General features: G+C 63.5%; 106 protein-coding genes (2 of these 106 running past the window's edge). 54 read left to right on the top strand and 52 right to left on the bottom strand.

Annotation, left to right across the window (positions count from 1 at the left end):
- Positions 1–1156, top strand: the 3' portion of a protein-coding gene (locus tag ACQKPS_RS18035; protein WP_254483892.1) for a trans-sulfuration enzyme family protein. It extends 29 nt beyond the left edge of the window; only the last 1156 of its 1185 coding nucleotides appear in the window; its start codon lies off the left edge, out of view; the stop codon is at positions 1154–1156.
- A 107-nt stretch (positions 1157–1263) separates the two neighbouring features.
- Here the strand turns inward: ACQKPS_RS18035 and ACQKPS_RS18040 are convergent, their stop codons facing one another.
- Positions 1264–1500 carry a YdcH family protein gene (locus ACQKPS_RS18040; protein ID WP_099815516.1) on the bottom strand — a complete coding sequence of 79 codons (237 nt, stop codon included), beginning with the start codon at positions 1498–1500 and terminating at the stop codon, positions 1264–1266.
- A gap of 117 nt (positions 1501–1617) precedes the next feature.
- Between ACQKPS_RS18040 and ACQKPS_RS18045 the strand changes: the two genes are divergently transcribed.
- From ACQKPS_RS18045 to ACQKPS_RS18065, 5 genes are all read left to right on the top strand, one after another.
- The gene (locus ACQKPS_RS18045; RefSeq protein WP_254483893.1) at positions 1618–1983 is read left to right on the top strand and encodes a 5-carboxymethyl-2-hydroxymuconate Delta-isomerase; all 366 of its coding nucleotides are present in this window, start codon (positions 1618–1620) and stop codon (positions 1981–1983) included.
- A gap of 165 nt (positions 1984–2148) precedes the next feature.
- Entirely contained in the window at positions 2149–3786 is a 1638-nt protein-coding gene (locus ACQKPS_RS18050; RefSeq protein WP_313201473.1) for a phosphoethanolamine transferase, read from the top strand.
- 89 nt (positions 3787–3875) lie between these two features.
- Positions 3876–5009: a ribonuclease D gene (rnd, locus tag ACQKPS_RS18055; RefSeq protein ID WP_254483895.1), complete on the top strand. Its 1134-nt coding sequence runs from the start codon at positions 3876–3878 to the stop codon at positions 5007–5009.
- Positions 5006–5299 (top strand): YcgL domain-containing protein, encoded by a 294-nt coding sequence (locus tag ACQKPS_RS18060; protein ID WP_054887238.1) that lies wholly within the window; start codon positions 5006–5008, stop codon positions 5297–5299. The genes rnd and ACQKPS_RS18060 overlap by 4 nt, the downstream gene beginning before the upstream one ends.
- A gap of 2 nt (positions 5300–5301) precedes the next feature.
- Positions 5302–6234 carry a D-2-hydroxyacid dehydrogenase gene (locus tag ACQKPS_RS18065; RefSeq protein WP_427605231.1) on the top strand — a complete coding sequence of 311 codons (933 nt, stop codon included), beginning with the start codon at positions 5302–5304 and terminating at the stop codon, positions 6232–6234.
- A 68-nt stretch (positions 6235–6302) separates the two neighbouring features.
- Here ACQKPS_RS18065 and ACQKPS_RS18070 read toward each other — a convergent pair whose 3' ends face one another.
- Complete coding sequence (locus tag ACQKPS_RS18070) at positions 6303–6896, bottom strand: nitroreductase family protein (protein ID WP_176507849.1); 594 nt, start codon at positions 6894–6896, stop codon at positions 6303–6305.
- A 145-nt stretch (positions 6897–7041) separates the two neighbouring features.
- Here ACQKPS_RS18070 and ACQKPS_RS18075 point away from each other — a divergent pair, with 145 nt between their 5' ends.
- Together ACQKPS_RS18075 and ACQKPS_RS18080 are read left to right on the top strand one after the other, a co-directional pair.
- Positions 7042–7491, top strand: coding sequence for a YcgN family cysteine cluster protein (locus tag ACQKPS_RS18075; protein WP_254483899.1), 450 nt, complete (start codon positions 7042–7044; stop codon positions 7489–7491).
- 42 nt (positions 7492–7533) lie between these two features.
- Positions 7534–8742: a hypothetical protein gene (locus tag ACQKPS_RS18080; protein ID WP_283723653.1), complete on the top strand. Its 1209-nt coding sequence runs from the start codon at positions 7534–7536 to the stop codon at positions 8740–8742.
- A 74-nt stretch (positions 8743–8816) separates the two neighbouring features.
- Here ACQKPS_RS18080 and ACQKPS_RS18085 read toward each other — a convergent pair whose 3' ends face one another.
- From ACQKPS_RS18085 to ACQKPS_RS18095, 3 genes are all read right to left on the bottom strand, one after another.
- Complete coding sequence (locus tag ACQKPS_RS18085; protein WP_427605233.1) at positions 8817–9158, bottom strand: DUF2892 domain-containing protein; 342 nt, start codon at positions 9156–9158, stop codon at positions 8817–8819.
- Between the two features lie 88 nt (positions 9159–9246).
- The gene (locus tag ACQKPS_RS18090) at positions 9247–9717 is read right to left on the bottom strand and encodes an RNA methyltransferase (protein WP_427605235.1); all 471 of its coding nucleotides are present in this window, start codon (positions 9715–9717) and stop codon (positions 9247–9249) included.
- Positions 9718–9790: 73 nt separating this feature from the next.
- Entirely contained in the window at positions 9791–10162 is a 372-nt protein-coding gene (locus ACQKPS_RS18095; protein WP_023381762.1) for a YajD family HNH nuclease, read from the bottom strand.
- Between the two features lie 132 nt (positions 10163–10294).
- Here ACQKPS_RS18095 and ACQKPS_RS18100 point away from each other — a divergent pair, with 132 nt between their 5' ends.
- On the top strand, positions 10295–10573 hold the full coding sequence (locus ACQKPS_RS18100; protein WP_254483905.1) for a hypothetical protein: 279 nt from the start codon (positions 10295–10297) through the stop codon (positions 10571–10573).
- A gap of 69 nt (positions 10574–10642) precedes the next feature.
- Here ACQKPS_RS18100 and ACQKPS_RS18105 read toward each other — a convergent pair whose 3' ends face one another.
- Positions 10643–12685, bottom strand: coding sequence for a S9 family peptidase (locus ACQKPS_RS18105; protein WP_427605238.1), 2043 nt, complete (start codon positions 12683–12685; stop codon positions 10643–10645).
- Positions 12686–12776: 91 nt separating this feature from the next.
- On the opposite strand from ACQKPS_RS18105, the gene ACQKPS_RS18110 reads away from it, so the two are divergent.
- Genes ACQKPS_RS18110 through ACQKPS_RS18120 form a run of 3 tightly spaced genes read left to right on the top strand, consistent with a single transcriptional unit; the run spans position 12777 to position 14596 of the window.
- The gene (locus tag ACQKPS_RS18110; RefSeq protein ID WP_427605240.1) at positions 12777–13277 is read left to right on the top strand and encodes an MFS transporter; all 501 of its coding nucleotides are present in this window, start codon (positions 12777–12779) and stop codon (positions 13275–13277) included.
- A 14-nt stretch (positions 13278–13291) separates the two neighbouring features.
- Positions 13292–14065: a class II glutamine amidotransferase gene (locus ACQKPS_RS18115; RefSeq protein WP_254483911.1), complete on the top strand. Its 774-nt coding sequence runs from the start codon at positions 13292–13294 to the stop codon at positions 14063–14065.
- Between the two features lie 9 nt (positions 14066–14074).
- Positions 14075–14596 carry a DUF2937 family protein gene (locus tag ACQKPS_RS18120; protein ID WP_254483915.1) on the top strand — a complete coding sequence of 174 codons (522 nt, stop codon included), beginning with the start codon at positions 14075–14077 and terminating at the stop codon, positions 14594–14596.
- A gap of 92 nt (positions 14597–14688) precedes the next feature.
- Here ACQKPS_RS18120 and ACQKPS_RS18125 read toward each other — a convergent pair whose 3' ends face one another.
- Positions 14689–15603 carry a LysR family transcriptional regulator gene (locus ACQKPS_RS18125; RefSeq protein WP_427605242.1) on the bottom strand — a complete coding sequence of 305 codons (915 nt, stop codon included), beginning with the start codon at positions 15601–15603 and terminating at the stop codon, positions 14689–14691.
- 129 nt (positions 15604–15732) lie between these two features.
- Here ACQKPS_RS18125 and ACQKPS_RS18130 point away from each other — a divergent pair, with 129 nt between their 5' ends.
- The 4 genes from ACQKPS_RS18130 to ACQKPS_RS18145 are packed head-to-tail and all read left to right on the top strand — an operon-like array spanning position 15733 to position 19405.
- Positions 15733–17019, top strand: a complete 1287-nt coding sequence (locus ACQKPS_RS18130) for an MFS transporter (protein WP_427605244.1) — start codon at positions 15733–15735, stop codon at positions 17017–17019.
- Between the two features lie 9 nt (positions 17020–17028).
- The gene (locus tag ACQKPS_RS18135) at positions 17029–17808 is read left to right on the top strand and encodes a 5-oxoprolinase subunit PxpA (protein WP_427605246.1); all 780 of its coding nucleotides are present in this window, start codon (positions 17029–17031) and stop codon (positions 17806–17808) included.
- Entirely contained in the window at positions 17805–18491 is a 687-nt protein-coding gene (pxpB, locus tag ACQKPS_RS18140) for a 5-oxoprolinase subunit PxpB (RefSeq protein WP_254483921.1), read from the top strand. The genes ACQKPS_RS18135 and pxpB overlap by 4 nt, the downstream gene beginning before the upstream one ends.
- Positions 18488–19405 carry a biotin-dependent carboxyltransferase family protein gene (locus tag ACQKPS_RS18145; protein ID WP_283723659.1) on the top strand — a complete coding sequence of 306 codons (918 nt, stop codon included), beginning with the start codon at positions 18488–18490 and terminating at the stop codon, positions 19403–19405. Before pxpB ends, ACQKPS_RS18145 begins: the two co-directional genes overlap by 4 nt.
- 36 nt (positions 19406–19441) lie before the next feature.
- On the opposite strand, the gene ACQKPS_RS18150 is transcribed toward ACQKPS_RS18145, so the two are convergent.
- The 3 genes from ACQKPS_RS18150 to ACQKPS_RS18160 form a co-directional block, all read right to left on the bottom strand.
- Positions 19442–20620, bottom strand: a complete 1179-nt coding sequence (locus ACQKPS_RS18150) for a vWA domain-containing protein (protein ID WP_427605248.1) — start codon at positions 20618–20620, stop codon at positions 19442–19444.
- A gap of 13 nt (positions 20621–20633) precedes the next feature.
- Positions 20634–21479 carry an AAA family ATPase gene (locus ACQKPS_RS18155; protein WP_060510353.1) on the bottom strand — a complete coding sequence of 282 codons (846 nt, stop codon included), beginning with the start codon at positions 21477–21479 and terminating at the stop codon, positions 20634–20636.
- 110 nt (positions 21480–21589) lie between these two features.
- Positions 21590–22663 carry a DUF748 domain-containing protein gene (locus tag ACQKPS_RS18160; RefSeq protein ID WP_283723660.1) on the bottom strand — a complete coding sequence of 358 codons (1074 nt, stop codon included), beginning with the start codon at positions 22661–22663 and terminating at the stop codon, positions 21590–21592.
- A gap of 133 nt (positions 22664–22796) precedes the next feature.
- Between ACQKPS_RS18160 and cysK the strand changes: the two genes are divergently transcribed.
- From cysK to ACQKPS_RS18180, 4 genes are all read left to right on the top strand, one after another.
- Positions 22797–23771, top strand: coding sequence for a cysteine synthase A (cysK, locus tag ACQKPS_RS18165; protein ID WP_254483935.1), 975 nt, complete (start codon positions 22797–22799; stop codon positions 23769–23771).
- Positions 23772–23942: 171 nt separating this feature from the next.
- Positions 23943–24878 (top strand): aspartyl/asparaginyl beta-hydroxylase domain-containing protein, encoded by a 936-nt coding sequence (locus ACQKPS_RS18170; RefSeq protein WP_283723661.1) that lies wholly within the window; start codon positions 23943–23945, stop codon positions 24876–24878.
- 154 nt (positions 24879–25032) lie between these two features.
- Positions 25033–25194 carry a hypothetical protein gene (locus ACQKPS_RS18175; protein ID WP_254483939.1) on the top strand — a complete coding sequence of 54 codons (162 nt, stop codon included), beginning with the start codon at positions 25033–25035 and terminating at the stop codon, positions 25192–25194.
- Positions 25195–25310: 116 nt separating this feature from the next.
- Positions 25311–26192 carry a DMT family transporter gene (locus tag ACQKPS_RS18180; protein ID WP_427605252.1) on the top strand — a complete coding sequence of 294 codons (882 nt, stop codon included), beginning with the start codon at positions 25311–25313 and terminating at the stop codon, positions 26190–26192.
- 3 nt (positions 26193–26195) lie between these two features.
- Here ACQKPS_RS18180 and ACQKPS_RS18185 read toward each other — a convergent pair whose 3' ends face one another.
- The 18 genes from ACQKPS_RS18185 to ACQKPS_RS18270 form a co-directional block, all read right to left on the bottom strand.
- On the bottom strand, positions 26196–26654 hold the full coding sequence (locus ACQKPS_RS18185; RefSeq protein ID WP_427605254.1) for a DUF4265 domain-containing protein: 459 nt from the start codon (positions 26652–26654) through the stop codon (positions 26196–26198).
- Positions 26655–26747: 93 nt separating this feature from the next.
- Positions 26748–27977 carry a hypothetical protein gene (locus ACQKPS_RS18190; RefSeq protein WP_283723664.1) on the bottom strand — a complete coding sequence of 410 codons (1230 nt, stop codon included), beginning with the start codon at positions 27975–27977 and terminating at the stop codon, positions 26748–26750.
- A gap of 248 nt (positions 27978–28225) precedes the next feature.
- A complete protein-coding gene (locus ACQKPS_RS18195; RefSeq protein ID WP_427605256.1) occupies positions 28226–29185 on the bottom strand; it encodes a PDR/VanB family oxidoreductase in 960 nt (319 codons plus the stop codon).
- A gap of 8 nt (positions 29186–29193) precedes the next feature.
- Complete coding sequence (locus ACQKPS_RS18200; protein WP_283723666.1) at positions 29194–30228, bottom strand: aromatic ring-hydroxylating oxygenase subunit alpha; 1035 nt, start codon at positions 30226–30228, stop codon at positions 29194–29196.
- Between the two features lie 20 nt (positions 30229–30248).
- Positions 30249–30476 carry a recombinase-like helix-turn-helix domain-containing protein gene (locus ACQKPS_RS18205; protein WP_054885725.1) on the bottom strand — a complete coding sequence of 76 codons (228 nt, stop codon included), beginning with the start codon at positions 30474–30476 and terminating at the stop codon, positions 30249–30251.
- 10 nt (positions 30477–30486) lie between these two features.
- Entirely contained in the window at positions 30487–31455 is a 969-nt protein-coding gene (locus tag ACQKPS_RS18210; RefSeq protein ID WP_427605259.1) for a VOC family protein, read from the bottom strand.
- Positions 31452–32942, bottom strand: a complete 1491-nt coding sequence (locus ACQKPS_RS18215) for an aldehyde dehydrogenase (protein ID WP_427605261.1) — start codon at positions 32940–32942, stop codon at positions 31452–31454. Before ACQKPS_RS18215 ends, ACQKPS_RS18210 begins: the two co-directional genes overlap by 4 nt.
- Positions 32943–32951: 9 nt before the next feature.
- Complete coding sequence (locus ACQKPS_RS18220; RefSeq protein WP_427605263.1) at positions 32952–33755, bottom strand: aspartate dehydrogenase; 804 nt, start codon at positions 33753–33755, stop codon at positions 32952–32954.
- A 10-nt stretch (positions 33756–33765) separates the two neighbouring features.
- Positions 33766–35451: a thiamine pyrophosphate-binding protein gene (locus ACQKPS_RS18225; RefSeq protein WP_254483964.1), complete on the bottom strand. Its 1686-nt coding sequence runs from the start codon at positions 35449–35451 to the stop codon at positions 33766–33768.
- On the bottom strand, positions 35444–36241 hold the full coding sequence (locus ACQKPS_RS18230) for an SDR family oxidoreductase (RefSeq protein ID WP_427605265.1): 798 nt from the start codon (positions 36239–36241) through the stop codon (positions 35444–35446). The genes ACQKPS_RS18225 and ACQKPS_RS18230 overlap by 8 nt, the downstream gene beginning before the upstream one ends.
- Positions 36242–36243: 2 nt before the next feature.
- A complete protein-coding gene (locus ACQKPS_RS18235) occupies positions 36244–37065 on the bottom strand; it encodes an IclR family transcriptional regulator (protein WP_254483966.1) in 822 nt (273 codons plus the stop codon).
- A complete protein-coding gene (locus ACQKPS_RS18240; protein ID WP_427605268.1) occupies positions 37062–37913 on the bottom strand; it encodes an alpha/beta fold hydrolase in 852 nt (283 codons plus the stop codon). Before ACQKPS_RS18240 ends, ACQKPS_RS18235 begins: the two co-directional genes overlap by 4 nt.
- 4 nt (positions 37914–37917) lie before the next feature.
- Positions 37918–38457, bottom strand: coding sequence for a cupin domain-containing protein (locus ACQKPS_RS18245; RefSeq protein ID WP_427605270.1), 540 nt, complete (start codon positions 38455–38457; stop codon positions 37918–37920).
- Positions 38458–38473: 16 nt separating this feature from the next.
- Positions 38474–39235, bottom strand: coding sequence for an SDR family oxidoreductase (locus ACQKPS_RS18250; RefSeq protein ID WP_427605272.1), 762 nt, complete (start codon positions 39233–39235; stop codon positions 38474–38476).
- On the bottom strand, positions 39235–40011 hold the full coding sequence (locus ACQKPS_RS18255; RefSeq protein ID WP_427605274.1) for an ABC transporter permease: 777 nt from the start codon (positions 40009–40011) through the stop codon (positions 39235–39237). Before ACQKPS_RS18255 ends, ACQKPS_RS18250 begins: the two co-directional genes overlap by 1 nt.
- 27 nt (positions 40012–40038) lie before the next feature.
- The gene (locus ACQKPS_RS18260; RefSeq protein ID WP_427605276.1) at positions 40039–41031 is read right to left on the bottom strand and encodes an ABC transporter substrate-binding protein; all 993 of its coding nucleotides are present in this window, start codon (positions 41029–41031) and stop codon (positions 40039–40041) included.
- 29 nt (positions 41032–41060) lie between these two features.
- Positions 41061–41897 carry an ABC transporter ATP-binding protein gene (locus ACQKPS_RS18265; protein ID WP_283723722.1) on the bottom strand — a complete coding sequence of 279 codons (837 nt, stop codon included), beginning with the start codon at positions 41895–41897 and terminating at the stop codon, positions 41061–41063.
- Positions 41898–42201: 304 nt separating this feature from the next.
- Positions 42202–43077 carry a DMT family transporter gene (locus tag ACQKPS_RS18270; RefSeq protein WP_254483981.1) on the bottom strand — a complete coding sequence of 292 codons (876 nt, stop codon included), beginning with the start codon at positions 43075–43077 and terminating at the stop codon, positions 42202–42204.
- Positions 43078–43221: 144 nt separating this feature from the next.
- Here ACQKPS_RS18270 and aceK point away from each other — a divergent pair, with 144 nt between their 5' ends.
- The gene (gene aceK / locus ACQKPS_RS18275) at positions 43222–44937 is read left to right on the top strand and encodes a bifunctional isocitrate dehydrogenase kinase/phosphatase (protein ID WP_427605278.1); all 1716 of its coding nucleotides are present in this window, start codon (positions 43222–43224) and stop codon (positions 44935–44937) included.
- 2 nt (positions 44938–44939) lie between these two features.
- On the opposite strand, the gene ACQKPS_RS18280 is transcribed toward aceK, so the two are convergent.
- Positions 44940–45800, bottom strand: a complete 861-nt coding sequence (locus ACQKPS_RS18280; RefSeq protein WP_186603472.1) for a DUF6279 family lipoprotein — start codon at positions 45798–45800, stop codon at positions 44940–44942.
- 131 nt (positions 45801–45931) lie between these two features.
- On the opposite strand from ACQKPS_RS18280, the gene ACQKPS_RS18285 reads away from it, so the two are divergent.
- Positions 45932–46768, top strand: coding sequence for a CvfB family protein (locus ACQKPS_RS18285; protein WP_254483989.1), 837 nt, complete (start codon positions 45932–45934; stop codon positions 46766–46768).
- Here ACQKPS_RS18285 and ACQKPS_RS18290 read toward each other — a convergent pair whose 3' ends face one another.
- On the bottom strand, positions 46769–47149 hold the full coding sequence (locus ACQKPS_RS18290; RefSeq protein WP_099815538.1) for a hypothetical protein: 381 nt from the start codon (positions 47147–47149) through the stop codon (positions 46769–46771).
- Between the two features lie 174 nt (positions 47150–47323).
- Positions 47324–48793, bottom strand: a complete 1470-nt coding sequence (locus ACQKPS_RS18295; protein WP_427605281.1) for a right-handed parallel beta-helix repeat-containing protein — start codon at positions 48791–48793, stop codon at positions 47324–47326.
- A gap of 223 nt (positions 48794–49016) precedes the next feature.
- Here ACQKPS_RS18295 and ACQKPS_RS18300 point away from each other — a divergent pair, with 223 nt between their 5' ends.
- The 3 genes from ACQKPS_RS18300 to def all read left to right on the top strand — a co-directional run bounded on the left by ACQKPS_RS18300 (position 49017) and on the right by def (position 50828).
- Positions 49017–49196, top strand: coding sequence for a CsbD family protein (locus ACQKPS_RS18300; protein WP_019099157.1), 180 nt, complete (start codon positions 49017–49019; stop codon positions 49194–49196).
- A gap of 145 nt (positions 49197–49341) precedes the next feature.
- The gene (locus ACQKPS_RS18305; protein ID WP_427605283.1) at positions 49342–50295 is read left to right on the top strand and encodes a YihY/virulence factor BrkB family protein; all 954 of its coding nucleotides are present in this window, start codon (positions 49342–49344) and stop codon (positions 50293–50295) included.
- Entirely contained in the window at positions 50292–50828 is a 537-nt protein-coding gene (def, locus tag ACQKPS_RS18310) for a peptide deformylase (RefSeq protein WP_254483992.1), read from the top strand. The genes ACQKPS_RS18305 and def overlap by 4 nt, the downstream gene beginning before the upstream one ends.
- Here the strand turns inward: def and ACQKPS_RS18315 are convergent.
- The gene (locus ACQKPS_RS18315) at positions 50783–51151 is read right to left on the bottom strand and encodes a GNAT family N-acetyltransferase (protein WP_427605315.1); all 369 of its coding nucleotides are present in this window, start codon (positions 51149–51151) and stop codon (positions 50783–50785) included. The two genes, def and ACQKPS_RS18315, sit on opposite strands and share 46 nt — an antisense overlap.
- A 356-nt stretch (positions 51152–51507) precedes the next feature.
- Here ACQKPS_RS18315 and ACQKPS_RS18320 point away from each other — a divergent pair, with 356 nt between their 5' ends.
- The 7 genes from ACQKPS_RS18320 to ACQKPS_RS18350 all read left to right on the top strand — a co-directional run bounded on the left by ACQKPS_RS18320 (position 51508) and on the right by ACQKPS_RS18350 (position 55356).
- On the top strand, positions 51508–51765 hold the full coding sequence (locus ACQKPS_RS18320) for a DUF2790 domain-containing protein (RefSeq protein ID WP_054885703.1): 258 nt from the start codon (positions 51508–51510) through the stop codon (positions 51763–51765).
- A gap of 79 nt (positions 51766–51844) precedes the next feature.
- Positions 51845–52018 (top strand): hypothetical protein, encoded by a 174-nt coding sequence (locus tag ACQKPS_RS18325; protein WP_427605286.1) that lies wholly within the window; start codon positions 51845–51847, stop codon positions 52016–52018.
- Positions 52019–52316: 298 nt separating this feature from the next.
- The gene (locus ACQKPS_RS18330) at positions 52317–52649 is read left to right on the top strand and encodes a type II toxin-antitoxin system HicB family antitoxin (RefSeq protein ID WP_254483997.1); all 333 of its coding nucleotides are present in this window, start codon (positions 52317–52319) and stop codon (positions 52647–52649) included.
- Positions 52650–52797: 148 nt separating this feature from the next.
- The gene (locus tag ACQKPS_RS18335; RefSeq protein ID WP_254483999.1) at positions 52798–53223 is read left to right on the top strand and encodes a YybH family protein; all 426 of its coding nucleotides are present in this window, start codon (positions 52798–52800) and stop codon (positions 53221–53223) included.
- A gap of 43 nt (positions 53224–53266) precedes the next feature.
- Positions 53267–53611 (top strand): YciI family protein, encoded by a 345-nt coding sequence (locus tag ACQKPS_RS18340; protein ID WP_254484006.1) that lies wholly within the window; start codon positions 53267–53269, stop codon positions 53609–53611.
- A gap of 21 nt (positions 53612–53632) precedes the next feature.
- Positions 53633–54118 (top strand): SRPBCC family protein, encoded by a 486-nt coding sequence (locus ACQKPS_RS18345; RefSeq protein WP_313201504.1) that lies wholly within the window; start codon positions 53633–53635, stop codon positions 54116–54118.
- Positions 54118–55356 (top strand): RNA polymerase sigma factor, encoded by a 1239-nt coding sequence (locus tag ACQKPS_RS18350; protein WP_427605288.1) that lies wholly within the window; start codon positions 54118–54120, stop codon positions 55354–55356. Before ACQKPS_RS18345 ends, ACQKPS_RS18350 begins: the two co-directional genes overlap by 1 nt.
- Positions 55357–55471: 115 nt before the next feature.
- Here ACQKPS_RS18350 and ACQKPS_RS18355 read toward each other — a convergent pair whose 3' ends face one another.
- Together ACQKPS_RS18355 and ACQKPS_RS18360 are read right to left on the bottom strand one after the other, a co-directional pair.
- Complete coding sequence (locus ACQKPS_RS18355; protein WP_054885695.1) at positions 55472–55942, bottom strand: MaoC family dehydratase; 471 nt, start codon at positions 55940–55942, stop codon at positions 55472–55474.
- A gap of 33 nt (positions 55943–55975) precedes the next feature.
- Entirely contained in the window at positions 55976–56920 is a 945-nt protein-coding gene (locus tag ACQKPS_RS18360) for a lysophospholipase (RefSeq protein WP_427605289.1), read from the bottom strand.
- 210 nt (positions 56921–57130) lie between these two features.
- On the opposite strand from ACQKPS_RS18360, the gene fadD2 reads away from it, so the two are divergent.
- Both fadD2 and fadD1 read left to right on the top strand, forming a co-directional pair.
- Positions 57131–58819 (top strand): long-chain-fatty-acid--CoA ligase FadD2, encoded by a 1689-nt coding sequence (gene fadD2, locus ACQKPS_RS18365; RefSeq protein ID WP_254484014.1) that lies wholly within the window; start codon positions 57131–57133, stop codon positions 58817–58819.
- 296 nt (positions 58820–59115) lie between these two features.
- Positions 59116–60813, top strand: a complete 1698-nt coding sequence (gene fadD1 / locus ACQKPS_RS18370; RefSeq protein ID WP_254484021.1) for a long-chain-fatty-acid--CoA ligase FadD1 — start codon at positions 59116–59118, stop codon at positions 60811–60813.
- Between the two features lie 72 nt (positions 60814–60885).
- On the opposite strand, the gene ACQKPS_RS18375 is transcribed toward fadD1, so the two are convergent.
- Entirely contained in the window at positions 60886–62193 is a 1308-nt protein-coding gene (locus ACQKPS_RS18375) for an NAD(P)/FAD-dependent oxidoreductase (protein ID WP_427605290.1), read from the bottom strand.
- 30 nt (positions 62194–62223) lie between these two features.
- Entirely contained in the window at positions 62224–63588 is a 1365-nt protein-coding gene (locus ACQKPS_RS18380) for a glutamine synthetase family protein (RefSeq protein ID WP_427605291.1), read from the bottom strand.
- Between the two features lie 531 nt (positions 63589–64119).
- Here ACQKPS_RS18380 and hrpA point away from each other — a divergent pair.
- Positions 64120–68025, top strand: coding sequence for an ATP-dependent RNA helicase HrpA (gene hrpA, locus ACQKPS_RS18385; protein ID WP_427605292.1), 3906 nt, complete (start codon positions 64120–64122; stop codon positions 68023–68025).
- A 209-nt stretch (positions 68026–68234) separates the two neighbouring features.
- Complete coding sequence (locus ACQKPS_RS18390) at positions 68235–69356, top strand: beta-ketoacyl-ACP synthase III (protein ID WP_186603406.1); 1122 nt, start codon at positions 68235–68237, stop codon at positions 69354–69356.
- A 117-nt stretch (positions 69357–69473) separates the two neighbouring features.
- Here the strand turns inward: ACQKPS_RS18390 and ACQKPS_RS18395 are convergent, their stop codons facing one another.
- Positions 69474–70718 (bottom strand): putative porin, encoded by a 1245-nt coding sequence (locus ACQKPS_RS18395; RefSeq protein WP_283723687.1) that lies wholly within the window; start codon positions 70716–70718, stop codon positions 69474–69476.
- Positions 70719–70979: 261 nt separating this feature from the next.
- On the opposite strand from ACQKPS_RS18395, the gene ACQKPS_RS18400 reads away from it, so the two are divergent.
- A complete protein-coding gene (locus ACQKPS_RS18400; RefSeq protein WP_427605293.1) occupies positions 70980–72107 on the top strand; it encodes a GNAT family N-acetyltransferase in 1128 nt (375 codons plus the stop codon).
- Positions 72108–72213: 106 nt separating this feature from the next.
- On the opposite strand, the gene ACQKPS_RS18405 is transcribed toward ACQKPS_RS18400, so the two are convergent.
- The 4 genes from ACQKPS_RS18405 to ACQKPS_RS18420 form a co-directional block, all read right to left on the bottom strand.
- A complete protein-coding gene (locus ACQKPS_RS18405; protein ID WP_283723689.1) occupies positions 72214–74046 on the bottom strand; it encodes an ABC transporter ATP-binding protein in 1833 nt (610 codons plus the stop codon).
- Positions 74047–74107: 61 nt separating this feature from the next.
- A complete protein-coding gene (locus tag ACQKPS_RS18410) occupies positions 74108–74665 on the bottom strand; it encodes a peptidylprolyl isomerase (RefSeq protein ID WP_427605294.1) in 558 nt (185 codons plus the stop codon).
- Positions 74659–75471, bottom strand: a complete 813-nt coding sequence (locus ACQKPS_RS18415) for an alpha/beta fold hydrolase (protein ID WP_427605295.1) — start codon at positions 75469–75471, stop codon at positions 74659–74661. Before ACQKPS_RS18415 ends, ACQKPS_RS18410 begins: the two co-directional genes overlap by 7 nt.
- A 13-nt stretch (positions 75472–75484) precedes the next feature.
- Positions 75485–76408 (bottom strand): LysR family transcriptional regulator, encoded by a 924-nt coding sequence (locus ACQKPS_RS18420; RefSeq protein WP_254484042.1) that lies wholly within the window; start codon positions 76406–76408, stop codon positions 75485–75487.
- 48 nt (positions 76409–76456) lie between these two features.
- Between ACQKPS_RS18420 and ACQKPS_RS18425 the strand changes: the two genes are divergently transcribed.
- The 5 genes from ACQKPS_RS18425 (at position 76457) to ACQKPS_RS18445 (ending at position 81102) form a co-directional block, all read left to right on the top strand.
- Positions 76457–76771, top strand: coding sequence for a 3-phosphoglycerate kinase (locus tag ACQKPS_RS18425; RefSeq protein ID WP_427605296.1), 315 nt, complete (start codon positions 76457–76459; stop codon positions 76769–76771).
- Between the two features lie 109 nt (positions 76772–76880).
- Complete coding sequence (locus tag ACQKPS_RS18430; RefSeq protein WP_427605297.1) at positions 76881–77480, top strand: FMN-dependent NADH-azoreductase; 600 nt, start codon at positions 76881–76883, stop codon at positions 77478–77480.
- 183 nt (positions 77481–77663) lie between these two features.
- On the top strand, positions 77664–78539 hold the full coding sequence (locus ACQKPS_RS18435; protein ID WP_283723692.1) for a carboxylate/amino acid/amine transporter: 876 nt from the start codon (positions 77664–77666) through the stop codon (positions 78537–78539).
- A gap of 1 nt (position 78540) precedes the next feature.
- Positions 78541–79476, top strand: coding sequence for an AEC family transporter (locus ACQKPS_RS18440; RefSeq protein WP_283723693.1), 936 nt, complete (start codon positions 78541–78543; stop codon positions 79474–79476).
- Positions 79477–79740: 264 nt separating this feature from the next.
- Entirely contained in the window at positions 79741–81102 is a 1362-nt protein-coding gene (locus ACQKPS_RS18445) for a purine-cytosine permease family protein (protein ID WP_254484051.1), read from the top strand.
- A 54-nt stretch (positions 81103–81156) separates the two neighbouring features.
- Here the strand turns inward: ACQKPS_RS18445 and ACQKPS_RS18450 are convergent, their stop codons facing one another.
- Positions 81157–82458: a mechanosensitive ion channel family protein gene (locus ACQKPS_RS18450; protein WP_427605298.1), complete on the bottom strand. Its 1302-nt coding sequence runs from the start codon at positions 82456–82458 to the stop codon at positions 81157–81159.
- Positions 82459–82564: 106 nt separating this feature from the next.
- Here ACQKPS_RS18450 and ACQKPS_RS18455 point away from each other — a divergent pair, with 106 nt between their 5' ends.
- Positions 82565–83926: a DEAD/DEAH box helicase gene (locus ACQKPS_RS18455; protein ID WP_054885678.1), complete on the top strand. Its 1362-nt coding sequence runs from the start codon at positions 82565–82567 to the stop codon at positions 83924–83926.
- Positions 83927–84081: 155 nt separating this feature from the next.
- Here the strand turns inward: ACQKPS_RS18455 and ACQKPS_RS18460 are convergent, their stop codons facing one another.
- A complete protein-coding gene (locus tag ACQKPS_RS18460) occupies positions 84082–84354 on the bottom strand; it encodes a hypothetical protein (RefSeq protein ID WP_313201517.1) in 273 nt (90 codons plus the stop codon).
- A 215-nt stretch (positions 84355–84569) separates the two neighbouring features.
- Here ACQKPS_RS18460 and ACQKPS_RS18465 point away from each other — a divergent pair, with 215 nt between their 5' ends.
- Together ACQKPS_RS18465 and ACQKPS_RS18470 are read left to right on the top strand one after the other, a co-directional pair.
- Positions 84570–84848, top strand: a complete 279-nt coding sequence (locus tag ACQKPS_RS18465) for a BrnT family toxin (protein WP_254484064.1) — start codon at positions 84570–84572, stop codon at positions 84846–84848.
- Positions 84826–85080: a BrnA antitoxin family protein gene (locus tag ACQKPS_RS18470; protein ID WP_254484066.1), complete on the top strand. Its 255-nt coding sequence runs from the start codon at positions 84826–84828 to the stop codon at positions 85078–85080. The genes ACQKPS_RS18465 and ACQKPS_RS18470 overlap by 23 nt, the downstream gene beginning before the upstream one ends.
- 60 nt (positions 85081–85140) lie before the next feature.
- Here the strand turns inward: ACQKPS_RS18470 and ACQKPS_RS18475 are convergent, their stop codons facing one another.
- On the bottom strand, positions 85141–85434 hold the full coding sequence (locus ACQKPS_RS18475) for an addiction module antidote protein (RefSeq protein ID WP_254484067.1): 294 nt from the start codon (positions 85432–85434) through the stop codon (positions 85141–85143).
- A 237-nt stretch (positions 85435–85671) separates the two neighbouring features.
- On the opposite strand from ACQKPS_RS18475, the gene ACQKPS_RS18480 reads away from it, so the two are divergent.
- Together ACQKPS_RS18480 and ACQKPS_RS18485 are read left to right on the top strand one after the other, a co-directional pair.
- On the top strand, positions 85672–86067 hold the full coding sequence (locus ACQKPS_RS18480; RefSeq protein ID WP_054885674.1) for a hypothetical protein: 396 nt from the start codon (positions 85672–85674) through the stop codon (positions 86065–86067).
- A gap of 106 nt (positions 86068–86173) precedes the next feature.
- On the top strand, positions 86174–87100 hold the full coding sequence (locus ACQKPS_RS18485; RefSeq protein WP_254484069.1) for a DMT family transporter: 927 nt from the start codon (positions 86174–86176) through the stop codon (positions 87098–87100).
- On the opposite strand, the gene ACQKPS_RS18490 is transcribed toward ACQKPS_RS18485, so the two are convergent.
- A complete protein-coding gene (locus ACQKPS_RS18490; RefSeq protein ID WP_427605299.1) occupies positions 87097–88269 on the bottom strand; it encodes an MFS transporter in 1173 nt (390 codons plus the stop codon). The genes ACQKPS_RS18485 and ACQKPS_RS18490 overlap by 4 nt on opposite strands.
- Positions 88270–88375: 106 nt before the next feature.
- Here ACQKPS_RS18490 and ptrR point away from each other — a divergent pair, with 106 nt between their 5' ends.
- Together ptrR and ACQKPS_RS18500 are read left to right on the top strand one after the other, a co-directional pair.
- Positions 88376–89269 (top strand): putrescine utilization regulator PtrR, encoded by an 894-nt coding sequence (ptrR, locus tag ACQKPS_RS18495; RefSeq protein ID WP_254484073.1) that lies wholly within the window; start codon positions 88376–88378, stop codon positions 89267–89269.
- A gap of 125 nt (positions 89270–89394) precedes the next feature.
- The gene (locus ACQKPS_RS18500) at positions 89395–89523 is read left to right on the top strand and encodes a PA1414 family protein (protein ID WP_256215799.1); all 129 of its coding nucleotides are present in this window, start codon (positions 89395–89397) and stop codon (positions 89521–89523) included.
- 64 nt (positions 89524–89587) lie between these two features.
- Here ACQKPS_RS18500 and ACQKPS_RS18505 read toward each other — a convergent pair whose 3' ends face one another.
- Both ACQKPS_RS18505 and speB read right to left on the bottom strand, forming a co-directional pair.
- Positions 89588–90967, bottom strand: a complete 1380-nt coding sequence (locus ACQKPS_RS18505) for a sodium:solute symporter (RefSeq protein ID WP_254484075.1) — start codon at positions 90965–90967, stop codon at positions 89588–89590.
- 139 nt (positions 90968–91106) lie between these two features.
- Complete coding sequence (gene speB / locus ACQKPS_RS18510) at positions 91107–92057, bottom strand: agmatinase (protein ID WP_254484077.1); 951 nt, start codon at positions 92055–92057, stop codon at positions 91107–91109.
- Between the two features lie 224 nt (positions 92058–92281).
- Between speB and ACQKPS_RS18515 the strand changes: the two genes are divergently transcribed.
- From ACQKPS_RS18515 to ACQKPS_RS18525, 3 genes are all read left to right on the top strand, one after another.
- Positions 92282–93175 (top strand): LysR family transcriptional regulator, encoded by an 894-nt coding sequence (locus ACQKPS_RS18515; RefSeq protein ID WP_152953938.1) that lies wholly within the window; start codon positions 92282–92284, stop codon positions 93173–93175.
- Positions 93176–93309: 134 nt separating this feature from the next.
- Positions 93310–94875 carry a methyl-accepting chemotaxis protein gene (locus ACQKPS_RS18520; protein ID WP_427605300.1) on the top strand — a complete coding sequence of 522 codons (1566 nt, stop codon included), beginning with the start codon at positions 93310–93312 and terminating at the stop codon, positions 94873–94875.
- Between the two features lie 72 nt (positions 94876–94947).
- Positions 94948–95541: a DTW domain-containing protein gene (locus ACQKPS_RS18525; protein WP_283723698.1), complete on the top strand. Its 594-nt coding sequence runs from the start codon at positions 94948–94950 to the stop codon at positions 95539–95541.
- Between the two features lie 71 nt (positions 95542–95612).
- On the opposite strand, the gene ACQKPS_RS18530 is transcribed toward ACQKPS_RS18525, so the two are convergent.
- The 3 genes from ACQKPS_RS18530 to ACQKPS_RS18540 form a co-directional block, all read right to left on the bottom strand.
- Positions 95613–96965: an HlyD family type I secretion periplasmic adaptor subunit gene (locus tag ACQKPS_RS18530; protein WP_283723699.1), complete on the bottom strand. Its 1353-nt coding sequence runs from the start codon at positions 96963–96965 to the stop codon at positions 95613–95615.
- A gap of 9 nt (positions 96966–96974) precedes the next feature.
- Complete coding sequence (locus tag ACQKPS_RS18535) at positions 96975–99110, bottom strand: type I secretion system permease/ATPase (protein WP_427605316.1); 2136 nt, start codon at positions 99108–99110, stop codon at positions 96975–96977.
- Between the two features lie 76 nt (positions 99111–99186).
- Positions 99187–100560 carry a TolC family outer membrane protein gene (locus ACQKPS_RS18540; protein ID WP_254484087.1) on the bottom strand — a complete coding sequence of 458 codons (1374 nt, stop codon included), beginning with the start codon at positions 100558–100560 and terminating at the stop codon, positions 99187–99189.
- A 468-nt stretch (positions 100561–101028) separates the two neighbouring features.
- On the opposite strand from ACQKPS_RS18540, the gene ACQKPS_RS18545 reads away from it, so the two are divergent.
- Positions 101029–109647: a retention module-containing protein gene (locus ACQKPS_RS18545; RefSeq protein WP_427605301.1), complete on the top strand. Its 8619-nt coding sequence runs from the start codon at positions 101029–101031 to the stop codon at positions 109645–109647.
- Between the two features lie 138 nt (positions 109648–109785).
- Here the strand turns inward: ACQKPS_RS18545 and ACQKPS_RS18550 are convergent, their stop codons facing one another.
- Both ACQKPS_RS18550 and ACQKPS_RS18555 read right to left on the bottom strand, forming a co-directional pair.
- Complete coding sequence (locus tag ACQKPS_RS18550; RefSeq protein ID WP_254484091.1) at positions 109786–110151, bottom strand: YbaN family protein; 366 nt, start codon at positions 110149–110151, stop codon at positions 109786–109788.
- 7 nt (positions 110152–110158) lie between these two features.
- Positions 110159–110746: a YecA family protein gene (locus tag ACQKPS_RS18555; RefSeq protein WP_254484093.1), complete on the bottom strand. Its 588-nt coding sequence runs from the start codon at positions 110744–110746 to the stop codon at positions 110159–110161.
- A gap of 245 nt (positions 110747–110991) precedes the next feature.
- Here ACQKPS_RS18555 and recQ point away from each other — a divergent pair, with 245 nt between their 5' ends.
- Positions 110992–111718: the start of a DNA helicase RecQ gene (gene recQ, locus ACQKPS_RS18560; RefSeq protein WP_254484095.1), read on the top strand. It continues 1418 nt past the right edge of the window; only the first 727 of its 2145 coding nucleotides appear in the window; the start codon lies at positions 110992–110994; the stop codon falls past the right edge of the window.

The raw sequence follows: 111718 nt of genomic DNA on the forward strand, positions 1-111718 counted from the left end.
TAATTTCGCCACCCGTACCATCCACGCCGGCGAGCAGTCCAGCGTTGCCGCAAACGCCATCTTCCCGCCCATCTATACCGCCAGCTCCTACATCAAGCGCAGCCTGGACGATAATCCCGAATACGCCTACAGCCGCGTCGGCAACCCGACCCGGCATGCCTATGAGAGCTGTGTTGCCGCGCTGGAGGAAGGCGTTGGTGCGGTGGCCTGTGCATCGGGTGTGAATGCCACCGCCACCGTGCTCGAGCTGCTGCCCAAGGACGCCCACGTGGTGGTGATGAATGGTGTTTATGGCGGCACCTTCCGCATCCTTGAAGATTACCGTGGGCGCACCTCGGGCCTGACCACCACGTATGTCGACCTCAATGACGTCGAAGCGGTGGCTGCAGCGATCAAGCCGGAAACCCGGCTGATCTGGATCGAGTCCCCGACCAACCCCTTGCTGCACCTGGTGGACATCAAGGCGGTGTGCGACCTGGCCCGTGCCCGTGGCGTCCTCACCTGCATCGACAACACCTTCTGCTCACCGTGGAACCAGCGCCCGATCACCCTCGGCGTAGACCTGGTAATGCACTCGGCAAGCAAGTACATCGGCGGCCATTCCGATCTCACCGGGGGCGTGGTGGTCGCTGCCAATGACGAGCTGCTGGCCCGGCTGCGCAAGATCAGCATGGCGGTCGGGGCGATCCAGGGGCCGTTCGACTGCTACCTGGCCCTGCGCGGGCTGAAGACCCTGGATGTGCGCATGGAGCGCCAGTGCGCCAACGCACTGCAGGTGGCGCGCTTCCTCGAAGCCCATCCGCAGGTCGAGCAGGTGTTCTACCCGGGGCTTGAAAGCCACCCGCAACACGCATTGTGCCAGCGGCAGATGCGCACTGGCGGGGCGGTGGTGGCGATGAAGGTCAAAGGCGCAGACCGGGCCGCGCTCAACCGGTTGGTCGAGGCCTTGCAGATCTTTGTGCTGGCCGACTCGCTGGGCGGGGTGGAGAGCATGATCAACCACTCCTGGAGCATGTCGCACAATTCCTTGAGCCCGGCGCAGAAGGGCGAGATGGGCATCAGCGAGAACCTGCTGCGGTTGTCGGTGGGGATCGAGGATTACCGAGACCTGATCGACGACCTGGATGGCGCGTTGAAGGCTTCGGCTGCCGTGTAAGGGCTGCTGGCCCTATCGCGAGCTGCGCTCGCTCCTACGGGGCATGTGTAAAACCTGTAGGAGCGAGCGCAGCTCGCGATGAGGCCAGTGAGTTCAATGAAGGGCTATCAGGACTTGGGCGGATGAATGATCCGTTCGATCTTGTCTTTGAGCAGCAGCCTTTCCTTGCGCAGGCGGTTGACCGCTTCGTCGTTGGTGCCATTGGCCTCGGCGGCCAGCACTTCTTTGTCCTTGGTGTTGTATTCCTTGTGCAGCTTGTGAAGGTCCTGGTCCTTGTCTATGGCCGCCTGGAATGCGTCAGCGGTAATGTGCAGGTCAGCGAGCAGATCATGCGGAACTGGCATTTCTTCACCTCTGTCAGGGTTGTCGGTAAGGTCCTGACCTTTGAGGATAGCCGCCTTTGCGCAGGTGGGGGACTGGGGTAGGCTGTCGCATCCTTCCTTGTGCCTGGAATCTGCGCCATGCCTCACCTGAACCTGGAATACAGCGACAACCTGAGCGAATTCAATGTCGATGTGCTGTTGCTGCGCCTGAACCACGCCCTGGTGGGCAGCGGCCAGTTTGCCGACGAGGGCGACATCAAGAGCCGGGCCGAGGCCTTCAGGCAGTACCGGGTGGGTACCGCGCCGGGTGAGCGGGCCTTCGCCCATGTGCGCCTGGCCATCCTCAGCGGGCGCTCGCCCGAGGTGAAGCAGCAACTGTCGAACGGCTTGCTCGAGGTGTTGCGCGAAGCGATCCCGGCCAAGGCCGGTGTGGACATCCAGTTGTGCGTCGAAGTGCTCGACATTGACCGCGATCCTTATGCCAAGGCGCGTCTGCACGGCTGAACCGATGCTGAATGAAGTTAATTTAATGTAAGGAAATGCATCGGCTTACGAATTTGTTACCGTCTTTTTCACGAAAAATTGATGGTGCGCTTTCTAGAGTTCGCCCGACTTTCCCACAGTGCCGTCCGGCCTGGGGGTGATAATTACTCTCGATTGCGAATGCCGATGCTCAACTTCAAATCCCTGCGGACTGAATGGGTCACGCTGTTGGCCAGCGTTTACCTGCTGGTGGGTCTCAACATGTTCCTCTGGGAGCACCTGCAAGAGGTGGTGCCTGCCGGGATGACGGGGCTTTGGCTGAGCCTGGCGTTCGCCGTGCTGATGTTGTTCGCGTTCAACCTGGTTTTGACGCTGTTCGCCTTCCGTTATGTATTGAAGCCGTTACTGATCGTGTTGTTCATCAGTGGTGCAAGTGCTGCCTACTTCATGAACCAATACGGCGTGCTTATTGATGCTGGTATGTTCCGCAACATGGCCGAAACCAACGTCACGGAAGTGCGCGACCTGATGTCGTTCAAGTTCGCTGCCTATATTCTGCTGCTTGGCATATTGCCGTCGGTCGTGCTGTGGAAAGCGAAGATCGCCTACCGCCCGTGGCACCGCGAATTGCTCGGCAAACTGGTGGTCAGCGGCGCCTGCGTGGTGGCGCTGGGCTCGGTGGCACTGGTCAATTATCAAGGGCTGTCGTCGCTGTTGCGCAACCACCATGAGCTGCGCCTGATGCTCACCCCGAGCAATGTCGTCGGCGCGACCATCGGTTATGTCAACGAGCGCGTCGGTACTGCAGCGCGCCCATTTCAGCATTATGGCGAAGATGCCAAGCGCGACCCGGCCTGGCAGAAGCACGAGCGTAAATCGCTGACCGTGCTGGTCGTCGGCGAAAGTGCCCGTGCCGACCACTTCGGCGTGCTCGGCTATCCGCGCGATACCACCCCGAACCTGGCCCGGGAACAGGGGCTGCTGAGCTTCTCCGATGTGCATTCCTGCGGAACTGAAACCGCCGTCTCGGTGCCGTGCATGTTCTCCGGCATGAAGCGCAAGGAATACGACGCCCGGGTGGCGAAGAACCGCGAAGGGCTGCTGGACATCCTCCAGCGTGCCGGCCTGGCCGTGCAGTGGCGCGACAACCAGTCGGGCTGCAAGGGCACCTGCGACCGCGTGCAGTTCATCGACGTCAGCAACCTCAAGGACCCGCAGCTGTGCGCCAGCGGCGAATGCCATGATGAAATCCTCCTGCAAGGCCTGGGCGAACTGATCGACAACCTCGACAAGGACACCGTGCTGGTGCTGCACCAGATGGGCAGCCACGGCCCCGAATACTTCAAGCGCTACCCTGAAGGCGGAGAGCGCTTCACCCCGGTGTGCCAGAGCAACGCGCTGAACCAGTGCAGCGAGCAGGAAATCATCAACGGCTATGACAACACCCTGGCCTACACTGACAAAGTGCTGTCTTCGCTGATCGATACCCTGCGCAGCAAGCAGGACAAGGTCGACACGGCGATGATCTACCTGTCCGACCATGGCGAGTCGCTGGGCGAATACAACCTGTTCCTGCACGGCACCCCCTATGCCATTGCCCCGGAACAACAGAAGCATGTGCCGCTGCTGACCTGGTTCTCCGACAGCTACAAGGAAGACTTCGGTATCGACACCGATTGCCTGGCCAAGCTCAGCGATGCGCCGCTGTCGCAGGACAACCTGTTCCACTCGATGCTGGGCCTGCTGCAGGTGCACACCGAGGTCTACCAGCAGTCGCTGGACCTGTTTGCCAGCTGTCGGCCGTGGCTGGCAGCCCAGCGTTGAGGCCGTTCATCTAAACCAGGGATGGCGCAGGTTTCACCAGCAGGGCCCGCGCCGTATATACTGCGCGCCAATGTTTGTGGGAGAGCCTTGTGGCCATCGAAATACACTGGATCCGTGACGACCAGACCCTGGCCGAACACTGCCGCAAGTGGCGCGAATTGCCCTTCGTGGCGCTCGACACCGAGTTCATGCGGGTCGACACCTTCTACCCGAAAGCCGGCCTGGTCCAGGTTGGCGACGGGCAGCGGGCTTTCCTCATCGACCCGCTGCTGATCGGCGACTGGCAGCCGCTGGGCGAACTGCTCGACGACAGCAACGTGGTCAAGGTGCTGCACGCCTGCAGCGAAGACCTCGAAGTGCTGCTGCGCCTGACTGGCAAGCTGCCGCAACCGTTGTTCGACACCCAGCTTGCCGCCGGTTACCTGAACCTGGGCTTCTCCATGGGCTATTCGCGCCTGGTGCAGGAGGTGCTGGGCATCGAGCTGCCCAAGGGCGAAACCCGCTCAGACTGGTTGCAGCGCCCGCTGTCGGAAACCCAGGTCAGTTACGCCGCCGAAGATGCCGTGCACCTGGCCGAGCTGTTCGCCGCCCTGCAGCCACGCCTGTCCGGCGACAAGTACGCCTGGGTGCTGGAAGACGGCGCCGAGCTGGTGGCTGCGCTGCGCCGTGAAGTCGAACCCGAGAGCTTGTATCGCGACGTCAAGCTCGCCTGGAAGCTGAGCCGCCAGCAACTGGCAGTGCTGCGCGAACTGTGCGCCTGGCGCGAGCGTGAAGCGCGCAGCCGTGACGTACCGCGCAACCGTATCCTCAAGGAGCACTCGCTGTGGCCCATGGCCAAGAGCCAGCCGGATAACCTTTCGGCCCTGGCCAAGATTGAAGAAATGCACCCGCGCACCATCCGCCAGGACGGCGCCTTCCTGCTCGAGCTGATCAAGCGCGCCGGCAACCTGCCGTCCGAGCAATGGCCACAGCCGCTCCCCGAGCCGCTGCCGATCGAAGCCGCCGGTATCCTCAAGCGCCTGCGTGCCATCGGCCAGGCCGAAGGTGAGCGCCTGGGCATCGCCCCCGAGCTGATGCTGCGCAAGAAAGCCCTGGAAGCCCTGCTCAAGAGCGGCTACCCGAACGGCCCTTATCAACTGCCCGATTCGCTGCGCGGCTGGCGCCGTGAGCGGATGGGCCAGGCCCTGCTGGACGACCTGGCAGGTGCCGGAGACAAGCAATGAAACGTATCTGCTCGATCTACAAGAGCCCCCGCAAGAACGAAATGTACCTGTACGTGCTCAAGGCCGATGGCCTGGAGCGCGTGCCCGAAGCCCTGCTACCGTTCTTCGGTACGCCCAAGCATGCTTTCGACCTGGTCCTCAGCCCCGAGCGCAAGCTGGCCCGCGAAGACATCGCCAAGGTCCTGGAGAACCTCGACAACCAGGGCTACCACCTGCAGATGCCACCGCCGGACGATGAATACATCGAGCACCTGCCCGAAGAACTGCTGCGCCGCAACGACCCGGTTTGATCATGCGTGTATTGATCGCTGAGCATGATCATGCTCGATATGCCCAATTGTTGCGCGAAGCGATGCCGGAACTGGACGTGCTGACCAGCGACGACTCTGCCGAACTGGCCCGCCAGGCACCGCAGTGCCCGGTGTGGCTGGGCCAGCCGGATCTGCTGGCGAGCCTGCTGCGCCAGGGCCACAAGCCGCAGTGGATGCAGTCCACCTGGGCCGGCATCACGCCGTTGCTGGCCGAAGGGTTGCCGCGTGACTACCGCCTGACCCGCGCCGTAGGCATTTTCGGCCAGGTGATGGCCGAGTACATGCTGACCTACATGCTCGGCCACGAGCGCGAAGTGTTGTCGCGCCTGGTCAGCCAGGTCGAGCGGCGCTGGGATAGCCGTCCGGGGCGCAGCCTGGAGGGGCGCAAGGTATTGATCGTCGGGGTCGGCGATATCGGCCAGCGAGTGGCCGAATTCCTCGTGCCGTTTGGCGTGACCCTGTACGGTATCGCCAGCAGCGCCCGCGAGCAGGCGCCGTTCGTCGAAGTGGCGGGGCTGGCGGATTTGCCGCGCATGGTCGGGCAAGTGGATTACGTGCTCAACCTGCTGCCGGACACGCCGGCCACCCATGACCTCTACGACGCGGCGCTGTTCCAGTGCTTCCAGCCCACGGCGCTGTTCATAAACGCCGGACGTGGCGCGGCGGTGGTCGATGCCGACCTGGTCGAGGCACTGAAACAGGGGCATCTGGCCGGGGCGGTGATCGACGTGTGCCGGCAGGAGCCGCTGCCGCAACGGCACCCGTTCTGGACCGCCTGGGGCTTGTTGCTGACCGGGCACAGCTCGGCGCCCACCTCGCCGGCGGCGATGGTGCGGTTGTTTGCCGGGAATGTGCGGGCGTATGCAGAAGGGCAGGGGTTGCGCGGCGAAGTCGACTTCGCCCGGGGTTACTGACTTCTTTAGCTTGTCCCTGCCTCTTCGCGGGTAAACCCGCGAAGAGGCCAGTACAGGCTATACAAGCCTTACAGGCTGAAATCACCTTCAGCCGCCAGTTCGCTCAACGGCCGGCGCGGGCTCGGCACTTCACGCGCCTGCAGCGCCTCGTCCAGGCTGGCCTTGTCGCCCAGCTTGCCGATCGCCACCATGGCATGCAGTTCGTAACCTTCCGGAATCTTCAGCTCCTGGCGCGCCAGGGCCTGGTCGAAGCCGGCCATGCCGTGGGTGTGCCAGCCGCTGATGCTGGCCTGCAACGCTAGGTGGCCCCAGGCCGAACCGGTATCGAAGGTGTGCCACAGCGCCGGCTTTTCTTCGCTGGCGCCTGGCGCCGCGAAGGTGGTCTTGGAAATGATCAGCACCAGCGCCGAAGCCTGCTGCGCCCAGCTGCGGTTGAAGGGTACCAGCAGGCTCAGGTAACGCTCCCAGTTCGGCGTGTCACGGCGCGCATAGAGGAAGCGCCAAGGCTGCGAGTTGTAGGCCGACGGCGCCCAGCGTGCCGCTTCGAGGAAACTCAGCAGGGTCTCTTCGCTGATCGGTTCGGCGGTAAAGGCTCGCGGCGACCAGCGGTTGATGAACTGCTCGTTGATGGCGTAATCGGCAATGCGGGGGGTGGCGCTCATGTCGGCTCCTGCAAGTGGATGGCAAAGCATGCACGCTACTGCGTCCGCCTGGCACTGACAAGCGGTCTGGCGTTGCCGAAGGCCAGGCTCTAGACTGGCGCCGCCGCGCCCCGCGGCCCGGACAAGACTGCAGGAAACCCGTGTGATGATCGCTGACAGCGCGCCGTTCTGGCGGCGCAAGACCCTCGAACAACTCAGCCCGCAAGAGTGGGAGTCGCTGTGTGACGGCTGCGGCCTGTGCTGCCTGCAAAAGCTCGAGGATGAAGACGACAACAGCGTCTACTACACACGCATCGCCTGCAAGCTGCTCGACCTCGATACCTGCCAGTGCAGCGACTACCCCAATCGCTTCGCCCATGTGCCCGATTGCATCCAGCTCACCCCAGGCAAGGCCGACCAGTTCAAATGGCTGCCGAGCACCTGTGGTTACCGCCTGGTCAGCGAGGGCAAGGACTTGCCCGGGTGGCATCACCTGGTGTGCGGTGACCGTAAACAAGTGCATGAACAGCGCATATCGCAATCGGGGCGTATGCTCAGTGAACATGATGTCGACGAAGACGACTGGGAAGACCATCTGATTTTCCGCGCCAGCTGAACGCCCCACCCCCGTCGCCTCTTAGGAACAAGGAGTTTCGGTATGCGTTGCCTGTTGTTGTTGCTCTTCGGGCTTGTGGCCTGCTCGCCGGCCTGGGCAAAAAAGGTCGACCTCGATTACCAGGTGCGCCTGCTGCCTGCCAATGGCCAGGCCGAAGTGCGCCTGACCCTGGCTGAAGGCAGTGCCGTGCGCAGCCTGGACTTCGACCTGGGCAAGGCCGGTGCCTACAGTGGTTTCCAGGCCGATGGCCAGTGGCAGCAGCAGGGCGAGCGTGGCGTTTGGCACCCGGCGAGTGGCAAGACCAGCCTCAGTTACCGGGTCAAGCTGGACCAGAAGCTGCGCAGCGGCGCCTATTCCTCCCGCATCACCCCGCATTGGGCGCTGTTCCTCGGCGATCAGTTGGTGCCGCCTGCGCACCTTGACCAGCAGGACGGTACCGAGCTGGTGGCACGTCTGACGGTCGACTTGCCTGAAGGCTGGAACAGCATCGAGACCCCCTGGCCACGCATTGGCAAGGACAAGTTCCGGATCGACAACGTATCCCGCCTGTTCGACCGCCCGACCGGCTGGATGCTCGCGGGCGGCCTAGGCAGCCGCCGTGCCCGCCTCGGCGAAACCGACGTTACCGTGGCTGCGCCGGTAGGGCAGGGCATGCGGCGCATGGACAGCCTGACCCTGCTGACCTTCGTCTGGCCGCAATTGCAGGCCGTGTTCCCGCGCAACCCGGCCAAGCTGCTGCTGGTCGGCGCCCGTGACGGCATGTGGCGTGGAGCGACGGCGGCAGAGGGTTCGATCTACTTGCACAGCAGCCGGCCGATGGTCAGCGAGAATGGCAGCAGCCCGTTGTTGCGCGAGCTGGTGCAGCTGTTTGCGCAGATTCGTGTACGTGACAACAGCGACTGGCTGGGCCAAGGCCTGACCGAGTACTACGCCACCGAGCTGCTGCGCCGTGCCGGCGGCATCAGCGACGACCGTTACGAGGTATGGCAGGCACGCTTGCAGAAGCAGGGCGGCCAGGTCACACAATTGCGTACCGAGCACGCCAGCCCGGCGCAGGTGGCCCGCGGTGTGATGCTGTTGCAAGCGCTGGACAAGGAGATCCGTATCCACACCCAGGCCAAGCGTTCGCTGGACGACGTCACCCGTGCATTGATGCGGCTGCCCAGCGTGAGCACCGAAGAATTCGTACAGATCAGCGAGAATGTGCTCGGGCGCCGGTCCGAGGTGCTGCAAAGCAAGGCACTGCGCTAGCCTGACCTGGCTTCTTCGCGGGCGCGTCGAGGCGTCGTACCGCCGCGAAGGGGCCAGGGCAGGCTTCACACGACTCAGCTGCCAGTCAAAGGGTCCTTGCCGGTCACTGTCACCCCCTGGGTAGCCGCCTCGGCACTGGTCTTGAGTTCCTTCAGCTCCGCGGCACTGCGCTCGATATCCGAACGCAGGCGGTGATATTCCTGGCGATGCCGTTGCCACCAGGCCTTGGTCGCGCAATGGCCGCTGATTCCCCGGGCTACCGCCAGGCCGCCCGCCACCATCTGCAGCAACCCGATCAGGCCCCCGTGGCGCATGCCCTTGCTGAACATCAAGGCGCCGCCTGCCAGTGATCCGGCGCGTTCCAGCCCCTGGACATTGTGTTCCCGTGGAGCCCGGTTGGAATGAATATCGAGCATGGCAAACCCTCCGTGTGAAGTGTTAACAGCTGACCAGCAGCCGTGAACGACCGTTCACTTGGTTTGCCCGGCGGGCTCGCGCAGTCGGCTATTTGAACTTGGGCCCGGAGCGGGTATTCAGCCCTTTGGCCATGCGGTCATACAGCACCACATTCACCGTCGCGGCGAGGTTCATGCAGCCTTCGGTGGGGATGTAGATGGTCTCTTCGCACCAGCCCCGTACGTCTTCGCTCAACGACCCGTCCTCAGGCCCGAAGATGTAGATCGCCCGGTCAGGGTGGGTGTATTCAGGCAGCGACCGGGCGCCGTCTACCAGCTCCACCGCCACGGGCGTGCAACCCAGGGGAATGATGCGTTGCAGGTCGTCGATGCCGATCAGCGGGATGTCGTAGTGCACCCGCTTGGTGTCGGTGACGAAGTCACGCGCGCGCTCGTAGCGCTTGCCGGTGTAGAACACCGAGTTGACGCCGTAGCAACCCGCTGCGCGCATCACCGAACCGACGTTCTCCGCAGACTTTGGGTTGAACAGGCCGATGCAGCTGTACCGTTTGTTTGCCACGTGCCGGGGCCCTTCGGGAAAAAAGAGCGTGATTATACGGGCTTGCCGGCAGCAGCGGGGTTTGGCGTGACGGTCAGTCTTTTTTCAGCATGCCTGCCAGCCCGGCGAACGGGTTGTGGGTGGCCTTGGCGATGCTTGGGGTGCTGGTCGAGCCTTCGCTGAAGTACTGCTGGTCGGTGTAGCGCGAGTGCTCGTTGTCGTGGCAGTACAGGCACAGCAGCTCCCAGTTGGAGCCGTCCTGCGGGTTGTTGTCGTGATTGTGGTCACGGTGATGCACGGTCAGCTCGCTCAGGCGCTTGCCGGAAAACTCGCGGGCGCAACGGCCGCACACGTGTGGGTACATTTTCAGGGCTTTGTCGCGGTAGCCCATCTCCTTGTCGCGCTTGGCGTCGGCAAGAATGCGATCGAGGCGGGCGGTGGCGGCGGAGGTGGAAGCCGAACTCATGGTGTTTCCTTTGTTCTGATCAGGCAGATGACGGTTATGCCATTGAGTCTAGCGCGCTTGCGGGGCAGGCGGACAGGCGAAAACTCGAATATCGGCGTAGCCTGTATAGAGGTTCCCGACAGGAGGTTGCTGATGTTTCGTGCGATCCTCGCCGCGCTGCTGATTGCCGCCATGCCCGTGGCCGAAGCGGCTGGCACGCCCCCACGGCTGAATACCCCTGTACCCGGAGCGCCGGGCACGCCAACGCCCACGCCTTACCCGCAAATCACCCCGAGTATCCCGCCCAAGGCCTACGACAGCACGCCGGGCGCGCCGCTGCTGCCGCCGATGCCGGTGCCGGGGCCGCCCAAGGATCAGGACTTGCCGGGGTTGCGCCAACCACCGGCGAAACCGCCTGCGCAGGATGATTGACTGAAAGTTGTGTGTTGGCTGCACGATCCTGGGGCTGCTTTGCAGGGGCGCAACGCGCCCCCGGCATTCTCAAGCGATACCCAGTTCGCCAAGCACGAACGCATATTCCAGCGCCACATCGCGCAGCCCCTGGTACCGCCCGCTCATCCCGCCATGCCCGGCGCCCATTTCGGTCTTGAGCAGCAGCAGGTTGTCGTCGGTCTTGCGCGTGCGCAGGCGTGCCACCCACTTGGCCGCCTCCCAGTACTGCACGCGGCTGTCGTTGTAGCCGGCCACCACCAGCATGGCCGGGTAGGCCTGGGCGCGGACATTCTCATAAGGTGCATAGGCCTTGATGCGCGCGTACACCTCGGGCTCTTCCGGGTTGCCCCATTCGTCGTACTCGGTGACGGTCAGCGGCAGTTCGGGGTCGAGCATGGTGTTGAGCACGTCGACGAACGGTACCTCGGCGATGGCGCAGCGGAACAGCTCCGGGCGCAGGTTGAGCACGGCGCCGATCAGCAGGCCGCCGGCGCTGCCGCCGCTGATGGCCAGGCGTTGCGGGGCGGTCACGCCCTCGGCGATCAGGTGTTCGGCACAGGCGATGAAGTCGCTGAAGGTGTTGTGCTTGTGCGCCTGCTTGCCGGCGCGGTACCAGGCTTCTCCCAGCTCGCCGCCGCCGCGCACGTGGGCGATGGCGAAGGCCACGCCGCGTTGCAGCAAGCTCAGGCGGGCGTGGGAGAACCACGGGTCGAGGCTTTCGCCATAGGCGCCATAGCCATACAGGTAGAGCGGCACGGTCTTGCCCAGGTCTTCGCGGCGGCGCACCAGGCTGATCGGTACCTGGGTGCCGTCCGGCGCGGTGGCCCACAGGCGCTGGCTGACGTAATCGTCGGCGTCGAACTGGCCCAGCACCGGGGTCTGCTTGAGCACTTCCTGGGCACCCGTGGCCAGTTCCAGCTGGCGCACCTGGGCCGGACGGTTGAGCGCTTCGTAGCGCAGGCGTACGCGGCGGCTGGCGAATTCCAGGCTGTCCTGCACATACAGGCTGTAGGCTGCATCGGGCAATTCCACCCGGTAAGGGGCCAGCCCCTGTGGGCGCACTTCGATGATTGGCAGGCCGCCTTCGCGCAGGCTCAGGGTCAGTGCCTCGGCATTCAGGCTCAGGCCTTCGAGCATGATGTCGTCGCGGTGCGCCACCAGCACCTGCCACTGGTCGCGGCTGGGCACCGGGGTGGCCGGCGCATGGCAGAGGGCGAAGTTGATGCCGTCCTGGTTGGTCCGGATAAACCAGCGCCACTGGCCATCGAGCTGGCCGTGGTCGGGGAAGTACTCGTGGCCTTCGACCCGGGGCGCCAGGCAGGTAAACGCCGCCTGGGGCGTTTCGGCGTCGAGCACCCAGGCCTCGCTGGTGGTCTTGCTGTTGAGCAGCAGCACCAGCTGGCGCTCGGAGCTGGTGCGGTAGCAGTGGAGGAAGAAGCGACCGTCGGTTTCTTCGAATATGGTGCTCGCACCCGCTTCGCCGAGGGTGTGGCGGCGCAGGCGCCAGGGCCGATGGGTATCGTCCAGCTCGGCGAAGAACAACGTCTGGCTGTCGTTGGCCCAGGTCATGCTGCCGTCGCAATCGTCGAAGGGCAGGGCGGTCAGGTGGCCGCTGCTCAGGTCCTTGACGTACAGGGTGTAGATTTCATCGCCGCTGGTGTCAAGGCTGTAGGCCAGCCGGCGGTGGTCCGGGCTGACGCTGAACGCGCCCAGCGACAGGAAGCCGCCGTTGGCCAGGGCATTGGGGTCAAGCAGCAGTTGCTCCTGGCTTTCATCGACCGTGTTGGAGTCGTCGGCCGGGCGCGGGCAGCGGTAGTGGCGCGGGTATTCGTCGCCTGCGGTGGTGCGGGTGTAGTACAGGTAGGGTCCCCAGGGCGAGGGCAGCGACAGGTCGGTTTCGAGAATGCGGCCCTTGATCTCTTCGAACAACTGCTCGCGCAGCGCTGCCTGGTCGGCCAGGCAGGCTTCCTGATAGGCGTTTTCCGCCTGCAGGTAATCGAGCACTTCCTGAGTGTCGCGCTGTTGCAGCCAGGCGTAGGGATCAGTGGCCTGGTCCTGGCGGGCAATGGGGGGCTGAGGTTTGCTTGGCATCGGGGATCTCTTGGCCGGGACAGGGAGACGCTGTCTGCGCCCTGAAAAGTGTTTATCATAGGCATCTCTTTGCCTGGCTTGCACGAACACCATGATCGAGAACGACTACACCTTCGCCTGGGGCCTCTATGCTGTCGCCGCCCTGGGTTGCCTGCTGGTGGGCTTCAAACTCACCGGCTGGATGTGGCGCTGGCTGCGTGAACCGCTGCGGGTGATCCTGGCGGTGCTGCTGCTGACCCCGACCATCGTCGACCCGGTCAAGGACAGCTTCGCCCCGGCAATTGCCATTACCACCCTGGACCTTGCGTTCAAGGTCGGCAACAACGCCTGGCGGGCGATTTCCGATTTCGCCATGTACGGCATGATCGCTTTTGCCTTGTACATTGTCTTCGTGCTGATCCGCTGGCCGCTGGAAAAACGCGCCCGCGAGCGCCGTGCGCAGACCGAAGCCGCCGCCCAGCGCCGCGCGGCCGAGGACAACGCGGTCATCGCGGCGGCGCCCATGGCCGCCGAGCGCAGTGATCGCTACCGCGATGCCCCGCCTCCCGCCGCACCGGTCGGCGGCCGCGGCCGGGTCGAGCCACGCCTGTAAGCGGAGCCATCATCATGTGCGAACTTTTGGGCATGAGTGCCAACGTCCCCACCGACATCGTCTTCAGCTTCACCGGGCTCATGCAGCGCGGCGGGCGTACCGGCCCGCACCGCGATGGCTGGGGCATCGGCTTCTACGAAGGGCGCGGCCTGCGTCTGTTCCAGGACCCGGCCGCGAGCAGTGAATCGGAGGTGGCCAACCTGGTGCAGCGCTACCCGATCAAGAGCGAAGTGGTGATCGGCCATATCCGCCAGGCCAATGTCGGCCGGGTGTGCCTGTCCAACACGCACCCGTTCGTGCGTGAAATGTGGGGCCGCAACTGGTGCTTCGCGCACAACGGCCAGCTTGGCGACTTCAAGGGCGAAGCGACCTTCTATCGCCCGGTGGGCGACACGGACAGCGAGGCGGCTTTCTGCGACTTGCTCAACCGCATTCGCGCGGCGTTCCCCGAGCCGGTCGAAGTGGAACAGCTGCTGCCGGTGCTGGTCGAAGCCTGTGCCGAGTACCGTGGCAAGGGCGTGTTCAACTGCCTGCTCAGCGACGGCGACTGGTTGTTCTGTTTCTGTTCGACCAAGCTGGTGCACATTACCCGGCGTGCGCCTTTTGGCGCCGCTCGTTTGAAGGATGTCGACCTGATCGTCGATTTTCACACCGAAACCACACCCAATGACGTGGTTACGGTTATTGCCACCGAGGCCTTGACCGAGAACGAGACCTGGCGGCGCTACGAGCCCGGCCAATGGGGCCTGTGGCGGCACGGCGAATGCGTTTCGCAAGGCCAGAGCTAAGGACGCTGCATGTTCAGAAGTTACCTGCGGTTGCTGCTGTTCACGTTCGGCCTGCTGGCCGGTATCCAGGTGCCTGGGCTGGTCAAGGACTACAGCCAGCGGGCCGAGGCACACCTGTTCGAATCGCGCCAGGCACTGGATGGCTTCAAGCAGACTGCCGAGCGTTTCTTCAATGGTGACCTGCAGGCGCTGATACGGCATTACCGGACCAGTGACGACCCGGTGTTCCTCAGTGATGCCAACAGCATCGAAAGCCTGCTGATTCGCAACCAGCTACTGGAAGACGAGTGGCAGGCGCTGCAAGGCTCTTGGGTGAGCCGTACCTGGCATGTGCTGGTGCAGCCGGATGCGCAATTACGCGAAGAAACGCTCAAGGGCTACAGCTACCAGATTCTGCTGGTGCCCGAGGCGATCGGCTGGGGCGTCGGGGCCGGGTTTGTGCTGGCCTTCGTGGTCGAGAGCCTGTTGCTGGGGATTGGCTGGGTGATCCTGGGCGGCCGACGCGGGGCGGTGAAAGAGAGCTGGCGCTGATTGTTCGTCTTGAGCCTTGCAGCGCCTGGGAGATCGAGCGCCGCGCGGGCGGCGCTCGATCTCCCAGGCGCAGACAATCTAACGGCGAACACCTACGAAAGCAGCACAATCCGCTGCCCACCCACATCCCGCGCATAGCGCTCCAGCACCTGCCGGCACACGCCGACCACCTCATCGACCAATGCCACCCCGGTCTGCCAGGCCACCACCAGCTCAAGGCTCGGCGGTGGCTGCAAACCCTCCAGCAGCACCAGCTCACCCCGGCTCAATTCGGCATCCACCAGCGCCGGTGGCAAGGCGCCAATGCCGAACCCGTCACGCAGCAACCGGGTAATCGCCGCTACCGAGTTCACGCAGTTCAACCGCGGCGTCTCGGCTCCGGCATTGTGCAGCAGGCTGAGCACCTCCTGGTGCGGCCGTGAGTTCCTGGAGAAGGTCACAATCCGCTCGCGCCCCAGCTCGGCCAGCGAGGCGAAGTCGCGGTGGTACACGGAGCCGGCCGCCACCACCCAACCCATCGGGTAGCGCGCCAGGTCCTGGCTACGGATCGACTGCTCGCGCAGCAGGTCGGTCTGCACGATCACGTCGAGAAAGCCCTTCTGCAGTTGCTCGCGCAGGTTCAGCGCGGTGTCGGCGACCAGCTCGATCTCCACCTGCGGGTAGCGCTCGGTCAGCTCTGCCACCAGCGCGCTCATCCAGGTGTGGATCACCGTGTCCATCACCCCGATGCGAATGTGCCCGACCTTGGCCCGATCGCTGTCGAGCGACTGCTTCATCGCCTTGGCCGTGTCGAGCATGCGCTCGGCGTACTCCAGTACTTTGCTGCCTTCCGGCGTCAGGCTGACACCGCGGGAGTCGCGCAACAGCAGCTTCACGCCAAGGTCGGCCTCCAGGGCGGCGATGCGGCTGGAGACCGAGGCCTGGGTGGTGAACAGCTTCTCTGCGGTCAGGCGGAAGCTCTTGAGCCGAGCGACCCAGACGAAGGTTTCGAGGAAGCGAAGGTTCATGATCAGTTTTTCTTGTTCCAGACCGGCGGTTTTTCTCGTTGGACTCAGGCAGCACGGCCTCTGAACATGACGCCCAGGCCGCGACGCCCGACGTCGCCCATAAAACAATACCAACAAGCCGAGGCAAGCATGAACCCAAGCGGCGTGCAGCAGCAGGTGCAATCCCCCCCTTCGACCGGGCCGTTCGCCTGGTACCGCGACATCGACTCCCAGCAGCGGCGCACATTCTGGAGCTGCAAGATCGGCTATGGCCTGGACGGCATGGACACCCAGATGCTCAGTTTCGTCATCCCGACCCTGATCATGCTGTGGGGCATCAGCACTGCCGAAGCCGGGCTGATCCACACCAGCACGCTGATTGCCTCGGCCATCGGTGGCTGGGTCGCTGGCATTCTTTCCGACCGCATTGGCCGCGTGCGCACCTTGCAATTGACGGTGCTGTGGTTCGCCTTTTTCACCTTCCTCTGCGGCTTTGCCCAGAACTACAACCAGCTGCTGATCGCCCGCACGTTGATGGGCTTCGGTTTCGGCGGCGAGTGGACCGCCGGTGCCGTGCTGATCGGTGAGGTGATCCGGGCGCAGGACCGTGGCAAGGCGGTGGGCATGGTGCAGTCGGGCTGGGCCCTGGGCTGGGGGCTGACGGCGATCCTGTATGCGCTGCTGTTCTCCTGGCTGCCGGCCGAACAGGCCTGGCGTGCGCTGTTCCTGCTGGGGCTGGTGCCGGCGATCTTCGTGATCTTCGTCCGTCGCCTGGTCAAGGACCCGGAGGTCTATCGCCAGGCCAAGGCCGAGGAAAAGGCCGAGGCGCCCGCGCATTTCTACGAGATCTTCGCCCCCGGCATGCTCTGGACCACCGTGCGCGCCTCGCTGCTGACCACCGGCGCGTTGGGTGGCTACTACGCCATCACCTCGTGGCTGCCGACGTTCCTCAAGAGCGAGCGCGGCCTTAGCGTGCTGGGCACGGGCGGCTACCTGGCGATGGTGATTGTCGGGTCCTACATCGGCTATGTGGTCAGCGCCTATCTGTCTGACCTGCTGGGGCGCAAGAAGAATTTCATCCTGTTCGCGGTGGGCTCGTTCATCATCGTGCTGCTGTATACGCAGATGCCGGTCAGTGACGGCGTGATGCTGTGGCTCGGGTTCCCGTTGGGCTTCTTTGCTTCGGGTATCTTCAGCGGCATGGGCGCGTTTCTGACCGAACTGTTCCCGACTCGGGTACGTGGCTCGGGGCAGGGCTTCTGCTACAACGTCGGCAAGGTCATCGCTGCACTGTTCCCGCTGCTGATCGGCTTGCTCGGCGAAAAGATCCCATTGGGCCTGGGTATCGGCGTGTTCTCTGCGGTGTCTTATGGTGTGGTGATCGTAGCGGCGCTGAGCCTGCCGGAAACCCGCGGCAAACAACTCCAGGCGCGCTAAGGTAGGCCTATGAACATCGACACGGGAGCACGTCAGGTGAAACCCCTGCTACTCAATTGCGACATGGGCGAAAGTTACGGCAGCTGGCACATGGGCCTGGATGCCGAGGTGATGCCCTATATCGACTGTGCCAACATCGCCTGCGGCTACCATGCCGGCGACCCAGGCATCATGCGCCGCACCGTGGCCATGGCGCTGGAGCACGGCGTGACCATCGGCGCGCACCCGGCCTATCCGGACCTGGTCGGCTTTGGCCGCCGCTCCATGGCCTGCAGCCCGGAAGAAATCCGCGACCTGCTGCATTATCAGATCGGTGCCCTGGACGGCATCTGCAAGGTGCTCGGCGGCCGCGTGGCCTATGTGAAGCCCCACGGTGCGCTGTACAACGACATGATGGCCGACCCGCACACGCTGCGCACCGTGCTGGAGGCCGTGGAGGCCTATGGCAGCGGCCTGCCGCTGATGCTCATGGCCACCGCCGACAACCGCGCGGCCCAGGCGCTGGGCGATGAAGTCGGTGTGCCGCTGTGGTTCGAAGCCTTCGCCGACCGCGCCTACACCGCCAGTGGCCACCTGGTCTCGCGGCGCCTGCCCGGCGCGGTGCACCATGATCCGGCACTGGTGGTCGAGCAGGCCTTGCGCCTGGCCCGCGGCGAAGCGCTGGTGGCGGCGGACGGCAGTGCGCTGAAACTGTCGGCCAGCACCCTCTGCGTGCATGGTGACAATGACAGTTCGGTAGCAGCCGTGCGGCAGATCCGTCAGGCCCTCGATGCGCTGGAGGCGCGATGAAGCTGCGTATCGAAGTCGTGGCCATCGACAGCCTGATGGTGCGTCTGTTCGACCGTATCGATGAAGCCAACATGCCGTGGATGCTTGCCGCCAGCCAGCGCCTGAGCGCGGCGTTCGGCACTCACCTGGTGGATCTGGTGCCGTCCTACACCACGCTGATGGTGCAGTCCGATCTACCGCCGCGTGAAGCGCGGGCGCTGATCAGCCAGGCGCTGGACGGGCTGCAGCCGGACCCTGGCAGTGGTGGCCGGCACCATGAAATCCCGGTGTGGTACGACGCCAGCGTAGGCCCGGAGCTGCCCGTGCTGGCGGCGCGCAGCGGGCTGAGCGAAGCCGAGGTGATCCGCCTGCACAGCGAACGCGAGTACCCGGTATTTGCCCTCGGCTTCGCCCCCGGCTTCGGCTTCATGGGGCTGGTCGACGAACGCCTGGCCAGCCCGCGGCTGAGCACCCCGCGCAAGCGCGTGGCGGCGGGCAGCGTGGGCATTGCCGAACGCCAGACGGCGGCTTACCCCGCAGTGTCGCCGGGTGGCTGGAACCTGATCGGGCGCACGCCGGTGCGCCTGTTCGACCGCGAACGTGAGGGCTATAGCCTGCTGCAACCGGGCGATCGGGTTCGCTTCGTGGCGGTGTCGCGTGACGAGTTCCTGGCCCTGGGCGGCGATGTGGAGGCGCAAGGATGAAGCAGTTGAAGATCGAGGCCAGTACTGCCCTGTGCCAATTGCAGGACGCCGGGCGTTTTGGCGTACGGCACTTGGGCGTGACCCAGGGCGGTGCGCTGGATTGGGTGGCGATGCACTGGGCCAACTGGCTGCTGGGCAACCCGCTGGGGGCGCCAGTGGTCGAGGTGGCGCTGGGTGGTTTTACCTTGGTGGCCGAGCAGGACTGCGTGCTGGCGCTGGCCGGCGCTGACCTGGATGCACGGGTGGATGATCAGCCACTGCTGCCATGGCGCAGCTTTGTATTGGCCAAAGGGCAGCGCTTGACCCTGAAGCAGCCGAAGCAAGGTGTACGGGCTTATCTGGCCGCCCCGGGCGGGTTCCTCGGCGAGGATGTGCTGGGCAGCTGTGCCACGGTCGTGCGCGAGGAACTGGGGGGGATCGATGGGCGAGGGGCGGCGCTGGGGAAAGGGCAGGTACTCTCCTTTGCCGGAGACTCGCCGGTGTTGCGTGAAGTCCCGGCAGCCCTGTGCCCGAGCTATGCGGCCAAGCCGATACTCGATTTGGTAATGGGCGCGCAGATCGGGGACTTCAGCGGCACCAGTCTGTTTGCAGCGTTCAACCGTGACTGGACGCTGGACAGCCGCGCCGACCGCATGGGCATACGCCTGTTGGGGCCTGAGCTGGTCTACCAGGGGGCACCGATGATTTCCGAAGGGATTCCGCTGGGGGCGGTGCAGGTGCCACCGGATGGGCAGCCGATCGTGTTGCTCAATGACCGGCAGACCATTGGCGGGTATCCGCGGCTCGGGGCGTTGACGCCGTTGGCGTTGGCCCAGCTGGCGCAGTGCATGCCGGGCGCGATGGTGCGGTTCAGGGCCGTCGTGCAGGAAGAGGCCTGGCGGGAGCAGCAGGCTTTTGGTAGGCGTTGGCTTTGAGATTTTGGGGCTGCTCTGCAGCCCCCAGGGCATTAGCTATTTGGACAGGTAACGCATCCCGTCCTCCAACCCCTGCAAGGTCAGCGGATACATCTTGTCCTCGATCAAGTCCCGCACCAGGTGGGTCGATGCGGTGTAGTCCCAGGCCTGCTTGGGATACGGGTTGATCCAGATGATCTTCCGGAATTTCTCCATGAAGCGCTGCATCCAGATATACCCGGCTTCTTCGTTCCAGTGCTCGACGCTGCCCCCCGGCTGGGTGATCTCGTACGGCGCCATGGCCGCATCGCCGACGAACACCACCTTGTAGTCGTCGCCGTACTTGTGCAGCAGGTCGAAGGTGGAGAAGCGCTCCGAGGTGCGGCGCAGGTTGTTCTTCCATACCGACTCGTACACGAAGTTATGGAAGTAGTAGTACTCCAGGTGCTTGAACTCGGTCTTGCAGGCCGAGAACAGTTCTTCGCAAACCTTGATGTGGGCGTCCATCGAACCGCCGATGTCGAACAGCAACAGCAGTTTTACCGTGTTGCGCCGTTCCGGGCGCATCTGGATGTTCAGCAGCCCGGCGTCACGCGCGGTGTGGTCGATGGTGCCGTCGATGTCGAGTTCTTCGGCGGCGCCTTCACGGGCGAACTTGCGCAGGCGGCGCAGGGCCAGCTTGATGTTGCGCGTGCCCAGCTCGACCTGGTCGTCGAGGTTCTTGTACTCGCGCTGGTCCCAGACCTTGACCGCCTTGCCCTGGCGCTTGCCAGCCTCGCCGATGCGGATGCCTTCTGGGTTGAACCCGCCCGAGCCGAACGGGCTGGTGCCACCGGTGCCGATCCATTTGTTGCCACCGGCGTGGCGTTCCTTCTGCTCTTCGAGGCGCTTCTTGAATTCTTCGATGAGTTTGTCCAGGCCGCCCAGCGACTGGATCTGCGCGCGTTCCTCGTCGGTCAGCGAGCGCTCGAATTCCTTGCGCAGCCATTCATCGGGGATCAGCGCCTCGATGTGCCGGTCGAGGTTTTCCAGGCCCTTGAAGTAGGCGGCGAACGCACGGTCGAACTTGTCGAAGTGGCGCTCGTCCTTCACCAGGATGGCCCGGGCCAGGTAGTAGAAGGCGTCCATGTCGGCGAACACCACGCCTTTTTGCAGGGCGTGGTGCAGGTCGAGCAGTTCGCGCACCGAAACCGGCACCTTGGCCGCACGCATTTCATTGAACAGGTTGAGCAACATGGCCCGGCTCCTGTCAGCGGTTGCCGCGCCGGCTCATGAAGGCCAGGCGCTCGAGCAGTTGCACGTCCTGCTCGTTCTTTACCAGGGCGCCGGCCAGCGGCGGGATGGCCTTGGTCGGGTCACGTTCGCGCAGCACGGCTTCGCCGATATTGTCGGCCATCAGCAGCTTGAGCCAGTCCACCAGTTCGGAAGTGGAGGGCTTTTTCTTCAGGCCCGGCACCTTGCGTACGTCGAAGAACACGTCCAGTGCCTCGCTGACCAGCGACTGGCTGATGTTCGGGTAGTGCACGTCGACGATCTGCTGCAGGGTGCTGCGGTCAGGGAAGGCGATGTAGTGGAAGAAGCAGCGGCGCAGGAAGGCGTCGGGCAGCTCCTTTTCGTTGTTGGAGGTGATGATGATGATCGGGCGCTGCCTGGCCTTGATGGTCTCGTCGATTTCGTAGACGTAGAACTCCATCTTGTCGAGTTCCTGCAGCAGGTCATTGGGGAACTCGATGTCGGCCTTGTCGATCTCGTCGATCAGCAGGATCACCCGCTCGTCGGCCTCGAAGGCTTCCCACAGCTTGCCTTTCTTCAGGTAGTTGCGCACGTCGTGGACTTTGTCCACACCCAGCTGCGAGTCGCGCAGGCGGCTGACCGCGTCGTACTCGTAGAGGCCTTGGTGGGCCTTGGTGGTGGACTTGATGTGCCAGGTGATCAGGCGTGCACCGAACGAGGCTGCCAGCTGCTCGGCGAGCATGGTCTTGCCGGTGCCCGGCTCGCCCTTGACCAGCAGCGGGCGTTCGAGGGTGATGGCCGCGTTCACCGCCAGTTTCAGGTCGTCTGTGGCGACGTAGTCGCGGGTGCCTTCGAACTTCATGGGTCTGTCCTCTGCAGAGTGCCTATCGTTTGCCAACGACTATAACGCGGCCCCAGGCAGGTGGAAACGCAGACTGGGTATTCAGTCCCTGAATGGCTCGTCACGAAGCTTCAGTCAGACTTGGGCGCTGGTTGTTCATAGCGTGCATTGAACGCCTCGATGAAGCCGTTGCGCAGTATCTGCAAGAACGCCTCGAAACCACTGATGTTCTGCTGGTGCACACTGCCGCTGAGCTCGACGCGGGTGGCGAACTGGTTTTTCGGCTGGTTCTTCAGCACGGTCTCGGTGGCACCTACCACCGCTTCCCAGACCGAGCGGAAGAACCCTTTGTCCTTTTCCTCCACGTCCTGCTGCCAGTCGAATACATCGACATCGCGCAGCAGCGGCTTGATATAGCCATTGAGCCTGCCATTCTCGGCCTGGGCCTCGATCACCACATCCCCGTGCCCGGCATTGAAATCGAACTTGCCGTAGGCGCTGGCGAAGTCATTGAGCCGGCGCAATTCGATGCCGGTGGCGCGCAAGCGGAACTCGAAATCATCGAAGTCGCTGAACGGGTCGAAGGTGGCGCGGCTTTCCACCTTGGCGTCCCCGGCTATCAGCGCAGTCCCGTCAAAACTGGCGTCGCGTCGGCCTTTTTCGTCGCGCACATTGGTCAGGTTGCGGATATCGGCGTTCAGTTGCGTGGCTTTGAGGTCGACCCGTGGCCTGGAGTTGAAATTGCGAAAGGTCAAGGTACCGTTTTCGACGTGCACCTCGTTCAGGGTGATCGGCAACAGCTTGTCCAGCTGCTGGCGCCAATCGGTGCCCTGGCCCGTCTGCGAGGCCTGTTTGTTGCCGCCGTCGACGAAGTTGAGTACGGGGCGGGCGAACGCCACCTTGGCCACCACGGCCTTGTCGTAGATCAGCGAATGCCAGCTCACCGACAGGTCGATCAACGGTGCCTCCAGGAACGGAACCGGCACCTTGCCGCTGGTCTTGACGATTTTCAGGCCGTTGATCTGATAGGCGCCGCGCCACCAGGCCAGGTCGACATCGGTGATCTGGCCACGGTATTCGCCCATGTCGGCCAGTTTGTCGTTCAGGTAGTCGCGCACCAGGTACGGCAGGGCAACATGCAGTGCCACCAGTAGCACGACCAGGCTGGCCAGGCCGATCAACGGCCAGCGATAGCGAGCTTTCATCGCAGGGTTCTCCAAAGCCGGTCGAGCGGTTGACCACGCCGCGCCTGGCTTGGTTCGAACGGGCTTTACGGGGTGGCGGGGCAGGCTTACCCTTGAGGTCTTTCCCTGCTCTTTTCATGTCAAGGACCCTGCCATGAGCCGTATCTACGCAGACAACGCCCATTCCATCGGCAACACGCCATTGGTACAGATCAACCGCATCGCCCCGCGTGGGGTGACGATCCTGGCCAAGATCGAAGGGCGCAACCCGGGCTATTCGGTGAAATGCCGGATCGGCGCGAACATGGTCTGGGATGCCGAGAGCAGTGGCAAACTCAAGCCGGGCATGACCATCGTCGAGCCGACTTCAGGCAACACCGGTATCGGCCTGGCGTTCGTCGCCGCCGCCCGTGGCTACAAACTGATCCTGACCATGCCAGCCTCGATGAGCCTGGAGCGCCGCAAGGTGCTCAAGGCGCTGGGTGCAGAGCTGGTGCTGACCGAGCCGGCCAAGGGCATGAAGGGCGCTATCGAGAAGGCCAACGAAATCGTGGCGTCCGACCCTGCCGGGTACTTCCTGCCGGGCCAGTTCGACAACCCGGCCAACCCGGCGATCCACGAAAAGACCACCGGGCCGGAGATCTGGAACGACACCGACGGCGCAGTCGATGTGCTGGTTGCCGGCGTGGGTACCGGTGGCACCATTACCGGTGTGTCGCGCTACATCAAGCACACCCAGGGCAAGTCGATCCTGTCCGTGGCGGTCGAGCCGCTGGCTTCGCCGCTGATCAGCCAGACCCTGGCCGGTGAAGAGCTCAAGCCCAGCCCGCACAAGATCCAGGGCATCGGCGCCGGTTTCGTGCCGAAAAACCTCGACCTGTCGATTGTCGACCAGGTCGAGACCGTGACCGACGAAGAGGCCAAGGCCATGGCCATCCGCCTGATGCAGGAAGAGGGCATCCTCTGCGGTATTTCCTGTGGCGCGGCGATGGCAGCCGCGGTGCGTCTGGCTGAAAAACCGGAGATGCAAGGTAAGACCATCGTCGTAATCCTGCCCGACTCGGGCGAGCGCTACCTGTCCAGCATGCTGTTCAGCGACCTGTTCAGCGAGCAGGAAAACCAGCAGTAATCGGCCGGCCGCTGATCCGGCGCAACATTCGGCGGCCTGGTTCATTGCAAAATCTTCATGAGTGAGATTCCGCCCGGGTTGTTTTTACCCGGGCGGGATGGGTTTATGATGGCCGGATGATTTTTCTGGGAGCTGGCAGCGCTGGCCTGCTCCCACTCCAAGGAGTGTTGCATGACCTTTTCCTTCCTCGCCAAGGCAGGTGTGCTGCTGGTGTTCTTCGGCAGCGTGCTCTACGTGCACCTGCGCGGCAAGGCACGCCTGCCGGTACTGCGCCAGTTCGTTAACCATTCGGCGCTGTTCGCACCTTATAACAGCTTGATGTACCTGTTCTCCGGGGTGCCGTCCAAGCCCTACCTGGACCGCCAGCGTTTCCCGGAGCTGGATGTGCTCAAGGACAACTGGCAGGTGATCCGCGAGGAGGCCATGCGCCTGTTCGACGAGGGGTACATCCGTGCCGCCGAGAAGGACAACGACGCCGGCTTCGGTTCGTTCTTCAAAAAGGGCTGGAAGCGCTTCTACCTGAAGTGGTACGACAAGCCGCTGCCGTCTGCCGAAGCCCTATGCCCGAAAACCGTCGAGCTGGTCAGCAGCATTCCCAACGTCAAGGGTGCGATGTTCGCCCTGCTGCCCGGTGGCAGCCACCTGAACCCGCATCGCGACCCGTTTGCCGGCTCCCTGCGCTACCACCTGGGCCTGTCGACCCCCAACTCCGACGCCTGCCGCATCTACGTCGATGGTGAGCAATACGCTTGGCGTGACGGTGAAGACGTGATGTTCGACGAGACGTATGTGCACTGGGTCAAGAACGAAACCGATGTGACCCGGGTGATCCTGTTCTGCGACATCGAGCGCCCGCTGAGCAGCCCGCTGATGACGCGCATCAACCGTAAGGTCAGTGCTTTCCTCGGCCGCGCCACGGCGCCGCAGAACACCGATGACGAGCGCGTGGGCGGGATCAACCAGGCCTATGCCTGGAGCAAGCGCTTCAGCAACAGGATCAGCAGCCGCATGAAGCAGTTCAAGCGCGCCAATCCCAAGGCCTATCGCATCCTGCGTCCGGTGCTGGCGGTGGTGGTGGCTTACTTCCTGTACCGCTGGTTGTTCTGATAGCAGGGCCGGCCTCTTCGCGGGTGCGCCCGCTCCCACAAGTTTCAGATACTGTGGGAGCGGGCATGCCCGCGAAGAGGCCGGAACAGGCTATTGCCCATGCCTGAATTCACCGCTATATTTCGAAACAATTCTCTTCCCTGAAGACCCGATCATGCCAGCCATCCCTTCCACCACATGCTTTGCCAGCGCGCCAGTCGCGGGCATGGTCGTGCGTGGCAGCCAGCAGCCGGTCATGATCAGTCACTACCCACCACCTGTCAGTGGCGTCGTAGGCGGCGTAGCTCCGCCTCCTTGCGTGGTCGTACTGGGCTGATCGGCTTCTGGCCGCTCCCCTTCGTACCCGCAACCTACTGAACACGGTCGGCACCTTCCCTCGCTGAAGTCAACGCCCGCCGTCTGGCTTATTCGCCTTATATCAGGTGGCAATACATGTCTGTCTTCAACAAAGCATCCGTGGCCTCGGCGGCCACCACCAGCCTGTTCGTCCTGCTCTGGAGCAGCGGCGCGATCGTTTCCAAGCTTGGCCTGGCCCATGCCAGCCCCTTCGCCTTCCTGTTGCTGCGCTCGGCGCTGGCCTTGACCGGCCTGCTGCTGATCGGCTCGTTGCTCGGCCTGCGCTGGCCACGAACACGGGGGGCGATCCTGCGTGCCTTCGGCACCGGCTGCGTACTGCTCGGCGCCTACCAGATCTTCTACCTGCTGGCGCTCAACACCCACGTCACCCCTGGCGTGATGGCCACGGTAATGGGAGTACAACCGATCCTCACAGTGGTACTGATGGAGCGCCAGCGCTCCTGGAGTCGCCTGTTCGGCCTGGGCCTGGGGCTTGCTGGTCTGGTCATGGTGGTCTATCAGGGCATCAACCTGGGCGGGGTGTCGCTGCTCGGCATGCTGTTCGCCCTGCTGGCACTGGCCAGCATGACCTTTGGCTCGATCCTGCAAAAGCGCATCACCGACAACCCGATGGGCACACTGCCGTTGCAGTACCTCGCCGGTTTTGCCCTGTGCGCGGTGTTCGCGCCGCTGCAACCGCTGCACGTCGAGTGGACCGGTGGTTTTGTCGGGGCGCTGCTGTGGATGGGGCTGGTGGTGTCGCTGCTGGCGACCCTGCTGCTGTACCGGCTGATCGCCAAGGGTAACCTGGTCAACGTCACCAGCCTGTTCTACCTGGTGCCGGCCGTGACCGCCGTGATGGACTTCATGATCTTCGGCAACCGCCTGGCGCCGCTGAGCCTGCTGGGCATGGGGCTGATCGTGGTCGGCCTGCTGTTCGTGTTCCGCAAGCCGGCGGCGCGGCTGGCCGAGGCGTAAGGCCTAGCGCAGCTCTTCGGGGATGGCGTGGCGCAACACGCCTTCCTCGAAGTCCAGGGTGCCGGCTTCGCGCTGGGTCAGCAGGTAATAGAGAAGGGTGTCGAGGGCTCGCGTTGGTGGCACTTCAACGGCCAGCATCCGCACGGCCGGCTCGGCGTAGCAAGGGCAGCCGAACTCTTCGAGTGCCATGCGCACCTGTTCGACATCTGCGGCTGCCTTCACCCGGATGCGCAACACCGAAGCACCGCCGCTTCGCTGCAAGGTTTCGAACCAAGACTGCTCGCCATCTTCGCAGGTGCTGATGATATCCCCGGGAGCAATGCCGTAGGCATAGAAAGGCAGACTGTCGACCTGGTAGCCCGTGGCGGTGCGTTTTGCCCACAGGCCTTCGACCGAGGCCGGCGGGTAGCCGTGGGCGTCCTGCTCCAGGCGCCAGAGCACGATCTTGTAGTCGGAGGACATGTTCGGGGTTCAGCTACGATGGGCCAGCTATGGTAAAGCCCTTTGCGCGGGTTGTCTGTACCGGCCCTCCCGCCGGTACAGACAACATCGGGCTCAGAAGTAATAACCGATATTGATATTGGTCCGGTAATACCAGTCATTGCTCCCCACCGAGCTGGTACTGGTCCAGCCCGTGCCATTCTCCGCCCCACCGAACGGGTTGGCATTGCGCGCCCAGGTCAGGTCGACCCAGGCCATGATCGGCATCGCCAGGAACTGCACACCCACAGTGAACATCTGCGAGTCATCCCAGCCGCGCTTGTCCTTCATCATCCGGCTGTAGTCGGTATACAGCTTGACCTTCTTCAACTGGCCGAGGCCCGGCGTGAACACGTCATAACCGACGTTGAGTGCCGTGATGGTCGCCTTCGACGCGATCAGGTAAGCCGGGGTCAGGCCGTTGCCACCCATCAGTACCGCATCGTCGCTGACACCCGCAGGGTTCCGTGGATCGTATTCATAGCGGATGGCCTGGCCAGTGATCGTCCAGTTGCCACGGTTGACCAAGGCATGCATGCCTGCCGCCCAGTAGTCGCCATCGTCATGGGTGGTGGCGTTGTACAACTCGGCGCTGGCCAGCGAGGCGCCAATTTCGGTCTTCCAGCCTTCGCCGCTGAAAGTGCGGGCGACCCGGGCATTGACCTGGTTGCGCTTTTCGTTGTCCTGGCGCGACTGGGTGAAGGCCACGGCGTTGTCGTCCAGGTCGCTGAAACGGCCGACCTCCGGTGAATAGCGGATGCCGGTGGGCAGCATGCGCGGGAAGTAGCCCAGTTGCAGGTCCCAGCCACTGTCCTTGTAGCTGTACTTGAGGCCCGTGCCTGCGCTGACGCCGTAGCCCATGAAGAACGGGATATGATAGCTCCAGCCGAACTGCGGATACGGCTCCAGGCCGAACGGCTTGAACGGCGCACCCAGTTGCAGGCTGGATTGCTCGTCGATGCGGTAGCCGACGAAGCCGCGGTCGATGGCGCGCTTGCCGTCATCCTGGAACCAGTAGCCGACGTCGGCGAACAGCTGGCGATGGCGCGCCTGGAGGTCCAGGCGGAAAGTGTCGAAGAGGAACCGACCGTTGTTCTCGGTGGTGTCCCAGTGCTCGTCGCGGTAGTTGACCCGCAGGGCGCCGCCTATGTCCAGGCTGCTCTGGTCGTCGTCGCTGCGCCAGGCGACATGTGGGAAAGGCTTGCGGGTACCGGGCGGCTGGTCGGGGGCCGCCGGGCCGGGCTCGGCGGCCAGGGTGGTGCTACTGGAGACGAGCAGACCGAGGGTGATCAGGTATCTGTTCATGCTATGCCCTGCAAGGTTGAGGCAGTTTTCGCGGGCAGCAGCGGGCCCTCACCGCCTTGAAGGGGTGTTTTTTGAGGGGTAGCTGGCGAATAGCGAAAACCGGGGGTGGTTTTATTGTTTTGGTTTCGTAATAGCCTGGGCTGGCCCCTTCGCGGGTGAACCCGCTCCCACAGGTACGGCGCAGTATTCAGGACCTGTGGAGATCCTGTGGGAGCGGGTTTACCCGCGAAGAGGCCGGCACAGGCGACTCAGAGGTCGAGCACCAGGCGCCGGCTCTTGCAGCCCGACACACACACCATCATCGACCCATTGGCCGCGCGCTCGGCCTTGCTCAGCACGCCGTCGCGGTGGTCGATATCGCCTTCCAGCACACGCGTCTCGCAGGAGCCGCACACGCCTTCACGGCAGCTATGGTCGATATCGCAACCGGCTTCGAGCAGCACGTCCAGCAGGTTGAGCCCCGGTTCGACTTCGAGGGTCTTGCCACTCTTGCTCAACTCGACGCTGTAGCGGTCCAGGGCATCCTCAGCCGCCGTCACCTCCACGGCGGTGAAGCGCTCGATATGCGCATGCTGATACCCCAATTGCTCGCACACTGCCTCGAAGGCATCGAGCATCGGCGTCGGCCCGCAGCAATAGAAGTGCGTGTCCGCCGACCGCCCCGCCAGGTAATGCGCCAGGTCCGGCAAACCGCCTTTCTCGTCGTTGAAGTGGTACACCACCTTCGCCCCCAGCTCCGCCAATGGCTCCAGCAAGGCCGCCTCGCGCCGTGAACGGGCGCAGTAGACCAGCTCGGCCGAGCGCCCCAGTGCCAGCAACTGCCGGAACATACAGTAGATCGGCGTGATGCCGATGCCGCCGGCTACCAGCACGCTGTGGCTGGCGCGGGTGTCGAGGGCAAAATGGTTGCGTGGCTGCGAGATGGTCAGCTGCGTACCCACCCGCAACTGCTCATGGACGTAGCGCGAGCCGCCGCGGCTGGCGCGGTCGCGCAGGATGCCGACCACGTAGCGGCCCTGGTCACTGGGCGAGTTGAGCAGCGAATAGCTGCGCACCAGGCCGTTGGGCAGGTGCAGGTCGATGTGCGCGCCGGCTTCGAACGGGGCAAACACGGTGTCGCCCCAAGGCCGCAGTTCGACGCTGATGATGCCGTCGGCTTCATGGCGCAGGGTATGCACCAGCGCGCTGACTGTGGATGCGTTGGACATCGCTCACCTCACGGCAGTTGTTTGGCTTCGATCAGGGCCAGTTGTTCCTTGGCCTTGGCTTTCAGGTAGCGGCGCAGGCGCACCACGCCGAGGTCGTGCTGGTAAAGGTTCTCGCGCTGGTTGGCGTCCGCTTCCATGAACTCCAGCAGCACGCGGTCCTGTTCCAGCACCGCCCAGTGTCGTGCCTCCAGGCGGTTCTTGTAGAGGAAGCGCCACGTGTCGCGCTGCCAGCCGGTCAGCGGTCGGGCGCGCCAGTGGAATACCGCTGCCAAGGCGCGGCTGCTCGGGGTATAGCTGCCAATGATGGTGAAGTTGCCGCCTGGGCCGCCAGTCTTTGGGTAGGGAATTTCCAGGCGCAGCCAGTGGCAGCCGTTGTCGAGAAATTCGGTCCAGTCGAAGTTCACGCCGCGCTGGCCTTCCTTCTCGAAGAAGAACCCTTGCTCGGTATCGCGGGTGACGAACCTGGCGGTGGCCTCGCCCTCGCTCATCGAGTGCGACATCTTGTGCAGGTAGGTGCCGTGCATCGGGTCCATGACGTTGTCGAGCACATAGCGGTAGTCGCCTTTCCACTCGGTGTAGCAAAGGAAGCTGCTCCACTCGGGCGAAGTCAATTGTTCGGGCAGCACCAGCTCGGGCGGGGTGTCCAGGTGCGGCTCGGTGGCGTTGAACAGGAAGATCGCGCCGGCCACCTCGCGGGTATGGAACATCCGCGTCGGGCGGCTGCCCTCGAGCTTGCAGCCCGGGCTGCCGGGCACCTTGGTGACGGTGCCGTCGCAGCGTACTTCGACGCCGTGGTACGGGCACTGCAGGCGGTCGCCCAGTACCGGCCCCTGGGACAGCGGCGCGCCACGGTGCGGGCAGTGGTCCTCAAGGGCGTGGACGCGGCCATCGTTGTCGCGCCACAGGGCGATCTTGTAGCCCAGGCGGCGGATCGACAGCGGCCGGTCAGTCAGCAGTTCCGACGGCAATACCGGGAACCACAGGTCCTTGAGGCCATTTGCCAAGTGCTGTTCAACAGGATCGACGGTTACATGCATGTTCATCTTGTTCTATCTCCCGCGGGTCATTCGCCCAGCCGTGCCATCAGGGTCTTGAAAGCGTCTTCGGTCCACTCGCCGCTGGTCAGCGGGCAGGGCGGGCCGGCCAGGTTGAGGTGGGCGAGCAATTCACCCAGCTGACTCACACCGTTGCCGTAGGCGCGCTCGATGGAATCGCCGAGCAGGTCCTCGAATGGCGTGTTGGGGCGTTTGCGTGCCTGGTGGGGCTGCAGGTAGACCTCGGTGTTGCTCATGGGGTGGCCCTCAGTTGTTCTTCGGTTTGTCGGTGAGGAATTTGCCTTGCGGCGCTTGTGCGTGCTGCTGGCGCCGGGTGTTGCCGTCGATGCCCCCGGCGATCGCCCACTCGGCGAACACGGTCGGCCCGGGTTCGAATTCACGGGGCTGCCAGTCGCCGGTCAGCTGATCTTCGTCGGCGTAGTACTCCACCAGCGCGCCGGCCGGGTTCCTGAAGTACCAGAAGAACGCCGACGACACCGGGTGGCGGCCTGGGCCGATCTCGGTGTCCCAGCCGCAGCGCGAGATGTGCATGCCGCCGCCGAACACTTCGTGCAGGTCGCGCACGGTGAAGGCCACGTGGTTGAGGCCAGCGCGCGGGGCCGGCAGCTGCAGCATGAACAGGTCGTGATGGCCGCCTTCTTCGGCAGTGCGCAGGAAGGCGCCGCGGTTGGGGTAGCGGTCCGAGGCCTGGAAGCCGAAGCGCTCGTGGTAGAACGCCTCGCAGGCGTTGACGTCGGTGACGAAGAACACCACGTGGCCGACTTCGATGGGTGTGGCGCGCTCGTACACCGGGGCCGGCTTGTTGATGCGGCCCTTGGTCTGCCAGGTGTTGTGGCCGCTGCATTCGAGCTGCAGCGCGCGCTTGCGGGTGACCTGCAGGCGGATCGCCAGGCCATTGGGGTCGGTGCAGCCGATGCGGCCGTTGCCCTCGACGAAGCCTGGGTCGTTGGCAATGCGCTGGCTGTACAGCGCAAGGTCGGCCTGGCTTTCCACGCCCCAGACCACTTCGCGCACGGTCGAACCGGGCTCGATGGCCGGCGGCAGGCCGGGCTTGTCGATGGCGGCCAGGACCACGCGGCAGCCGTTGAGGGTTTCGAAGACGACTTCGTCGTCGGCACTGCTGACTTGGGTGAGGCCCCAGTCGCTGAAGAAGCGCACGCTGGTGGCCAGGTCCTCCACGCCATAGGTGACTTCGTCGATGCCCAGTACGCTCATTGCCCTGCCTCCATGCCGGCCCAGGCCAGCGGCTGTTCGTTCATGCCCCAGTAGAGGCTTTTCTGTTCCATGTACTGCAGGATGCCCAGGCGGCCCTTTTCGCGGCCCAGGCCGCTGTCGCGCCAGCCGCCGAACGGGGTCGAGATGGAGAATTGCTTGTAGGTGTTGATCCACACCGTGCCGGCCTGGAGCTTGCGCCCCAGTGCCCAGGCGCGTTTGTAGTCACGGCTCCAGATCCCCGCAGCCAGGGCGTAGAGGCTGTCGTTGGCCTGCTCGATCAGCGTTGCTTCATCGTCGAAGGGCATGGCCACCAGCACCGGGCCGAAGATCTCTTCCTGGCACACCTGCTGCTGGTTGCCCAAACCTTCGAGGATGGTCGGCGGGTAGAAGAAGCCCTGGTCGAACAGCCCGCCGCTCGGGCGCTGGCCACCCAGGCGCAGGCGGCCGCCTTCGGCCAGGCCCAAGGCCACGTAGCGCTCCACCGACTCACGGTGCGCGGCGCTGATCAGCGGGCCCATCTGCGTGCGTTCGTCGGCCGGGTCGCCCAGGCGCAGTTGTGCGGCGGCGGCGGTCAGGCGGGCCATGAACGGCTCGTACAAGGCCCGGGCGACGAACAGCCGCGAGCCGGCGATACAGGCCTCGCCCGAGGAACTGAAGATGCCGTACAGCACGCCCGCCACGGCGTGGTCGAGGTCGGCGTCGTCGAGCACGATGGTCGGCGATTTGCCGCCCAGCTCCAGCGATACCGGCATCATCTTGTCGGCGGCAATATGGGCGATGTGCTTGCCGGTGCTGGTACCGCCCGTGAACGACACGCGCTTGACCAATGGGTGGCGGGTCAAGGCGTCACCGAGCAGCGAGCCCTTGCCCGGCAGCACACTGATCAGGCCTCTGGGCAGCCCTGCGTCGTCGCAGATGCGTGCCAGTTGCAGGGCCAGCAGCGGGGTGATCTCCGCCGGCTTGATCACCACGGCATTGCCAGCGGCAAGGGCCGGGGCAACCTTCTGCGCTTCGCTGGCGATCGGCGAATTCCACGGTGTGATCGCCGCGACCACGCCCATCGGTTCATACACGCTCATGCTGACGAAGTCGCCACGTGACGGGGTGATGGTTTCTTCCAGGGTTTCGCAGGCAGCGGCGAAGAACTGGAAGGTGCCGGCGGCGCTGGCCACCAGTGCGCGGGTCTCGTTGATCGGCTTGCCGTTGTCCTGGCGTTGCAGCTGAGCCAGCTCTTCGGCGCGCTCGCGGATCAGCCCGGCGATACGGTACAGCACGGTGGCGCGCTCATGGGGTTTGCGCTGCGCCCAGCCGCTGTGCAGGAAGGCCTGGTGTGCCCCCTGCACGGCGGCTTCGACGTCGTCCAGGCTGGCGGCGTTGAGCCAGGCCACCGGTTCACCCGTGGCCGGGTAGCAGGTGGCGTAGCGCGCACCGCCGCCCAGGCGCCAGGTGCCGGCGATGCACAGGGGTAAGGTCTGTTCCAGTGTCATGGCGTTCCCCTAGATGGAAATGGCATGGGCATGGTTGCCCAGGGCGCGGACCACGCTGTAGACGGTCAGTGCCGAGGTTTTCGGGTTGGCTTGCAAGGGCTTGCCATGCAGGTTCATTTCAAAGCCGCCGAAGGTGCCGAAGGCCTTGACCTGGTGAACGTTCTCTTGGCAGTGCGGGTCGGCGACCAGGGTGACCCGGGTATGGTCAAGGCCGAGCCCGGCCAGCGACAGGGTGGCGGCGACATTGGCGTTCTTCGGGTACAGCCGGGCGGCCTCGCGGGCGCTGCCCTGGAAGATCACCGTGGCCTCGGCCAGGCTGTCGAGGGCGCAGACCTGCTCGGCCGGGGTGTCCTTCCAGGCCCGGGCCGGCTTGCGGCCGGTGTACTCCACGGTGTCAAGGCCGCCGACCTTGGCTGCCGACAGCGCATCGATGCCGCCGATGGCGCCGGGTAGCAGCTCGATGCGTGTGTCGCCGCGGGCCGCCGCTTGCTCCAGGCGCTCGACCAGCCCCGCTTGCGACATCGCGCCGACCGACACCACCAGGCACGGGATACCGCGCTCCAGCGCCGGCAGCACGTGCTGCTCGATAGCGCGGTGCCCGGCGCATTCCAGCAGCAGATCAGGGCGCGCGTCGGTCGGCAGCGTGGTCAGCACCTGTGGCGGCCGGCGCAGGCGGGCCAGGCGCTCGGCCACCAGCGCTTCGGAGCCGGGCGAGGCGATGACCGCGTCGACCTGCAGCTGGCGGTCATGCTCCAGCAGTTCCAGCACGGCCACGCCGATGGCGCCACAGCCGATCATGGTGATATGCAGCATGGGCGGGTCCTCAGGCGGCGGTGGCTTTCTGCGAGCGGGTTTCGCTGTTGGGCGGGCCGGCGAAGCGGGTGGCGAACGGGCCGACGCTGAGCATGTCGACTTCCAGCAGGAACGGCCCGTCGCTGCCCAGTGCGCCTTCGAGCACCGTGCCGAAGTCCTTGAGGTCGCGCACCAGGCCGTGCTTGAGGCCGAGCGATTCGGCGAGCTTGGCGTAGTCCGGGGTATGCAGCTCGACGTAGGCGTGGCGGGCGCCGTAGATGGCGTCCTGGATGTTGCGGATCACCCCGTAGCGCTGGTCGTTCATCAGCAGGATCACGACGTTGGCGTTTTCCTGCACCAGGGTTGCCAGCTCGCCCAGGTTGAGGATGAAGCCGCCGTCGCCGGCCAGGGCGAATACCTTGCGCCCTGGCGCGGTCTCGGCAGCAGCGATGGCTGCGCCGATGCCCATCGCCAGGCCCTGACCGATGCCGCCACCGAGGGCATGCACGCCGGCCTGCGGGTGGTACAGGTTGAGCAGGCGATTGCCCCAGATGCTGTTGGACAGCGTCACGTCGCGTACCCAGGTGAAGTTGCGGCCGGTCTGCGCCTGCAACTGCTCGACCATGGCCGCATACGGGCCCAGGTCTGCCACCAGCTGTCGGCGCGATTCGGCCCGCACTGCCTTGAGTTCGCTCATGAACGCCGGGTCGATGCGCAAGCGGCCTTGCAGGCGGTCGGCCAGGCCTTCCAGGGCCAGCGCGGCGTCACCGCAGATGAACAGGTCGCTTGGGTAGCTGCGGCCTTCGATGGCCGGGTTGGCATCGATGCGCAGGGTGGTGCGCGGCAGCTTCAGGGCGTACTTGAAGGTCTCGTTGCTGCGCAGCCGCGAGCCGGCCACCACCAGCGCGTCGCAGGTCTGCATGAAGCCTTCGACCAGTTTGTTCTGCGAGAAGGCACCCAGGCAGCGTTCGTCATCTTCATTGACCACGCCACGGCCCTGGGTCGAGGTGATCACGCCTACGCCCAGGTCCAGCAGGCGCTTGACCTGCGCGCCGGCATGACGGGCTCCCCCGCCGAGCCAGAGCAGCGGGCGGGTGGCGCTGGCCAGGCGCTCGGCGACCAGATCGAGGGCTTCCGGGGCCGGTACCGCGACCGGGATGGGCAGCGGCGACAGGTCGCCAGGCATGGGGATCAATGCCGACTGGATATCGATCGGGATCTCCACGCTGACCGGGCCGGTGGGCGCAGTGAGTGCGGTTTGCACGGCCAGCTTCAGGGTGCTCAGGGCGGTCTCTACGCTACGCACGCGGAAGGCCGCCTTGGACACGGCCTTGAGCATGGTCAGCTGGTCGCGGGCCTCGTGGATGTAGGCCAGCTCCTGATCCAGGTACGGTGTTTCGATCTGCCCGGTGATATGCAGCAAGGGGGTACCGGCGGTGAGTGCTTCGACCATGGCCCCGGCGGCATTGCCAGCGGCAGTGCCGGTAGAGGTCAGGCACACGCCCAGGCCGCCGACGCTGCGGGCGTAGGCATCGGCCATGTTGGTGGCGCCGGCTTCGCCGCGGGCCATGATGAAGCGAATGTTGCCGCGTACGGCAAAGGCATCGAGGATCGGCATGTTGTGGATCGAAATCACGCCGAAGGCGGCCTTGACCTCGCACTGTTCGAGGAACGCGGTGATCACTGCACCGACGGTGACGGTGTTTTCGTTACGCATGGCGGGACAAGCCTCCAGAAACATCGATATGACTGCCAGTGGTGTAGGACGACAGCGGTGAGGCGAGGAACAGAATGGCTTGGGCGGCTTCCTTGGGCAGGCCCAGGCGGCCCAGCGGGATCTGCTTGCGGCGGGCCAGCTGGGCGGTCCATTGCGCCCAGTCCAGCGCACGCTCGTCACGGGCCTCGAAGCGCCGACGCCACTGCCCGGACTCGACCAGGCCGATGAGGATGCCGTTGACCCGGATACCTTCTTCGGCGAACTCAAAGGCCATCGAGCGCACCAGGTTCTTCAGCCCGGCGCGTGCCGCCGAGGTGGCGACCATGTGCGGCTCGGGCTGGCTGGCCAGCAGTGAGTTGACGCAGACGATCGAAGCATCGGGTTGGCCTTGCAGCTGGGGTTTGAAGGCGCGTACGGGGTTGATCACCGAGAAGAACTTCAGCTGCAGCTCTTCGGTCCAGGCGGCGTCGCTGGTATCGGCGAAGGTCGACACGCGGCCCTGCCCGGCATTGTTGATCAGCACCTGCGCCGGGCCCAGCGCGGCCTGGCTGGCGGCGGCGAAGGCTTGCACGGCCTTGGCATCGAGCACGTCGCACACCTGGGCCAGCAGTTGTGCTTCAGGGAAGCGCTGGCGCAGGGTGGCCTCGGCGCTGCGCAGGCGGTCCTGGTTGCGGCCGCAGAAGGCCACGCGGGCACCTGCTTCGAGCAGCAGCTCGACGCAGGCCAGGCCGATGCCGGACGAACCGCCGGTGACGATGGCGGTACGGTCGTGCAGTTGGTAAAGGTTCATCTTCAATCCCTCATCAGCGCAGTGACCTGGCCAGCGCCGGGTCGGTAGTCGAGCAGCCGGGACAGCTCATCGGCGCTGCCGCGCACCTGGCCCAGCAGGCTGTCGAAGTTGATGTGGCCTACCTGCGCGGTAGGGATGGTCAGGCCCAGCGCAGCGGCGACCCGGCCACTGGCATCGCGTACTGGCGCAGCGAGGGTGGAGATGGTCGATTCGAAGAAGCCTTCGCCATGCACGTAGCCGCGCAGGCGGTCGGCCTGGACCAGGTCGAACAGTTCCAGCACGGTTTTCGGCGTGCTTGGCGAGTGCCGTTCCAGGTGTTCCTCGGGGTACAACTCACGCAGCTCGGCCAGGCTCAGGTCGGCCAGCAGCACACGCCCCAGTACCGTGGCATGGGCGGGCAGGCGGGTACCCACGGTGACCGCGCTGGAGAACACCGACGGTGGCGAGACTTTGGCCACGTAGACGATCGAGCGGCCGTCGCGCACCACCAGGTTGCTCGGGTAGTTGAGGTGATCGCACAGCCGCGCCAGGATCGGCTGGCCCAGTTCGGTCAGCTCCAGCGAGGCCAGGTATTCGAAGCCCAGGCGCAGTACCGACATGCCCAGCCGGTACTCGTTACCGTTGCGGGTGACGAAGCCCATGGTTTCCAGGGTGCTCAACAGGCGGAAGATGGTCGAGCGCGGCAGCGCCAGGCGTCGGGCCAGCTCGGGGGCGGTCAGTGTGCGGTTCTGCCGGCTGAATTCGCACAGCAGCAACAGGCCGCGCTCAAGGCCCGGGACGGTATAGCGGTCCTGATTGTCCTTCATGGCATCCGTATCGTTCATTGCACGCTACCTGTGAAAGAGGCGTCCAGTGCCCGGGCCAGGCGCCCGGTCACTGTTTCGGGTTGTTCGATGGCGCAGGCATGGCCGGCACCGTGGATCAGTCGGAACGGGGCGCCGAAAGCCTGGGCCAGAGCCCGGCAATCGTCGGCCGTGGTAATGCTGTCGGCGCTGCCGCAATGCACCTGGCAAGGCACCTGTAGTTCGCAATAGCGCAACAAGTCATCGCCACACAGCAGCTCGATGGCCTGGCGGTAGCCAGCAGGCTGCAGCCGTGCCATGTTCCAGCGCACCCAGGCCAGGGCGCTGTCACCGGCATTGGCGGAAACCAGGTTGGCGCTGCGCATCCGGGCGATGCGCTCGACCCCCAGCGTGGCCAGGTCGTGCAGGCGCTTGTCGCGCACCTCACACGCCTGCTCGGGCCTGGCGCCGTAACCGCGTGCCGGGCTTAGCAACACCAGTTCACTGACCCGCTCGGGATGGCGCTGGGTAAAGGCGGCGGCAGTCATTGCCCCCAATGAATGGCCGACCAGCACGCAGCGCTCGAGCGCCAACGCGTCGAGCAAGCTGGCCAGGCGCGCGGCGTAATCGCCAGCCCGCGGGCTGGCCATTGGCAGCGGCGCGGACTGGCCGTAGCCCGGCGCGTCCCAGGCAATCACCCGGGCCCGCTGGCGCAGGCCCAGGGCGACTTGCAGCCAGCTCGCCGCGCCTGAGCCGATGCCGTGCAGCAGCACGATCGCTGTGCCGTTGCCGGCTTCGCGGATCGCCTGCTGGCCATCGCCAAGTGGCAGCAGCCGTTCGCCGAACTGCCGCTGGAGCTGGCTGACGCAGGTGTCGGTGAGCGCTGGCATCGGCTTACCCGCGCTTGATCGAGGCCAGCGGGTGGGCTGGCGGGTAAGTAGGCGTGACCGGTTTCTTGGCGCCGAGCATCACGCACATCAGCGCGTCTTCGTCGCCGATGTTGATCTCTTCGCGGTACACCCCCGGCGGCACGGAAATCAGGTCGCGGTCGCTGAGCACGGTCTCGAAGCGCTCGCCGTCCTTCTCGATCACCACCTTGAGCTTGCCGCGCAGCACGAAGAACACTTCCTCGACGTCGGTGTGCAGGTGGGGCGGGCCTTCATGGCCGGCCGGGATGACCATGGTCGAGAAGGTGAAGTGCTCGGACGGGATGGTATTCATGTCGCTGTTCACGCCGGTACCGCCAGTGCCCACGTAGCGCATCTGCGCACGGCGGAACTTGGGGTCGAAATCGGCCTGGAACTTCAGTGCGTCCCAGTCGTAGCGGCGGGTTTCATAGCGGGCGATGCGCGTCTGCATCCACGCGGCCAGGTCGGAACCTGCCGGTTGTTCCCAGGTTTTCGGGGTTTGTTGTTCAACGCTCAGATCGGTCATGGCGGTCTCCTTGTGCTCAGGGCATGACGAACCCGCCGTTGACCGGCAGGGTTTGTCCAGTGATGAAGCGCGACAGGTCGGACAGGGCGAACAGCACGGCCCCGCTGACGTCGTCGGGCAGTTGCGGGCGCTGAATGGCCCGTTGGTCGATGTACAGGCGGTGGCGGGCTTCGGGCACGTAGGCCGTGGCCTCGACCTGCACCAGCCCGGGGGCAATGGCATTGATGGTGATGTTGTCGCCGCCAAGTTCCCGGGCCAGGCTGCGGGTCATGGCGATCAGCGCGCCCTTGCTGGCGACATAGGCCAGCAGGTTGGGCGCGCCCCACAGCGGGGTGTCCGAGGCCAGGTTGACGATCGCTCCGCGGCCGCTGTCGCGCAGCGCCGGCAGGGCGGCTCGGGTCATCAGCCAGGTACCGCGCACGTTCACCTGCATCACCTGGTCCCAGGTTTCGATGTCCAGTTCTTCGCAGCTCTTGCCGCCGGAGTTGGTGATCGAGGCGTTGTTGACCAGGCCGTCCAGGCTACCCAGGCGTTCGACGGTGCGTTCGATGCAGCGGCTGATCGAGGCCGGGTCGGCCAGGTCGAGGCTGACCCCGCTGACATCAAGGCCCTGCGCACTCAGTTCGCAAGCGGCCTGCTGTACACGGCCGGCGAGGATGTCGGCAATCACGACGCGGGCACCGGCCTGGGCGATGGCCTGGGCAAAGGCGAAGCCCAGGCCGCGGGCGCCACCGGTGACCAGCACGCGGCGGCCGGCGAGGAGGTTGTGGTAGGTCATCACGAAGTACTCAGCAAGGCTTTGGGGAGGTAATGCAGCACGCGTTTTTCAGCCCATACCACGGCGCCGTAGGCGAGCACGCCGATCAGCGTGAGCAGGACGATGGCCACGAACACACCCGCGGTGTTGCCCTGGCCTTCGGCGTCCACCAGCAGGAAGCCCAGGCCTTGGTTGCCACCGACCAGTTCGCCGACGGTGACCCCGATCACCGCCAAGGTCGAGGCGATGCGCAAGCCGGAGAACAGCGCAGCCATGGCCGAGGGGAACTCCACCAGGCGAAAGATCTGCCAGCGGGTGGCGTTCATGGTGCGCACCAGGTTGATCATGTCGGGGTCGACGGTACGGATGGCCGAGAGCACGTTGATCATCACCGGGAAGAACACGATGAGGATGGCGATGAGGATCTTCGGGTAGATGGTGTAGCCCAGCCACATCACGAACAGCGGGGCGAAGGCCACTTTCGGCGCGATCTGCAGGGCCAGGATGTACGGCGAGAGCATGGCTTCGGCCGACGGCGACAGGCCCAGGGCCACGCCGATCGACACACCCAGCAGGGCGCCGAGGGCGAAACCGACGATGATCTCGAAGGCGGTGATCAGGGTATGTTCGAGCAGGCTGTTGCCTTGCCACATCAGCACGCTTTCTTCGGCCACGCGGCTGAGCGGCGGCATGACGAACTCGGGCATGCCGAGCAGGCGCGGGCCCCATTGCCAAAGCAACAGGAACAACAGGAGCAGGGCAAGGCTGCCGAGCACGGAGGTGTTGAGGTTTTTCATCAGGCGCTTACCTTGGTTGCCGGGGCTTTACTTGGCCGCGGTCTGGGTGTCGATGAACTGATTGCTGTAGAGCTCCTCGAGCGGCGACTCGCGGGGCACGATGCCTTCGCTGACATAGAACCTGCGCACGGCATCCAGACGTCCCGGGTCGATGCGCCCTGGCACCGGCTGGCCGGCGTAGACGTACTCCACGTACAGGCGCAAGGTCTTCTCCAGGGAGGCTTCCTTGCCGGCATAGGCCGGTACTGCACGGGCGAAGGTGGCGGCGGCTGCCTTGGGGTCGTCGAGAATGTCCTGCAGGCCATGCAGGGTGGCCTGGACCACGCCACGAACCACCTGCGGGTGGTGTTCGATGGCATCGTCCGAGGCCAGGATCGCCTGGGCCATGCTGTCGAATACCTGGTCGCGGGGGATCAGTTGGTACTTGAGCCCGGCGTCCTCGGCATTGACCACCCAGTCCGGTACCCCTGCCATCGCTTCGGCCTTGTTGGCCGAGAACAGCTGCCAGACGCCGGACGGCCCGGCGGCCTGGATGTCGACATCGTCCTTGTGCAGGCCGGCCTTGCGCAGCGAGGCGAGCAGGGCGTAGTAGGTGGTGTCGGAGTACGACATCACGGTCAGGGTCTTGCCCTTGAGGTCCTGTATGTTGCGGATCCCGGCGCTGGCGTTGGTGGCGATCATGGTCACTCCGCCACCGCCGAGCACGGCCACCGTGCGCACCGGGATGCCGTTGGGGCGGACGATGATCGGTGTGTCGCCAATGGCGCCGCCGACCAGCGCGTTGCCGGCGCCGATCTGCTTGGCCACATCGACACCACCCTTGGCGGCGATGAAGGTCAGGTCCAGGTCCTGGGCCTGGTAGTAGCCCTTTTCCTTGGCGATGATCCACGGCGCGAAGGCAGGCAGGCTGGGCGGTGCCGGTAGCAGGTAGGTGACCTTGGTCGGCTCGGCCTGGGCCTGCAGGGCGAAGGCCAGGCCCAGGGCGGCGAGCGCGAGGCGTTTGAAGGGTGTATTGAACATGCTGACTCCCGGGGGGTAGTGAACGTCGATCAATGCAGTTCGTGGTCGGCGCCGACGTGCAACAGGTCCATCAGGCGGCCGGCCAACGGGCCGATTTCCGGCAGCTTGCGGCGTTCCAGAGGGTTGTCGCGGTGCGGCAGGTCGATCTCGATTTCTTCGATGATCGTGCCTGGGCGGGCACTCATGACCAGCAGGCGGTCGGACAGGGCGATGGCCTCGACCAGATCGTGGGTGATGAACAGCGCGGTTTTCTTCTCTTCGAACAACATGCGCGCCAGGTCTTGCTGGAGGATCATCTTGGTCTGCGCATCAAGGGCCGAGAACGGCTCGTCGAGGAACAAGACTTGCGGGTCGATGGCAAGGGTGCGGGCCAGGGCGGCGCGCTGGCGCATGCCGCCGGAGAGCTGGAAGGGATAGTGGTCGGCGAAGCCCTGCAGGTGGCAGCGGCTCAGCAGGTCTTCGGCGATGGCCTTGCGTTCAGTGGCGGGCATGCCCTGGATTTCCAGGCCCAGTTCGATGTTGCGGCGGATGCTGCGCCAGGGCATCAGCAGGTCCTTCTGCAGCATGAAAGCGACCTTGGGTACCGGGCCGGTAACCGCTGCGCCGCTGACCAGGACTTCGCCCTCGCTGGGGCGATACAGGCCCGACCCCATGTTGAGAATGGTGCTCTTGCCGCAGCCGGACGGGCCGATGATCGACACCACTTCACCACGACGAATCTGGAAGTTCACACCGCGGATGGCGAACGGGGCCTCGTGTTGCCCCTTGGCCGGGAAGGCCTTGCCGACATTGCGAAACTCGATTTCAGTGGGCGCCTGTGCGTCGCAAGGTTGAGGCGTATGCCACTGTGGGGCGATTGCGTACATCTCTTTCACAGCCATGGGATCAACTCGCTGGTCTGTTTCATAGGTGATACGCCGTTTAGTGCATGAACAATGCCAGTTAAAACATTTTCCTTGTTTAAATAAAAAGTTCTTAGTTATTAATTAGTTAATGATTAAGGCGTCGAATTGTTATGTTTCATATATAAAACATAGTTTTTTATATGGCACAAAAATGCCCATTCTCGGCGCAGCGAAGTGGACCGTGCGAGGCAACAGGGCAAATACGGGTAACGCAGGCGGGGCAGCGGTTTCACAGGTGAAACCGCACGACGGATTGTCGATGGGGTCAGTTCCGGGCAGGCCGCAGCACCAGCCACAGCGCCACGCCAATCAACACGCCACCGTACAGGTGCGCCATCGACAGCGGCTCGTCCAGCAGCCAGGCGCCCCACAGCACACCGAACACCGGGATGAGGAAGGTCACCGTGCTGGCCTTGACCGGCCCGATCTCGGCCAGCAGGCGGAAGTACAGGATGTAGGCGAAGGCGGTGCACAGCAGGCCCAGCCCCAGCAGCGACAGCCATACCTGCCAGCCGCCCCAGCTTGCCGGTGGCTGGGTCAGGGCGCTCCAGGCGAACAGCGGGCTCAGCATCAAGGTGGCGCCGAGCATGCTGCCCAGTGCCGACAGGCGGCTGTCCAGGCCGCTGATCCAGCGCCGGGCAAGGAAGCCGGCGAAGCCGTAGCAGGTGGTGGCAGCCAGGCAGGCCAGGGCGCCTTGCACCAGGGCCATGTCCAGGGCGACCGGGCCGGCGCCGCTGAGAATGCCGACCCCAAACAGGCCGAGGAAAATGCCGCCCAGCTTGGCCAGGGTCATGGCTTCGCGGAAGAACAGCGCGCCGATCAACACCCCCATCAGCGGAGTGGTGGCGTTGAAGATGGCCGAATAGCCAGCGGGCAGCACTTGTGCGGCCACGGAATAGAAGGTGGCGGGTATCCCCGAGTTGATCATGCCCAGCACCAGGCAAGCGCCGAGCTTGCCGTCGAAGTTCCAGCGCACCCGGGTGGCGGCGAGGATGGCGATCAGGCCCAGGCAGGCGATGGCGACGCGGAAGAACGCAGTGGGGATCGTGCCTAGCTCCGGGGCGATGATGCGCATGAACAGGAAGCTCGCCCCCCAGACAGCGGCAAGGGTCAGCAGGCGGGCTAGGGCGATGGGGCTCACAGCGGTCTCCGAGGTTAGGGCAGGGCGCGAGTGTACGTGACTGGCTTGGGTGATTCTTGTGCTTTCTTGCGCTGTAACCCTGTGCTGTCCCTGTCGCGGGTACAGGCTAATCTCATAAGCTCATCCAGCCCCGAGGTCCTTAGCATGCCCCAGCCCTGGCCCGCAGCCGATATCGCCCGGACGATCCTCGACGGCTTCGACAACTACCGCGAGCACTTTCGCCAGATCACTCTGGGGGCCCGCGAGCGCTTCGAGCAGGCACGCTGGCAGGACATCCAGCGCGCTTCGGCCGCGCGCATCAACCTCTATGAAGAGAAAGTCGCCGAGGTCAACGGCTGGCTGCGCCAGGGCTTCCCGGAGCCGATATTGCTGGATGTAGAACAGTGGCCGCTGGTGAAAAACGCCTACATCCGCCTGATCGACCCGCGGCTGGACGACGAGCTGGCGGAGACCTGGTACAACTCGCTGTTCTGCAGCCTGTTCAGCCACGACCAGATCAGCGACGGCTGCATGTTCATCCACACCACCCGGCCATCGATCCGTGCCCACGAGCGCGCGGCGCAGACCCGCACCTACACGCTCGGGGCCGGCCTGAAGAGCCTGCTGCGGGCCATCTTCGCCGATTACCCGTTCGACGCCCCTTACGGTGACCTGGAAGGTGACCTCGTACGCCTCGAGGAGCAACTGCGCGAATGCCTGCCAGACTGGGTGTGCAAGGACCCGGCGCTGGCGGTGGAACTGTTCGTACCGGTGCTGTACCGCAACAAGGGCGCCTACCTGGTCGGCCGCCTGTACAACAGTGACGAGCAGTGGCCGCTGGTGATCGCGCTGCTGCATCGCGAGGGCCATGGCATCGAGGCCGATGCCTTGATCACCGACGAGGCCGAGGTGTCGATCATTTTCTCGTTCACCCGTTCGTACTTCATGGCCGATGTGCCGGTACCGGCGGAGTTCGTCAACTTCCTCAAGCGCATCCTGCCGGGCAAGCACATTGCCGAGCTGTACACCTCGATCGGCTTCTACAAGCAGGGCAAGTCAGAGTTCTACCGCGCCCTGATCAACCACCTGGCCAGCAGCGACGACCGCTTCGTCATGGCCCCAGGGGTGCGCGGCATGGTCATGAGCGTGTTCACCCTGCCGGGCTTCAACACCGTGTTCAAGATCATCAAGGACCGCTTCTCGCCATCCAAGACCGTGGACCGCGCCACGGTGATCGACAAATACCGGCTGGTGAAAAGCGTCGATCGGGTAGGGCGCATGGCCGATACCCAGGAATTCGCCGATTTCCGCTTCCCGCGTGGCAAGTTCGAGCCCGAATGCCTTGCCGAGCTGCTGGAAGTGGCACCCTCGACCGTGGCGCTTGAAGGCGACACGGTGCTGGTGCGCCACTGCTGGACCGAGCGGCGCATGACCCCGCTCAACCTGTACCTGGAGCATGCCAGCGAAGGGCAGGTGCTCGAAGCGCTCGAGGACTATGGATTGGCCATCAAACAACTGGCGGCGGCGAACATCTTCCCGGGTGACATGCTTCTGAAGAACTTCGGCGTTACCCGGCACGGGCGCGTGGTGTTCTATGACTACGACGAAATCAGCTTCCTGACCGAGGTGAACTTCAGGCACATCCCGCCGCCGCGCTACCCGGAGGATGAAATGTCCGGCGAGCCGTGGTACTCGATCGGGCCACATGATGTGTTTCCCGAGGAGTTTCCGCCGTTCCTGTTTGCCGATATCGGCCGGCGCCGGCTGTTCAGCCGGTTGCATGGCGAGTTGTATGATGCGGATTACTGGAAGGGTCTGCAGGCGGCGATCCGAGAGGGCAAGGTGATCGACGTGTTTCCGTATCGGCGCAAGGCTCGCTGAGCTCAGCCCTTCAGGCACTTCAGTTCACTGAAATCGGTGCGCACCTTGGCCAGCCGCTCTTGCAGGTATTGGCGTTGTGCCGGGGTACTCAGGTGCAGCAGGTCGATCAACAGGCTGCGGGCCTGCTGCTCGGTATTCTGGTAAGCGGCCCGGTATTCCGGCGTCCACAGGCTTTCCTTGCGTTGCAGCAAGGTGGCCATGCGCGGCGCGAAGCTGGCGTCGTTGCGCTGGTTCATGGCCAGCATCAACTGTTGCTGCCAGTGCTGGCGGTTGGCGATCCACTGGCGGTTCTGATCACCCAGCGCTTGCGACCAGGCCTGGACACGCTGGTGTTGGGCGGCATTGAGTTCGCCAAACCAGTTGTTCAGGCGTTTTTCCATGCGTTCGCTGCGGCGGGCTATCTGCCGGGGCAGCGGGGTGTCGACGTACTCCTTCTGCCGCTCGCTGATGTCGTCGTTAAAGGCCTGCTGCATCTCGGCTACCTGCTTGTCGCTCATGCCGCGCAGCAGTTCGGTGGCCGAAGGGGTGATCGCTTCCGCTACCCGGCCGATTGCCTGGCGTGCTTCGACAGTGCGTTGCTGCAGGGCCTGGTCGGTCACCTGGTCCTTGGCGACCATGTCGCGCACCCGGTCGAGCCAGTCGAGGTAACCGGGCAGCTGGGTCTTGCAGTGCCAGGCCAGGTGTTCCTTGAGCCGTTCGTCGAGCAACGCCTTCTGCTCGCGGTTCATCGCCAGGTAGTCGCCCAGCGACCACGGCACCAGGTGGTCGAGGTTGCGGTACGCCAGGTCGATGCGGCTACAGGCCGCCAGTGCCACGGCGCAGGCGATGGCGATGAGCAGGGCTTTGCACAGGCGTACCGGCATGTTCAGGTCCTGGTGCTGACGTGATACGGGTATGACGCAATGGGCGCCAGTGCGGTTCCGCCGCATCGGTGATCGGGCAGCGCAGTGGCTTCAGGTGTAGAATAGCCGCCTTGTCTTGAGGAACATCGGAAATGGCTCTGCTTGGGCGTTACAACAGTTTGCAAATCGTGAAACACGTGGAATTCGGCCTGTACCTGGACGGCGGCGCCGATGGCGAAATCCTGCTGCCCGGGCGCTATATCCCGAAGGACGCCGAAACCGAGGTCGACGACTGGCTGAACGTGTTCATCTATCTGGACAGCGAAGACCAGCTGATTGCCACCACCGAGAAGCCCAAGGTGCAGGTTGGCGAGTTCGCCAGCCTCAAGGTCAAGGACATCAACGGTGCCGGCATCTTCCTCGACTGGGGCCTGTCCAAGGACTTGCTGATGCCGTATTCGGAAGAGTCACGCCAGTTGAAGATCGGCGACTACTGCGTGGTGCACGCTTATCTCGACAAGCGTACCCGGCGCATTACCGCGACCTCGCGCCTGGACCGCTACCTCGACCGCACGCCGGCCGACTATCAGGTTGGCCAGCCTGTCCAGTTGCTGGTGGCCGGCGAAACGCCGATGGGCTTCAAGGCCATCATCAACAACCGCCACTGGGGCCTGATCCACAAGAACGAGGTGTTCAAGTTCCTGCGTTCGGGCATGCATGTGGAGGGTTTCATCAAGGAAGTGCGCCATGACGGCAAGATCGCCCTGAGCCTGCAGCCGGTCGGCAAGGCGCTGGGCGACGACCTGCAGGCGCGCATCATGGCGCGCCTGGAGGCCGAAGGTGGGGTGCTGGCGGTGAGCGACAAGAGCGCTCCGGAACTGATCAGCCAGATGTTCAACGTCAGCAAGGGCAACTTCAAGAAGGCCATTGGCGGGTTGTTCAAGCAGGGGCGCATCGTCATCCATGACGATCGCATCGAAAAGGCCTGATCAGGCCTGCACGAAGGTCCGGAAATCCAGCTGCTCGCCACCCGGGCGGGTGTCGCGCAGCAGCGAATCACGGTCGGCGCTCAGGGCCAGGCTGATGGTCGAGCGGCGCTTGCCTGGGTTGCGCACTTCCATCTGCTCCTGGTGAGCACGAAGGAAGTTGACCGGCACCTTCAGGTGCTGCAGTTCGTCGCTTTCCGGGGTGTGCAGCAGCAGGTTGACCCAGTCGGGCTGGCCCTTGCGCAGCAATGCCACCGGTACCTCGAACCACCACAGGTTGCGCTTGCGGTCGAGGATGGCGAACAAGGTGTTGGCGCTGGTCAGCACCGGGTTGGCCAGGGCCTGGTTGCGGCGGGCGATGGCGGTGGGTTTGTCGAGTTTCATGCAGGTTCCTGCGGGTTGACGCTTGATTAGGGCTGCATTGTGAGGGGTGGCACCGGGCCTAGCAAGGTTTGAGGGCCTCTTCGCGGGTGAACCCGCTCCCACAGGATCACCACAGCATTCGAGAGTGGTGATATCCCTGTGGGAGCGGGCTTGCCCGCGAAGAGGCCGGTAGCCTTAACGGCTGATCGGCCTGCTCAGCTCGGAGGTAGCCCCATCCGCCGTGGTCACCGTCGCCGTAAAGCTCTTGAGCTCACCGATATTCTCCAGCGCCTGGGCAAACCGCGCCTGCCCCTGTTCATCACTGTTCACCAGCACATCCCCCAGATACTGCTCCGCCTCGGTCCCATCCGCCTGGGCATTGCCAAACACCTCGATGCGCAACAGGCTCGACACCGGCCCCTGCACCTCGCCACGCAGTACATTGCCGTCCAGTGCGGTCAGCCGTGGCGCCTGCTGGTTGTGGTTGGGCAGCGGCTGGCACGGCGTGGGCTCGCCCTTGGCATCGCAAATGATCGCCTGGTCCTTCTTCGGCAGATCCGCACCGACCCCGCGCGACCCCACGTACAGCGCATGGGCCTGGGCCGGCACGCCAAAGACGATGGCGCCGGTACGCTGGTTTGGCACGCATGAGCCACCGGCTTCACAGCGGCGGATGTCCTGGCTGTTACCCCAGATGCGATTGCCGCTCAGGCGCGTGGTGGTGACGTCCGGCTCCGGTCGCAGGGCTACGCCGATGCGGTTGCCGTGGATCAGGTTGCCGTCGAGGATGTTGCCTTCGCCGGTGACACTGACGCCAATCGAATTACCGCTGAAGGTGTTGGCGCCCAGGTAGTTGCGCTTGCCCCAGTTGATCTGCAGGCCGTCGGAGTAATTTTCGAAGCGGTTGTGCACCACGCTGTTGTCGTTGCCCAACAGGATCTCGATGCCCTGGGACGGCTCAGGGTTGGCCGGGGTGGAGCGAAACAGGTTATCGGCCACCAGGTTGAACGCGGCGCCTCGGGTCAGCTCCAGGCCATCGCCGTTGTCGATCAGCTGGTTGCGCAGCACCTTGTTGTTGACCGTGGTGGTGGCAGTCGGGTTGCCGGCACCGTCGTCGCCCGTGAGCATGATGCCGGCGCCGCCTTTGTTGGCGACGATGCGGTTGTCTTCGATGACGTTGCCGCTGGCGCGGTTGACCAGGATGCCAATACAGAAGTTGCGCACCTCCAGGCCACTCAGGTGCACGCCCTGGGTGTCGCGCAGCACCAGCCCCGGGTTGGTGGTGGTGCGCACGTTGGTGCCGAACTGGCCAGGCAGCGCGCCTGGGCAGGTGCGCACGCCCTGGTCCTTGATGTAGCCCGAGCCGTCGATGGCGATGTACTGGCCGTCACGGGCCCAGGGCAAGCCGGTGATCTGCACCGGGCCCTTGATCTCCGGCAGCGCACGGTTCGGGCGTATCACATAGGGTGGCTTGCCGACGGCAGCGATCTCGATGCGGTAATGGCCGGGGTTCTGGTTGCTGGTCTCGATGGCCCAGCGCAGGGTGCCAGGTTGGCCATCGTCGGCGTAACGCTCGACTTTCAGGGTTTCGCTGGCCAGTGGGGCGGCCAGGGCAGGCAAGGGCAAAAACGGCAGCATGGCCGCGAACAGGGGCGTCAGACGCATGGGGCAAATATCCGGAAACTGTTGTTCTTATACGCAGGTTGGCAGCGATTCTAGGGCAGCCTTCGGCCCTTGAGCAGTGCGCCGGGCCCTATTCGGTGCGATATTCGCCCGCAGATTCACCGCTTGGCTTGAACCGGGCAAATTGTTTGAAACTCTTGGAGAAAGTGCCCGGTCCACCGACTGTCGACACGGTCCACGTGTCTCTATTCGCAGGAGTGTTGCCATGAGCGGTACCAAAGACAAAGCGAAGGGCCTGGCCAACGAAGCGGTCGGTAACATCAAGCAGGGCGTCGGCAAGGTGACCGACAACGACAAGCTGCGGGCCGAGGGCAAGGCCCAGGAACTCAAAGGCGAGGCACAGCAGGTCAAGGGCAATGTGAAGGATGCGGTGAAGAAGCCTTAAGGTGGACAGACCTGTTTCTGCCTCTGTGAGAGGCGGAAACAGGTGTAGGCATTTTCTTCTGGCACGGCCGGGAGCAGTACATCACCGGCGCGGTCTATTAGACTTACCCGTTGTACTTACGAATCAAGCGGCGAAAGGAGACGCTATGATTTTTCCCGACCTGCGCGGCCTGCCCGTGCACCGCGTACTGGTACGCACCGTCAAGGAGTTCCTCGATGACGAGATGTCGACCTATGCGTCAGCAATGGCCTACCAGATGCTGTTTTCGCTGTTCCCGTTCCTGCTGTTTCTGATTGCCCTGATCGGTTTTCTGCACCTTCCGGATTTCTTCTCCTGGTTACGCCTGCAATCAGAGCTGGTGCTGCCGCCCCAGGCGCTGGAGCAGGTGAACCCGGTCATCGACCAGTTGCAGCAGTCCAAGGGCGGGCTGTTGTCGGTGGGTATCGTGATCGCCCTGTGGACTGCATCGGCCGGCGTGCGCCTGATGATGAGCGCCATGAATGCCGCCTATGACGTGCCTGAGGGCCGCCCGGTATGGAAACGCATTCCCCTGTCGATCATCTACACCGTCGGTATTGCCGGCATGCTACTGGCGGCAGCCGCGCTGATGGTGCTGGGGCCGCAGGTGATGGAGTGGATTGCCGCTCAGGTCGGCCTGCAGGAAGTGATAGTCACCGTGTGGACGGTGCTGCGCTGGCCCGCAATCATCATCCTGATGATGATCGCGGTGGCATTGATCTATTACGTGATGCCGGACGTCAAACAGAAGTTTCGCTTCATCACCCCCGGCTCGGTGCTGGCGGTAGTAGTATGGATCATCGCCTCCCTGGGCTTTGCCTACTACGTCAAGACCTTTGCCGACTACAATGCCATGTATGGCAGCATCGGTGCGATCATCGTGCTGCTGCTGTTTTTCTACATCTCTGCCGCCGTGCTGTTGCTGGGCGCTGAAATGAACGCGGTGATCGAGCACATGTCGAGCGAGGGCAAGGACCCGGGCGAGAAGGAATTCGAGGGCGCCAAACCCCAGGAAACCATCACCGTGCTCGGCCATGAACACCCGGTCGAGCCTCAACCGACCGAGCCGAACCCGCGATGATCCGTGAAATTCTCAAGATGGGCGACGAGCGCCTGCTGCGCATCGCGCCGCCGGTGCCTGAACATCTGATCGGCAGCAGCGAATTGCAGCATTTGATCGACGACATGTTCGAAACCATGCACCACGTGGGTGGCGTAGGCCTGGCTGCACCGCAGATCGGCATCGACCTGCAGCTGGTGATCTTTGGTTTCGAGCGCAGCGAGCGGTACCCGGATGCCGAGCCGGTACCGCAGACCATCTTGCTCAACCCGGTGATCACCCCGCTGACCACCGAGGTCGAGGAGGGTTGGGAGGGCTGCCTTTCGGTGCCCGGCCTGCGCGGGGTGGTGCCGCGATTCAAGCACATCAGCTACGAAGGCATCGACCCGCAAGGCAATCCGATCAACCGTTTTGCCGATGGTTTTCATGCGCGGGTGGTGCAGCACGAATGTGATCACCTGATCGGTCGGCTGTACCCGTCGCGTATTCAGGATTTTTCCCGCTTCGGCTACACCGATGTGCTGTTCCCGGGGCTGGATGACCACGACGACTGAACGCGCACCATGGCCAGCAAGGCCTTGCTGCGCTGGTAGCGTTGCAGGCGCGAGGCCAGGGTTTCGGGCAGTTGCGCAGTGATGCTGAAGCCCAGGCGCTGGTAGTAAGCCGTGAGGTCGGGGTGGCAAAACAGCCAGGTCGGGCCGCTGTGCCCGGCTAGCGCCGCCTCGATCAGTTTCGCGGCCACCCCGCGCTGGCGGTGGGTTGGGGCGACGAACAGGCCGGTGAGCCAGTGGCCGTCAGCGACGGCAGTGAGGCAGAGACCGGCAACGATCCCATCGCTGCGTGCTACCCATGATTCACCGTCATTGGCTGCGCGCATGCGCGAACCCTCGTGCTTGTAGAAATGTTCGAGCAATCGACGCTCGGGGCCGATAAGCCGGGTGCAATGCAGGGCAGTCATGGCGGTACCTGGAACCGAGGGCTCTACCCAGGGGTTCCAGGTTATCGAGCCGTTGCGCTTTGTCGCAGATTGTTGCAAATCCTGCAAGGGTGAATGTCCGAGTTCAGGGTTCAACTATTCCTGGTCAAGCGTAGAATTTCAGCTATTCCCACTCGCAGTAGACGAAGCGGGATCGGTACTTCGTGTCATCGTTGCAGTTGATGACAACTTCTCCGCGCCTATGACGGCATCAGAAGTCACTCGATCAGCTGGATTGCTCTAAAGGCCAAAACCCCATGAAACCATTACTGATTCTTGCACTGGTCGGTATGTCCTCGTTCGCCCTCGCCGATGAGGCCAAGCCGGTCTCCAGCGAGCCCGTGGCCCAGCAGTACGATTATTCCATGAACCTCGACATCAAACGGGTGATCAACCTGTCGACCATCCCCAATGTCTGCGAAGTGGTGCCTGCGACCATGACCTATGAAGACCATCATGGCCAGGTACATACCATTCAGTACCGGGCGATGGGCGAAGGTTGCCAGCAAGGCTGATGCACTGATGGCCCTGTCGCCGCTCGGTCGGTGACAGGGCCCTGCGCAATTTACCAAACCCAAAGACCGAGATCGTCGAGTGGTCTCCAGTGCGGCCGATACCTTTGCTGATGGCGCCGGTGCCGCAGCGCTGGCCGCGTTGCTGCAGGAGCGCCAGCGCCAGGTCAGCAAGCGTGTGGCCGTGGTGCTGAGCGGTGCCAACGTGGACCGCGAGCGTTATGCGCAGGTGCTGGCAGGTACGGAAAAATCCTGAATGAATATCGGGGAATAAGTGCTATCTTAATTTGATAGCATTTTCCGATGAACACTCGATACCGAAAAATCTACGACGCTATCTTCAGAACGCCCACCACGGCCTCTTTGGAGTTTTCCGAGGTCGAAGCCCTGGTGCTTCACCTGGGTGGGCAGGTGCTCGAGCGGCAAGGCTCCAGGGTCAAGCTGGTGCTTGGCGGCCAGAGCTGGAGGTGCCATCGCCCCCATCCTGGCAAGGAAGCCAAACGGTAGCAGATTGAAGAGGCCCGCGAATTCTTGCTGCGGGCAGGAGTCAGCCTATGAGTTGCATGCGCTACAAGGGCTATGCCGCCCGTATCGAATACGATGAGCGTGATGATATTTTTGTTGGCCGTGTGCTGGGCATGCGCGACATCATCAGTTTTCACGCAAGCTCGGTGCCCGAGCTTCATGAAGCCTTCCGGCAGGCGTTGGAGGATTATCTGGCCGACTGCGCGGAGCAAGGCATTACCCCGGAAAAACCGGCTTCAGGCAAGGTCATGCTGCGCATTCGTCCAGAGGTGCATGCGGCAGCCAGTGTTGCCGCCCGCGCCGCCGGCAAAAGTCTCAACCAGTGGGCAGATGAGGTGTTCGAGCAGGCAGCTCTGGCTTGATCACTCACCGTGATTGCTGTGGGCACATACCTGGCTCCAGCAAAATTATCCCGTGGCCTGTCGATTTCTCCGGCTACCGTTCGACCATGAGCTGAAGGTGCAAGACATCCTTGTACCAAACGCTCATGAACGATCGGAGGAACACCCGATGAAAACGGCAGCCGAAAACGAAATCCGTCAGCTTATCGACCGCTGGATGCAGGCCGTGCGTGACCGTGATATTCCCGCCATCACCGCGCCCTACGCCGATGACATCGTCGCCTTCGATGCCATCCAGTCCCTCCAGTTCAAGGGCAAGGCCGCCTACCAGGCGCATTGGGAAATGTGCATGAGCATGTGCCCCGGGCCAATGGTCTTCGAACTTGCCCAACTCACCGTGCACGCCGAGGGCGAGCTGGGCCTGGCTCACTGGTTGAACCGCTGCGGGCCGGGGGATGACGAGAGCCAGTGCGGCTTCATGCGTGCCACCGTCGGTTACCGCAAGGCTGCTGGCCAGTGGCAAGTGATTCACGAGCACTGGTCGGCTCCGTTCGACATGCAAACCCAGAAAGCACTGTTCGATCTCAAGCCTTGATCGGCTATCGCCAAATGCACGTTGCCAACGCCTGGAGACGACCATGAAATACCTGTGCCTGGTCTATTGTGACGAAGCGCTGTTGCACAGCCTGCCCGACAGCCCGGAAGACGCCGAATGCATGGCTTACGCCGAAGCCCTGCAGAGCTCCGGGCGCATCATTGCGGCCGAGGCGCTGAAAACCGTGCAGACCGCCACCACCGTGCGTGTGCGTGCCGGGCGAATGAGCATCACCGATGGCCCGTTCGCCGAGACCAAAGAGCAGCTTGCCGGTTTTTACCTGGTCGATGCCCGTGACCTCAACGAGGCGCTGAACATCGCCAAGGGCATTCCGGCGGCGCGAGTCGGCAGCGTGGAAGTGCGGCCAGTGCGCGAACTGCAACCCTGACAGCAACGGAGAACAACAAGAATGACACTTGCCCAACCCGCGCCCGCGCAGCACGAGCTGTCCATCAGTCGCTTGATCGATGCCCCGCCTGCCAAGGTATTCCGTGCCTGGACCGAGCCCGAATGGCTGATGCAGTGGTGGGGCCCCCACGGCATGACCACCCCGGAATGCGAAATGCAGCTGTGGGTCGGGGGCCTTTTCCGTACGCTCATGCGTGCCCCGGATGGCTCCGAGTACCCTACCCAGGGCGTGTTCCTGGAAATTGCCGCCCCGCGCCGGCTGGTGTTCACCGATGCCTTCGGGCCCGGTTGGGTGCCGTCTGACAAAGCCTTCATGACTGCGGTGATCAGCTTTGACGAGGAACACGGCAAGACCCGCTACACCGCACGCGCCTGGCACTGGAACGCTGCCGACAGCCGCGCCCATGAAGAAATGGGGTTCCATCGGGGCTGGGGAGAGAGCCTGGACCGCCTGGTGGAGGTCGTGACCCAGCGGATGCCGGACTGATGTCGGGGCAGGCGCAGGTTCGTGCTGAAGTCGAAGCGGTGTACCGGCGAGATTCACGGCGCATCCTGGCGACGTTGATCCGCCTGCTGGGCGATTTCGACCTGGCCGAGGAGGCTTTGCACGATGCCTTCTTTGTTGCAGTCGAACGCTGGCAGCGTGACGGCATCCCTGACAATCCACGGGCCTGGCTGGTCTCGACCGGGCGTTTCAAGGCCATTGACGCATTGCGCCGGCGTGCCCGCTTCGACCGCTCCCAGGCCGACCTGATCATGTTGATCGAAGGCCAGGGGCTCGACCCCAGTGAAGAGGAACTGCTGGTCGATGACCGCCTGCGGTTGATTTTCACTTGCTGCCACCCGGCCCTGGCGGCCGATGCCCAGGTACCGCTGACCCTGCGTGAAGTCTGCGACCTGACCACCGAGCAGATCGCCCGCGCCTTCCTGCAAAGCCCTGCGACCATCGCCCAGCGCATCGTCCGCGCCAAGGCCAAGATTCGTGATGCCGGCATCCCCTATCAGGTCCCGGAGCTGCATGAGCTGCCCGAGCGCCTGGAGAGCGTGCTGCGCGTGATTTACCTGGTATTCAACGAAGGTTATTCGGCGTCCTCTGGCGAGGCCGTGCTGCAACAGGAACTGAGTGACGAGGCGATCCGCCTCGGCCGCCTGCTGGTGCAGCTGCTTCCGGACGCCGAGGCTGTCGGGTTGCTGGCGCTGATGCTGTTGCAGGCATCGCGGCAGCGGGCACGCACTGATGCCGAGGGCAATCTGGTGCTGCTCGACCAGCAAGACCGCAGCCTGTGGGACCGCGAACAAATCGCCGAGGGCTGCGAGTTGGTGCGCCTGGCATTGGCCAGCCGGGCTTTTGGTGCCTACACCGTGCAGGCGGCGATCGCGGCCGTGCATGCCGAAGCCGTGACGGCTGAAGAAACCGATTGGGCGGAAATCGTCGGGCTCTATGATGTGCTGCAACGGCATTGGCCGTCAGCCGTGGTGGCGCTCAATCGGGCGGTGGCGCTGGCCAAACGCGACGGTGCGCAGGCGGGGCTTGAGGCGGTGGAGGCGATTCTGGCGGCGGGTGATTTGCGTGACTATCACCTGGCCCATGCGGCGCGGGCAGAGATGCATCAGCAGTTGGGGAATGTGGTTGAGGCGCGGGCGGCCTGGCAGCGGGCGCTCGAGTTGACTCGTCAGGAACCGGAGCGGCGGCATATCGAAAGGCGATTGCGCGGATTGATCTAGTGGATTTACCGGCCCATTCGCGGGTAAACCCGCTCCCACAAGGATCAATACAGTCGTCAAAGCCTGTGCAGCACCTGTGGGAGCGGGTTTACCCGCGAAGAAACCAGCACCGATATCAGCTGGCGACGAAGTTCGGCGGCGACACCAGTTCGACGGTCTGTTGCTTGCGCGGTGCCAGGATCTCGGCCACGCCCTCGACCACCAGCTCATCGTTCTGGTTGTAGACGTTGGTGGCGATACGCACCTTGAACTTCGGCAGTTTCTCGAGGATCTCCAGGCGCACGGTCAGGGTGTCGCCGATCTTCACGGGCTTCTGGAAGCTCATCTGCTGGCCCAAGTAGATGGTGCCAGGGCCCGGCAGGGTGCAGGCCACCGCAGCGCTGATCAGCGCGCCACTGAACATGCCGTGGGCGATGCGTTCCTTGAACATGCTCTTGGCGGCGAACTCGGCATCCAGGTGCACGGGGTTGTGGTCACCGGACATGGCGGCGAACAGCTGGATATCACGTTCTTCCACGGATTTTTCGTAGGTGGCCTTCTGGCCGACTTCAAGGGCTTCGTAAGGCGTGTTGGTGACCTGGGTCATTGGGCTTCCTTAAGGGGCGGGCGAGGGCGCCTGTCATTCACTGCGCGCAGGGCGGCCAAGGGCCAGCGCTTGCGCCAACCAAGCGAGGATATCAGCGGTGACCTCGTCGCGGTTGAGTTCGTTGAGTACTTCGTGCCGCGCATCAGGATAGACGCGCAGCTGTACATGTCTATTGCCGGTCGCACGCAGGGCGTCGGCCAGATGGGTGAGACGCTTGCCGGCACTCACCGGATCACATTCACCGCCAATCACCAGCAGGGGCAGGTTCGGGTCGATCTGCGCCAGATTGCGGGCCTGGCTGATCTGTGCCAGCCCCTGTAGCAGGTCGAGCCACAGCTGGTTGCTGCAGCGAAAGCCGCACAGCGGATCGTTGACGTACTTGTCCACTTCCTCCGCGTCACGGCTGAGCCAGTCGAACGCCGTGCGGGTGGGCTTGAAGGCGTTGTTGAACGAACCGAACGACAGCCACTCGATCAGTGCGCTCTTGCCCAGTGGCCCCTGACGCCAGGCTTCCACGCGTGCAATCAGGCGCGCCACCCGGTACAGCGCAGCGGGCTGGAAGTTCGAGCCGCTGAGGATCGCCCCTTGCAGGCTGGCGCTGTGGTGCAGGAGGTAGGCCTGGGCGATGTAGCTGCCCATGCTGTGGCCGAACAGGAACAACGGTGTGCACGGGAACTGCTGGCCGATGTGCTGGGCCAGCCGGCCAAGGTCGTTGACCACGGCGTTCCAGCCATGTTGCCGGGAGAACAGGCCGAGGCTGCCCTGCTCGGCGGTGCGCCCGTGGCCGCGCAGATCAGGTGCCAGCAGTGCGTAGCCGGCATCGCCGAGGGCCTGGCCCAGGCGCTGGTAGCGCCCGGCATGCTCGGCCATGCCATGCGCCAGCAGCACCACCGCCTTGACCGGCGTGGCCGGCAGCCATTGGTGCACGTACAGCCTGCAATGTTCGTTGGCAGGTAGCCAGAAGGCTTCGTGGGGCATGGCGAGTCCTTTGCGCGAAGGTGACCCGCACAGTGTATGCACAACCGGTCGAATTGCAGGAAGGGCACAAATAAGATTCACAATGTTAATGGCGGCACTTGGCGTATATGCCGCCTCGGGCTTACCTGCTAACGTCGGTTCAACGCCTGTTTGCCATCTGGCAGACAGGGCAAAGGATCCGCGCGGGCTCAGGCAGAGGAACAATAATAAATGCAAGCCGACTTCTGGAATGACAAACGCCCCGAGGGCGTGCCTTCCACCATCGATATCCACGCATACACCTCGGTCGTCGAGGTGTTCGAACGCAGCTGCAAGCGTTTTGCCGAGCGCCCGGCATTCAGCAACCTCGGCGTGACCCTGAGCTACGCCGAACTCGAGCGCCATTCGGCAGCGTTCGCCGCCTGGCTGCAGCAGCACACCGACCTCAAACCCGGTGACCGTATCGCGGTGCAGATGCCCAACGTCCTGCAATACCCGATCGTCGTGTTCGGCGCCCTGCGCGCCGGGCTGATCGTGGTCAATACCAACCCGCTGTACACCGAGCGCGAAATGCGTCACCAGTTCAAGGATGCCGGCGCGCGCGCCCTGGTGTACCTGAACATGTTCGGCAAGCGCGTTCAGGAGGTGCTGCCCGATACCGGCATCGAGTACCTGATCGAGGCGAAGATGGGCGACTTGCTGCCCGTCGCCAAGGGCTGGCTGGTCAATACCGTGGTCGACAAGGTCAAGAAGATGGTCCCGGCCTATCATCTGCCCCAGGCCGTCCCGTTCAAGCAGGTATTGCGTCAGGGCCGCAGCCTGACGCACAAGCCGGTGCCGCTGATCCTCGATGACATCGCCGTGCTGCAATACACCGGCGGCACCACGGGCCTGGCCAAGGGCGCCATGCTCACTCACGGCAACCTGGTAGCCAACATGCTGCAGGTGCTGGCCTGCTTCTCCCAGCATGGCCCGGATGGGCAGCGGCTGATCAAGGAGGGCCAGGAGGTGATGATCGCACCGCTGCCGCTGTACCACATCTATGCCTTCACCGCGAACTGCATGTGCATGATGGTCACCGGCAACCATAACGTGCTGATCACCAACCCGCGTGATATCCCCGGTTTCATCAAGGAGCTGGGCAAGTGGCGGTTTTCGGCGCTGTTGGGGTTGAACACCTTGTTCGTCGCGCTGATGGACCACCCGGGCTTCCGTCAACTGGACTTTTCGGCCCTGAAGGTCACCAATTCCGGTGGCACGGCGCTGGTCAAGGCCACTGCCGAACGCTGGGAAACACTCACTGGCTGTCGCATCGTCGAGGGTTATGGCCTGACCGAGACTTCACCGGTAGCCAGCACCAACCCCTATGGCCAGCTGGCGCGGCTGGGTACCGTGGGCATTCCTGTGGCGGGCACGGCATTCAAGGTCATCGATGATGACGGCAACGAACAGCCGTTGGGCGAACGCGGCGAGTTGTGCATCAAGGGGCCACAGGTGATGAAGGGCTATTGGCAACAGCCAGAGGCCACGGCGCAGGCACTGGATGCCGAGGGTTGGTTCAAGACCGGTGATATCGCAGTGATCGACCCGGATGGCTTCACCCGCATCGTCGACCGCAAGAAGGACATGATCATCGTCTCCGGTTTCAATGTGTACCCCAACGAGATCGAGGATGTGGTGATGGGCCATCCGCAGGTAGCCAGCTGCGCCGCCATCGGCGTGCCGGACGAGCGTTCAGGCGAGGCGGTGAAGTTGTTCGTGGTGGCGCGGGAAGGTGGGGTGAATGTCGACGACCTCAAGGCCTATTGCAAGGCCAACTTCACCGGCTACAAGGTGCCCAAGCACATCGTGGTGCGCGAGTCGCTGCCCATGACACCGGTGGGCAAGATCCTGCGCAGGGAGTTGCGCGACATCGCTTGATACTGCGCTGGCTGCTTCGCGGGCTTGCCCGCGAAGGCTTCAAGGTGCTCTAGCAGGCAGTTTACAGCCCGATTTGCGACATTTTGGGCAATTACTCTAAAAATGACTCGTATATTTCATTGAGTCATTTTTGTGACCGTGAGGCCTATCTTGGCCTCTAGGCGACCCCAGTCAAAGCTGTTACTCTCGGCGCGCTTTTCAGATGATCCGGTTTGCAACGAACCGCCATCTCATATCAATAATAAACGCATAGACGCGTGAATCGAACTTCGCTGTTGCTGAAGGAGTGGGCTTCCATGATCGAAAATTTTTGGAAGGATAAATACCCAGCCGGGATTACGGCGGAAATCAATCCTGACGAATTCCCCAATATCCAGGCGGTACTCAAGCAATCCTGCCAACGCTTTGCCAATAAACCGGCCTTTAGCAACCTGGGCAAGACCATCACCTACGGCGAGCTCTACGCGCTGTCAGGCGCTTTCGCCGCCTGGCTGCAGCAGCACACCGACCTCAAGCCGGGTGACCGCATTGCCGTCCAGCTGCCCAATGTCCTGCAATACCCGGTAGCGGTATTCGGTGCCATGCGCGCCGGCCTGATCGTGGTCAACACCAACCCACTGTATACCGTGCGGGAGATGGAGCACCAGTTCAACGACTCCGGTGCCAAGGCGCTGGTGTGCCTGGCCAACATGGCGCACCTGGCCGAGAAGGTGGTGCCCAAGACCCAGGTCAGGCATGTCATCGTCACCGAAGTGGCCGACCTGCTGCCACCGCTCAAGCGCCTGCTCATCAACAGCGTGATCAAGTATGTGAAGAAGATGGTGCCGGCCTACAACCTGCCGCGCGCCGTGCGCTTCAACGATACGCTGGCACTGGGCAAGGGCCAGCCGGTCACTGAAGCCAACCCCCAGGCCAACGACGTGGCCGTGCTGCAGTACACCGGTGGCACCACAGGCGTGGCCAAGGGCGCGATGCTGACCCACCGCAACCTGGTGGCCAACATGTTGCAGTGCCGGGCGCTGATGGGAGCCAACCTGAAGGAAGGCTGCGAGATCCTCATCACCCCGCTGCCGCTGTACCACATCTATGCCTTTACCTTCCATTGCATGGCGATGATGCTGATCGGCAACCACAACGTGCTGATCAGCAACCCACGCGACCTGCCGGCCATGGTCAAGGAGCTGGGCAAGTGGAAGTTCAGCGGTTTCGTCGGCCTCAACACGCTGTTCGTTGCCCTGTGCAACAACGAGGCCTTCCGTGCCCTGGACTTTTCTGCGCTGAAGATCACCCTGTCCGGGGGCATGGCCTTGCAGTTGAGCGTGGCCGAGCGCTGGAAGAGCGTCACCGGCTGCGCCATCTGCGAAGGCTACGGCATGACCGAAACCAGCCCTGTGGCGGCGGTGAACCCGGCCGAGGCCAACCAGGTAGGCACCATCGGCATCCCGGTGCCATCGACCCTGTGCAAGGTCATCGACGATGCCGGAAACGAACTGCCTCTGGGTGAAACCGGCGAGCTGTGCGTCAAGGGCCCGCAGGTAATGAAGGGCTACTGGCAGCGTGAAGACGCCACCACCGAGATCCTCGACAGTGATGGCTGGCTGAAAACCGGCGATATCGCACTGATCCAGCCCGATGGCTACATGCGCATCGTCGACCGCAAGAAAGACATGATCCTGGTCTCGGGCTTCAACGTGTACCCCAACGAGCTGGAAGATGTGCTCGCCGCCCTGCCAGGCGTGCTGCAGTGCGCAGCCATCGGCGTGCCGGACGAGAAGTCGGGTGAAGTGATCAAGGTGTTCATCGTGGTCAAGCCGGGCATGACCGTGACCAAGGAGCAGGTGATGGAGCACATGCGCGCCAACGTCACCGGCTACAAGGTGCCGCGTTACATCGAGTTCCGCGATGCACTGCCGACCACCAACGTCGGCAAGATCCTGCGTCGTGAGCTGCGCGATGAAGAGCTGAAGAAGCAGGGCTTGAAGAAGATCGCCTGATCCAAACCTGCACGGTCAGTGTGGGAGCGGCCTTGTGTTGCGAAAGGGCCGCTCCCACAGAGGGCAGCGAAATCAGCGCAGTTTTTCCAGCATCTGGTAGTACCACATCCCCGCCGCCAGCAGCGGGTTGCCCAGCAAGTCCCCCATCGGTACCCGCACGTGCTTGCACTGCGCGAAGGTGTCGAACTTCTCTAGCGTTCCGGTCAGTGCCTCAGCCATGATCTCGCCCATGATGTGGCTGGTGGCGATGCCGTGCCCGGAATAGCCCTGGCAGTACCATACGTTGTCCGACAGCTTGCCCAGTTGCGGGATGCGGTTGACCACGATGCCCATCGCGCAGCTCCACTGGAACTCGATCGGCACACCCTTGAGCGCCGGGAAGGTGCGCTCTATGCACGGGCGCAGTTCGCCTTCGATATCGCGCGAATCCCTGCCCGAGTAGTTGGCACCGCCACCGAACAGCAGGCGCTTGTCGGCCGTCAGGCGGTAGTAGTCGAGCACGAAGCGGCAGTCATACACCGCCAGGTCCTGCGGGTTGATCTGCTCGGCCAGTTCGCCCAGCGGGGCGGTGGTGACGATACCGCCCATGGCCGGGAAGATCTTGCCCTTGAGCTGGCGCTTTTCCAGCTTGTGGTAGACGTCACCGGCGAGCATCACCTGGCGCGCCTCGACCCGACCGTGGGCGGTGACTACCGCCGGGCGTGGCCCGTGGACGATGTCCAGCACTTCGGAATTTTCGAAGATCAACGCGCCCAGGCTGTGCGCGGCGCGCGCCTCGCCCAGGCACAGGTTGAGCGGGTGCAGGTGCAGGTTGCGCAGGTTCTTCAGCGCGCCCAGGTACAGCGGGCTCTGGAGATGGCTGGCGACACCGTCGCGGTCGAGCAATTGCACCTGGTCGCCCATGCCACGGCGTTCGGCCTCGGCCTGGAAGCTGCGCAGCTCCTCCATGTGCGAAGGTTTCATCGCCGCATGCAGATGGCCGCGCTTGAGGTCGCAGTCGATGCCATAGCGCTCGACCCGCTGCTCGATGACCTGGTGCCCGCGCCAGCGCAGGTGCCAGATGAAATCATCGACGTCGGCGCCCAGGTGGTTGCGCATCTGTGTACGCATGGCCTCGTCACCCGACAGGCTGCCGGTGACCTGGCCGCCGTTGCGCCCGCTGGCCCCCCAGCCGATCCGGTTGGTCTCGACGATCGCCACCTTCAGGCCGCGCTCGGCCAGCTCCACCGCGGTGGCCACGCCGGTGAAACCACCGCCGATGATGGCAACGTCGACCTGGACCGTGCCCTTGAGTTGCGGGTACTCGGTGTGGTCGTTCAGCGAGGCGCTGTAATAGGACGGCGCGCGCTGGGCCGGGCCGTTGTTCAATGATGCATTCATGGGTGTTCCTTGTTCTGAATAGGGTGAGGCTCAGGCCTGGTGCAGGTACCAGCGCCAGTCCTGTTCGCTGACTTCGGCCATGAACTGGCGGTACTCGGCGCGCTTGACCTTCAGGTAGACGCCGAGGAACGCCTCGCCGAGCGCTTCTCGCGCCCAGTGCGAGCGCTCCAGCGCTTCGAGGGCGGTCAGCCAGTCGGTGGGCAGGTGCTCGGTGGCCTGGGCATAGCCGTTGCCTTCGACCGGCGCACCCGGGTCCAGCTGCTCGCGGATGCCACGATGGCTGGCGGCCAGGATTGCGGCGGCAGCCAGGTAAGGGTTGGCATCGGCGCCACAGATGCGATGCTCGACATGCCGGCTGTTGGCCGGTCCGCCGGGGACGCGCAGGCTTACCGTGCGGTTGTCGACACCCCAGGTCGGTGCCAGCGGGGCGTAGCTGTTGGCCTGGAAGCGGCGGAACGAGTTGGCGTTGGGGCAGAACAGCAACAGCGAGTCACGCAAGTGGCGGAGCATGCCGGCCACTGCCTGGCGCAGCAGTGGAGTACCGGCTTTGTCATCGCTGGCGAACAGGTTGTTGCCGGCGCTGTCGGCCAGGCTCAGGTGCATGTGCATGCCGGTGCCGGCCAGTTGCGCGAAGGGTTTGGCCATGAAGCAGGCCTGCATGCCGTGGGCATGGGCCACGCCCTTGACCAGGCGCTTGTAGCGCACGGCCTGGTCCATCGCCTCCAGGGCGTCGCCATGTTCCAGGGTGATTTCCACCTGGCCGGGGGCGTATTCCGAAATCGCCGTGCGCGCCGGAATGCCCTGGGCTTTGCAGGCAGCGTAGAGGTCGGCGAGGAAGGGCTCGATCTGTTCCAGTTCACGCAGGCCGTAGACCTGGGTAGTGCGCGGGCGGCCGCCGTCGTGGTCTAGTGCGGGCTGCGGGCGGCCCTGGGCGTCGCGCTGCTGGTCGAGCAGGTAGAACTCCAGCTCGCAGGCCATCACCGGGTGGTAACCGTCCGCCTTGAGCGCTTCGATGGTACGCAGCAATACATGGCGCGGGTCGGCGACACTGGCGGGCAGGCCTTCGCTCGGGTGCATGCTGACCTGCACGGCGGCAGTCGGCACGCGGCGCCAGGGCAGGCGCACCAGGCTGCCTTCAAGCGGGTAGGCGCGGCAGTCGATGTCACCGACATCCCAGACCAGGCCGGAGTTTTCCACGTCGTCGCCATTGAGGGTCAGGCCGAGGATGGTGCTGGGCAGCGGGCGGCCGCTCTGGTAGACCGCCAGCAGTTCCTCGCGGTGCAGCAGCTTGCCGCGTGGCACACCGTTGGCGTCGAGGATGAACAGTTCGAACAGTTCGATATCAGGGTTTTCGGCCAGGAAACGGCTGGCGTGCTCTACAGGTGCAAAGTGCATGATGGATTCGCTCACGGGCGCATGGGAGCCGCGCGCAGGCGCGGTCCAGCGGAGACAAACGGCCGCACGGCGGCCGGGTTTGGTCACACGGGTGTGAGCGAAGCATCCGGTGGGCGTGCATGGCGGCAATGCCACAGGGCCCAGAAGGCGAGAATGATGTGGACCAGCGGATTTTCACCGGCGCGGGACCGGGCCTTCGCGAGCGAAGGGCGGGACGACGGTGGCGCGATGGTCTGGACGGGAGTCATGCCTTTGATACTCACATGCGGCGTAAGGTTGATTAAAGCAGTGAATGGCAACGTTTACATCGCTCCTGGCTAAACATTCGTACTGACTGGACTGGCCTCTTCGCGGGTGAACCCGCTCCCACAGGATTGCATCAGGCTGACCGTTTTGCGGTCCCTGTGGGAGCGGGTTTACCCGCGAAGAGGCCGGCACAGGCAGCAGAAAACCGGCAAATCTGCGACAATCGCGCATCCATCGAATGCCGATCATGAAAAAGCAGGCCCACCTGCATCACTAAAAAGCCCCATGACTGACCAAGCCATCGACAAACTGCTGCAAAACCTCGACCACGCCATGATCGCCGAGCGCCACCGCCTGCGTCGGCAACTGCATGAGCTGCGCAAGCGCCCCGATGAGGCCAAGCTGGCGCAGTGGGTAGAAAAGGTCCAGGCATCTTGCGCCCAGGTCACTGCCCGCCAGAACAGCGTGCCGCAGATCCGCTACGACGACAGCCTGCCGATTGCCGCCAAGCGTGACGAGATCAAGAAAGCCCTGGCCGAAAACCAGGTGCTGGTGATCGCCGGCGAAACCGGTTCGGGCAAGACCACCCAGTTGCCGAAGATCTGCCTGGAACTGGGCCGCGGCAGCCATGGCCTGATCGCCCATACCCAGCCGCGGCGCATCGCAGCGCGTAGCGTCGCCGCGCGGGTTGCCGAAGAACTCGGCACGCCATTGGGCGGGTTGGTCGGCTACCAGGTGCGCTTCGAAGACCAGAGCGATGCCAACACCTTGGTCAAGCTGATGACCGACGGCATCCTCCTGGCCGAAACCCAGCATGACCGCTTCCTCGAACGCTACGACACGATCATTGTCGACGAAGCCCACGAGCGCAGCCTGAACATCGATTTCCTGCTCGGCTACCTGAAGACCCTGCTGCACCGCCGCCCGGACCTGAAGCTGATCATCACCTCGGCGACCATTGACCTGGAGCGCTTTTCCAGGCACTTCGACAATGCGCCGATCATCGAGGTGTCGGGCCGTACCTTCCCGGTGGAAACCTGGTACCGCCCACTGACCAGCGAGCAGGACGAGGAGGGCAACCAGGTCGAGGATGACCTGACCGTCGACCAGGCGATTCTCGCCTCCCTCGACGAGATCGCGCAGCACGAGCGTAGCGTGGGCAAAGGCCCCGGTGACGTGCTGGTGTTCCTCCCGGGCGAGCGGGAAATCCGCGATGCCGCAGAGATCCTGCGCAAGGCGCAACTGCGCCACACCGAGATCCTGCCGCTGTATGCGCGCCTGTCGCCGGCCGAGCAGCAGCGCATCTTCCAGTCGCACACCGGGCGCCGTGTGGTGCTCGCCACCAACGTCGCGGAAACCTCGCTGACCGTGCCCGGTATCCGTTACGTGATCGATACAGGTACCGCGCGCATCAGCCGCTATAGCTACCGCGCCAAGGTCCAGCGCCTGCCCATCGAGGCCGTGTCCCAGGCCAGCGCCAACCAGCGCAAGGGCCGCTGCGGCCGGGTCGAGCCGGGCATCTGCATCCGGCTGTACAGCGAAGAGGACTTCAACAGCCGCCCGGCCTTCACCGACCCCGAGATCCTGCGCACCAACCTGGCGGCGGTGATCCTGCAGATGCTGCACCTGCGCCTGGGCGCGATCGATGCCTTCCCGTTCATCGAGCCGCCAGATGGCAAGGCCATCAGCGATGGCTTCAACCTGTTGCAGGAGCTGTCGGCGGTCAACCGGGAGAACCAGCTGACGCCGATCGGCCGCCAGCTGGCGCGCCTGCCGATCGACCCGCGGCTGGGCCGTATGTTGCTCGAGGGTGCCCGCCAGGGCAGCCTGCAAGAAGTGTTGATCGTCACCAGCGCACTCTCGGTGCAGGACCCACGCGAGCGCCCGCCGGAGCGCCAGCAGGCCGCCGACCAGGCCCATGCCCAGTGGAAGGACGCCGATACCGACTTCGCCGCGCTGGTCAACTTGTGGCGCGGCTTCGAAGAGCAGCGCCAGGCGCTGACGGCCAGCCCGCTGCGCAGCTGGTGCCGCAAGAACTTCCTGAATTACCTGCGCCTGCGTGAGTGGCGCGATGCCCATCGCCAGCTGTCGCTGATCTGCCGCGAGTTGCAACTGACGGTCAACAAAGAGCCGTCCGACTACCAGAAGGTGCACAAGGCAATTCTCAGTGGCCTGCTCAGCCAGATCGGCCAGAAGACCGAAGAGGGCGATTACCAGGGCGCGCGCCAGCGGCGCTTCTGGGTGCATCCGTCTTCCGGTATCGGTCGCAAGCGCCCGCAGTGGGTGATGGCCGCCGAGTTGGTGGAAACCACCAAGCTGTATGCGCGCATGGTCGCCAAGATCGAGCCTGACTGGATCGAGCCGCTGGCAACCCACCTGATCAAGAAGAACCACTTCGAGCCGCACTGGGAAAAGAAGCGTGGGCAAGTGGTGGCCTATGAGCAGATCACCTTGTACGGCTTGATCCTGGTGGGCCGTCGCCCGGTGCATTTTGGCCCGATCGACCCCGTCACCTCGCGTGAGCTGTTCATTCGCGAGGGCCTGGTGGGTGGTGAAATCCAGTCGAAGGCCAAATGCCTGGCCGCGAACAAGCGCCTGCTCGAAGAGCTCGACGAACTGGAGGCCAAGGCCCGGCGGCGTGACATTCTCGCCGATGAAGAAACCCTGTACGCCTTCTACGAAGCACGCTTGCCGGCGGAGATACATCAGACCGCGACCTTCGATGCCTGGTACCGCATGACCAGCCAGAAGGACCCGAACCTGCTGATCATGCGCGAGGAAGACGTGCTGGCCCGCGAGGCAAGCGAAGTCACCGCCGCGCAGTACCCAGACAGCATGCAAGTCGGTGAGCTGCGCCTGCCGCTGAGCTACCACTTCGAGCCCGGCCACCCGCGTGACGGCGTGACCGTCAGGGTGCCGGCGCCGTTGTTGCCGAATCTGCCGGGCGAGCGCCTGGAGTGGCTGGTGCCGGGCTTGCTGGAGGCCAAGTGCGTAGCCCTGGTGCGCAACTTGCCCAAGGCGCTGCGCAAGAACTTCGTACCGGTGCCGGACTTCGTCAAGGCCTCGCTGGCGCGCATGAGCTTCGGCCAGGGCGCGTTGCCCCAGGCACTGGGCCACGAGCTGCTGCGCATGACCGGCGTGCGGGTGTCCGATGAGGCTTGGGCCGAGTCGGTCAACCTGGTCGAAGGCCACCTGCGCATGAACATCGAAGTGGTCGATGGCCAAGGCAAGTTCCTTGGCGAAGGCCGTGACCTGGCCGAACTGACCGCGCGTTTTGCCGCCGCCAGCCAGGCCGCGTTGGCCGTGCCACGTACCGAAAAGAGCGAGCAGCCGGTGCAGGCCAAGGCCTTCAGCGAGGTCAAGCAGACCGCCCAGCAGAAGATCGCCGGCCTGTCGATGACCGTGTACCCCGCGCTGGTGGAAGAAAACGGCACCGTGCGTGAGGGCCGTTTCTCGACCCAGACCGAAGCCGAGTTCCAGCACCGCCGGGCCTTGCAGCGCCTGTTGCTGCAGCAATTGGCAGAACCTGCCAAGTTCTTGCGTGCCAAGCTGCCGGGGCTGACCGAACTGGGCCTGCTGTACCGCGAACTGGGCCGCGTCGAGGCGCTGGTCGAGGACATTCTGCTGGCCAGCCTGGACAGCTGCATCCTCGACGGTGAAGCGACCTTGCCACGTGACGGTGCAGCCCTGGCCGGGCTGGCCGAACGCAAGCGCGGCAGCTGGGCCGAGCACGCCGAACGCCTGGCCCGCCAGACGCTGGAAGTGCTGAAGTTGTGGCACGGTTTGCAGAAGCGCTTCAAGGGCAAGATCGACCTGAGCCAGGCGGTGGCGCTGAACGATATCAAGCAGCAACTGGCCAACCTGGTGTATCCGGGCTTCGTGCGCGAGACCCCGGCAGCCTGGTTCAGGGAATTGCCGCGCTACCTCAAGGCAGTGGAGTTGCGCCTGGAGAAGCTGGGCAGCCAAGTGCAGAAGGACCGCGTGTGGAGCGGCGAGCTGGGCAACTTGTGGGCGCAGTACAAGGCGCGGGCCGAAAAGCATGCCCAGGAAGGCAAACGCGATGAGCAGCTGACCTTGTACCGCTGGTGGCTGGAGGAGTATCGGGTGTCGCTGTTTGCCCAGCAGTTGGGCACCAAGGTGCCGATTTCCGACAAGAGATTGAGCAAGCAGTGGGGCCAGGTGGAAGGCTAACTGCCTTGATTTGTGGCACACTTGATCGAATTTGGGGCCGCTTTGCGGCCCATCGCGGATGAATCCGCTCCTACGCCGTTCTGTGGGAGCGGATTTATCCGCGATCGAGGGCGCAGCCCTCGCCGTGAAGTTGGTACTAAAGTGCCATTATTCTGTCATATTCCCAGCCAGCGCCCCCGTGGCGATGGCCTTTGAGCAGAGGATCGATCGTGCATAACGTCGTGATCAGCGGCACCGGCCTGTATACTCCGGCCCAGAGCATTTCCAACGAAGAACTGGTGGCCTCCTTCAATACCTGGTCGCAGCAGTACAACCAGGACAACGCCGCCGCCATCGAGCGTGGCGAAATCGAAGCAGCCCCGCTGTCCGACGCCGCCTTCATTGAAAAGGCCTCGGGCATCAAGAGCCGTTTCGTCATGGACAAGGCCGGCATCCTCGACCCGCAACGCATGAAGCCGCGCCTGCCAGAGCGCTCCAATGATGAGCAGTCGATCCTCTGCGAAATGGGCGTGGCCGCTGCACGCCAAGCCCTGGAGCGCGCGGGTCGTACCCCGGCGGATGTCGACGGCGTGATCGTCGCCTGCTCCAACCTGCAGCGCCCATACCCTGCCATCGCCATCGAAGTGCAGCAGGCGCTGGGCATCGACGGCTTCGCCTTCGACATGAACGTGGCCTGCTCGTCGGCCACCTTCGGCATCCAGACCGCCGCCAACAGCGTGCAACTGGGCCAGGCACGGGCACTGCTGGTGGTCAGCCCGGAAATCTGCACCGGCCACCTGAATTTCCGCGACCGCGATAGCCACTTCATCTTCGGTGATGCCGCCACGGCGGTGCTGGTCGAGCGTGCCGACCAGGCCACTTCGGCGCACCAGTTCGACATCGTTGGCACCAAGTTGCAGACGTCGTTCTCCAACAACATCCGCAACAACTTCGGCTTCCTCAACCGCGCAGCGGAAGAGGGTATCGGTGCGCCGGACAAACTGTTCGTGCAGGAAGGCCGCAAGGTGTTCCGCGAAGTGTGCCCGATGGTCGCCGAGCTGATCGGCAAGCACCTGGGCGAAAACGACCTGCAGCCGTCCGACGTCAAACGCTTCTGGCTGCACCAGGCCAACCTGAGCATGAACCACCTGATCGTCAAGAAACTGCTGGGGCGTGAGGTGAGCGAGGAAGAGGCACCGGTGATTCTCGACCGTTATGCCAACACCAGTTCGGCGGGCTCGGTGATTGCTTTCCACTTGTACCAGGATGATCTGGCCAAAGGTTCGCTTGGCGTACTGAGCTCGTTTGGTGCCGGTTATTCGATTGGTAGTGTGATCCTGCGCAAGCGTTAACCTCGAGATTGCTGGGGCTGCGAAGCAGCCCCAGCTTTCTGGCAGGCAAAAAAAGGCGGGAAACGCCGGATGGGGTCGGCATTTCCCGCCTCAGAGTGAAGCAGAGGTGTCTGCAGCTTAGAACTTGGCTTCCAGGTCCACCTGCAGGGTATCTACGTCAGCATCGCTGTTCGGCAGGTTGGAGTAGTCGGTCTTGGCCATCATGTAGGCCGCACCGACGCCGAAGTTCTTGTCGATTTCATAACCGACCTTGAACTTGTGACCCCGGGAACCGGTGAAGCCGTTACCGAAGTCGGAGTCGGTGAACAGGCTGACGACGCCGTTACGCTGCACGTCGCGGTAGTTGTAGTCCAGGCTCCAGGCGCCGATCTTGGACTTCAGGCCAGCCAGCCAGGCAGTGTCCTTGCCATCGGTACTTTCGGTGTTCTTCACGTACTGGCCGTAAGCCGACAGCGGGATGGCGAAGCCGGTGAAATCGAGCTGGCCGAAGCCTTCCACGAGCTGGAATTCGTTGGTGGTGTTGCCCAGCGAGGCCAGGGCTGCCGAGGCCTTGTCGTTGTCGTAGCCATAGATGCTGGCACCGACCGTGACCTTGAGGGCGTCAGCCGCGTTGAACTTGGTGCCCAGCTGGGCAGCGTACAGCTGTGCGTCGTGCTTGTACTGCACGCCGTCGCCGTCGACGTTGTCCTTCAGGTTGTAGTGGCCGATGCTGCCGAAGACTTCGGCCGGGCCGGCGTTGGTCTTGTAAGTGACGGCCACGCCTTCCGGGTTGATGTCGCTGTCCCAGATGATGTCGCCCATGCTCACCCAAGGCTGCATCATCTTGCCGCCGATCAGGTGCAGGTTAGGCACGGCAGTCGGGTGCCAGTCGAGATAGGCCAGGTCGACCCACAGCGATTTCTTCTCGAAGTAGTTGTCCAGGCTCTGGTTGGTCGAGCGGGCATCGGCGCTGCTGCCGGTGGCTACGCGCACGCCGGCATCGACCTGCGGGTTGATTTCGCTGTAGAAGCCGACGCGGGCACGGACACGTTCACGGTCCTGGTTGCCACTGCGGGCGATCGGGTTGTCGACGTTGACGTCTTCGTAACGCAGGCGTACATCACCTTTGATCTGGGTCTTGGCGGCCCATGCCACTTTTTGTTCGAAAGAGCTCATACGGTCGGACTGAGCTTTCTGGTCGGCCTTTTCCTTGGTTTCTTGTGCCAGGTCGCCCTGCAGTTCGTTGTACTGCGCCTGGTTGATCGAGCCATTGGCGCGGAGCATTTCGAGCAGCTTGGCGTCGACGGCCGCACTGGCCGGAGTACTCAGAGCCAGCATCATGCCGGTGAGGCTCACTCCGGTAAGTGTAGAAACAAGACGCATAAGGTTCTCCCTACTTGAAAGATTCGGGGAGGCTCAGCGCCCACCCCCATGTTGGCATGTCTTCGGAAAGGGCCTGACTAGACAGGTTCTAGGGTTCCGGAAAACAGGCGCAAGTATTGCGGGGGCGAATGACAGAATAATGTCCAATTAGTGGCACTGCTGTTAAGTAATCGGGAATGAAAGGCGAAAAGGGCCGATGCTGATTTGAGCGATCGGCCTCTGTTGGCTGATACTGATGGCCTTGTACAGCGAGTCGAAAACGTGACCAGTCTCTACAGCCTTGCCCACCTGCGTGACCTGCCAGCGGCGACCTGGGATGCTTTGGTTCCCCCTGGGCAACCGTTCCTGCGCCATGCCTTTCTCAGCGCCATGGAAGACAGCGGCAGCGTTGCCCGCAGCACCGGTTGGTCCGCCGAGCACCTGGTGCTGGAGCGTGACGGGCAGGTGCGTGCGCTGCTGCCGGCCTATCGCAAATGGCATTCGTATGGCGAGTACGTGTTCGACCACGGTTGGGCCGATGCCTGCGAGCGTGCCGGCATCGCCTACTACCCCAAGTTGCTCGGTGCCGTACCTTTCAGCCCGGTCAGCGGGCCGCGCCTGCTGACGGCCGACCCTGCCGATGGCCTGCTGATGCTGCAGGCATTGCCGGAGTACCTGGGCAAAGGCGGGTTGTCGGGGGCGCACATCAATTTCACCGACCCACAGCTGGATGCGCAGATGGCGGGCCTGCCGGGCTGGATGGAGCGCCTCGGCTGCCAGTTTCACTGGCGCAATCACGGGTATCGCGATTTTCAGGATTTTCTCGACAGCCTCAGCTCACGCAAGCGCAAGCAGATGCGCAAGGAGCGCGAGCAGGTGGCGGGGCAGGGCATCGACTTTCGCTGGTACCGCGGCGACGAGCTGGACGAGGCACAGTGGGATTTTGTCTTCCTTTGCTACGCCAACACCTATGCGGTACGCAGGCGTTCACCCTATCTGACCCGGGAATTCTTCAGCCTGTTGGCCGAGCGCATGCCCGAGGCGGTAAGGGTGGTGATGGCGCGCCAGGGCGGGCGTGATGTGGCCATGGCCTTGAGCCTGGTCGGGGGCGACAGCCTGTTTGGCCGTTACTGGGGCTGCCTGGATGAGTTCGACAGGCTGCATTTCGAGACTTGCTTCTACCAGGGCATGGACTTTGCGATTGCCGAAGGGTTGCAGCGTTTCGACGCCGGGGCGCAGGGGGAGCACAAGCTGATTCGCGGGTTCGAGCCGGTGCTGACGCGCTCGTGGCATTACCTGCTGCACCCGGGGTTGAGGCGGGCGGTGGAGGATTTTCTGGTACAGGAGCGGGAAGGGGTAAGGGGGTATGCCGAGCAGGCAAGGGAGATGTTGCCCTATCGCAAGGATTGAAATTTCTGTCGCCTATGCCGGCCTCTTCGCGGGTAAACCCGCTCCTACAGGTACCGCGCGGTCCTTGTAGGAGCGGGCTTGCCCCGCGAAGAGGCCAGAGCAGGACTCAGTCGACCCCGACAAATCCCCCGGTCTGGTGATGCCACAAGCGGGCATACAACCCTCGCTGTTCCAGCAGCTCACTGTGGCTGCCACTCTCGACGATCCGCCCTTTGTCCAGCACCACCAGGCGGTCCATCCGGGCGATGGTCGACAGCCGGTGAGCGATGGCGATCACCGTCTTGCCTTGCATCAGCGTCTCCAGGCTTTCCTGAATGGCCGCCTCGACCTCCGAGTCCAGCGCCGAAGTAGCTTCGTCCATGATCAGGATCGGCGCGTTCTTCAGCAGTACCCGGGCAATCGCGATGCGCTGACGCTGGCCACCTGACAGTTTCACGCCACGCTCACCAACATGGGCATCGAAGCCAGTGCGCCCCTGGGCATCCGACAACTGCGGAATGAACTCGTCGGCCCGCGCCCGGCGCACGGCTTCGTGCAGCGCCGCTTCACTGGCGCCGGGGCGGCCATACAGCAGGTTGTCACGGATCGAACGGTGCAACAGCGAGGTGTCCTGGGTGATCATGCCGATCTGGGCACGCAGGCTGGCCTGGCTGACCTCGGCGATGTCCTGGCCGTCGATCAGGATGCGCCCGCCCTGCACGTCGTACAGGCGCAGCAGCAGGTTGACCAGGGTCGACTTGCCCGCGCCGGACGGGCCGATCAGGCCGATCTTCTCGCCGGGGCGGATGTCCAGGTTGAGCCCTTCGATCACATTGGCAGCCTTGCCGTAGTGGAAGTCGACGTCGTCGAAGCGCACCGCGCCGCGGCTGACCTTGAGGGGTGGCGCGTGGGGCTTGTCGGTGACAGTGACCGGCTGGGCGATGGTCTGCAGGCCATCCTGGACCATACCGATGTTCTCGAAGATGCCGTTGACCACCCACATGATCCAGCCCGACATGTTGACGATGCGGATCACCAGGCCGGTCGCCAGGGCGATGGCACCGACGGTGATCAGCGACTGACTCCACAGCCACAGGGCCAGACCGGTGGTGGTGACGACCAGCAAGCCATTGAGGGTGGTGATGACCACGTCCATGCTGGTGACCACGCGCGCCGCCAGCTGGGTTTTTTCAGTCTGTTCGCGGATCGCTTCGCGAGCGTACTGCTGTTCGTAATCGGTGTGGGCGAACAGCTTGAGGGTGGCGATGTTGGTGTAGCCATCGACGATGCGCCCCATCAGCTTGGAACGCGCATCGGAAGAGATCACCGAGCGCTCTTTTACCCGTGGCACGAAGTAGTACAGCGCGGCGATGTAACCGACGATCCACACCAGCAGCGGCAGCATCAGGCGCCAGTCGGCCTCGGCGAACAGCACCAGCGAGGTCACCGCGTAGATCAGCACATGCCATAGGGCATCCACGGCCTGCACGGCCGAGTCGCGTAGCGAGTTGCCGGTCTGCATGATGCGTTGGGCAATGCGCCCGGCAAAGTCGCTCTGGAAGAAGTTCAGGCTCTGCTTGAGCACATAGGTGTGGTTCTGCCAGCGGATCAGGCTGGTCATGCCGGGGTTGATGGTCTGATGCACGAGCAGGTCGTGCAAGCCGAAGAAAACCGGCCGCAGCAGCAGGATCACCACCAGCATCCAGATCAGCTCGCCGCTGTGCTCACTGAAGAAGTTGGCGTTGGGCGTGCCCTGGGCCAGGTCGATGATGCGGCTCAGGTAGCTGAACATCGCCACCTCGATCAGCGAGGCGAACAGGCCCACCACCAGCAGGGCGAGAAAGCTCGGCCAGACCTGGCGCAGGTAGTAGAGGTAGAACGGCCAGACCTGGCCGGGCGGCGAGTCGCTGGGCGCGTCGCGGAAGATATCGATCAATTGCTCGAAACGGCGGTACAGCATGGGTGACAAGACTCCTGTGCTACCCGACCCCGAAAGGTCTCACGTCCCTGTGAAACCTGGGTCAGTCGATGCGTTTGGCGGACTTGATGAACACCGGGTCGGTTGGCACGTCGCGCATGCCCTTCTTCACGGTGGTAGGCGAATTGACGATCTGGTCGACCACTTCCATGCCCTTGGTCACTTTGCCGAACACGGCGTAACCGGCGTCGCGGCCCGGGTTGAGGAAGTCGTTGTCGGCCACGTTGATGAAGAACTGGCTGGTGGCCGAGTTCGGGTTGGACGTGCGGGCCATGGCCAGGGTGCCGCGAGTGTTCTGCAGGCCGTTGCCGGCCTCGTTCCTGATCGGGTCCTTGGTGTCTTTCTGCACCATCTGCTCGGTAAAACCACCGCCCTGGACCATGAAGCCCGGAATCACGCGGTGGAAGATGGTGTTGTTGTAGAAGCCACTGTCTACGTACTGCAGGAAGTTCTTGGTACTGATCGGTGCCTTCTCGGCGTTGAGCTCGATTTCAACCTGGCCGAAGCTGGTGTCCAGCAGTACGTGCGGAGTCTTGTCGGAGGCCATGACGCTGGTGGCGAAGGCGACCGAGCAGGCGGTGAGCAGGAGTTTTTTCAGCATGGGCTCAATGATCCTTGAGAGGTGGAAGCGGCTGCGAGGAACTGCAGCAGGGTCTGGTTGAAGACCTCGGGTTGATCGAGGGGTGTAGCGTGCCGGGAATCGTCGATGACCACCAGCCTGGCGTTGGGCATCAGGGCGACGTAGTGCTGTTTGAGGTGTATCGGGGTGTAATCGTGGTCGGCGGCAATCACCAGCGTGGGACAGTGGATCTGCCCGATGCGTTCCTGCACGCCCCAGTCGACGATGGCGTCGAAGCTCTTGAGGTAGGCCTGCTTGTCGTTGCGTGCCCAGCGTTCGGCCATCTTCTTGCGCAGTTCGGCCTGCTCCGGCTTGGGGAACAGGCGTGCGGCCAGGCCCTGGCCGACCGTCTCGACACTGAGGATGCGCGCCAGGCCCCAGCGCTTGAGCCACCACAGCCAGTCGCTGCGGGTGCGGCGCTTGACTTCGGGGGCACTGTTGACGATGCACAGGCTGCGCAGCCATTGCGGGTGGTCCACGGCGAACTGGAACCCGACCATGCCACCCATGGACAGCCCGACGAAGTGCACCGGGCCAGTCTGCAGGTGCTCGAGCAGGGCCAGCAGGTCTGCGCTGAAGGTGGCGATCTGGTAACCGTCGCGTGGCTTGTCGGAGCGGCCGTGGCCGCGGATGTCCATGAGGATCACCCGGTAGTGGCGGCTCAGCTCGGGCACCTGCAGTTCCCAATCCTGGCTGCTGGAGCCCAGACCGTGCAGCAGCACCAAGGGTTCGCCCTTGCCGTATTCCTGATAATGCAGCGAGCATCCTTCATGTTCGAAATAGGCCATGGGCGCGGTCCTCTCAGGCTTGTGGGGGGGCTGCGAAGGGCACGTCCAGCGGCGCAGTGTCGAAGTTACGCAGCAGGTCGATGAGAATCTGCGTGGCCGGGCCCAGGGTCTTCTCTTTGCTCGAATAAAGGTAGAACAGTGGGTGGCGGCTGCCACCCTGATCGAGCGGCAGCGCCTTCAGCACGCCGTCCTGCAGCTCACGCTCGATCATGTGCCGTGGCAACCAGGCAAAGCCCAGGCCGCTGCCGACGAACGTGGCGGCAGTGCCCAGGCTGCCGACTGTCCAGCGCTGCTCGGCGCCGAGCCAGCCAACGTCGCGCGGCTGGGCGCGGCCGGAGTCGCGGATTACCACCTGCAGCTGGCTTTCCAGATCCTGGAAAGTGATCTCCCGGCCCAGGCGGTGCAGGCTGTGTTCGGGGTGGGCGACGGCGACGAATTCCACCGAACTCAGTTCAGTGCCCAGGTAGCCGCCGATGCTGTAGCTGCTGATGGCAAGGTCGGCGATGCCTTCGTGCATCACTTCCTCGACGCCGGACAGCACTTCTTCACGCAGGCGCACCCGGCAACCGCGGCTTTGCGGCATGAACGCTGCCAGGGCGCGCACCAGGCGGGCGCTGGGGTAGGCGGCATCGACCACCAGGCGCACTTCGGCCTCCCAGCCTTGCTCCATGTGGTGCGCCAGGTCTTCCAGCTGGCTGGCCTGCTTGACCAGGTGCCGCGAACGGCGCAGCAGTACGTTGCCGGCCTCGGTCAGTACGGCCTTGCGGCCATCGATGCGCAGCAGCGGCACACCCAGTTGCTCCTGCATGCGCGCCACGGTGTAGCTGACCGACGACTGCGAGCGGTGCAGGGCTTCGGCGGCCTGGGCAAAACCGCCATGGTCGACCACTGCCTGCAAGGTCCGCCACTGATCCAGGGTCACGCGCGGCGCTTTCATGTTTGGCTCCTGTTGTCCTAAGCTGCGCTCTTTCAAGGAGAGCGCCCCATGAAGAAATGTTGTGCGGCAATTTTGATGTGCCTGCCCCTTGGGGTCATGGCTTACCCCATCGATGTGGAGAAGGAACTGACCGGGGTCAAGCTGGACTACACCACCTACGACACGGCTTACGACATCGGCTCCATTACCCTGAACAACTATGGGCAAGTGCCGGCGGCCTGCAAGGTGACCTTCCGCAATGGGCCCGAGGCGCCGCGCGTGCGCCGGGTCAACGTGCCGGCTGGCAAGCATGTCGATGTGACCGCCAAATTCAATCGGCAGATCATCAAGCTGCGCATCGCGCTGGACTGCGCTGCGCAATAAAACTGATTAATCGATAGGTTGCTCCCACTTTTTACGCTTTTTTATCGATAGGTCAAGCCTTAATCTCACCTCCATCGAATCGCAACCGTTTTTGCCGATGGAGGCACCCATGTCCCGCGTACTGATCATCGAAAGCAGCGCCCGCCAGCAGGATTCCGTTTCCCGTCAACTGACCCGTGACTTCATCCAGCAGTGGCAAGCGGCGCACCCGGCCGACGCGATCACCGTACGTGACCTGGCGCTGAACCCGGTGCCGCACCTGGATGCCAACCTGCTTGGCGGCTGGATGAAGCCTGAAGAACAGCGCAGCGCCGCCGAACTGGAGGCCCTGGCCCGCTCCAACGAGCTGACCGATGAAGTGCTGGCAGCCGACGTGCTGGTGATGGCTGCACCGATGTACAACTTCGCCATCCCCAGCACCCTCAAGGCCTGGCTGGACCACGTGCTGCGTGCCGGCATCACCTTCAAGTACACCCCGACCGGCCCGCAAGGCCTGCTCACCGGCAAACGCGCCATTGTCCTGACTGCCCGTGGCGGTATCCATGCCGGCGCCACCAGCGACCACCAGGAACCCTACCTGCGCCAGGTGATGGCCTTCATCGGTATTCACGATGTCGATTTCATCCATGCCGAAGGCCTGAACATGAGCGGCGAGTTCCACGAAAAGGGCCTGAACCAGGCCAAGGCCAAGCTGGCCGCGGTGGCCTGAGGTTCGACGAATTCCCATCCCTGACACCTGTTTTTGCTCCTTGGGTGTACCTGCCCGGCCTGATGGCCGGGCTTTTTTATGCCTGGGATTCTTGTATTGCCTGTACTGGCCCCACATTCCTCATGGTTGAACACACAGGCCGCAACCCGCTAAGGTCGCGCCCTTGATCCACGAGAGGCAACCATGGGCTACCTGATAATCGTCGCGCTGATCCAGGCGTTTTCCTTCAGCCTGATCGGCGAGTACCTGGCCGGCCATGTCGACAGCTATTTCGCCGTGCTCGCGCGCGTGGTGCTGGCCGGCCTGGTATTCCTGCCGCTGACCCGCTGGCGCCAGGTCGAGCCGCGCTTCCTGCGCTCGATGCTGCTGATAGGCGCGCTGCAATATGGCATCACCTACGTTTGCCTGTACCTGAGCTTCCGCGTGCTGACTGTGCCGGAAGTCCTGCTGTTCACCATCCTCACGCCGCTGCACGTGACCCTGATCGAAGACGCCCTGAACCGGCGCTTCAATCCCTGGGCGCTGCTCGCTGCCCTGGTGGCGGTAGCGGGGGCGGGCGTCATCCGTTTCGACAGCATCAGCGGCGACTTCTTCATGGGCTTCCTGCTGCTGCAACTGGCCAACTTCACCTACGCTGCCGGCCAGGTGCTGTACCGCCACCTGGTCGCCCGCAACCCCAGCGACCTGCCGCATTACAAGCGCTTCGGCTACTTCTACCTGGGCGCGCTGATCGTGGTGCTGCCGGCGTTCCTGCTGTTCGGCAACCCCCAGCATCTGCCGAGCACCAGCGTGCAATGGGTGGTGCTGCTGTTCCTCGGCCTGTGCCCGACGGCCCTGGGCCTGTACTGGTGGAACAAGGGCGCGTGCCTGGTCTCCGGCGCCACGCTGGCGGTGATGAATAATCTGCATGTGCCGGTGGGGCTGCTACTGAACCTGCTGATCTGGAACCGCGACGAACCGCTTGGCCGGTTGCTGCTCGGTGGCGCGATCATCCTCGCGTCGGTGTGGCTGAGCCGCTTGGGCAACCGCGTGACGGCGCCAGCGACCGGCAAGGCCTGACATGCACACCGTCTTCGTCATCGTCGCGCCGATCTTCGCCCTGATCCTGGTCGGCTTCCTGTGCCGCAAGACAGACAAACTCGGTGACAAGGCCGCCGCCGAGATCAACAAGATGGTGGTCTGGCTGTGCCTGCCGGCGTTGCTGTTCAAGGTTACCGCCACGGCAACCTGGAGCGAGATCTGGCACCCGGGGTTCATCGTCGCCTTCGGCGCCGGCGCGCTGGCGATGTTCGTCGTGACCCTGGCCTGGCGCTTGCACAGCGGTCACGGCCTGGTGGCGGCGAGCATCGACGGGCTCAGTGCCGGTTATGCCAATACCGGCTACATCGGCATCCCGCTGTGCCTGCTGCTGTTCGGCCAGCCGGGGCTGCAGCCGGCGCTGATCTCGTCATTGATCGTTGTCTGCCTGGTGTTCGCGATTTCCCTGACGCTGATCGAGATCGGCCTGCAGGAAGAGCGGCAGATCGGCCGCGCCATTTTGCTGGTGAGCAAGGCGCTGGCGAAGAATCCGCTGGTGATCTCGCCGCTGGCGGGGGCAGGGTGGGCCATGAGCGGCCTGAGGCTGGCCGAGCCGGTGATGCATTTTCTCGACATGCTGGCCTTGGCGACCACGCCTTGCGCGTTGATCTCGCTGGGGGCATTTCTGGCCGAGAAACGCACCGGTTCGCAGGCAAGCCCGTGGCCGCTGGTGGCACTGAAGCTGATTGGTCAGCCGGCGTTGACCTGGCTGCTGGCGTTCAAGGTATTCAGCCTGCCGACGATGTGGGCGGCATCGGCGGTGCTGCTGGCGGCGCTGCCGACCGGTACCGGGCCGTTCATGCTGGCGGAGTACTACAACCGCGAGGCGGGGCTGATTTCGCGGACGATCCTGTTGTCGACCGTGGCGTCGTTGGTGACCCTGACCGGGCTGCTGTACTTGCTGGGGTATGCGGGGTAGCTGCCGGCCTCTTCGCGGGTAAACCCGCTCCCACAGAATCTGCGCAGGCCTGAGCGCTGCGCGGTACCTGTGGGAGCGGGTTTGCCCGCGAATGGGCTGCAAGCAGCCCCGACTCTCTCAAGCCAGTTTGCTCATCTGGAACCAGCACGGGCCATTGACGTTATCAAGCAAGGCATGGCGCAGCTAGCTAAGACGCGTTCGTTAATGAACCCAAACCCGGCCGACGCCTACCCGATAATCATGAAAACAAATCGGGAGACCGGCGTGAAGCTAGAAACGCGAAGTATCGAATTCGTCCCACACGCTGAGCGTTATGGCACGCCTAAACGATTGTTCACCATCTGGTTCAGCTCCAACTTCCAGATAACCGCCCTGATGGTCGGCACCCTGGGCGTTGCCTCGGGGCTGAGTTTTGCCTGGACCCTGCTGGCCCTGTTGGTCGGCAACCTGATCGGCACCGTGTTCATGGCCGCGCACTCCGCCCAGGGGCCGCACCTGGGCGTGCCTCAGATGATCCAGAGCCGGGCCCAGTTCGGTGTCCATGGCGCGGCGCTACCTTTGCTGGTAATGGTCACGGCTGCTGTACTGTTCCTTGCCGCCAGCGGCGTGCTTATGCGCAATGCCGTGCAGGCACTGGTGCCGATGAGTGACGACCAGGCCATCGTGTTAGTCGGCGTGCTGACCTTCGTCATCGGCTTTGTCGGGTACGAACTGATCCACCGCCTCGGGGCGTGGATGAGCCTGCTGTCCACACTGGTGTTCGCCGGCGCCCTGGTGCTGATCCTGCTGCACCCCGGTGACACCGCAGGCACGACGGCAGTGACGACCGGCTTTTCATTCACCGCCTTCAACCTGATCGTGGCCCAGGCCGCGTCGTGGACGTTGGGCTATGGCCCCTATGTGGCGGATTATTCGCGCTACCTGCCGGCCAACGTCAACCCACGCGCCACGTTCTGGGCCACCTATTGCGGTTGCGCGCTGGGCTCGTTCGCCATGATGGCGTTGGGCGCGCTGGTGGCTGTGCAATTACCCTCGGCACTCGGGCATGACCCTGCGACGGCCATTGCCGGGCTGTTTGGCCCGTGGGCACCGTTGGCACTGGCCGTGATCGCGCTGGGAGTGATCCAGTACAACGTCCTGTGCCTCTACAGCGCCTACATGTCATCGGTCACGATCTTTGGCGCCTTCAAGACCATCAGGCGCGTGACCGCGACAGCCAAGGCACTGGTGATGGCGGGCCTGACTGCCGCGGCCACGCTGATTGCCATCGCCACCCAACACAATTTCGATACGTTCTTTGCCGACATCCTGATCGGCCAGCTGTACCTGTTGATCCCCTGGAGCGCGATCAACCTGGTGGATTACTACTGGGTGTGCCGGGGTCAGTATGACGTGGGGGCGTTGTACGACGCCAAGGGCCGTTACGGCTGCTTCAATCGTCGGAGCCTGGCGGTGTATGCCGTGTCGATCATCGGCATCATCCCGTTCATGAAGCTGTCGTTCTACACGGGCTTCGTGGCCGAGTGGCTGGGGGCAGACATCAGCTGGGCGATGGGCCTGATCCTGGCTGGCGCGCTGTACTGCATGGTCAATGCCCGGGAAAGCAGGCCGCTTTTGGCAAGCTAGGCCTCCGACCCCGGCCTTTAGAGAGGAAGGGGCTGCAACGCAGCCCCGGCCATCTCAAACCTCGTTCATTTCTTCAAGGCGGCGCGGCATCGGCTCGGGGTGCGCCCGCCCCGCCAGCCCCACGCGCATGTCATTGCCACTCGGCTGCTGATACAGGCTCAAGCCAAATTCTGGCAACACTGCCAGCAGGTAATCGAAGATATCCCCCTGGATCCGCTCGTAATCGGCCCACACCGTGGTGGTGGTAAAGCAGTAGATCTCCAGCGGCACGCCTTCGGCGGTGGTTTGCATCTGCCGCACCATGCAGGTCATGTTCGGGTGCACGTTGGGGTGCTTCTTCAGGTAGGCCAGGGCAAAGGCGCGGAAGGTGCCGATGTTGGTCAGCCTGCGGCGGTTGGCCGACAGCTCCGCTACCGGTCCCAGCGCTTCGTTCCAGGCCAGCAGTTCCTGACGCTTGCCGGCTAGGTAGTCACTCAGCAGGCTCACCTGGCTCAGGCGCTGTTCCTCGTCCGGGGTCAGGAAACGCACGCCTGCGGCGTCGATGAACAGGCTGCGCTTGATCCGCCGGCCACCGGACTGCTGCATGCCGCGGTAGTTGCGGAACGACTCGCTCATCAGGCGCCAGGTCGGGATCGAGACGATGGTCTTGTCGAAGTTCTGCACCTTGACCGTGTGCAAGGTGATATCGACCACATCGCCATCGGCACCCACCTGCGGCATTTCGATCCAGTCGCCCACGTGCAGCATGTCGTTGCTGGTCAACTGCACACTGGCGACGAACGACAGCAGGGTGTCCTTGTACACCAACAGCAGCACCGCCGACATCGCACCCAGGCCCGACAGCAACAGCAGCGGCGAGCGATCGATCAGGGTGGCGACGATAACGATCGAGGCGAAGATCCACAGCATCATCTTGGCCAATTGCACGTAGCCCTTGATCGAGCGGGTACGGGCGTGTTCGGTGCGGGCGTAGATGTCCAGCAGGGCATCGAGCAGGCACGACAGGGCCATGGTCATGAACAGCAGGGTGAAGGCCAGGGCAAGGTTGCCGAGGAAGTGCTGGGCGGTGTCGGACAGCTCCGGCACCAGTTTCAGGCCGAACTGGATGACCAGTGACGGGGTGGTCTGGGCCAGGCGATGGAAGACTTTGTTGTGGCGCAGGTCGTCGAGCCATTTCAGGGCCGTTTGCCGGGCGAGCAGCCGCGCACCGTGCAGCACCACGAAACGCGCCAGACGCCCCAGCAGCAGGGAAATGAGCAGCAGCACGGCCAGGCCGATGGCGGCATGGAGCAGCGGATGTTGGTCGAGGGTGCCCCACAGGTCGAGGCTGTCACGCCAGATGCGTTGGATGTCCATAAGCTTGTAAACCGGTCTATTGCAGCAAAACGAAGCGCCATTAGAGCGCGGAAGCCGACGAAGTTGCCAAAAGAAATTCGGCTAAGGCGGCAGAAAACGTTACCCTATGCAACTGAATTTCCCGCACTTGCCTGAGGTTACCTCCGTGTTCTCCCAATTCGCCCTGCACGAACGCCTGCTTAAAGCCGTGGCCGAGCTTAAATTTGTCGAGCCAACCCCGGTGCAGGCCGCGGCCATCCCCCTGGCCCTGCAAGGGCGCGACCTGCGCGTGACCGCGCAGACCGGCAGCGGCAAGACCGCGGCATTCGTCCTGCCGCTGCTCAACCGCCTGGTCGACCTGAAAGGCGGGCGCGTCGAGATCCGCTCGCTGATCCTGCTGCCGACCCGCGAGCTGGCCCAGCAGACCCTCAAGCAAGTGCAGCTGTTCTCGCAGTTCACCTACATCAAGGCCGGCCTGGTCACTGGCGGTGAAGACTTCAAGGAGCAGGCCGCCATGCTGCGCAAGGTGCCGGACGTGCTGATCGGCACCCCGGGCCGCCTGCTCGAGCACCTCAACGCCGGCAACCTCGACCTGTCCCACGTGCAGGTGATGATCCTCGACGAAGCCGACCGCATGCTCGACATGGGCTTCGCCGAAGACATGGAGCGCCTGTGCAAGGAGTGCGAGAACCGCGAGCAGACCCTGCTGTTCTCCGCCACCACTGGCGGTGCGGCGCTGCGCGACATCATCGGCAAGGTCCTGAAAGACCCTGAGCATTTGATGCTCAACAGCGTCTCGCAGCTGGCAGAGGGCACCCGCCAGCAGATCATCACCGCCGACCACGACCAGCATAAAGAGCAGATCGTGCAGTGGCTGCTGGCCAACGAGACCTTCGACAAGGCGATCATCTTCACCAACACCCGCGCCCTGGCCGACCGCATCTATGGTCACCTGGTGGCCAAGGACGTGAAGGCCTTCGTGCTGCACGGCGAGAAGGACCAGAAGGACCGCAAGCTGGCCATCGAGCGCTTCAAGCAAGGCAGCTCCAAGGTGCTGGTGGCCACCGATGTGGCGGCCCGTGGCCTGGACATCGACGGCCTGGACCTGGTGATCAACTTCGACATGCCGCGCAGCGGTGACGAGTACGTGCACCGTGTGGGCCGTACCGGCCGTGCCGGCGGCGAAGGCCTGGCGATCTCGCTGATCACCCACAATGACTGGAACCTGATGTCCAGCATCGAACGCTACCTCAAGCAGCAGTTCGAGCGCCGAGTGATCAAGGAAGTCAAAGGTACCTACAGCGGGCCGAAGAAGGTCAAGGCCTCGGGCAAGGCGGCGGGTGCCAAGAAGAAAAAGGTCGACAAAAAGACTGGCGAGAAGAAAGCCGCTGCCAAGCGCAAGCCGACCGCCAAGCCACGGCCGAATGCACCGCTGGCCAGCGCTGATGGCCTGGCACCGCTGAAGAAGCGCAAGCCTGCTGCCGAGTGAGGCTGACGCACCGCCTGTAGGAGCGGCCTTGTGTCGCGAAGGGGCTGCGAAGCAGCCCCAGGATTTCGGCGCACATGCAAAAATGTTAGGGCTGCTCTGCAGCCCTTTCGCGACACAAGGCCGCTCCTACAGGGCCGGTGTCAGCGGGAAGCACTTTATTCCGTCTTTTTCTCCGCCTGTTTCAGCTCCTTGATCCGCTTGTCGATCAACTGACACTTGTCGGGCAAATCCTTGCTCGCCGTCCCCAGCTCCATCCCCTGAAGCTCGTCATTTATCTCCTTGGCCTTTTCCGGATTCTGCTCGGTCAGCTGACTGACCAACCCGGCCAGTTCTTCCCGTTTCTGAGTTGCCTCTTCCGGCGTGCAAGCCCAGGCGGGCAAGGTGCAGCACAAGGCAGTGGTACAGGCGATGCGCAGCAGCGGTTTCATCCTTTCTACCTCCGGCGTTGGTGTTGCCCGGTGGAGGCGCATGCTGGCCAGTTGGTTCAGTGCCAAGGACCGACGGCACTGATGCGCGGGTTCCGCTTCATGCTGTAGTCCTTTTCCCAAAGCCTCCTGGCGCTATTGAAGGGCGAGCAATTGCCCTCTAGTCTCGCCATCAAACAGGAGGTATCGTATGTACAGATGTAAATACGGAGCGTTCCATGTTCTTTGAGTGGGACGAAGCAAAGAACCAGATCAACATCCGCAAGCACGGCATCGATTTCTGCGATGTACCGGATATGTTCAATCACCCGATGCTGATTCGCCGGGATGATTGTCCGGGCCACGATGAGGAGCGCTGGGTCAGCCTTGGCTGGTTGAAGTGCCTGATAGGCGTTGTCGTCTACACGGAAAGGCAGGGTGATGTCATTCGAATCATCTCTGCGCGAAAAGCCACCAGATGGGAGGCCAAACACTATGACCAAAGCATCGAAAACTGATTGGAGTCGCCTTGCTCAACAGAGTGACGAGGAAATCGACACCTCGGATATCCCTGAGCTGGGTGAAGATTTTTTCCGTGAGGCCGAACTACGGGTTCCTGCCAAGCAGACAGTGACCATACGCCTGGATTCCGATGTTCTTGCCTGGTTCAAGGGGCAGGGCGCGGGCTACCAGACGCGCATCAACCAGTTGCTGCGTCAGTACATGCAGGCGCACCTACGCCAGCGCTGATAGGTACGGAATGCTTGCGTCCGCCCCATCTCCATAAACAGCCCCAAAGGGGGGGATGCACTAATGGGCCAGATGTGGTTTGGCAGCCAAGTCGATGCCTAGAGCCTTCATAACGGCTAGAAAGGACTTCAAGGTTGGGTTGCCGTGCTCACTCAACGAGCGATAAAGCTGTTCACGTGAAAGGTCAGTCGCTTTTGCCAACTCACTCATGCCCTTGGCCCGTGCCACAACGCCTACGGCTTTTGCAACATAGCCCGCATCGCCTGTCTCCAATGCATCTGTCATGAAATGCGCTATAGCCTCAGGTGTGGTGAGGTAATCCGCAGGATCGAATTCGAAGAATTGTTCAGTCATTTTGCATCCTCCGGGCGAATGTAGTTCATAAAGTACATTCGTGGGATACAGCAAAGGTTTCTACCCTTTGCCACCTGATACACGATGTGAGCGACCTTGTTTCAGCCTGTTCCAGTCGCGGATTCTGCCGTAGTCCAATTCGGCAACGTTCGTGTCTGGATAACTTTTGGAACACTCCCGTCTGCCAACAGGTCCCATCCTGTGTACCCCCTTCGTCCACAGCAGGAGGCCATCTCCATGAGCAGCACCTACGACTGGGACCTGATCGAGCGTTTGCTGCACGAAGTGCAGAACGGCGCCGGTCACAGCTTCACGCCACGCCCCTATGCCGAGCAGCACGCTGCGGCGCTGGCCGCCAAGGGCCAGCCGGTGGGTGACCTGGACCATCTGAAGACCCGCGCGTGCGAATACGAGAAGTTGCTGTTCGAGCGCGGTTTCATAGAGACTCGGCCTCCGGAGGATGGCGGCAATGGTGAAAACTTCGTGCTCACCGAGCGTGGATCGCGCTTGCTCAGCCTGATCGACAGCAGCATCCCCGGCTTCGAGCACCCGCGCCAGGTGCTGGATGAGCAAGAAGACGCGCTGGATGAAACCACCTTCGAGCACGTTTCGGCCAAGGCGCAGATCGCTTGAGGTCGTTTTGAGGCTGGCAAGGGCGGGCCGGGAAACCCGATAATCGGTATTCCTTGACCACTACCGAGTCTTTGCCGATGCCCTCGACCACCCAAAAGGCCCGCTCATGAGCGCGGCCCGCAAGAACCCAGACGCCTTTGCCTTCCAGGTGATGCTGGGGCTGTGCCTGATCTGGGGCTGCCAGCAGGTGCTGATCAAGACGGCGGCGATGGATATCGCGCCGGTGATGCAGGCTGCCTTGCGTAATTGCATCGCCGCTGTGCTGGTGGGGTTGATGATCTGCTGGCGCGGAGGCTGGGAACAGTTGGGCAGCACCTGGCGGGCCGGGTTGCTTGCCGGCGGTTTGTTCGGGCTGGAGTTTCTGTTCATTGCCGAGGGCCTGAAGCTGACCTCGGCCGCGCACATGTCGGTGTTCCTCTATACCGCGCCCGTGTTCACGGCGCTGGGCCTGCACTTCATGCTGCCCAGCGAGCGGCTGCGATTGTTGCAGTGGGTGGGCATTCTGCTGGCCTTCGGCGGCATTGCCACGGCGTTTGCCGGCGGCATGTCGTTCGCTGAAATGGATGGGCGGATGCTGCTGGGCGACGCCTTTGGCGTCATCGCCGGGCTTGCCTGGGGCGCGACCACGGTGGTGGTGCGTTGTTCGCGCCTTTCGGAGGCTCCGGCGACTCTGACTCTGTTTTATCAACTGGCGGTGGGGTTTGCCGGGTTGCTGCTGATCGCCCTGGTCAGCGGGCAAATTGGCGATGTGGCATTCACGCCGCTGGCGCTGGGCAGCGTGCTGTTCCAGGGGATCGTGGTGTCGTTCGTCAGTTACCTGACCTGGTTCTGGTTGTTGCGCAAGTACCTGGCTTCGAACCTGGCGGTGTTTTCGTTCATCACGCCATTGTTTGGCGTGACCTTTGGCGTGGTGCTGCTGGGGGAGCCGTTGAGTGTCAATTTCGTGCTCGGGGCGGTGATGGTGTTGCTGGGGGTGATCCTGGTCAGTGCCGAGCCATGGGTGAAGCAGCAACTGCGCAAGTTTGTAGGCTAAACGGCGGACTGCTGCGTACCCTGGCGACCTTGAAGGCTGCGCCCACTGGTCAGTAGCAGCACGCCCGCCACCCCCAGGCCCACCGCAGCCAGCACCAGCGCTGGCTGCAGAGTCCCGCTGTAATGGTTGCTCAGCGCCGCCAGCAACGGCCCACTCAACTGCCCCAGGGCAAAGCACGCGGTCAGCAGCCCGGCATTGCGCTGGGTGGCATGGGGTGCCAGTTCCCGCGAGCGCTGCATCACCAGCTGCATGCATGCCAGGAAGGGCCCGCCGCACAGCACCACGCCCAACGCCAGGCCAACGCCACCGCCCATCAGGCAGGCCAGTACCCCCAACCCTTGCAACCACAAGGTCACCGTCAGCCAGGCCGAGGTACGCCCGGCCCGACGCAGGCTCACCAGCACCACACCGAGCGCCGCCGCCAGGCCGAACGCAGGCCAGAACAGGTCGGCCATCCAGTTGCCGCGAAACTGCTGGTTGGCCATCTGTGACAGAAAGGTAGCCGGCAGGATGTAGCCCACGCCATACAAGGCATAGACCAGGCCCAGGCGTCCGATGCCGACGCTACGGGTCGGGCCTTGTTGCGCGGCGGCGGGCACCACGGCCGGTTGCAGGGCGCGAGGCAGCCAGGGGCGCACGGCCAGCAGCATGACCAGCGCCGCAGCGGCATAGATCAGCCAGAGTGCCGCCGAGCCAAGCCCCAGCAGATGCGCAGCCAGTGCCAGCAAACCGCTCAGCGCAATGCCCAACCCAGGCCCGGCGAACACCATCGCCCCAAGGCGTTGACGATTGTGGGCATTGGCCACTTGCTGGCTGAGGCTGGTGATCATCACCAGCACCCAGGCACTGGCCACGCCGGTTCCGAAGCGCAGCAGCAGATGGCTCCAGAAACCGTCCGCCGCCCAGGAAGCCAGGGTCAGCAGCACGCATAGCCACAGGCCGCCGTGCAGGCGCAGTGTTACCTGGTTCGGCCGGCGGGCATACATGGCGTCCACCGCGCCGAGGAAGTAACCCAGGTAGTTGGCCGCCGCCACCAGCCCGGCGGCGGTCAGGTCGAACTGGCCTTCGGCGATCAGTTGCGGCAGTTGCGGGGTGAGGGCGAAGCGGCCGATGCCCATGGCCATCATCAGCGCCACGGCGCTGGCCAGCAGTTGTACGAGCGGCGACATGAGGGTTCTCCTGCGCGAATCAATGCGATGGGTGGCAGGTTAGGGCGCTTTTACTTTCAATAAAATTGAATAATGATGATCAAGTTGTTCTTTTTTGGAGAATGTCATGGAGTTCAGCCAGCTGCGCATCTTCCAGGCCGTGGCCGAGGAAGGTTCGGTGACCCGCGCCGCCGAGCGTCTGCACCGGGTGCCGTCGAACCTGTCGACGCGCCTGCGCCAGCTCGAAGAGCAACTGGGGGTGGAATTGTTCCTGCGCGAACGCCAGCGCTTGCAGCTTTCGCCCGCTGGCAAGGTGCTGCTGGATTACGCCAACCGCCTGTCGGCGCTGCGTGATGAAGCCGTGGCGGCGGTACAAGGCGGCCAGCCGGCCGGTGACTTCGTGCTGGGCACCATGTACAGCACTGCCGCCATCCACTTGCCGGCATTGTTGGCGCGCTACCACCAGCAGTATCCGGCGGTGAACCTGCAGGTGCAGGCGGCACCCAGCGGCGACTTGCTCGAGGGCCTGCTCAGCCATCGCCTGGATGCCGCACTGGTGGACGGCCCGCCGAGCCTGGCCGGGCTGGATGGTGTGCCGCTGTGCGATGAAGTGCTGGTCCTGATCACCAGCCCGGAACACCCGGCGGTGCGCAGTGCCAGGGACGTGGCGGGCAAGGCGGTGTTCACCTTCCGCCAGGGCTGTTCCTACCGCATGCGCCTCGAAGCCTGGTATGCCCATGACCACACGCCGATGGGGCGAGTGATGGAGATCGAGTCGTACCAGAGCATGCTGGCCTGCGTGATTGCCGGTGCGGGGGTGGCCTTGATGGCGCAATCGATGCTCGACAGCCTGCCCGGGCGTGATCGGGTCAGCGTTCATCGGTTGCATTCACCGTTCGATCACGCAGAAACCTGGTTGATGTGGCGCCAGGGCATGCGCGGGGCGAATTTGCAGGCCTGGATCGATCTGCAACAAACCGAAACGATTAACCAGTCGTCGGAATGCGCCGTTTCCGCTTGATCCGCGTCAATCTAGCCCATATCTGTAGGAATAAGAGCATGCGTAGTACAGGACATCGGACTATGATCTGTATGAAACATCGCAGCATTGAACTTGCCGTGAGGCTGACCCGTCAAGGGGGCATTATGAAAAACCAAATGTTCAACTGGCTCCACGACCTGGCTGTCGCCTTGGGGCTGATTCCACCTCCTTTGCAGCCGGTGCCGATCCCGACTGATGAAGAGCAGCGCAAGCGCCAACCGCGTCGTCGCTGACATGCAAAAGGCCGCAGCATCTGTCCGATGCCGCGGCCTTGTTGTTTCCGCTGTTGCGGCCTGATCAGGCCAGCTTCACTTCACCCAGCGGCTTGCGCGACAGCACGCTCACCAGCACGAAGCTCACCAGGCCAACTGCCAGGCTGTAGTAGATCGGCGTGTTGGCATCCAGACCGTCCTTGAACATGAAGAACAGTGCGGTGGCAAAGCCAAGCGACATGCTGGCGATGGCGCCTGCGGTGGTTGCACGCTTCCAGAAGATCGCACCGATCAGTGGGATCAGCATGCCGCCGACCAGCAGGTTGTAGGCCAGGGTCAGGGCACTGATCACGTCGTTCACCGCCATGGCGATGCCCAGCACCACCAGGCCGGTAATCAGAGTGAACAGGCGGCTGACGCCCAGGCTCGACTGCTTGCCGCCACGCAGCTTGGGCAGCAGGTCTTCGGTCACGGTGGTCGAGGCTGCCAGCAAGCCGGCACTGGCGGTCGACATCATGGCCGCCAGGGCTGCGGCCATCAGCAGTCCACGAATACCTTCCGGCAACTGGCCCTTGATCATTTCGGCAAAGGCGTTGTTCGGGTTGGCCAGGTCCGGCATCAGCACATGGGCGGACATGCCGATCAGGGCGCAAGCCAGGCCGTACAGCACGCAGTACAGGCCAGCGGTGGTGCCGGCGCGCTGGCAGACCTTCTCGTCACGGGCGGTGAACACCCGCTGCCAGATGTCCTGGCCGATCAGGATGCCGAAGAAGTAGATCAGGAAGTAAGTGATGATGGTGTCCCAGCCGATGGTAGTCCAGCTGAAGCTGGCCGCCGGCAACTTGGCCACCAGGGTATCCCAGCCGCCGGCCTTGTACAGGCAGATGGGCAGCAGGATGAACATCAGGCCAACGGTCTTGATCACGAACTGGACGATGTCGGTAAGGGTCAGCGACCACATGCCACCGATGGTCGAATAGATCACCACCACACCGCCGCCGAGCAGCAACGACGCCCAGAAGGGCAGGTCCAGCAGCACTTGCAGCACGGTTGCCATGGCCAGGGTAGAGGTGACGCCAATCATCAGCGCATAGGCCAGCATGATCGCCGCGCTGGCCTGGCGAGCCATCGGGTTGTAGCGGCGCTCCAGCACCTGGGTCACGGTGAAGATCTTCAGGCGCAGCAGGGGTTTGGCGAGGAACAGGTTGAGGGCAATGATGCCCAGGCCCAGGGCGGCACACAGCCAGAAGCCGGAAATGCCGTGGACGTAGCCCAGGCGCACGGTGCCGACGGTGGAGGCGCCGCCGAGTACGGTGGTGGCCATGGTGCCCATGTACAGGGTCGGGCCGAGGTTGCGCCCGGCCACGAGGTAGTCTTCGTGGGTTTTAGCGCGCCGCATGCCATACCAGCCCAGCCCGAGCATGCCGACGGTGTAGATCATTACAACAATGATGTCCAAGGCCATTGGGGGTCTCCCGATTATCTTTATTATGGCGAGATCGACCGCAAGGCGTGTTCACGGCGCCCGGCGGTCTTGTCTTGTGTTGGCGGGCCTCTATGGCCCTCCCTAATGGCTCCTGCCGGGGTACTTCAGGCAAAGCTGATCAGCGACGCACGACGCCCGGTAGCACGCAGAGCATCTCGAACAGCAGGTTGGCGCCAAGCAGCGAGGTGTTGCCGGTGGTGTCGTAAGGCGGGGAGACTTCGACCAGGTCACAGCCGATCAGGTCCAAGCCGTGGCAGCCGCGAATGATCTCCATCGCCTGGATGGTGGTCAAGCCGCCGATTTCCGGGGTACCGGTGCCTGGGGCCCAGGCCGGGTCGATGCCATCGATGTCGAACGACAGGTACACCGGGCCACCGCCGACCTTTTCGCGCACTTCGGCCATCAGCGGTTCCAGCGACTTGTGCCAGCACTCTTCGGCCTGCACCACGCGGAAGCCCTGGCGGCGGCTCCAGTTGAAGTCGTCGGCGGTATAACCCTGGGCGCGCAGGCCGATCTGCACCACGCGGTCGCAATCGAGCAGGCCTTCTTCCACGGCGCGGCGGAATGTGGTGCCGTGGGCGATCTTCTCGCCGAACATGTGGTCGTTGACGTCGGCGTGTGCATCGATGTGCACCAGGCCGATCTTGCCGTACTTTTTGTGCAGGGCACGCAGGATCGGCAGGGTAATGGTGTGGTCGCCGCCCAGGGTCAACGGGATGACGTTGTGTTCGACGATCTCGTCGTAGGCCTGTTCGATGATGCGCACAGCGTCGAGCAGGTTGAACGTGTTGATCGCCACGTCACCGATGTCGGCCACCGACAGCGAGTCGAATGGAGCGGCACCGGTGGCCATGTTGTACGGGCGGATCATCACCGATTCGGCGCGGATCTGCCGCGGGCCGAAGCGGGTGCCGGAGCGCAGCGAGGTACCGATGTCCAGTGGTACGCCGATGAACGCGGCGTCAAGGCCTTCGGCGCTTTGCAGGTGGGGGAGACGGAGCATGGTGGCGATGCCGCCGAAACGCGGCATTTCGTTGCCGCCCAGTGGTTGGTGGAGAACTTTGTCCACGGTGGGCCTCATCAGTCGGTCGATTGTTCTGTTTGTTCGAACCTGTGCCGCCGCACGCCTTTCAGCTTTGTATATGCCGGCGGGCAGGGCCATTTCGGCCAAGTCTGCGCAAGGTAGTGCGTGAGAAAAATCGCTACCGGCAAATACTTACTTCAGGAATTTCTGAACTATCGCGCGCAGGAGCGGGTAGACTGCGCGCTCATACCCCAGCGGAACCGTTGCCCATGGCCTCGACCTTGCCCGACCTGAAACTGCTGCGCATCTTCGTCAGCGTGGTGCGCCATCAGGGGTTCGCCAATGCCCAGCGCGAACTCAACCTGTCGACCTCGGCCATCAGTACCTACATGAGCCAGCTCGAAGGCGCCCTCGGGATCGTGCTGTGCCACCGGGGCCGGGGCGGCTTCAGCCTGACCAGCAAGGGCGAGCTGTTCCACCAGGAGACCCTGCGCCTGCTGGCCGAGCTGGACGGTTTCGAACAGTACGCCGCAGCGCTCAAGGGTGAACTGCGCGGCACCCTCAACCTTGGGGTGATTGACTCCACTGTCGGCGATCAGGCGCTGCCCTTGGCCGAGGCCATCGGCGCCTATAGCCAGGAACATCCTGCGGTGCACCTGCACCTGTCGGTGTCCAGCCCCTACGAGTTGCAACTCGGTGTGCAGGACAACCGTCTGGACCTGGCCATCGGTGCGTTTTCCTCGCGCATGAGTGGCTTGCTCTACCTGCCGCTTTACCGCGAGCAGCATTGGCTGTATTGCAGCAGCCGCCATTCGTTGTTCGCCGAGCGGCGCATCCCCGAGCAGGTGGTGACGCAGCAACGCATGGTGGGGCGTGGCTACTGGAGCCAGGCCGAACTGGCCCGGCACGGCTTCAAGCACAGTGCGGCGACCGTGGAAAGCATGGAGGCGCAGCTGATCCTGATTCTCTCTGGCGCCTACATCGGCTACCTGCCCGAGCATTACGCCCAGGCATGGGTCGACAAGGGCGATCTCAGGGTGCTATCGCCGGCTACTTTCGGGTATCAGGCGCCATTCTCGCTGATCGTGCGCAGGGGGCGTAGTCGTGAGCCGCTGATTCAAACATTCCGGGACTTGCTCAAGAGCCAATTGAATGTCGGCTGAAGGGGGAGAGTTTCGTAGGACAATCCGACTGAGTGCGCTAAATAAATTTCCAAATTAGCCGCTAACCCTTCAATGCTCTGCTAGATATTTAGTTGCGCTGCCCCCTCAATACCCCCTTCGAAGGACCGTTCAAGATGCGCATGAACTTGCCCGTCACTGAGCACGAAAGAACCTTTCCCCAGGAGCAGCGCCTGATCTCCACCACGGACCTCAATAGCCGCATCACCTACTGCAATGACGCCTTCGTCGCGATCAGCGGTTTTACCTACGACGAACTGGTCGGCCAGACGCACAACCTGGTGCGTCACCCTGACATGCCTCCCGCCGTGTTCGGCCATATGTGGGAGACCATCAAGCAGGGCAAACCCTGGATGGGGGTGGTCAAGAACCGCGCCAAGAACGGCGATCACTATTGGGTCAGCGCCTATGTCACGGCGATTTACGAGAATGGCCGCATCAGTGGCTACGAGTCGGTGCGTTCGGTACCGACCCGCGAGCAGATCCGCCGTGCCGAAGCCCTGTACGCGCGGCTGCGCGCGGGCAAGTCGCCGGCGCCCTGGGCAGCCCGGTTGGCGCGTGGCGTGGCCCATGGCGGGCCGTTGATCGGCGCCGGCCTGCTGTCGGCTGCCGGCTACCTCTGGCTGCCGCCTTATCTGGCGCTGGGCGTGCTGATGACCAGCTTGCTGGTGGCCTGGTACCTGATCGAACGCCAGCAAGACCAGACGATCCGCCGCACGCTTGCTGAGCACCCGAAGGCGTTCACCAGCCCCCTGGTGGCCCTGACCTACAGTGACAACCGTGGCCTGCTGGGCCAGCTCGACCTTGCCATCATCAGCGAAGAAGCGCGCCTGCAAACCGCGCTGACTCGCCTGGTGGATGCCGGCGTGGGGGTCAAGTCGCGGGCCGCTCAGTCGGCCGACCTGTCCGATGCCCAGGCGCAGATGCTCGACCGCCAGCGCAGCGAGACCGACCAGTCGGCCACGGCCATCGCGCAGATGGCCGCGACCATCCAGGAGGTCACCCACAACGTGCAAAGCACGGCTCATGCTGCCGGTGACGCCGACCAGCTGGCCCAGCACGGCAGCGAGCTGGCGCAGCAGAGCCTGAAGGCCATGGGCAGCATGAACGAGGCGGTCAGTGATATCGGTCAGGCGGTCAATGCCCTGGCCGAGCAGACCCAGTCGATCGGCAGTGTGGTCGATGTGATCACCTCGATTGCCGAGCAGACCAACCTGCTGGCGCTCAACGCCGCGATCGAGGCGGCACGCGCCGGGGAGCAGGGCCGGGGCTTTGCCGTGGTCGCCGACGAGGTGCGTTCGCTGGCCCAGCGCACACGCGCTTCCACCGACGAAATCCATCAGATCATCGCCTCGCTGCGTGCTGGCGCCGAGCGCGCAGTGAGCACTGCCAGCCGCGGCGAGCAGATCTCGCGGGACAGTGTGCAAAGTGTCGAGGCGGTGCAAACGGCGTTGGCCGGCATTGCCCAGGCGGTCAGCCGCATTACCGGCATGAGCCAGCAGATGGCCACGGCGTCGGAGCAGCAGAGCCATGTGGCCGAGGATATCAACCAACAGATCGTGCGCATTGCCCAACTGTGCGACCAGTCGGCAGGGCAGGCCAAACAGGGGGCCGAGATCAGCCAGGACCTGGAACGGATGGCCGAGTACCTGCATAGCCTGGCAGAGCGGTTCAACCGCTGAAGGCTTTGGGGCCCGCGAAGCGGGCCCAAATTTCCAGCCTGTGGCAAAATCCCTCCGCCAACGGAGAACCCCATGCCCAGACCCCGCTGCGAACGCTGCCAGCGCCCGCTCGCCCATTGCCTTTGCCCACTGATCCCCAGCCTCGAAAGCCGCACCCGCGTGGTCCTGCTGCAGCACCCCAGTGAAACCGCTCACGCGCTGAACACCGCCCGCCTGGCCGCCCTGGGCCTGGTCAATGCCGAACTGCGGGTCGGCGAAGTGTTCACTGACCTTGCCGAATTGTTGGCCACCCCAGGTTATCGGCCTGTGCTGCTGTTCCCGGGCGAACAGGCGCATGCGCTGACGGTCTACGACGAAACGGACGGCAGGCCATTGATGCTGATCGTCCCCGACGGTACCTGGCGCAAGGCACGCAAGCTGCTGTACCTGAATCCGCTGCTGGAAGCGTTGCCCAAGGTGACGTTGGCCGAGGTGGCGCCATCTCGCTACCGCCTGCGCAAGGCACCGGAGCCGGGGGCTGTGTCGACTATCGAGGCGGTGGTGCAGGCGTTGAACGTGCTGGAACAACCCGTGAATTTCGATGACCTGTTGCGGCCGTTCGAAGTGTTGATCGAAGGGCAGATCAAAGCCATGGGCGCCGAGACATTTGCTCGCAATCATGGGTGAAGGTTGGGGTCATGCTTTTCTTGTGCCGGCCTCTTCGCGGATAAACCCGCGAAGAGGCCGGCACAGCAGAATCACCTTTCCCGCAGCGCCTCGGTCCGAGCCTTGAGCACCGGCTTGAGCAAATAATCCAGCACACTCTTCTGCCCTGTGATGATATCCACCGTGGCCACCATTCCGGGAATGATCAGCAGCGGCTTGTTGTCCCCGCCCAGGTGGTTCTTCTCGGTCCTCACCTGGATCAGGTAGAACGCATTGCCCTTGTCATCGGTGACGGTGTCGGCGCTGATCAGCTCCAGCCTGGCCTTGAGCCCTCCGTAGATGGTGTAGTCGTAGGCACTGAACTTGACCATTGCCGGTTGCCCCGGGTGCAGAAAGGCCACGTCTTGCGGGCGCACCTTGGCCTCGATCAGCAGGTTGTCCTCGATCGGCACAATCTCCACCAGGTCGCTGCCCGGCTGCACCACGCCGCCGATGGTGTTCACCTTGAGCAGCTTGACGATGCCGCGCACTGGCGAGACCACGGTTGTGCGGTTGACCCGGTCGTCGATGGCGATGCTGGTGGCGGTGATCTTGGAAAGCTCGGTGCGCTTGTCATTCAGCTCCTTGGCTGCGTCCGAGCGGAAGCTCGCATCAGACTCCTCGATCTTGCTCTTGATCTCGGCGATCGCTGCCTCGGCGCGGGGGATGGCCAGGCTGGTGGCATTGAGCTGGCCGCGGGCTTCCACGGTGCGTTGCTTGAGGCGCAGGATCTCCACCGGCGAGATGGCGCCTTTGCTCACCAGCGGCGCGGACATGTCCGTCTCCTGCTGCAGCAGTGCCACGGCCGAGCGGTACTGATCGACCTTGGAGCGGAACTCGGCGAGCTCCTGGTTCTTCTGCCGCAGCTGTTCGTTGAGGGTCTGTTTTTCACTGGCCAGGCGCCGCTGGCGCGAACCGTACAGGGCCATCTCGTCTTCGGCGACCTGCGGCGCCTTGGCGCGTACTTCGTCCGAGAGCACGAACGGGCGGCCCTCGGCTTCCGCCGACAGGCGCTCGACCTGGGCGGTCAGGGCATAACGGTCAGCCTCGCTTTCACCTTTGTTGGATTTGAAGCGGGTGTCGTCCAGGCGCAGCAAGGTGGCGCCTTTCTCGACCATCTGCCCTTCGCGCACGAAGATCTCGGTCACGATTCCGCCTTCGAGGTTCTGCACCACCTGCACCTTGCTCGACGGGATGGCCTTGCCTTCGCCCACCGTCACTTCGTCGAGCACCGCCAGGCTGGCCCAGACCAGCGCCACCAGCAACAGCGCGGCGGCCAGCCACACGGTCAGGCGCGACAGCCGTGGCGAATCCTGCAGGGTGGCGCCGGCCAGTTCCGGCATGTAGTCGTGCTCGGCCCGTTTGTCGTAGCCATGGCGGCTGCGGATGTTGTGCATGAGAGGCATGGTGAACTCCTACAGGGCCGAGCCGATACGACCCTTGCGCAGAGCGTCGACAACCGCATCCTTCGGCCCGTCGGCGACGATCTTGCCGTTGTCCAGCACCACCAGCCGGTCCACCAGGCTGAGCATCGCGGTGCGGTGTGTGACCAGCAGCACGGTTTTGCCCGGCACCCAGCCCAGCAGGCGCTGGCGCAGTTGCTCTTCGCTGCTGTTGTCCATGTGGCTGGTGGGCTCGTCGAGGATCAGGATCGGCGGTTCCAGCAGCAGCGCGCGAGCCAGCAGCACAGCCTGGCGCTGGCCGCCGGAGAGCAACTGGCCGCGCTCGCCTACCGGGCGGTCGAAACCGCTGGGGTGTTGCCGGGCCAGCTCGCTGACGCCCGTCAGTTCGGCCACTTCGAGCATGCGCGCATCGCTGATGTGGCGTGCGCCGAGGGTCAGGTTGTCGCGCAGGCTGCCAGCCAGCAGTGACAGGTCGTGGGCCACGTAGCCGATCTGGCTGCGCAGGTCGGCGATGTCCAGCTGGCGCAGGTCGAGGTTGTCCAGCAGCACCTGGCCTTCGTCGGGGTGATGGAAGCCCATCAGCAGGCGCCCGAGGGTGCTCTTGCCCGAGCCGCTGCGGCCGATGATGCCGATGCGCTCGCCGGGCGAGATGGTCAGGTTCACATCGTGCAGGGCCTGGCTGACCTGCCCAGGGTAACGGAAGGTGATGTGGCTCAGCGCCAGGCCGCCCTTGAGCGTGGTGTGCTCCAAGGCCTGCTGGTCGAGCTGGCGCTCCTGGGGCAGGGCCATCAGTGCGTCGGTACTGCGCATGGTCAGCTGCGCCTGTTGGTAGCGGGTGATCAGCCTGGCGATCTGGCCGAGCGGGGCGAGGACGCGGCTACCGAGCATGTAGCTCGCGACCAGGGCGCCAACGCTGAGGTTGCCGGCGATGATGCTGTAGACGCCGGCGACGATGGTGGCCATGCCGCAGAACTGCTGGATGAACAGTGTGCCGTTGCTGGCCAGCGATGACAGGTTGCGGGCGTGGGCGTCGAGGCGGGCGATGGCTGCGTTGGTGTGCTCCCACTGGTACTGGCGTTCGCTTTCGGCGCCGCAGGCCTTGAGGGTTTCCAGGCCACCCAGGGTTTCGATCAATAGCGCCTGGCGCACCGCGCCCAGGCTCAGGCTTTTTTGCACGGTGTCGCGCAGGCGGGCCTGGATGACCAGGGCAAAGCCCACGGCCAGCGGGAAAGCGATCAGCGGGATGAGCACCAACCAGCCACCTAGCAGGCCGATTACCAGCAGCATCAGCGCCACGAAGGGCAGGTCGATAATGCTGGTCAGGGTGACCGCAGTGAGGAATTCACGCAGGCCCTGGAAGTCATGGATGCTCTGGGCGAAACCACCGATGGTGGCGGGCTTGGCCTTCATCGCCATGCCGGTGATGCGCTCGAACAATGTAGCGGAGAGGATCAGGTCGGTCTTCTTGCCGGCCTGGTCCAGCAAGTGGGCGCGGACCATGCGCAGCACCAGCTCGAAGGCGGTGCCGATGAACAGGCCAGCGACCAGCATCCACAAGGTCGACAGCGCCTGGTTGGGAACCACGCGGTCGTAGGTCTGCATCACGAACAGCGGCACCATCAGGCCGAGCAGGTTGATCAGCAGGCTGGCCAGCAGGGCGTCGCCATACAGCCAACGGGAATGGTGCAGCGTGTCGCGGAACCAGGCGTTGACCCGCGGCAACAGCGGTGAGCGCACGTCTTCGAGGGTATGCCGTGGGCGGGCGAACAGGGCGTGGCCGCTGTAGGCCTGCTGCAGTGCTTCGCGCTCGACCCATTGCTCGCCGCCTTCAGCTTCGCAGGGCAGGATCAGCGCGCGGCCGTCATCGCCCCAGCGCTGCAACACCGCGCTGCGGCCATTGTCGAGCAACAGCAGCACCGGCAGGTTGAGCGCCGAGATGTCATCCAGCGCCCGCGCCAGCACCCGCGCTTGCAGCCCGGCACGCGCCGCAGCCCGCGGCAACAAGTCCGCGCCCAGACGTTGCCGGGCCAATGGCAGGCCGCTGCACAGGCTGGCGCGGCTGGCGGGGCGGCCGTGCAGCCGGCAGAGGATCAGCAGGCCATCGAGCAGTGGGTCATCGACATCCGGGCGCGGTTGCGCACTTTGCATACTGGTCACGATGGCCTACTCCCGCCAGGGTGGATGGTTTTGCTGTGCAGGCGATCCGTGCCAGTGCGGGCGAGGCTCAGCGCATGTCGGGCAATCTGGCTTCGGTCCGGACGTCGTTGTTGGCGATCGCCTCAGGTGGTAACGAAATGCGTTGTTTGCTGAGCAGTTCACCCATGGTCGCCAGTACCCGGTACATCGAATACTCTTCGGTATAACGCACCTCGGTGTAACGGCGGCTGGCGTTGTACAGTTCGTTTTCGCTGTCGAGCACGTCGAGCAGGGTGCGCTGGCCCAGGCCGAACTGGTCCTGATAGGCAGCGCGCACGCGCTGAGTGGTCTCGGCGTATTCGCGTGCGGTCGGGGTCTGCTTGCGGGCGTTGTTCATCGCGTTCCAGGACAACCTGAGGTTTTCGGTCAGCTCGCGCAGGGCATTGTTGCGGATGTCCAGGGCCTGGTTGATCTTGTGCGCGTCAGATTGCAGCCGGGCTTTGTCACTGCCGCCACGGAACAGGTTGTAACTGAGCTCGACGCCGGCCTGCCAGTCATTGTTGCTGTGGCCTCGCTCGCCGCCGATGTTGTTGTTGGCACCGGTGGCCAGCACCGCATCAAGACGCGGGTAGAACGGCGACTTGGCCACTTCGTATTGCTGTTCTGCGGCATTGACGTCGGCCTGGGCCGACTTGAGGTAAGGGTTGTTCTGGCGCATGGCTTCGCGTGCTTCGTCCAGGGTGCCTGGCACATCAATCTTGATCGAGCGCGGCCCTTCCAGTTCGTCTGGCGCTCGGCCGACCACACTGAAGAAGTTGGCTTCGGCATCGGCGAGGTCGACTTCGGCGGTGTCCAGGTTGTTTTCTGCCAGGGCGCGACGGGCGCGGGACTGGTCGAGGTCGGCGGTGCTACCGACACCCCGTTCGCTGCGCAGGCCGATCTGGTCGTTGACGCGCAAATGCGCCTGCAGGTTGTTCTTGGCCAGGTCCACAAGCTCTCGGCGCTTGAGCACTTCCAGGTACACCTCCACGGCGCGCAGGGCGACATCCTGGGCGATGGCCTGGGTGTAGTAGGCGCGAGAGGTCGCCACCGCCTCGGTGCGGCCCACTTCATTGGCGGTATTGAAGCCGTCGAAGATCATTTGCCGCAGGCGCAGTTCCGACTGTGTGTAGTTGAGGGTTTCCTTGTTGTGGTTGGTCGTGCCGTCCGGGTTGATACCACGAGTGTTGAGGTTGTCCGAGCGCTGACGCCCATAACCTGCCACCAGATCCACGGTCGGGTAGTAACCACCGCGGGCAAATTTGACATCCTCATCGGCCGAAAGCTTGCTGTTGCGATTGGAGCTGATCTGCGGGTGGTAATCCACGGCACTCTGGATGGCTTCGTTGAGGGACATCGCCTCGACGTTGGTGCATGCCATGGCTACCAAAATTGCGCTGGCGAGGGGGGTTAAAACGCGCATGGGGCTACTTCTCCCTGGTCACAAAAATTTCCTGCTTTTCGCCAAAAAAATGACGAAATTTATTATCCAAACCGTTTCATGTTTGTAACAACAGAGCTAAGAACATTTAACGGGCGATCTAAGAAGATTTTTTCATAACGACTATGCGAAAAAAAACTTATGCGGTCTATCCAAAGCAAGACATTGTTTCATCCAAGTGAATTCGCGAGTCGTTACAGAGCGCGAGTTACAAGCACTGGAGCAAGTTCCATATTTTTTGCAGCTAAGGACGGAGAGGGGTTAGGTGATAGCAGTATTTGGCGACAAAAAATTGGCATAAATTGATGGCCAACTTACATTATTACTATCGCCAAAGTAGTGCCTGAGAGGACGATTCTTGCTGTCGAGCGGTTTCGTACTCCATGCCTGCACCTGCCTGCGCAATGTCATTGGCTGATGTAGCCCACCAGTAAGGGGAGGCGTGCGCTCATGGCTAAGTATGTCGGTATGGTCAGCAAGGTGATTGGCCAGGTATTCGCAGTCGCCAGCGATGGAAGTCGGCGCCCCTTGATCGAAGGTGACCGCCTGTTCGTGGGCGAGCAGCTGGAGACGGGGGCTGTGGGGGCCGTGGCGGTGCGCCTGCAGAACGGTGCCGAGTTGACCCTGGGCCGCGACAGCAGCGTGGAGATGACATCGGACCTGCTCGCCAACCGGGCTCATCATGCACCGGCCCACGACGTAGCGCCGAGCGACGCACAATTGAGTGATGTGGAGCGTATCCAGCAGGCGATTGCCGCAGGCGACGACCCGACCCAGAGCGCCGAGGCGACCGCCGCCGGCTCAGGCAGCCCTAGTGTCTCCGGGGCGCTGGGAGGTGGTCACAGTTTCGTCATACTTGAGGAAGTCGGCGCCCGTGTCGATCCCGTGGTGGGCTTCCCGACGGCAGGTTTCAATGGTTTTCCTGAGCTTGCCAACCGCGAAGTGGGCGGCCTCGATTCTGGCAATGGCAGTACGCTCAACGGTCGGCCAGTGGGAGGTGACAACGGCAATGGCGGCACGGGACCTACGGAGCCGACCATCCCGACAGTAGACGAAAATCATCCTGTCACCTTGCTGGGGTTGAACATCGCCCCGGGTGAACTGAGCCTGAACGAGGCGAATCTGCCACTGGGTTCTGCCAGTGATGCGGTGGCATTGACCCAACAGGGCCGCTTTACCGTGGTGGCTCAGGATGGCGTGTTCAACCTCAGTGTCGGCGGCATCAATGTGGTGACGGGCGGTGTGGTGAGCGGCGTTGGACAGTCGATCACCACCGGGCTAGGTAACATCCTGACGATTACCGCCTACAACCCTCACACTGGCGAGGTAAGTTACAGCTACACACTCACTGCCTCCGGACAACATATCGAAAACGATGGGACCAAGTCGCTGACCGAGCATTTACAGGTGCTCGTCAGTGACAGTGACGGTGATGTCGCCCAAGGCTCGCTCGATGTGATCATCCATGATGATGCGCCGCAGGCGTTCGATGACGGAAACGCGGTGACGGCCACCGAGCAGCACGTCGAGCTGACCGGGAACGTGCTGAGCAACGATGTCCAGGGCGCCGACCGTGTGGCTGGCGGGCCAGTGATTGCCGGTACTTACACCGGCACCTACGGTACGCTGGTCCTGGCCGCAGACGGTTCCTACACCTACTCGCTCAACCCCAATGCCCCGGACTTCAAGAACCTGGGCGGTGGCGGCAATGGCGTGGAGCACTTCACCTATACGATCAAGGACGCCGACGGCGATACCAGCACGGCGACCCTGACGCTGAACGTCAGCAACCTCAACGACCCGGTGACCCTCAATGGCCTGGACGTGCAGAACGGCGAGCTGACCGTCTACGAGAAGAACCTGAGCGACGGCACCGCACCGGACGCGAACGCACTGACCCAGCAAGGCACTTTCAAGGTCACAGCAGCGGATGGCCTGCAAAGTCTGACCGTGGGCGGTATTGCCGTGGTCACTGGAGGAGTGGCCGCGGGCTTCCCGCAATCGGTGGTCACGCCGGAAGGCAACACCCTGACCATTACCGGCTACAACCCGACTACCGGGGTAGTGAGCTACAGCTACACCCTGACCGACAACGGAAACCACCCGGACGGAGCGGGCACCAACAGCATCAGCGAGCATTTCGACGTGGTCGCCAAGGATGTCGATGGCAGCACCGCCACCGGTAGCCTGGATGTGAGCATCGTCGATGACGTACCGAAAGCGGTGGACGACAGCAACGTGGTGATGGCCACCGAGCAGCATGTTGAGCTGACCGGTAACGTGCTGACCAACGATGCACAAGGCGCCGACCGTGTGGCTGGCGGGCCAGTGATTGCCGGTACTTACACCGGCACCTACGGTACGCTGGTCCTGGCCGCAGACGGTTCCTACACCTACACGCTCAACCCCGACGCCCCGGACTTCAAGAACCTGGGCGGTGGCGGCGAGGGCGTGGAGCACTTCACCTACACGATCAAGGACGCCGACGGCGATACCAGTACGGCGACCCTGACGCTGAACATCAGCAACCTCAACGACCCGGTGACCCTCGACGGGATGGACGTGCAGAACGGCGAGCTGACTGTCTACGAGAAGAACCTGAGCGACGGTACCTCGCCAGACGCGAATGCGCTGACCCAGCAAGGCACTTTCAAGGTCACAGCAGCGGATGGCCTGCAAACCCTGACCGTCGGCGGTATCGCCGTGGTTACGGGTGGCGTGGCCACCGGCTTCCCGCAATCGGTGGTCACGCCGGAAGGCAACACCCTGACCATTACCGGCTACAACCCGACTACCGGGGTAGTGAGCTACAGCTACACCCTGACCGACAACGGCAGCCATCCCGACGGTGCCGGCACCAACAGCATCAGCGAGCATTTCGACGTGGTCGCCAAGGATGTCGATGGCAGCACCGCCACCGGTAGCCTGGATGTGAACATCGTCGATGACGTACCGAAAGCGGTGGACGACAGCAACGTAGTGACGGCCACCGAGCAGCACGGCGAGCTGACCGGGAACGTGCTGAGCAACGATATCCAGGGCGCCGACCGCGTGGCTGGAGGCCCGGTAGTCGCCGGTACTTACACCGGCACCTACGGCACGCTGGTCCTGGCTGCGGACGGCTCCTACACCTACACGCTCAACCCCGACGCCCCGGACTTCAAGAACCTGGGCGGTGGCGGCAATGGCGTGGAGCACTTCACCTACAAGATCAAGGACGCCGACGGCGACACCAGCACGGCGACCCTGACGCTGAACATCAGCAACCTCAACGACCCGGTGACCCTCGACGGGATGGACGTGCAGAACGGCGAGCTGACTGTCTACGAGAAGAACCTGAGCGACGGTACCTCGCCAGACGCGAATGCGCTGACCCAGCAAGGCACCTTCAAGGTCACTGCAGCGGATGGCCTGCAAACCCTGACCGTGGGCGGCATCGCCGTGGTTACGGGCGGCGTGGCCGTCGGCTTCCCGCAATCGGTGATCACCCCGCAAGGCAACATCCTGACCATCACCGGCTACAACCCGAGCACGGGGGTAGTGAGCTACAGCTACACCCTGACCGACAACGGAAACCACCCGGACGGAGCGGGCACCAACAGCATCAGCGAGCATTTCGACGTGGTCGCCAAGGATGTCGATGGCAGCACTGCCACCGGCAGTCTGGATGTAAACATCGTCGATGACGTGCCGCAGGCGAGTGCCGATACCACCAGTGTGGTGGAAGGCGGGACAGCCACGGGCAACGTCCTCTGGAACGACAAGCTGGGGGCGGACCAGGCGGGCACCAGCAATGTCGTGGTCGGTGCGCGCGCCGGGTCCGATACCTCGACATTGGCCATTGGCAATCTCAACACCGCGATCGTTGGCCAGTACGGCACCTTGACCATTGATGCGGCGGGTAATGCGGTTTATCACGCCAACCCGAATGCGGTGCTGCCGCAAGGCGCCAGCGATGTTTTCGTCTACACCGTTCGCGACACTGACGGTGACGAAAGCACCACGACCATCACGATCAACGTGCAGGACTGCTCGCTCGTTGCCGGGCCCGTTGGCGGGGTAATGGTCCACGAGAGTGCCCTGGATACTCATCAGGATGGCAACGACCTGGCCGCCGGCAGTGTCACCGGCAGCGACCCGAACTCGACCCGTGAAACCGCGTCTGGCAGCTTGGCAGGCTCTGCCAGCGGCGGTGTCGGTGCGTTGACCTACAGCCTGGTGGGCGATGCCACCGGCCAGTACGGTCAGCTTCACCTGAACGCTGACGGCAGCTACACCTACACCCTGACCACACCGGCCAACTCGCCGACTCACGCCAATGACGGCCCAAACAGCGTCACCGAGACTTTCACCTACCAGGTGAAAGACTCGGTCGGCAATTCGACTACCAGCACCCTCGTCATCACCATCGTCGACGATGTGCCGCAAGCCCACAGCGATTACACAAGTGTGTACAAGGGCGACGTAGTGCGCGGCAATGTGATGTACAACGATGTGGTCGGTGCCGATGTGCGCACTGATGGCAACTATGTGGTCGGCGTGCGCGCTGGCAGCGACACATCCACCTCGGCCATCGGCCAGCTGAACACCCAGGTAAATGGCCAGTACGGCTACCTGACCATCGATGAAAAAGGCAACGCGGTCTACCACTCCAACCCGGACGTGGTGTCGCCGCGGGATGCCGTCGACACCTTCGTCTACACCATTCGTGATGCCGACGGTGACGAAAGCACCACCACGATCACCATCAACGTGCACAACTCGCTGATGGCGTGTGCGGACCGCGATGTCACGGTGTACGAAAACGCCCTGGACCTGCATAAGGATGGCAACGACCTCGCCGCGGGAAGTGTCACCGGCAGCGACCCGAACTCGACTCGTGAAACCGCGTCTGGCAGCTTGGCAGGCTCTGCCAGCGGCGGTGTCGGTGCGTTGACCTACAGCCTGGTGGGCGATGCCACCGGCCAGTACGGCCAGCTTCACCTGAACGCTGACGGCAGCTACACCTACACCCTGACCTCACCAGCCAACTCGCCGACCCACGCCAATGACGGCCCCAACACCGTCACCGAAACCTTCACCTATCAGGTGAAAGACTCGGTCGGCAATTCGACCACCAGCACCATCCTCATCACCATCGTCGACGATGTGCCGCAAGCCCACAGCGATTACACCAGTGTGTACAAGGGCGACGAGGTGCGCGGCAATGTAATGTACAACGATGTGGTCGGGGCCGATGTGCGTGGCGACGGCAACTACGTGGTTGGCGTGCGCGCCGGTAGTGACACCAGCACCTCGGCCATCGGCCAGCTGAACACCCAGGTAAATGGCCAGTACGGCTACCTGACCATCGATGAAAAAGGCAATGCGGTCTACCACTCCAATCCGGACGTGGTGTCGCCGCGGGATGCCGTCGACACCTTCGTCTACACCATTCGCGATGCCGACGGTGACGAAAGCACCACCACGATCACCATCAATGTGCATGACCCCCGCATCGAAGTGTGCATGGACAGTGGCGTCACGGTGTTCGAAAAAGCGCTGGACTTGAGTAAAGACGGCAGCGACCTCGCCGCAGGTACCGTTACCGGCAGCAACCCGACATCGCCCCTTGAAACAGCATCGGGCAGCTTGGTCGGCTTGGCCAGTGGCGGCATAGGCGCCTTGTCCTACAGCCTGGTGGGTAATGCGGTCGGCCAGTACGGTCAGATACAGCTCAATGCCGACGGTAGCTACACCTATACCCTGACGTCCCCGGCCAACTCACCGACGCATGCCAACGACGGCGCCAATACCGTGACGGAGTCCTTTACCTATCAGGTCCAGGACGCCTATGGCCATTCGGCCACCAGCACCATCGTCATCTCCATCGTCGACGACGTGCCCCAAGCCCATTGCGATTTCGTCAGCGTGTACAAGGGTGACGAAGTGCGCGGCAATGTGATGTACAACGACGTGGTCGGGGCCGATGTGCGCAGTGATGGCAACTACGTGGTCGGCATCCGCGCAGGCAACGACACCAGTACCTCGGCCATCGGCCAGCTGAACACCCAGGTCAATGGCCAGTATGGCTACCTGACCATCGACGAGAAGGGCAATGCGGTCTATCACTCCAACCCGGACGTGGTGTCGCCGCGGGATGCGGTCGACACCTTCGTCTACACCATTCGCGATGCCGACGGTGACGAAAGCACCACGACCCTGACCATCAACGTGCACGACGCTACGCTCGTGGCGTGCGGGGACCGTGATGTCACGGTTTACGAAAAAGCCCTCGACCTGCACAAGGATGGCAACGACCTGGCGGCAGGCACCAGCACGGGCAGCGATCCGGCATCGAGCGGCGAAACGGCATCCGGCTCGCTGGTCGGGTCGGTTTCCAGAGGCGTGGGGGCGCTGACCTACAGCCTGGTGGGCAACGCTGTCGGCCAGTACGGGCAGATCAGCGTCAACCCTGACGGCAGCTACACCTACACGCTGACTTCGCCCGCCAATACCCCAGGTGCCGATTCGGCGGTCGACCACTTCACCTACAAGGCCACCGACTCGCTGGGCCATAGCATCACCGGCAACATCGCCATCACCGTTGTCGACGATGTGCCCAATGCGGTCTGCGCCGAACGCAGCATCACACCGGGCAAGCTGGATTCCAACATCCTGTTGCTGATCGATGTGTCCGGCAGCATGGATTGTGCTTCCGGCATACCCGGCCTGACTCGCCTGGACGCGGCGAAACACGCCATCGCTGCGCTGCTCGACAAGTACGACGGGATGGGCGACATCAAGGTGCAGATCGTCACCTTCAGTGGAGGGGCGCAGATCCAGTCGGCGGAGTGGGTCAGCATCGAGGTCGCCAAGTCGATCGTCAGCGGCTTGCATGCTGGCGGTTCGACCTACTACGACAGCGCCGCCACCGCCGCCCAGACGGCCTTCGACCAGAATGGCAAGCTGGCCGGTGCACAGAATGTCAGTTACTTCTTCTCCGATGGCGAGCCCAGCTCCGGGCATGCCATGACCGCCTCCCGCGAAACCAGCTGGGAGACGTTCCTCGACAGCCATGGCATCAAGTCCTACGCCATTGGTCTGGGTCAGGACGTCAACGCGGGCAACCTGGACCCGTTGGCTTATGACGGCAGCAGCCATACCGATACCAACGCAGTGATCGTCAACGACTTCAACCAGCTTTATGGCGTGCTGTCGGGTACCGTGCAGGGTTCGCCGATTACCGGCAGCCTGCTCAGTGACGGCACCTTCGGTGCCGATGGCGGCTTCATCAAGGCACTGCTGGTGGACGGCACCACCTACACCTATGACCCGAAAGCGAACGCAGGGCAGGGCGGTTACCTGGCCAGCGGTGGCGCCGACCACGCCAGCTTCGACACCCAGGCCAACACGCTCACCATCAAGACCAGCCTGGGCGGCAGCCTGGTGGTGAACATGGACAGCGGCGAGTTCACCTATGCGCCACCCACTGTCAATGACAGCAGCCCGCCCGAGCGTATCGGCTTCATGGTCAGCGACAATGACGGCGATACCAGCACCGCCGACCTGCTGATAATGATCAATGGCAACCATGCGCCGGTGGCGGTGGCTGACCATGTCATCACCAACATCACCGGTGCCAGCATCACCCTGCCGTCCGAAGTGCTGCTGGCCAATGACAGTGATGCCGACAACGACCGCCTGAGTGCCACGCCGATCACCGTCGACACCCACTTTGCCGACAAGGGAGCGGGGTTCACCCTCGGCAATACCGTCCCGAACATCACATTCGATGGTCAGGGCAATACGCTCGACAACCAGTTCAAGGCCCTGGACCGCAGTGCATTCACCACTGCCGCTGGCAGCATGACCGCGGCGCTCGTGGTGCTCGGCTACCTCGGCAGTATCAACGGCAGCAGTGCCAACAGCGAGGATGTGATCACCGTCAGCCTGCGCAAGGGCGAAACCCTGCAGCTGGGCCATGACCGCCCCGAAGGCAACGTGAGCCTGGAGTGGAAGGATGCCAATGGCAGCTACCAACCCATCGCCGATGGCGGCAGCTTCACTGCCAGCCATGACGGTGTGTACAGCATCCATGTGGTCAATCAGGCCAACCCGTCGGACAGCAGCAGGGATGCCGAGAGCTACAAGCTGAGCCTGGTGGTCGACTACAGCAATGCCGAGAACGAAGTGCATCAGGCCAGTTACACGGTCACCGATGGCCATGGCGGCAGTACGGTGGGTGCGGTGGATATCACCTACCACGCCGGCACTGAGCTGAACGGAACGGCAGGCAATGATGTAATGATGGCAAGCAACGTCGACACCGTTCTCAACGGTGGTGACGGCCATGATGTGCTGGTGGGTGGTGGGGGTAATGACACGCTGCACGGTGGCAATGGCAATGACCTGCTGATCGGCGGCCTTGGCAACGACCTGCTCGATGGCGGGGCGGGCAACGACACCGCCAGCTATGCCTCGGCCACCGGCGCGGTGACGGTCGACCTGAGCCATATCGGCCCGCAGGATACCGGTGCTGCCGGCATCGATACCTTGACCGGCATCGAGAACCTGATCGGCTCCGACTACAACGACACCCTGATCGGTGATGCCGGCGACAATCTGCTCAACGGCGGCCTGGGCAATGATGTGCTCAAGGGCGGCGATGGCAATGACATCCTCATCGGCGGGCCAGGCAACGACATCATGACCGGGGGTAACGGCAACGACGCCTTCGTCTGGCAGAAGGGCGACACTGGGCATGACACGGTGACCGACTTCACCCCGGGCAGCGACCACCTGGACCTGTCGCAACTGCTGCAGGGTGAGAATGCCACGGCGGCCTCGCTGGATGACTACCTGCACTTCAAGGTCAGCGGCAGCGGTACCAACGTGGTCTCGACCATCGAAGTGAGCAGTGTGGCAGGGGCGGCGCCGACCCAGACCATCGACCTGGCAGGGGTCGACCTGGCCCAGCATTACGGGGTGACGGCAGGGGCGGGCGGAGTGGTTTCGGCGGGGCAGGATACTGCGACCATCATCAACGGGATGATCAATGATCATTCGTTGAAGGTGGATACAGTGTAATTGCTCGCCCTCTTTGGCCTGTGCCGGCCTCTTCGCGGCTAAAGCCGCTCCCACCAGGGTCAATGCTGCCTGAGGGCAGTGAAGTACCTGTAGGAGCGGCTTTAGCCGCGAAGAGGCCGGAACAGGCGATAGCAGGGCTCAGCCCGGCCGGCGCAAGGTCTTTTGCTTGAGGATATACAGGCTCACCAGCACCGCACTGGTGAGCATGAACACCCTGGCCCAGAACAGCGGCACCAGGTAGCAGGACAGGCCGATGCTCGCCCACATCAGGCCGATGGCGTAGACTTTGCCCTTGAGCGGTATGCCTTCGCCACTCAGGTAGTCACGGATCCACGGCCCCAGCTTGGGGTGGTTGACCAGCCAGTCGTGAAAGCGCGGCGAGCTGCGGGCGAAGCAGGCCGCCGCCAGCAGCAGGAACGGGGTGGTGGGCAACACCGGCAGGAAGATCCCCAGCACCCCCAGCGCAACACTGAGCCAGCCGACGGCCAGCAGCAGGTAGCGCACGGCCGACTCAGTGGTGGCGTGGCTTGAGCAGCGCCGGCTTTTCGTCTGGAGCGTGCAGCAGCAGGAACAGCGCGCTCAGCGCTTCCGGGATTTGCACGATCATGTCGTCCTGCAGGTTGGCATTGCTGGCGATGTCGGCGAACTCGGGCTGTTCGTCGAACAGGCCGGAACCGACCATGATCGGCAGCAGCATCTCGCTGACTTCTTCCTCGGCATCCTCGAACCAGGCCTCTTCACGCAGGAACACGCCCTCCATGAAGCCGATGCACCAGCCGCGCAGGTCGGAATCATCCGGCTCGTCGGTCAGGTCCAGGTCGCAGGGCAGGTCGAATTCCTCGTCGCTGGCCAGCTGGCGGGCGATGTGGGCTTTGAGGGCCACCAGCGTCGCTTCGATCTCGGTGCGCTGGGCTTCGCTGGCGTAATGGGGTTCTTCGGCAAACAGCGCGTCGATCCATTCACGCTCGGGGACTTCCTCGGAGCAGATCGACAGCGCGGTCAGGTAGCCGTGTGCGGCGACGTAGTCCAGCGCTTCTTCGTGCAGCTCATCGGCGTCGAGGAAGGCTTGCAGGCGGGTCAGTTGCTCGGCGAAGGACATTACAGGGCTACCTTGGGGAATAAACGATAGTGAATTCTAGCACCTTGCGGCGGCAGCGGGGCAAAGGGAACGTCTGTCACCGGGCATCCTGTGCAGGCCGTCACTACGGTATACTCCGCCGTTTTTCATCCAGGGCCGGGTTTCCCCGGCCATCTGGCAAAAGCCGCTTACGCTTTTGGCGTGTGCGGAGCGGGTTTATCGTCCAGCCTGTGTCCAGGATGGTACGGCGATTTGTGGAGTTGCACATGCTCGAACAGGCTCAGCGCGTTCTCAAGGATATCTTCGGTTACGACAGTTTCCGTGGGCGCCAGGCAGCGATCATCGAATGCGTGGCCAATGGCGGCGATGCCTTGGTGCTGATGCCTACCGGTGGCGGCAAGTCCCTGTGCTTCCAGGTGCCGGGTTTGTTGCGCCCGGGCCTGACGGTGGTGGTGTCGCCGCTGATCGCGCTGATGGACGACCAGGTCGCCACCCTCGACGAACTCGGTGTCGCCGCCGCAGCGCTCAATTCCACCCTGAGCCCGGAGCAGCAGCGTGACCTGGCCGGGCGCCTGCGCCGGGGCGAAGTGAAGATGCTCTACCTGGCGCCGGAGCGCCTGGTGCAGCCGCGCATGCTCGACTTCCTGCGCGGCCTCGACATTTCGCTGTTCGCCATCGATGAAGCCCACTGCGTCTCACAATGGGGCCATGACTTCCGCCCGGAATACCTGCAGCTCGGGCAACTGGCCGAACTGTTCCCCCATGTGCCGCGCATCGCCCTGACCGCCACCGCCGACATGCGGACCCGCGAGGAAATCGTCCAGCGCCTTCACCTGCAGGGTGCCGAGCGCTTCCTGTCGAGCTTCGACCGGCCGAACATCTTCTACCGCATCGTGCCCAAGGAGGCGCCACGCAAGCAGTTGATGGCCTTCCTCGGCGAGCGGCGCGGCAACGCCGGCATCGTCTACTGCCTGTCGCGCAAGAAGGTCGATG

The organism is Pseudomonas sp. NPDC086566 (assembly GCF_050280885.1).
In the GTDB taxonomy this organism is placed as follows: domain Bacteria; phylum Pseudomonadota; class Gammaproteobacteria; order Pseudomonadales; family Pseudomonadaceae; genus Aquipseudomonas; species Aquipseudomonas vlassakiae.

Excerpts from the sequence above, each read along its gene's own strand:
- ACQKPS_RS18040 (WP_099815516.1), bottom strand. The coding sequence starts at position 1,500 with ATGCCAGTTCCGCATGATCTGCTCGCTGACCTGCACATTACCGCTGAC.
- ACQKPS_RS18045 (WP_254483893.1), top strand. The coding sequence starts at position 1,618 with ATGCCTCACCTGAACCTGGAATACAGCGACAACCTGAGCGAATTCAAT.
- ACQKPS_RS18050 (WP_313201473.1), top strand. The coding sequence starts at position 2,149 with ATGCTCAACTTCAAATCCCTGCGGACTGAATGGGTCACGCTGTTGGCC.
- ACQKPS_RS18060 (WP_054887238.1), top strand. The coding sequence starts at position 5,006 with ATGAAACGTATCTGCTCGATCTACAAGAGCCCCCGCAAGAACGAAATG.
- ACQKPS_RS18065 (WP_427605231.1), top strand. The coding sequence starts at position 5,302 with ATGCGTGTATTGATCGCTGAGCATGATCATGCTCGATATGCCCAATTG.
- ACQKPS_RS18070 (WP_176507849.1), bottom strand. The coding sequence starts at position 6,896 with ATGAGCGCCACCCCCCGCATTGCCGATTACGCCATCAACGAGCAGTTC.
- ACQKPS_RS18075 (WP_254483899.1), top strand. The coding sequence starts at position 7,042 with ATGATCGCTGACAGCGCGCCGTTCTGGCGGCGCAAGACCCTCGAACAA.
- ACQKPS_RS18080 (WP_283723653.1), top strand. The coding sequence starts at position 7,534 with ATGCGTTGCCTGTTGTTGTTGCTCTTCGGGCTTGTGGCCTGCTCGCCG.
- ACQKPS_RS18085 (WP_427605233.1), bottom strand. The coding sequence starts at position 9,158 with ATGCTCGATATTCATTCCAACCGGGCTCCACGGGAACACAATGTCCAG.
- ACQKPS_RS18095 (WP_023381762.1), bottom strand. The coding sequence starts at position 10,162 with ATGAGTTCGGCTTCCACCTCCGCCGCCACCGCCCGCCTCGATCGCATT.
- ACQKPS_RS18100 (WP_254483905.1), top strand. The coding sequence starts at position 10,295 with ATGTTTCGTGCGATCCTCGCCGCGCTGCTGATTGCCGCCATGCCCGTG.
- ACQKPS_RS18105 (WP_427605238.1), bottom strand. The coding sequence starts at position 12,685 with ATGCCAAGCAAACCTCAGCCCCCCATTGCCCGCCAGGACCAGGCCACT.
- ACQKPS_RS18110 (WP_427605240.1), top strand. The coding sequence starts at position 12,777 with ATGATCGAGAACGACTACACCTTCGCCTGGGGCCTCTATGCTGTCGCC.
- ACQKPS_RS18115 (WP_254483911.1), top strand. The coding sequence starts at position 13,292 with ATGTGCGAACTTTTGGGCATGAGTGCCAACGTCCCCACCGACATCGTC.
- ACQKPS_RS18120 (WP_254483915.1), top strand. The coding sequence starts at position 14,075 with ATGTTCAGAAGTTACCTGCGGTTGCTGCTGTTCACGTTCGGCCTGCTG.
- ACQKPS_RS18125 (WP_427605242.1), bottom strand. The coding sequence starts at position 15,603 with ATGAACCTTCGCTTCCTCGAAACCTTCGTCTGGGTCGCTCGGCTCAAG.
- ACQKPS_RS18130 (WP_427605244.1), top strand. The coding sequence starts at position 15,733 with ATGAACCCAAGCGGCGTGCAGCAGCAGGTGCAATCCCCCCCTTCGACC.
- ACQKPS_RS18135 (WP_427605246.1), top strand. The coding sequence starts at position 17,029 with ATGAACATCGACACGGGAGCACGTCAGGTGAAACCCCTGCTACTCAAT.
- pxpB (WP_254483921.1), top strand. The coding sequence starts at position 17,805 with ATGAAGCTGCGTATCGAAGTCGTGGCCATCGACAGCCTGATGGTGCGT.
- ACQKPS_RS18145 (WP_283723659.1), top strand. The coding sequence starts at position 18,488 with ATGAAGCAGTTGAAGATCGAGGCCAGTACTGCCCTGTGCCAATTGCAG.
- ACQKPS_RS18150 (WP_427605248.1), bottom strand. The coding sequence starts at position 20,620 with ATGTTGCTCAACCTGTTCAATGAAATGCGTGCGGCCAAGGTGCCGGTT.
- ACQKPS_RS18155 (WP_060510353.1), bottom strand. The coding sequence starts at position 21,479 with ATGAAGTTCGAAGGCACCCGCGACTACGTCGCCACAGACGACCTGAAA.
- ACQKPS_RS18160 (WP_283723660.1), bottom strand. The coding sequence starts at position 22,663 with ATGAAAGCTCGCTATCGCTGGCCGTTGATCGGCCTGGCCAGCCTGGTC.
- cysK (WP_254483935.1), top strand. The coding sequence starts at position 22,797 with ATGAGCCGTATCTACGCAGACAACGCCCATTCCATCGGCAACACGCCA.
- ACQKPS_RS18170 (WP_283723661.1), top strand. The coding sequence starts at position 23,943 with ATGACCTTTTCCTTCCTCGCCAAGGCAGGTGTGCTGCTGGTGTTCTTC.
- ACQKPS_RS18175 (WP_254483939.1), top strand. The coding sequence starts at position 25,033 with ATGCCAGCCATCCCTTCCACCACATGCTTTGCCAGCGCGCCAGTCGCG.
- ACQKPS_RS18180 (WP_427605252.1), top strand. The coding sequence starts at position 25,311 with ATGTCTGTCTTCAACAAAGCATCCGTGGCCTCGGCGGCCACCACCAGC.
- ACQKPS_RS18185 (WP_427605254.1), bottom strand. The coding sequence starts at position 26,654 with ATGTCCTCCGACTACAAGATCGTGCTCTGGCGCCTGGAGCAGGACGCC.
- ACQKPS_RS18190 (WP_283723664.1), bottom strand. The coding sequence starts at position 27,977 with ATGAACAGATACCTGATCACCCTCGGTCTGCTCGTCTCCAGTAGCACC.
- ACQKPS_RS18195 (WP_427605256.1), bottom strand. The coding sequence starts at position 29,185 with ATGTCCAACGCATCCACAGTCAGCGCGCTGGTGCATACCCTGCGCCAT.
- ACQKPS_RS18200 (WP_283723666.1), bottom strand. The coding sequence starts at position 30,228 with ATGAACATGCATGTAACCGTCGATCCTGTTGAACAGCACTTGGCAAAT.
- ACQKPS_RS18205 (WP_054885725.1), bottom strand. The coding sequence starts at position 30,476 with ATGAGCAACACCGAGGTCTACCTGCAGCCCCACCAGGCACGCAAACGC.
- ACQKPS_RS18210 (WP_427605259.1), bottom strand. The coding sequence starts at position 31,455 with ATGAGCGTACTGGGCATCGACGAAGTCACCTATGGCGTGGAGGACCTG.
- ACQKPS_RS18215 (WP_427605261.1), bottom strand. The coding sequence starts at position 32,942 with ATGACACTGGAACAGACCTTACCCCTGTGCATCGCCGGCACCTGGCGC.
- ACQKPS_RS18220 (WP_427605263.1), bottom strand. The coding sequence starts at position 33,755 with ATGCTGCATATCACCATGATCGGCTGTGGCGCCATCGGCGTGGCCGTG.
- ACQKPS_RS18225 (WP_254483964.1), bottom strand. The coding sequence starts at position 35,451 with ATGCGTAACGAAAACACCGTCACCGTCGGTGCAGTGATCACCGCGTTC.
- ACQKPS_RS18230 (WP_427605265.1), bottom strand. The coding sequence starts at position 36,241 with ATGAACCTTTACCAACTGCACGACCGTACCGCCATCGTCACCGGCGGT.
- ACQKPS_RS18235 (WP_254483966.1), bottom strand. The coding sequence starts at position 37,065 with ATGAACGATACGGATGCCATGAAGGACAATCAGGACCGCTATACCGTC.
- ACQKPS_RS18240 (WP_427605268.1), bottom strand. The coding sequence starts at position 37,913 with ATGCCAGCGCTCACCGACACCTGCGTCAGCCAGCTCCAGCGGCAGTTC.
- ACQKPS_RS18245 (WP_427605270.1), bottom strand. The coding sequence starts at position 38,457 with ATGACCGATCTGAGCGTTGAACAACAAACCCCGAAAACCTGGGAACAA.
- ACQKPS_RS18250 (WP_427605272.1), bottom strand. The coding sequence starts at position 39,235 with ATGACCTACCACAACCTCCTCGCCGGCCGCCGCGTGCTGGTCACCGGT.
- ACQKPS_RS18255 (WP_427605274.1), bottom strand. The coding sequence starts at position 40,011 with ATGAAAAACCTCAACACCTCCGTGCTCGGCAGCCTTGCCCTGCTCCTG.
- ACQKPS_RS18260 (WP_427605276.1), bottom strand. The coding sequence starts at position 41,031 with ATGTTCAATACACCCTTCAAACGCCTCGCGCTCGCCGCCCTGGGCCTG.
- ACQKPS_RS18265 (WP_283723722.1), bottom strand. The coding sequence starts at position 41,897 with ATGTACGCAATCGCCCCACAGTGGCATACGCCTCAACCTTGCGACGCA.
- aceK (WP_427605278.1), top strand. The coding sequence starts at position 43,222 with ATGCCCCAGCCCTGGCCCGCAGCCGATATCGCCCGGACGATCCTCGAC.
- ACQKPS_RS18280 (WP_186603472.1), bottom strand. The coding sequence starts at position 45,800 with ATGCCGGTACGCCTGTGCAAAGCCCTGCTCATCGCCATCGCCTGCGCC.
- ACQKPS_RS18285 (WP_254483989.1), top strand. The coding sequence starts at position 45,932 with ATGGCTCTGCTTGGGCGTTACAACAGTTTGCAAATCGTGAAACACGTG.
- ACQKPS_RS18290 (WP_099815538.1), bottom strand. The coding sequence starts at position 47,149 with ATGAAACTCGACAAACCCACCGCCATCGCCCGCCGCAACCAGGCCCTG.
- ACQKPS_RS18295 (WP_427605281.1), bottom strand. The coding sequence starts at position 48,793 with ATGCGTCTGACGCCCCTGTTCGCGGCCATGCTGCCGTTTTTGCCCTTG.
- ACQKPS_RS18300 (WP_019099157.1), top strand. The coding sequence starts at position 49,017 with ATGAGCGGTACCAAAGACAAAGCGAAGGGCCTGGCCAACGAAGCGGTC.
- ACQKPS_RS18305 (WP_427605283.1), top strand. The coding sequence starts at position 49,342 with ATGATTTTTCCCGACCTGCGCGGCCTGCCCGTGCACCGCGTACTGGTA.
- def (WP_254483992.1), top strand. The coding sequence starts at position 50,292 with ATGATCCGTGAAATTCTCAAGATGGGCGACGAGCGCCTGCTGCGCATC.
- ACQKPS_RS18315 (WP_427605315.1), bottom strand. The coding sequence starts at position 51,151 with ATGCGCGCAGCCAATGACGGTGAATCATGGGTAGCACGCAGCGATGGG.
- ACQKPS_RS18320 (WP_054885703.1), top strand. The coding sequence starts at position 51,508 with ATGAAACCATTACTGATTCTTGCACTGGTCGGTATGTCCTCGTTCGCC.
- ACQKPS_RS18330 (WP_254483997.1), top strand. The coding sequence starts at position 52,317 with ATGAGTTGCATGCGCTACAAGGGCTATGCCGCCCGTATCGAATACGAT.
- ACQKPS_RS18335 (WP_254483999.1), top strand. The coding sequence starts at position 52,798 with ATGAAAACGGCAGCCGAAAACGAAATCCGTCAGCTTATCGACCGCTGG.
- ACQKPS_RS18340 (WP_254484006.1), top strand. The coding sequence starts at position 53,267 with ATGAAATACCTGTGCCTGGTCTATTGTGACGAAGCGCTGTTGCACAGC.
- ACQKPS_RS18345 (WP_313201504.1), top strand. The coding sequence starts at position 53,633 with ATGACACTTGCCCAACCCGCGCCCGCGCAGCACGAGCTGTCCATCAGT.
- ACQKPS_RS18350 (WP_427605288.1), top strand. The coding sequence starts at position 54,118 with ATGTCGGGGCAGGCGCAGGTTCGTGCTGAAGTCGAAGCGGTGTACCGG.
- ACQKPS_RS18355 (WP_054885695.1), bottom strand. The coding sequence starts at position 55,942 with ATGACCCAGGTCACCAACACGCCTTACGAAGCCCTTGAAGTCGGCCAG.
- ACQKPS_RS18360 (WP_427605289.1), bottom strand. The coding sequence starts at position 56,920 with ATGCCCCACGAAGCCTTCTGGCTACCTGCCAACGAACATTGCAGGCTG.
- fadD2 (WP_254484014.1), top strand. The coding sequence starts at position 57,131 with ATGCAAGCCGACTTCTGGAATGACAAACGCCCCGAGGGCGTGCCTTCC.
- fadD1 (WP_254484021.1), top strand. The coding sequence starts at position 59,116 with ATGATCGAAAATTTTTGGAAGGATAAATACCCAGCCGGGATTACGGCG.
- ACQKPS_RS18375 (WP_427605290.1), bottom strand. The coding sequence starts at position 62,193 with ATGAATGCATCATTGAACAACGGCCCGGCCCAGCGCGCGCCGTCCTAT.
- ACQKPS_RS18380 (WP_427605291.1), bottom strand. The coding sequence starts at position 63,588 with ATGCACTTTGCACCTGTAGAGCACGCCAGCCGTTTCCTGGCCGAAAAC.
- hrpA (WP_427605292.1), top strand. The coding sequence starts at position 64,120 with ATGACTGACCAAGCCATCGACAAACTGCTGCAAAACCTCGACCACGCC.
- ACQKPS_RS18395 (WP_283723687.1), bottom strand. The coding sequence starts at position 70,718 with ATGCGTCTTGTTTCTACACTTACCGGAGTGAGCCTCACCGGCATGATG.
- ACQKPS_RS18405 (WP_283723689.1), bottom strand. The coding sequence starts at position 74,046 with ATGCTGTACCGCCGTTTCGAGCAATTGATCGATATCTTCCGCGACGCG.
- ACQKPS_RS18410 (WP_427605294.1), bottom strand. The coding sequence starts at position 74,665 with ATGCTGAAAAAACTCCTGCTCACCGCCTGCTCGGTCGCCTTCGCCACC.
- ACQKPS_RS18415 (WP_427605295.1), bottom strand. The coding sequence starts at position 75,471 with ATGGCCTATTTCGAACATGAAGGATGCTCGCTGCATTATCAGGAATAC.
- ACQKPS_RS18420 (WP_254484042.1), bottom strand. The coding sequence starts at position 76,408 with ATGAAAGCGCCGCGCGTGACCCTGGATCAGTGGCGGACCTTGCAGGCA.
- ACQKPS_RS18425 (WP_427605296.1), top strand. The coding sequence starts at position 76,457 with ATGAAGAAATGTTGTGCGGCAATTTTGATGTGCCTGCCCCTTGGGGTC.
- ACQKPS_RS18430 (WP_427605297.1), top strand. The coding sequence starts at position 76,881 with ATGTCCCGCGTACTGATCATCGAAAGCAGCGCCCGCCAGCAGGATTCC.
- ACQKPS_RS18435 (WP_283723692.1), top strand. The coding sequence starts at position 77,664 with ATGGGCTACCTGATAATCGTCGCGCTGATCCAGGCGTTTTCCTTCAGC.
- ACQKPS_RS18440 (WP_283723693.1), top strand. The coding sequence starts at position 78,541 with ATGCACACCGTCTTCGTCATCGTCGCGCCGATCTTCGCCCTGATCCTG.
- ACQKPS_RS18450 (WP_427605298.1), bottom strand. The coding sequence starts at position 82,458 with ATGGACATCCAACGCATCTGGCGTGACAGCCTCGACCTGTGGGGCACC.
- ACQKPS_RS18455 (WP_054885678.1), top strand. The coding sequence starts at position 82,565 with ATGCAACTGAATTTCCCGCACTTGCCTGAGGTTACCTCCGTGTTCTCC.
- ACQKPS_RS18460 (WP_313201517.1), bottom strand. The coding sequence starts at position 84,354 with ATGAAACCGCTGCTGCGCATCGCCTGTACCACTGCCTTGTGCTGCACC.
- ACQKPS_RS18465 (WP_254484064.1), top strand. The coding sequence starts at position 84,570 with ATGTTCTTTGAGTGGGACGAAGCAAAGAACCAGATCAACATCCGCAAG.
- ACQKPS_RS18470 (WP_254484066.1), top strand. The coding sequence starts at position 84,826 with ATGACCAAAGCATCGAAAACTGATTGGAGTCGCCTTGCTCAACAGAGT.
- ACQKPS_RS18475 (WP_254484067.1), bottom strand. The coding sequence starts at position 85,434 with ATGACTGAACAATTCTTCGAATTCGATCCTGCGGATTACCTCACCACA.
- ACQKPS_RS18480 (WP_054885674.1), top strand. The coding sequence starts at position 85,672 with ATGAGCAGCACCTACGACTGGGACCTGATCGAGCGTTTGCTGCACGAA.
- ACQKPS_RS18485 (WP_254484069.1), top strand. The coding sequence starts at position 86,174 with ATGAGCGCGGCCCGCAAGAACCCAGACGCCTTTGCCTTCCAGGTGATG.
- ACQKPS_RS18490 (WP_427605299.1), bottom strand. The coding sequence starts at position 88,269 with ATGTCGCCGCTCGTACAACTGCTGGCCAGCGCCGTGGCGCTGATGATG.
- ptrR (WP_254484073.1), top strand. The coding sequence starts at position 88,376 with ATGGAGTTCAGCCAGCTGCGCATCTTCCAGGCCGTGGCCGAGGAAGGT.
- ACQKPS_RS18500 (WP_256215799.1), top strand. The coding sequence starts at position 89,395 with ATGAAAAACCAAATGTTCAACTGGCTCCACGACCTGGCTGTCGCCTTG.
- ACQKPS_RS18505 (WP_254484075.1), bottom strand. The coding sequence starts at position 90,967 with ATGGCCTTGGACATCATTGTTGTAATGATCTACACCGTCGGCATGCTC.
- ACQKPS_RS18515 (WP_152953938.1), top strand. The coding sequence starts at position 92,282 with ATGGCCTCGACCTTGCCCGACCTGAAACTGCTGCGCATCTTCGTCAGC.
- ACQKPS_RS18520 (WP_427605300.1), top strand. The coding sequence starts at position 93,310 with ATGCGCATGAACTTGCCCGTCACTGAGCACGAAAGAACCTTTCCCCAG.
- ACQKPS_RS18525 (WP_283723698.1), top strand. The coding sequence starts at position 94,948 with ATGCCCAGACCCCGCTGCGAACGCTGCCAGCGCCCGCTCGCCCATTGC.
- ACQKPS_RS18530 (WP_283723699.1), bottom strand. The coding sequence starts at position 96,965 with ATGCCTCTCATGCACAACATCCGCAGCCGCCATGGCTACGACAAACGG.
- ACQKPS_RS18535 (WP_427605316.1), bottom strand. The coding sequence starts at position 99,110 with ATGCAAAGTGCGCAACCGCGCCCGGATGTCGATGACCCACTGCTCGAT.
- ACQKPS_RS18540 (WP_254484087.1), bottom strand. The coding sequence starts at position 100,560 with ATGCGCGTTTTAACCCCCCTCGCCAGCGCAATTTTGGTAGCCATGGCA.
- ACQKPS_RS18545 (WP_427605301.1), top strand. The coding sequence starts at position 101,029 with ATGGCTAAGTATGTCGGTATGGTCAGCAAGGTGATTGGCCAGGTATTC.
- ACQKPS_RS18555 (WP_254484093.1), bottom strand. The coding sequence starts at position 110,746 with ATGTCCTTCGCCGAGCAACTGACCCGCCTGCAAGCCTTCCTCGACGCC.